Genomic DNA, 115,343 nt, shown 5'->3' with positions numbered 1-115,343 from the left:
CTCTACACCGGCGGCACCGTCCAGCACATTTTTCTTGGGGAGGCGGCGCCGGACCCGGAGGCGGTCAAGGCGTTCGTCAAGAGTGTCTGCTCCACCTATCACCTCCCGTATTTTACCATCTCACCCACCTTCTCGGTGTGCCCGGACCACGGATACCTGACCGGCGAGCATCCGACCTGCCCCCACTGCGGCAGGGAGGCGGAAATATACTCCCGGGTGGTGGGATATCTTCGGCCCATCAACCAGTGGAACGAGGGGAAGCAGGCGGAGTTCTCCCTGCGGAGCCGGTATCGCATCGAGACGCCGGGAGGTGCCTCATGAGAATCGGCGGCATCGAGCGGTTCAGCCTCACCGACTTTCCGGGAACACCCGCCGCGGTGGTGTTCACAAAGGGGTGCAACTTCCGCTGCCCCTACTGCCACAACGGGCGGATCCTTTCCGTGGGACCCGCGTCCGACAATGACCTGTCCGCTGAAAGGGTGCTTACGTTTCTCGAGTCGAGAAGGGGAAAGCTTGCCGGGGTGGTCGTCAGCGGCGGGGAGCCGACGATCCAGCCGGACCTCCCACAGTTTCTTGCATCGATTCGAAAGATGGGATACGCCGTCAAGCTGGATACCAACGGCAGCAGACCGGAGATGGTCGAGAGGGTAATCGTCGGGGGCCTCGTCGATTTCATCGCCATGGATGTGAAGGCTCCCCGTGAATTGTACCCGATCCTGGCGGGCGCGCCCGTCGATACTATTGCCGTGATGGAGAGCATCTCCCTCATCGCGTCATCGGGCGTCCCCCACCTCTTTCGCACCACCGTCCCGCCGGGTCTGTTGACAAATTGCGACGTTGCCGCGATTCAAGCCCTCATCCCGGAGGGATCCCCCCACCTCACTCAGCCCTGCCGGACGGAGAATGCCCTGGAGCCCGAGGTGTGCGTCTCGGGAACATACCAAGCGCCCTCGGTGAGCCATACACCCGCCGTCATGGTTCCGTAAGACGACCTTTTCACGAGCCGTCTCGGGAATTTCCATCCCATCAACGTCCCGGCCGTCCTTTTTGTCACCCGGGGGACGCGGAACATCTGCGGGAGACAAACCGAGTTTTCCCCCTGCGGGATCTCTTGACGCCGCTCAGAAACGGCCCACCCGCGATCGCTCATAGCGATGTGTCGGGTGAGAGGGAGTGAAGGGGGGGATAAGGAAGGAAGGGGGGGGGAGGGAGAGAAGACGCCTCTCAGGCGCCGAAGAACGCTTTCACCCCCCGCCACAGGGCGGTGAAATAGGCGATCGCCTCGGGGTCCTTCACCTTTTGTGTCCACATATACTTCCCCCACCCGATCTGGGCCAGGATGTATTCCCCGAAGGCGAACTGGCCTATGGCCGTCTGCCCTGTGGCGAACTGCCCCAGGCCGAAGAGCGCCCCCAGGGCGAGCTGACCCACGCACACGATCCCCGCCACGCACTGGCCGAAAGCGAAGAGAACTCCCACGCCCACCTGGGCGACGGTCACAAGCCCCACCCCGAACTGGCCCACGGCGATGAGACCCCGGGCGACCAGCACCTTCCCGGTCGCCGCATCCCGTCCGAAGGCCACATGGACGACGGGCCAGCCCAGAATCTCCGCCTCGGTGCGCCACTGAAAACCCCGGTACGCCTTCGCGGGAACGCCGCCCGTGGCATGCTCCGAGGTGTATTCATGACCACATCGGGGACAGAACCGCTCGCCCCGCCGCAGTGCCGCCCCACACGACGGACAAAAAAGGCCCCTCTCATTCCTTCTCATCATGCCTCATCCCTTCTTGTCATGCCGCATTTTCCCTCGAACCCTCTCAACCCGTCCAATCCACTCTCATCTCCTCCCGACGACCGACGGGGCGATATTATTCGCCCTTCTCCTCGATAATCCACACGTCCGGGAAATGCCTGCCGTATTCATTGCAGTCCAGGCCGTAGCCCACCACGAACCCCTCCTGCATCTCAAGCCCCACATAGTCGACGTCGATGTCCACCTCCCGTCGCGCCTTCTTGTCGATCAGCGCACAGATCTTCACCGATGCGGGCCCCCTGAGGCGCAACTGATCCCGAAAGTACCTCAGCGTAATGCCGGTATCGACGATATCCTCCACGATCAGGACATGACGGCCGTCAATGGGGTCCTCCAGGTCCTTGATGACCTCCACCTCTCCACTGCTGGTGGAGGACGCCCCGTAGGACCTGAGCACCACGAAGTCCAGCTCCACGTCCATGTTCAGTTTCCTGACCAGGTCCGCCATGAAGATGAAACAGCCTTTCAGCACTCCCACGACCAACAGCTTCTTATCCCGATAGTCGTCGTTGATCCGCCGGGCGAGGCGATTCACCGCATCTGAAATGCTGTCTGCGGAGAACACCATCTCTTTTCTTTCGTACATAGGGCACCCCATGATGGTATGGATGATTCAGTCTAAAGGAGAGTGTCACGATTGTCAAGAGAGCGACGCACGCCACCCTCCGACGAACACGAGACCCGTCCGCAAAAAAAGACGCCCGCTTCCCGCATTGTTACTGTCTAATTGCCTTGTAGATATATATTGACATATAAAATATCTTGACCGTAAACTAATATAGGGGTAAAATTATTGATTTATAAGGGAAATTTCGGAGACCCTCATGCAGCTTTTTATCGACACCGCGGACATTGAAGAGATCAGAGAAGCCCAGGAAATGGGCGTTATCGACGGAGTGACGACCAATCCCTCACTGGTGGCAAAGACGGGACGGAAGTTTTTCGACGTCCTCTCTGATATCGTAGCAATCGTCTCTGGGCCGGTCAGCGCCGAGGTCATCAGCACAGACAGCCAGGGCATGATCGCTGAGGCGAAAGAGCTCTCCTCCATCGCCGATAATATCGTCATCAAGATACCTCTTATCCCCGAGGGTCTCAAGGCGGTTCGGTCGCTTTCGGATCAGGGCATAAAGACCAACGTGACCCTGATCTTCTCCCCCCTCCAGGCCCTCCTTGCGGCGAAGGCCGGGGCGACATACGTAAGCCCCTTCGTGGGGCGGCTCGACGACATCGCCCATGTCGGCATGGAGCTTGTCGACCAGATCGTCACAATCTATGCAAACTACGATTTCGAAACACAGGTGCTGGTGGCATCGATCCGAAATCCGATACACCTCCTGGACGCCGCCCTCACCGGCGCCCACGTGGCCACCGTTCCCTTCAAAGTCATCACCCAGTTGACCAGACATCCGCTTACGGACCAGGGTTTGGAACGATTCCTGGCGGACTGGAAAAAAGTGCCTCAGTAAAAAAGCATATGCCCCCGTCCCGGGCGTGAAGAAAAGGAGCCGACATGAAAAAGCATGGAGTCAGTATCCTGCTGATCAGTATATTACTCTGGTGTGCCTCGTGCGGCACAGACTCAATCGACTATTCCCTTGGGTCCGATACCGGTCCCGCCTACGGCGACTCCATCATCATCGGCTCCATAGGCGACGCCTCAAACCTCATCCCCATGCTCGCGTCCGACAGCGTCTCCTTCGAAGTGGCGGCCTATATCTATAACGGTCTGGTGGAGTACGACAAGGACTTCAACATCATCGGCTCCCTGGCAGAATCCTGGGAGATATCCGAGGACAACCTGACGATTACCTTTCATCTCAGGGACGATGTCGTCTGGCATGACGGCGAGCCGTTCACCAGCGAAGATGTCATGTTCACCTATGAACTGATTATCGATGAAAACACCCCCACCGCCTACGCCCAGAAATACCTCTTGGTGACAGAGGCGAAGGCGCCGGACCCGTATACCTTTATCGTCACCTATGACGAGCCTTTGGCACCGGCCCTCATCAGCTGGGGGGCTTTACAGATACTGCCCAAACACCTGTTGGAGGGGGTTCCGATCACCGAATCCGACCTCGCGCGACATCCCGTGGGCACGGGGCCCTATACCTTCGGCGAGTGGAAAACCGGGGAGAGCATCATCCTGAATTCGTTTCATGAGTACTTTTTGGGCCGACCCTACATCGACCGCATCATCTACCGAATCATCCCGGACACCGCCACGATGTTCCTCGAGCTGAAGGCCGGCGGCGTGGATTGGATGGGGCTTTCGCCCATTCAATACAAACACCAGACCGACGACGCCTCATTCAAAAAAAACTTCAACAAATACGAGTACCTCGCCGACGGCTATGCGTACCTGGGCTTCAACATGGACGACAAGAAATTCTCCGATGTCCGGGTGAGAAAGGCCATCTCGTACGCCATCGACAAGCAGGAGATCATCGACGTGGTGCTGTTGGGGCTGGGAGAAATCGCCATCAGTCCCTACAAGCCGGGCACCTGGGTGTATAATCCGAACGTCGAGCGTTACGATTACGACCCGGAAAGGGCGAAAGAGCTCCTTTCCGAGGCGGGCTGGACCGATACCGACGGAGACGGCATCATCGATAAGGACGGCGTCCCCTTCACCTTTACCATCATTACAAACCAGGGAAATGACCTCCGCGCCAAGACAGCGGAGATCATCCAGGGAAGGCTTGCTGATGTGGGCATCGAGGTGAAAATACGCATCATCGAATGGGCCGCTTTCCTGTCCGAATTCGTGGAGCCGAGAAACTTCGAGGCGGTCATCCTGGGGTGGAACATCCTCCAGGACCCGGACCTGTATAACGTCTGGCATTCCTCCCGGACGGGGCCCGGAGAATTGAACCATATCAACTACAAAAACAGCGAGGTGGACAAGCTCCTTGAGGACGGACGGAAAATCTTTGATCAGGACGAGCGGAAGGTCTACTACGATCGCATCCAGGAGATTCTCGCCGACGAGGCACCGTATGTGTTTCTCTATGTTCCATACGCTCTGCCGGTGGTGCATGCCCGGTTTCACGGTATCGAACCCGCGCCTGCGGGTATCTCCTACAATTTTATCGAGTGGTACGTGCCCGAGGGCATGCAGAAATACACCCATCTCCCGTAGCGGGCCCCGGGTGAGGACGGCGTAATGCTGCGATATATCGCAAAAAGACTGGTGATGATGATTCCGATCCTGTTCGGGATCACCGTCATCTCCTTTCTTGTCATCCACCTGGCCCCCGGCGAGCCGACGGATATCGCCGCCGGCATGAATCCCGACGCCGCCCCGGAGGCCAAGGAGCGCCTGAAGGAGATATACGGCCTCAACGACCCGCTGCATGTTCAATACCTCAACTGGGTCACGCGCATCGTCGTGCTGGACTTCGGCAATTCGTTTGCCCCGGACAATAGGCCGGTTATCGAAAAAATCGCCGAGACCATACCCATCACCATCACGATAAACGTCCTCTCGATTCTCCTCATCATGGTCGTGGCCATCCCCATCGGTATCTACTCCGCGACGCACCAAAACAGCGTCTTTGATAAAACGTCCACGGTCTTTGTCTTTATCGGGTTCGCCGTGCCCACGTTCTGGCTGGCGCTGTTGCTCAAGATGTTGTTCGGCATAAAGTTGGGGTGGCTCCCCATTTCCGGGGTCAGATCCATCTCGTTTATTTACGAGACCTTCGGCCCCGTTGAAAAGGCATGGGACATTTTCAGACATCTTCTGATGCCCGTGACCCTGTCCGCCTTCGGCGGACTGGCGGGGCTCTCACGATACATGCGCAGCAACATGTTGGAGGTCATCCGCCAGGACTATATAACCACCGCCCGGGCAAAAGGGCTCCCGGAACGAACGGTGATATACAAGCACGCCATGAGAAACGCGTTGATGCCGGTCATTACCATTCTGGGACTTTCCGTGCCGGGCCTCATCGGCGGGAGTGTCATTTTCGAGAGCATTTTTTCAATTTACGGCATGGGAAGACTCTTTTACGCCAGCGTCCTCTCCAGGGATTATCCCGTGGTCATGGGGATTCTGGTCATCGGGGCCGTGCTGACGCTCGCCGGCAACCTCATCGCGGACGTATCGTACGCGTTGGTCGATCCGCGAATCCGGAGGGGATAGTGCTATGGGACAACAACGGCTACGTCTAGGAGAGTTCCTCATCAAGCACGGCCTCATTACCGAACAACAACTTGATGAGGCACTCAACAAGCAGTTTCAGACCGGCGAGCGACTGGGTCGGATTCTGGTGGGCATGGGCGTCGTCAGCGAAAACAAAATACTGTCGGCCCTCAGGGTGCACCTGGGCTGCCCCATGATAAACCTTAAAAAAAAGAAGGACATCCCCCAGCAGGTGCTCAACCTCGTTCCCTATGATCTGGCAAAACGGTCCCAGGCGATTCCGCTGTCCGTGGTCAGTCACAAAGACGGCCACGAACTCCTTGTTGCCATGTCCAATCCGATGGACACGGACCTCATCGACGATATTGAATTTGTCAGCGGCTGTACGGTCAAACCGGTCCTGGCGCTGGACACGGATATCTCGCACGCCCTCACCCGTTTTTACGAATCCAACCGATCGGGCGATGAAATATCCCTGGATAGCAAGGACGACGATGACATGGTCATCATCATGGGCGGTTCCGAAAAGGTCATATCCGGCAGGACACCCCCAAAATCCCAAACCGAGGCCGGCGCGCCCGATGTGGAAAAGACACCCGCAGAGCGACTGAACATGCTCCTGCAAAGGGATGACGCCTTCCCGGATTTCATCAAACACCTGTTGGACAGACAACTTATTTCGATCAATGATATACTGCGCATCATACAGTATATAAAAAACTCGGAGTGATATACGGGCCGGAGAGGATATCGAGAGGCCTCCGGCTCGATCCGGGCGGACCCGGAAGCCGCCGTGTGCAGCCGAAACACCGTCCGGATATAACGACAAAAGGACTCAGTTATGGCCAGACCGAAAATGCGCCTGGGCGAATTCCTCATCAGCAGAAACCTCATCACCAGGCAGAATCTGACCGACGCCCTCGAATACCAGAAGAAACATGGGGGGAGGCTGGGTTGGATTCTGGTTATGCACAACCTGATAACCGAAGAGAAGCTCCTCTCCGCTCTCAAATACCACCTGGAAATCCCGATCTTGGACCTCGAGACCATAGTTATCGATTCGAACGTGCTCAAGCTGGTGCCGAAGAAGCTTGCAGAACGGCATTCCCTGCTCCCGGTGAAAATAATCACCAGCTTCGGAAAGAAAACGCTCTTGGTTGTCATGTCAAACCCGATGGATATCGAAGCCATCAACGAGGTGGAATTTGCAGCCGGTACGTTTGTTCAGCCGGTCCTCGCCAAGGAACGGGACCTCATGCGCGCACTGAATAGATACTACGGCATTGAAACGGGACACACCTACACGAATATGGAGAGGGGTGGTGTGTCCGAAAATCAGGACGACATGATCATTATTACGGGAGGAAAGCAATTTTCCATTTACGAGGAGCGCTCCTCTCGGGAAGTCACCGAAGAAGACAAAGCCGATACCGATACATCCAATATTCCCACATTTGAGACGCCGGATCCCGCCCTCGACGCAGACACCGTCAGCCGTAACGATCGAGTGGAGTTTGAGCCGGAGGGGGAACCATCCGCGGCGCCATCTGCGATGCGTGAAAACGTTCACACCACCCCGGCATCCTCCGACAGGCGTGGGAAGTCGGGATCGGCTCGGGTTTCCGACCTCGAACGACTGTATGCATCGCTCTCTCCGGCGTCAAAAAAGCTCCTGGTGAAAATCATCATTACACAGCTTGTGCGACAGAAAAAAGCCTCACTGAATGATATAGAAAAATGGTTTCAAGACAAATCGTGATCTCCCCAGATCCCATGCGGCATACATACGGATGGAATAGTATATTATGCACTTTATCATGTATGTAATACTCAATGCGACGCCCCTGCCATCAGAAAGGACGGCTCGATGACACAGACCAAAATGCGGCTCGGAGAGTTCCTTGTTAAGAACAATATTATCACGCAGGATGAACTGACGCAGGCGCTCAACCACCAGGAAACACGGGGCGGCAAGCTTGGAAATGCACTGATTTCTTTAAATATTATTTCTGAGGATAGGCTTCTGGAAGCGCTCAAACAGCACCTGAAGGTGCCGACGATGGAACTGGAAAACCGCGATATCCCGGAGGACACTCTCAACACCATACCGCCCAAACTGGTCAGAAAACACACCGCGGTTCCGGTTCAAATCCAGAAAGACTCCTTGGGCAAGAATACCCTCCTTCTCGCGATGTCCAATCCAATGGATATTAACGCCATAGAGGAAATAGGGTTTGCAACCGGGATGAAGGTTTCGCCGGTGCTGGCAAAAGACAGCCAGATACACGCGCTGATTCGGAGATATTACGAAGAGGATACAAACATCCCGGAGAATAACAAACCCTCTTCGGAGAAACAGGATATCGTACAGAACCCACAGAGTGCACCGGGAGAATCCGATACAAACTGGCAGGAGAAAATCAACTCCATTCCGTCGTTGCAGACATATGGATGGGATAAACGCCCCGAGGCTTTTAAAATAACGGAACAATCAGAAGAGATGAGAATGCTTTTCGATCTGATGGACCTCCTGGTGAAAAAAGGGCTGGTAACCGAAGATGAGCTGGAAGAGATTCTTTCCCAGTATCTGTAAACACATGTTTTCATGCTTTTTCAGATGAGCGTTCATTGAACAGTATGAGGTTGCCGATAGTATCCCATATATTCATATAAACAATCCGATTTCCCAAAAAACGGGCGGTTTCCCATAAAAAAATTTAAATATGCTATATCCATACTTGAAGTAATATACCATTTTGCGTTAAAATAGCGGTCGTATTCCTTGGTTGCACCCGTTTACACGGAGATATCGTTTCTCCGTAAAGAAGTGCATCAGGCGCGTAGCAACACGTCCAGTCGTTTGAAAGAATTCGAAAGGTATTTGTTTGATGGCCACGAAAAAGAAACGGTTTGGAGAACTGCTGGTTGAAAAGAAGGTCATCACGGAAGACGATCTCTCCCAGGCGCTGTCCTATATTACCAAAAACGGCGGCAGGGTTGGAGATGCGCTGGTTGCTCTCGATATCATCTCCGAAGATCAGCTCATGGGAGCCCTGAGATATCATTTCGGCATCCCCGTAGTGGACCTGAAGCGGATTCGGATTAGACAGGACATCATCAATCTGGTACCAAAGGAGACCGCGTTAAAACATCGGGTTGTCCCGTTCCGTATCAAGGAAAAAACGCTTTTCGTGGTCATGTCAAACCCGATGGACCTCAACGCTGTCGAGGATATCGAGTTCGCCAGCGGATATCGCATTCAGCCGATCCTCTCCAAGGAGAGCGAAATCGCAAACGCCCTCAGCACCTATTACTTGGGGATTGCACCGAAAAAAACCGAAGATCACGCCGCCAAAGAAGGTACGGAGGATGATGTCCTTGACGAGGTCGACATCGTCCCGGGGGAACCCACCGATGAGCACCCCGATGCCGCCGCCGTCGAGACTGTTGATGAAAATCCGACTTCCAACGACACTCCCGATTACCCCGCTCCGCCCACACCCAGCAGGGAAGAGGCGATCGCGTCCGAAGAGGCCCATCTGCATGTAGACGCGGAGCCGCAGGATGAGGAAACCCCGGAGTCCTTTTTCCTCAGGGATATCGTCCAGTATCCACATGTGGAACTGGACGACGAACCGGTACTTTCCCTCGAAGAAGTCGAGGTGGAGTATGAAACCGCCGTTGAAGAGCGTCGGGTCCTGGGCGATCTCATCGAGGAGCTGGAAGAAGTCGACGCCATCATGCACACGGCCATCATGAAGAATCGACGTATCCTGAAAAACCTGATCATCCTCCTGGTGAAGAAGGGCTATCTCACCACCGAAGAGATACAGAATCTTGCCGCGGGTGAAATAAGAGAGGAGAGCACCCATTAGTAAAAAGGCGATCAGGCTGGGGGATCTGCTCCTGAGTGAGCAGGCCATTACCCGTATTCAACTTCTGAAGGCGCTGGTTCGGCTCAACCAGTTCGGCGGCCGCCTGGGGGACTCTCTCTTGAGCCTCAATCTGATCACGGAAGATCGCCTCCTCACCACGCTCAGAAGGCATTTCGGCCTTCCGTCGGTGGATCTGAAAGACATGCAGATCCCCGATGCAATCATCAACCTCATCAACCCCGAGCTGGCCCGTCAACACCGTACCATCCCGTTCATGACCCACACCATCAGCAACGAGACCTATCTGATGGTTGCGTCATCCGACCCCATGGACCTTGTCGCCAGGCAGGCGATCACCACATTTTCCGGGCTCGCGGTGCAGACATTCCTGGCGAAGGAGAGCCAGATCGTCTCCAGCATAAAAAAATATTACGGCGTCGATATCGGCTTTCTGGGAAGCCGCGCCCTGTCGGGCGACACCAAGAAAAAAACGATACTGCCGGTCTCTCTCAGCGACATGGAAAAAAGCGCCCAGGCGTTCTCGGAAGAGGAGATGGAGAAATACTATCGAACCATGCTGGAGGACACAACCGCGCTGTTGAGTGAGTCCGAAGAGGTCGACAACTTCAACGATGTTAATTTTGATGCATTGGCCGACGAGCTGACGCTCCTTGAGGAGGTCATCGAAGAATACAGCGGCGCCTCCCACGAGGAACTCTATCTGCCCATCAAGGACGAAGAGGTTATGGAAGCGGTGCTGACGGAGCTGGACAATGTGTTCGGCGTTCCGCCGGAGCAGGTTCAAAAGAACACCCGCCTGATGGGCGCCTTCACCCGCCTGTTCAAGCAATTTATCTCGCACAATTATATCTCAGTCGACGATCTGAAGAGCGACCTCGAGGAAGGTGGTTCATGACGCCACGGCTTCGCGACTCCGACTTCGTTCGCAGGTTCATGAAAAACAGGCTGGCCATCAGCGGTCTGGTGATCGTGCTGTTTTTTTTCGCCGTCTCGATCCTCGCCCCGATGATCTCCCCCCACAATCCTTCCGAAATCAACAGGGATGAGCTCCTGAAGGCGCCCGGACCGGACCATTTGTTCGGAACCGACAAGCTGGGGAGGGACGTCCTGTCCCGAATGATCTACGGCTCCCGCATATCCCTCAAGGTCGGATTCGTGGCCGTGGGGATCTCCATCGTCATCGGCGCGTTCCTGGGGGCACTGGCGGGTTATTACGGCGGCGTCCTGGACGCGGTGATCATGCGCTTCGTGGACGTGATGCTCTGTTTCCCCGCGTTTTTCCTGATTCTTGCGGTCATCGCCATCCTGGAGCCGAGCATCTGGAACATCATGGTCGTCATCGGCCTGACCGGCTGGATGGGCGTGGCGCGGCTCGTGCGGGCGGAGTTTCTGACGCTGACAAAGCGGGATTTCGTCCTAGCGGCCCGTGCCCAGGGCGCCGGTGACTTCCGCATCATCTTCGGCCACGTGCTTCCCAACGCCCTGGGACCGATCCTCGTGGCGGCCACCCTGGGCGTGGCCGGGGCCATCCTGACCGAAAGCGCCCTTTCGTTTCTGGGCATCGGCGTTCAGCCCCCCACCCCGAGCTGGGGAAACATCCTCACCGACGGGCAGGACACCATCGCGGTGGCATGGTGGCTTTCGCTCTATCCGGGGCTCGCCATCCTGCTGACGGTGCTGGGCTATAACCTCTTGGGTGAGGGCATCCGGGACGCCATGGACCCGCGCCTCCGGGAGGGGATGGGCTAGAAACGATCCCACACGGCATTGCCGCACGAACCCGAAACCGACAACCTGAAGGGTGTGTTCTATGAAAACCACCGCCATGAAGCGATTCACCTCCGGACTTCTCGCCGGGGGGGTCGGGATTGTCTTCTTTCTGATCGCCAATCTCAGGGGATGGGTCGTAGGCGGCCTCGTTGACGGCGTATCGGTCGCCCTTTCCCTGCTGGGGCTGTTTTTCATATTTGTGGGCCTGATGCTGGTCATGGACGGACACACCATCGCCCGCCGGGGTGAAGCATCCCCACACCGACGCGATGAGACCCCTCCCCACACCCACACACCCCACCCCCCGCACCCAACGCACTCCCATGACCGGCCCCCGGCGTTTCCCGAAGAGGCCGACGACGAGATGGCCGTGGAGGAGCCCACCAAGAAGGAGTGCCCCGCATGTCACAAGTACGTCTTCAAGGACGCTCGGGTCTGCCGCTTCTGCGGCCACTCGTTTCCGATCACCTACATCCTCAAGATTCACCGGCACGAGGACCTCGAAAAGAACGAACACCTGATTAAACTTTTGGCGATGAAACTCCACCGCAGCGAGCAGGGGATAAGCGAGCTGTTGGATTCGGGCCTCAGGCTTTCCTACTCCACCCAGGAGCGGATGGAGACCAACCGGAAGAAGTTCGAACACTTCGGCTGCCCGGTCGAGGCGTATGAGAAGGTGGGGCGGGGGTAGTATATCCCCCACATCCACAGCGTAATTTGAATATATACGGTGAAAAAACCTCTCGATATAATCGGCATGTTAAAAACGTAGTAATCTGTCCTTTCGAAAAGACAGAGTGAGTTGCTTCAGCGGCATGCATCAGTTGCGGAATCTGATATACAATCCCACTGAGCGGCAGATTCAAATCGATATCTATAGAACCAGCGACGGCTTCAAAAAGCCGGTTTTTTAACATTTTATTTTTAATATTCTTAATAATAATACTTATTGGCAATATACAGAACAAAAACATATTTTTCTTGACAGGTTTTTTATAAAGTGTTACACAAAGTCCAATTAAGCTGTTCCACCGTTTTTGAGAAAAGGGTCACATGAAGATTTATATAAAACTTACATTACTTGTTATTGTATTCATTTCTTTAATATATTGTTACGCCTGCACGCCCTGTACTCCAGCAAAAATCGTAATCACGTCAGATCCTCCCGGCGCGAACATCTCCGCAAACGACGCGTATTTAGGGCAAACACCGATCTCAAAGGCCGTCATTCGCGATGAATTCGGTCCCGGTTCCGTCTATTTGATCAAGGCGGAAAAGCGCGGGTACCTGACCTCGCAAAAGATATTCACAGAGGAAGGTTTAGAAGACGCATGTGATTGCATGCCTAAGGCGATACATTTTCAGCTTGAGCCGGACCCGGATTATCAATCGAACGACACCATCCCCTCAACGCCCGGAACGACCATCATTAACATCGATAATAATTAGTTTGTTGGTTTAGTAAAATCATTATGGAAAACAAGAAAATAAATACTTAATCTATATAACCAATAACCTCCTTCAATATTACTCCACCCGATTCCGGTACAGCTCCGGGTCCACCGCTTTTCTGCAGGCCGCCTCGTCCATCTCCCGGCCGAGGAACTCACTCACCTGTATGACGCATCCTTCCGGGTCCTCTATGGCGCTTGAATAGTCCACGTAGAGCACCTTCATCTCCGGCCGCGATTCAATCAGGGAGAAGGTCTTCTCCAGGTGCTCCGCAAATTCGCTCATCATCTCCCCGTCGTCGTCCCCCGGCTCCTTTCCCCGGTGAACCAGCATGGTGTTCTGGGACATCAGCACCTCTTCCAGGTTTCGCCGCATGAAGATGACCCGATATTCCAACCCCTCCGGCAGGTGCCGGAGCAGAAACGATATCACCTTGACCGCCCGACCCGAAAGCTCCTTCACCCACGAGTTGTCCGTGGGCAGCGTCTTGACCCGCTCGTACTCGAAGTATCCCTTGGGGTTGTCGATATTGGCCCGGCGGATGTCGTCGGTCACAATCTCCACCCCTCCGGCCTTCAGCATCCGCATCATCAAAGACGTCCCCGAGCGGGGCAGCCCCGATACCACAATAATCGGCTCCATCATGTGTCCCGTCTTCCGCTGTGTGTTTCCATCATGGCGTTTTTTTCATTCGTCCCCGGCGAACTTCACCTTCACGCCTTTTGTGGGAAATCCCGTGTCGTAGTCCCGGAAGGGCGGCGAATACCCGTCGTCGGGCTGCGGGCGGTATCTTACCATCCGGATGAGGGTACGATTCCTCTCCCCCCGTCACCCGGTTCTCTCGGGCAGGTATACGTCCCTCACCCACCCGTCGATATGCTCCAGTGCCTCATCCAGCCCCACCCGGCTTTCCCAGCCCAGCTCCCGTCTGGCCCGGTCGTTGCTCACATCCAGGTTTCTCCCCATCACCCCCGCCGCCAGCCGGGACATGGGCGGGCGGACGCCCAGGGGAGAGAAAATCGCCTCACATACCCGGCCCAGCCCCCAGGCGAGGCGAAAGGGGATATTCCCCTTCGGACGCTTACCGATGAGATTCCCCAGGTGGGCGGTGTATTCCCCCCAGGTGATGTCGTAATCGTCCCGAAACTGATATATCCTCCCGTGCGCCGCCTCATGCCTCGCCGCCAGCACCATCCCGTCCGCCAGGTTCGTGACGTACACGAAGGCGCCGGGGTGGACGCCGTTGTCGATCACCGGCAACGGCCCCCGGAAAAAGGCGTCCAGCACGTCCTTGACCCAGACGCTCCCCGGGCCGATGACGTTGGCCGGCCTTACGATGACCCAGGACATCCCCCTCCCATCGCAGAATTCCCGGACCAGGTCCTCGGCCTCCATCTTCGTGTCGCTGTAGGGCACGCCGCAGGGGACACGCGGTGCGTCTTCCTCGGCGCCGGGGATGTTTCGATCCAAGCCGTGGGCGGCGATGGAGGAAACATACACGAAGCGGGGCGCGTTGTGCGCCGACGCCTCCAGGAGGTGTTTCGTGCCGTCCACCATGATCCTTCGAAAGAGCCGATGCGAGCCGTAATCCAGCACCCGCGTCGCCAGGTGAAAGACCACATCACATCCGTCAGCGACGCCGGTGAGGGTGGCCGGGTCCGTCAGGTCCCCCCAAAACACCTCCACCCGATGCTCTCGTGCCGCCGACGCATCTTCATTTGGCAGAAACAGCCCCCGCATCTCCCACCCGTCATCGGCTAGCGCCCTCACCAGATGAGAGCCGATGAATCCCCCCGCCCCGGTAATCAGCACCTTCATAAACCGCTCCTTTTTGCAGGAATCACGGAAAAAACATCATCAGCGCGCGCCCTCTTTCGCCAGGTGCCGCCGGTACCACTCGAACAGCGCCACCGTCACGGCGGCGGCGGCGTTGAGGGACTCCACCCCCGCCGCCATCGGGATGGCAAGGGCCCGCTTTTCTCGGAAGCGCCTGGGCAGCCCCGGTCCCTCCCGCCCCGCAAGAAGGCCCATGGTGCGGGGGAGCACCGCCCGCTCCAGCCCCTCACCCTCGGGAGAGAGGGAATAGAGAGGCGCGCCGGTCACCTCCAGCTCCTCAAGCTCCGGCCCCCTGAAGATCGGCACCCGAAAGAGCGCCGTCCCCGCCGCCCGAACGCTCTTGTGGTGGTAGGGATTGGCGCTGCCGGAAAGGAGCACCACCCGGACCGCACCGAAGGCGGCCGCAGACCTGATCACCGCGCCTACGTTCGCCGGGTCCTGGAAGGGAATAAAGAGCGTCAGGCCGACGGGCCAGGTCTCCTTCGGCTCGTCGGCCCATACCGGAATATCCGGCACCGTCATCAGCGCCAGAGGGGCGCCGGTCCCGTGCACGTCTATCTCCCGAAAGAGCGCGCCGGAAAGACGATAGCGGGGAAGCTCCGCCGCTTCGCACTGCGGCGGCTCCTGGTCCCCCCGGCATATCCATCCGCACAGGAGGTCCGGAAACTCGACCGCCGCCTCCTCCACGGCCTTTCTGCCGGAGAGGATCGTCATCCCCTCCTTCTTCACCCCGCGCCCGTCCAAAAGCTTCAGAAACATCTTGTAGCGATCGTTGGCACGGCTCTGAATATCGACCACCTTTTCTGACCCGCGCGCCCTCTTCCCGCCGTCGGTCTCGACATACTCCTCATCGCTCCGAGAAAACACGATCAGCCGCCGCCGGTAGTCGGTCCCCTCGATGGTATAGGGGATATCATCGGTCATTTTAAAAAACCACCCCATTTTCGAGAGGGCCTCGTCTATCTCTTCTGTCCCGGCGGGCCCCTTCATCAGGATGACCCGTCCTCCCACCGGCAGGAAGGAGGCCGACCGGGCCAGGGTTTCGGCCGCGCTCTCCAGGGCCCGTGTGATGACGCCGTTCACCTCCAGGGGAAAATCCCGGTGCACCTTGTGGGGATAGATCCGGACGTTTTTCAACTCCAGCCGGTCGATCATGGAAAGCAGAAACGAGACCCGTCTCTTCCGGCTTTCGGCCAGGACCAGCTCCACCTCCGGATGCCGGATCGCCAGGGGAATGCCGGGAAAGCCCGCCCCGGAGCCGATATCGAGGAGCGGCGAGGGAAGCTCGGTCAGCTCCCCGGGGAGGAGTGAATCGATAAAATGCTTGACGACGATGTCCTCAAGCCCCTCAAGCCGCGTCAGGTCCAGGGCCTTGCTCTGGGCCTCCAGCTCCCGGTAGAAGATTGCGAAGCGCTCCAGGTCCCGGTCGGACACCGGTAATCCCGCCTGTTCGAAGAGCTTTCGCATCGCCTTCTGTGTGTCTGTGGTCTGTGTCGTCATCTCTGGTTGGTTCTGTTTTTGTATGTCGAAATGAACGTCGGTTTTTTCATCCGCGCCCGCCCCGATGTGTTATATTCATATAGTCTTATAGCACAGTTTCCGTCATTCGTGAAGGACGCGCACGTAAAAGATGTCCCGCTCCCCTGACATGCCGACAGGTACGCTGGAAATACTCTACGAGGACAACCACCTCCTCTGTGTGGTGAAACCCCCGGGGATGCTCTCCCAGGGGGATCGGACCGGGGACGTGTCTCTGCTGGACGCGGCGAAGGCATATATCAAGAAGAAGTATCAAAAACCGGGGAACGTCTACCTGGGGCTGGTGCACCGGCTCGATCGGCCGGTGGGGGGGGTGGTGGTCTTCGCCCGGACCTCCAAGGCCGCCCGGAGGCTGTCCGCGGCGTTTCGCGGCCGGGAGGTGGAAAAACACTATCTGGCGGCGGTGTCCGGGCGGCCCGACCCGGAGGCCGGCGAGCTTCTCGATTTCTTAAAAAAATCCGGCACGAAGACGATCGTCACAACGCAAGACGACCCCGATGGGAAGGAGGCGCGGCTTCGGTATCGCACCCTTGAGACGGTCGATGAGAAGAGCCTCGTCTCCATCGAGCTCCTCACCGGTCGCCGCCACCAGATCCGGGTGCAGCTCGCCCAAATCGGCTCTCCCGTCATCGGGGACGTGAAATACGGGGGGAAGAGGATCACCCCCGGCGGAGTGGTCGCCCTCTATGCCCACAGGCTCGTCATTCCCCATCCCGTTTCCGGCGATCCTGTGGAGCTTTCGAGCCTGCCGCCGGACGTCTTTCCCTGGAGTCTCTTTCACTCTAAATGAAACAGGGACGCCCGATGCCGGACGCCCCTGATGATGCGTATTTATGTTTTCAGCTATACGAGCTATATGGCCTTGAGGATGTCGGGGTCGAGGTTCTCGAACTTGAACAGCCACGCCTCCCGCTCCTTCCTGAGCACCTCGGTGAGCCGCATGTATTCCCGCTCGTCGTAGTACTTCCTCGGGTCGAGCCGGGAGATGTCTATCCCCGGAACCTCCACGGCCACCTCATATCCCCAGTCCGGATCGGTCTCCCAGGTGATCTCGCCCCGGGCGATCTCCTTCATGATGGCGGTGGAATCGTGGATGGTGATGTCCTCACCCTCCGGACCGCCCACGCGGCCGGTATTCATCAGGAAACACTCGCAGTCCGGATTGTCCCTGAGGAACTTCATGAAGAGGTTCCCCTCCTCGGCCTCATCGCCCACGATGAAGGGATTGGTCCCCACCACCCGCTTCGACTTGCCCGCCTGGGTGGGGTCGCCCGCCGAGGTCTCGATGGATTCCCCCAGCATAAAGAAGGCGGCTCCCTGCTCCGGAGTCAGGCGCGCCACCGGCGGCACCACGTCGTTTCTGCGGGTGATGAATATGATGATGTCCGCCCTGGGGAGATCGATATCGTCGTCGGTGTAGTCGATGTCCTCCCGATAGACCACGCACCGCCCGTTGGAGGTGATGGTCTCGTCGAAGAAGTCCACATCGCCGTTTCGCTCCACCCAGATGTTCTCCAAAATCGCCCGTTTGTTTGTGGCGGCTGCATACAGCAGCGGCTGTCCCTTGGGCTCCAGCCCCTCGGTCTTGATGTAGTAGTTGTTCTCGGTGCCGTAGCAATACATATCCGGGCGCATGAAGATGACGTCGTCCTGGCGTATGACGATGCCCTCTTCTCCGGACAGCCCGTGATTGTGACAGGACAGAGACGTCTTTCCGGTGCCCGACAGGCCGAAGAGGATCGCGCCCTTTTCCACGAGCTCGCCCTTGCTGTTTTTCACCCTGATCAGCTTGCTTCCGGCGTGCAGTCCCAGGTTGCCCCGTTTTTTCGCCATGTACATCCCCATCCTGAGATGCGCCTTTTTGTTCTCCCCCAGGTAATCGGAGCCCAAAACGTAGGTGACGCCCAGGTCCGGCTGGATGAGGACCTTCCGCTCCCGCCACTCGGGGACGTATACGGAGACCATGTCGGGCTTTCCGTCGGGATTTTTTGGCGGAAAGAGCGTCTCGTTCCACATGTAGGCTATCCGGGCGTATTCCGGGGTGATGTAGAGCCGGCAGTGCAGCGCGTGCTCGGGATTGAGGCACATCTGCCGGTCGATCCGGATGAGGGTTTTCCACTTCAGGTATTCCTGGACGTCCGTGATGATCGCCGCCTGCTCCGGCGTCGGGTCGCCGAAAACGACCTCCGTAAACTTGGCGCTTCGACTTCGGACCACGGTGATGTAGGCCGCGCTCTTGTATTTCGACGTGCGCTCGTCCTTTTCGGAGAGCTTCCTCAGCTCGTCCGCCGGGGGATTGACGATGATGTGTTCAGGATCCAGCTCCCGCAGGAAGATGTTCTTGTCGGTCATAAAACAGATACCCTCCTTTTATTTCTCTGTATTGTATGATTGCGGTCGGTATATACGACGACGATCCGCGTCCGTCTCACACTGGTTCATATTAGGGACGTGTCGCCTCGATCATGCGGCGTCCACCCGTCACGCCGCCCTTCACGTGATGATCGATCACGGACGGCACCGGTCACATCGAATCGAGCACCCTTCGTGCGGCGGCGATTGTCTGAGGGGTCGTGCCGCAGCATCCGCCGACGATATTCGCCCCGGCCCTCACCAGATCCGGCACCACCGCGGCGAATTCCTCCGGCCCGTCGACGTACTTCGCCTTGCCGTCAACCAGCTCGGGGCTTCCGGCGTTGGGCTCCACGAAGACCGGCACGTTCACGGCACCCCTGATCTCCCCGACAAGATCCACCATGTCGCCGATCCTGAGGGTGCAGTTCGCCCCCACACCACTGGCCCCCGCCTCCACCAGGGCCCGGGCCGCGTCCGTAGGCTTATTTCCCATTTCTGTGAAATAACCCCGCTTTTTCTTGTTATACGTCAGCGACGCGAAAACCGGCAGTCCCGTCTCCTTCGCCCCGGCGACGGCCGCCAGGGCCTCGGTGAGATCCATCATGGTCTCGATGATGAAGAAATCCACACCCCCCTCAGCCAGGGCTTTCGCCTGCTCGGCGAACACGCGTTTCAGATCGTCCGGCTCCGCATCGCCGTAGGGTTTCACCAGCTTTCCGGTCGGGCCGATATCACCCCCAACGTACTTCCCCTCGGGGCACTGGGACCGGACGATTTCCGCCGCCTTCCGGTTTATCTCCTCCATGCGCTCGCCAAGGCCGAAGGCGGCAAGCTTCAATTCCGTACCCCCGAAGGTATTCGTCAGCACGATGTCGGCCCCGGCGTCGAAATAACTCTTATGAACCTCCGCTATCACGTCGGGCTTTTCCAGCACCCACAGCTCGGACACCTCACCCGCGGCAATGCCCCGGGCCATCAGCTCGGTCCCGATGGGGCCGTCAAGCAACAGGATTTCCTTTTCCAATCGTTTCAATATATCGGTCATCACATCCTCCGGTGCTGTATTTGTCCGGTCTGTTACCCGAAGAATTCCTCAAGAATCCCCCGGGCGCCCCGGGCCAGGCTCCGATCGAAGATGCCGGAAAGAAGCGAGCGTCTCGGCTTGAGATACACCACCCGTTCCTCTGGCACACCCACCTCCCGAGCCAATTCCTCCAGGGCGTCCCGAAAATCCCCCAGGCCGTCCACCAGACCGAGGGAAAGCCCTCTCTTCGCGGTGAAGATCTCCCCGGTGGCGACGCTGTGGGCGGTTTCGTCGTCAAGTCCGCGGCCCAACGCCACCACGGAGACGAAGTCCTCATAGACCTCCTTATTGATGGCTTGGGCCCGCTCCCTCCCCTCCTTCGTGGTATTTTTAAAGAAGAAGCTCTCGTCCTTATACTCCCCCTCCTTGAGCACCTCCATCTTGAGGCCGATTTTCGAAAGCAACCCCGATATCACCGGCTTGATGGAAATCACTCCGATGCTGCCGATGATGGCGGTGGAGGGGGCCAGGATTTTATCGGCAGCGCAGGCCGCATAATACCCCCCCGACGCCGCCATGGTTGTCCAGACGAAAAGCGGCTTTTTCTCCTTCAGGCGCATCATCGCCATGTACAGAAGCTCCGTCCCGGTGATGGATCCGCCCTGGCTGGAGAGCTTGATCAATACTCCCCGAATCTTCCGCGTCTTCTCCGCCCGCTCTATCAGATCAAGATACGGGTCCACCTGTTTGACCGAGATGACCCCTTCGATCGGGATGACGGCAATGACACCCCGTCTAAAAAGAGTGCGTGTTCTTTTTTTCATGTGATTTCTGTGAATGCGGCGCTTGTTCCAGAATTCCCCGTTCCCAATGAGTCAACGCCTGATGAAAATTCAAAGTACTGTATCAGAAACGATACCATAAGTCAAGAGGAGAAAAGAGAGAGAGTCGGTATCGTATCCGTCGCCTCTTTCGGATATCCCTGTGTTTTCAAAGGGATGCCGCCCCTGTTCCCCGTTCCGGTCATGCATCTCAAACGTCTTGACATGCCGAAAACCTATGATACATTGTAATCTTATATGCTTTTTTTACGCGCCGTACGCATCGATGCCGGAGAATCCGACGTACCACGTCGATCCGGACGACGGCGGCGACTTGATCGAGAGCGTTCTCCGAACGGTGTCCGTGGGATTTGGGCGGATATAGTCTTTCGGTATCGGCCCACAGGAATCCGTCAGGGCCCCAACATTCTGTGACGTGTGCGAGCGCCGGGACGACCGCATCGGTCGCGGTCCGTCGTACATCCGTGTATGCCCGACGATGTACACACCGATCCCCTTCCGAAAGGAATCCGATCGCTATGAGAGAAATGGATATTCCTTTTTACGTCGATCCGGAGCGGGCGCTCCGCCTCTGCGGGTATGGGGACATCCGCCCGGCCCCGAAAAGGATACGTGACCTGGCCTGGGACCTTGCGGATACCTGCCGGGAGCTGGCGGTGCCCAGGGCCGTGTGGGAGATGTACGAGGTGGGAGAGATCGACGATGGCCGGGTCGTCCTGGGATCGGTCGAGTTTACGGGGACGATGCCGATTCGAGTCCTCACGGGGGCCGATATGGCGGCGGTCTGCGTAATGACCATCGGCCCGGGAGTCGATCGGGAGGTGTCCCGCCGTTTCGCGGACGGAGATTCCCTGGGCGGAATGCTGCTTGACGTATTGGGCACTGCGGCCCTGGCGTCTGTGGGAATTCACCTCAGAAACCGCCTCGAAAAGGAGGAGGCGACGTCCCGGGGGCTTTCCATGACCGCCCCCTTCGGTCCCGGTCAATGCCACTGGGATCTGAGAGACCAACGGGCCCTGTTTTCCCTGGTGGACGCGGAGTCCATCGGGGTGAGTCTTGACGATTCCTGCCTGATGAATCCGAAAAAGAGCGTCTCCGCCATTGTGGGCATCGGAGACGAGAAGAATATTCTCACACTGACCTCGTGCGATTTATGCGACCGGCCCCGGTGCACCGGTCGGGACATGCGACTCATCTTTGAATCCTGAGACGAACCATATGCCGAACGACACCTCCCCTTTGCTCTTTCTCGGTATCGACACCGGCGGCACCTTTACCGACGCGGCCCTCTGGGATGCGTCGGCCGGTCGAGTCGTGTCACGAGCAAAGGCCCCCACCACCCATTCGAATCTCTCCGTGGGAGTCATCAACGCCATCCAAGCACTCGACGTCCGACGATTCGCCGAGATCGGCATGGTGGGCCTTTCCACGACGCTGGCCACCAATGCCATCGTGGAGCGGACCGGCAGGCCCGTGGGACTGATCATCGTCGGATATGACGGAGACGTCTCCGTTCCGATACCCCGGGTCAGGACCGTCAGGATCACCGGTGGGCACGACGTGGCGGGACGGGAGACGGCCCCTCTGGACGAACACGCGGTGCGTCGATTCGCCGAGGCCGTCCGGGGCGATGTGGAGTCGTTCGCGTGCGCGGCATACTTCTCCGTCAGAAATCCCGACCACGAGCTGCGGGTCGAGAAGCTTCTTGCTCAAAAGTCCCGGTTGCCGGTGGTTTCGGGGCATCGGCTCTCGTCCGATCTGAACTTCCCGGTCCGGGCGGTCACCGCCGCCCTCAACGCCGGACTCATCCCCCTCATCGCCGAGCTGTTGGACGCCGTCGGTCACGCGCTTTGTGCCATGAATATCACGGCCCCCCTGATGGTGGTCAAGGGAGACGGGTCCCTTATGAGCGAAAAAACCGCCCGTGAGCGCCCCATCGAGACGATACTTTCGGGCCCCGCCGCGTCCGTTGTAGGATCGGCGGCCCTGTTGGGGAAGCACGACATAGACCGATCCGTTGTGGTGGACGTGGGGGGAACCACCACGGACATTGCGATCCTGGACGGCGGGCTCCCCCGCCTCTCCGATCGGGGGGCGCGGGTGGGGGAGTGGCGCACCAGCATCCACGCCGTGGACGCCCGCACCGTGGGGCTGGGGGGAGACAGCATCATCGACTACTCCCTCTATTCCCCGGACATCGTCATCGGCCCCGGCAGGATATTGCCGCTGGGGAGACTGGCCGAGGAACATCCCGGCATAAAGGATATTCTCTCCCGAAGGGAAGACACGCCCGGCTCTTCTTCGAGGCGTCGGCCCACGGATTTTGTGGCCGCCGGCCCCGGGTCGACGCCGCGAATGTTCGACAATCTTCCCAACGACGAGCAGGAGCTGTATGACAAAATCGCCCGCTTTCCGGTACGGGCGGAGGACCTGGGACGGGGAACCGAGCATTTTCGCGCCGAGAGGGTGCTGGATCGACTCATCCATCGGGGTGTGCTGATCCGGGCGGGCCTGACGCCGACCGATATCTTCAACGCCCGGGGGAGCTGCCGGGTGGGGGACGTGGAGGCGTCACAGCTCGCCCTGGAGGCGGCGGCTGCATATCTTTCGCTTCCGCCCGGGGAGCTCTCCGGTCGGGTGCAGGCACTCCTCTCCGAGCGGGTGATCCTCGAGGCGATCACCGCCGTCCTCGGCCACGACGGGGAGGGGAACTTTCAGAGATTCGGGGTCCTGGCCGATACCGTGACCGGGTGGCTCCACGGGAGCGACAACGGGTCGGGCCTGGGGATTTCGTTTGTGCTCGATCGGGTCCTTGTAGGCGCCGGCGCGCCGGCCCAGCTCTTCCTGCAGCCGGCGGCCGAGCGGCTTGTGTGCAGGCTTGCCGTCCCCGAAGACGCGCCGGTGGCGAACGCCGTGGGGGCGGTCAGCGGGGTGGTGATGGAAACCCGGACCGCCGTTGTTCGGTCCGATACGACGAAGGGGTACGTCCTGTTCGGCATGGAAAAACCGACGAAATTCAAGACACTGGACGAGGCGAAGCGGACGGCCTGGGAGATGCTCTCGAGCGACGCCGTACGTGTGGTGATGGAAAACGGCGGTGTGGACGTGGAGATCGACGGGGGATGGCGGGAGACAGCCGTGGGCGAGGGGAAATCGAGGTTTGTCGTGGAGAGCACACTTGTGCTTCGCGCCGTGGGACGGCCCGGCACCGCCGCCGTGTAACCCGGCTTGAAACCCTTCCGACCAATGCATACCGCCCGCATTCCGGACGACGCCCTTTCCCGATCCATTCGTTGCCGCCGCTCCCGGCAAGAATCGAACCTGAAAAGCCGGTTGACTTTCCCATAGTGATTTTGTTATATAATAGAAAATTTTGCAGCGTATGTTCGTATACACGCTTTTTTACCCACTTTATATACAGAGGCGTTTATGAATAATCGTATTTGGCACCAGTATTACGACGAGGGGGTCACTCCAACCATGGAGATCCCCGATGTGACAATTTACGACATTCTGACACGGAGCGCCGAGACTTATCCGAACAATCCGGCCACTTACTTCATGGGCGCCCGCATGAACTATCGCACACTGAAGGAGAAGGTGGACCGCTTCGCGGCGGCCCTGGTGGAGCTGGGGGTGAAGAAGGGCGATCGCATCGGCATCAGCCTTCCCAACTGCCCCCAGTCGGTCATCGCCTTCTACGCCGCCTTTCGCATCGGCGCCGTGGCCGTGGGCTTCAATCCGCTGTATGTCGAGCGGGAGCTGATCTACCAAATCAACGATTCGGGCTGTGAGACGTTCATCACCCTGGATGTCCTGTGGGAGAGGCGCATCAAGGGAATTATGGGCGATGTGCCGCTCAAAAGGGTCATCGTCACCAACATCCGGGACTACCTCCCGGCCCTGAAGGCGCTGTTCTACCCCATCGCCGCCAAAAAGCAGGGGATGTGGGTGAAGGTGCAGCCGGACCGGCGGGTCTTTTTCTTCACCGATCTCGTCTCCGATACCGGGCCGCTGGAGGATTCCTACCGGGGCGCGAAGCCCGAGGACCTGGCGCTGCTGCAGTATACCGGCGGCACCACCGGCGTCCCCAAGGGGGTTATGCTTTCCCACCGAAACATCGTGGCGTGCACCATCCAGATCGGCTGTTATTTTACCAACGCCGTCGAGGGGGAGGAACGCTACATCTCGGTCATTCCCGCCTTTCACATCTACGGCCTGACCATGTGTACCGTCATTCCGGTCTATCAGGCCGCCGAGATTCAGCTCATCCCCCGATTCGACGTGGACATGCTGCTCAAGGCCATCCCGAAGATCAGACCCACCTACTTCTGTGCCGTGCCCACGATGTACGTGGGAATCATCGAGCACCCCGAGCTGAAGAAGCACGACATTTCATCGCTGAAGGGATGCTTTTCCGGGGCGTCGCCCCTGCCGGTTGCGGTGATGAACCGATTCGAGGAGCTGACCGGCGGGCGGATCATCGAGGGGTACGGCCTCTCCGAGGCGGCCCCGGTGAGCCACGCCAATTCCTTTTTCGGCAGACGCAAGGTGGGGAGCGTCGGGTTCCCGGTTCCAAACACCGACGCGAAGCTGGTGGATCTGGAAACAGGCGCGAAGGAGGTCCCCATCGGAGAGCCGGGAGAGGTGATCATCACGGGGCCACAGGTCATGATGGGATACTGGGAAAAACCCGAGGAAACCGCCATGACGCTAAGGGACGGGTGGCTCTATACCGGTGACATCGGCGTCAGAGACGAGGAGGGGTTTTTCTATATCGTCGATCGAAAAAAGGACATGATCATCGCCAGCGGCTACAACATCTATCCCCGGGAGATCGACGAGGTGCTCTACGCCCATCCCAAGATCATGGACGCCGTCGCGGTAGGAGTCCCGGACCCCTACCGGGGAGAGACGGTGAAGGCCTTTATCGTCCTCAAGGAGGGTGAAACCGCCACCGAAGAGGAGATAAAAACATACTGCCGGGAGAATCTTGCGGCCTACAAGGTGCCGAAGATCTATGAATTCAGAGACGAGCTCCCCATGAGCATGATGGGAAAGGTTCTCAGGAAGATCCTCAGGGACGAAGAGGAGAGAAAGCTCTCCAAGGGGGGCGATGGGGGCGTCCCGACGACGCAATAGACGGAGACCGGACGGTTTTAACCGTCGATCCGGAGCGGCCCGCCCTCGGGGGCGGGCCGGCGGCTGGAAACAAAAGATGAACTTACACGGGGCGGCGCGTATGATACGCGCCGCCCCGTTTGTTTCCATCCGTGTACGTTTTTTAGAACGACAGGAAGGGATTTCCCTCCCGCTCCCGGGCAACGGTGGAGCTGGGCGTGGGGCCGTAATTGTGACCGGGCCAGATGACCGTGTCGTCCGGCAGGGTGAGGATTCTCGTCTTGATGGAGTCCATCATCACCCGCATGGAGCCGCCGGGGAGATCGGTGCGGCCCACCCCCGCCACAAAGAGCGTATCCCCGGTGAAGACGTTCTTCTCCCGATCCCAGAGACAGATGCCCCCGGGTGAGTGTCCCGGTGTGTGAATGACCTCGAGCGCGATGTTTCCCACGGTAATGACGTCTCCATCGGCGACGGTGATATCCGCAGGCGGCGAGGATTTCCCGCCGAACATGGCGGTAAAGGTCTTGTTGATGACGCCGGAGAGCATCTTCGCTTCATCGGTATGTATAATGATTTTCGCCCCGGTCGCCTCCACGATGTCCCTATTGCCCGACGTATGGTCCGGGTGGCAGTGGGTGTTGATGACGTAGACCGTCTTCAGGTTCAGGGACGTCACCATATCGATAATGCGCTCGGTATCCGCCGCCGGGTCGATGAGGGCTGCCTGCCCGGTCTCCTCGCACCCGACAATGTAGCAGAATACCGCCAGCCTCCCCACCTGAAGTTGCTTAATGATCATAGACAGCGACTCCTCGTTCCACTCAAATATCTCTCATTCTCAGCGTGTTTGTACTTTTTACCGTATTCCGTATTCGTTGGCAAGTCATTTTTATTCCCGACGGGGGAGATGGAAAAGAAAAGAGATCCGATCCGTCTCCCACGCCGCCGGCCGGTATCCGTTCCTGGAAATTGTATCCTGTCCCCCTTGACGAGACCGCCGGGAAGGGATATCATTTGTTTTTAATCACACGGGAAACACCACTTCCATGAAACGGAGAGAATCCCCCTACACCCGATTCGACCGGGAAAGCCTGATCATCCGGGATCTTTTGGCCATCGACCGCACCATTATGGCGAATACCCGGACGTTTCTCGCCTATATCCGTACCGCCCTGACGCTGTTCATCGCCGGAGTGACCTTTATCCACTTTTTCGAGCCTCGAATACTCCTTATCATCGGGTGGATGTTCATCCCCATAAGCGGCCTGGTGCTGTTACTGGGCGTAATATATTATATGAGGATGAAGAGGGCGATTAAATACATCCGATGACCCCCCGATACGAATTCATCGAGGTCGCGGCGACGATACGGGGTGACGGCACGATCGGCGGGCTCATACCACAATCCATTCAGGACGGGATGTGAAATCCGGCACCTCACAAGAAAATTGTTGACAAGCCGTCTAATAATATACTACAAAGAGATAACCGCGCCCATTTGAGAGCGGGGGGGATGCATGTTCACCCACGACATTACCCGCGGCGTCCTCCAATAATGCCTTTCCTTCTCATTTTTATTCAAGAAAGAGGACTTATGACCGACGACCGAATCAAGGTATACGGGTATCGGTGGGTCGTGCTCGCCGTTTTTTTTATCATCAATCTCCTGATGCAACTCCACTGGATCACCTTCGCGCCGATCACCAGCGCGGCTGTGGAATTTTACGGGGTGACCGAATTCTGGATCGGTATGCTGTCGATGATCTTCATGATCGTCTACCTGATCATGTCGATCCCGGCCTCCTACATTGTGGATCGATTCGGCATCCATATCGGCGTGGGCGTCGGGGCGGTGCTTACCGGCATCTTCGGCCTCGTCAAGGGGTTCTACGCCGAGAGCTACACCATGGTCCTGATAGCCCAGATCGGCCTCTCCGTGGCGCAGCCGTTTATCCTCAACTCGGTGACCGCCGTGGCCGCCAGGTGGTTCCCGATCCAGGAGCGGGCGACTGCCGCAGGGATCGCGGTGCTGGCCCAGCTTCTGGGCATCACCGTCGCCATGGCCCTGACCCCCTATCTCTACATCAACCACGGCATGAAGGGTATGTTGATGATCTACGCGGTCGCCACCGTCGTAGGCGTTGCGGTCTTCCTGATCTTCGCCCGTGAAAAACCGCCCACGTCCCCAGACCCGGAGGGAACGATGGAGCGTCACTCCGTGTTCGAGGGGCTCAAGCACATCATGACGGTCAAGGATATGCTGATCCTCATCGTCGTTTTCTTCATCGCCCTGGGCATGTTCAACGCCGTGACCACCTGGATCGAGCAGATTCTGAAGCCTCGGGGATTTGACATCACTCAGGCCGGCATGGCCGGAGCGGTGATGCTCGTCGGCGGCATCCTGGGCGCCGTCATCGTCCCGGCACTGTCCGACAAGAAGCGAAAGCGAAAGCCCTTTATCCTCTACGCCCTGCTTCTCACGATACCGGGCCTGGTGGGGATCACCTTCGCCGCCAGCTACTGGCTGCTTCTGGTGTCGTGCTTTTTCTTCGGATTCTTCTTCATGGCCGCGGGCCCCATCGGCTACCAGTACGGCAGCGAGATCACCTTTCCGGCGCCGGAGGCCACCTCCCAGGGGCTGTTGGTGCTGGCGGGGCAGATATCCGGGATCATTTTCATCATCGGTATGGATATACTCAGGACCGAGGACGGCTCCATGACCCCCTTCATGCTGATATTCATCGGCCTGATGCTGATCAACGCGGTGCTGTGTATGCTGATCAAGGAATCGAAGATGATCGAAAAGGAATAGGAACAGACCGCATCAAAGCGGCATAAACAAAAAAGGGGGCGCGTTGAATCCCATGGGAAATATCCACAGGATCGACGCGCCCCTCTTTTATCGGGTGCGGCGGGCCTTTGCGGCCCGTTCCGGTATGAATTCCCTATTGCCCCGACAGGCGTGAGAGCGCATCACAGGCGTCGTCCTTGTACACCAGGGAATCGCCTCGGCACGCCGCTTCCAGGTCCGATCGTGCGGCGTCGGTGTTTCCCATCGCCGCATATATGCTCCCCCGGATATAGCGGAGGTCTGGATCGTCCGACCCGATGACCGCCATTGCCGCCTCGATGTTGAAAAGCGCCTCGTCATACCGCCCCATCTCCCGGTAAGTCTCGGCCCTGCCTGTGAGTCCAAGGGTGTACTCCGGGTCCTCCTCCAGGGCCGCGGCGAAATCGGCAAGGGCCTCATCGAATTTCCCCAGCTCGTAGTAATAATAGCGGCCCCGAAGTGCGTACGGCCACTTTGCCTCCGGCTCCAGCCTTATGACCCTGTCGAAATCCCCCAGGGCCTCCTCATATCTTCCCAGGCTGCTGTAGCATATCACACGAAACATCAGGGCGATGATGTTGTCCGGATTTCTCTCCAACACCCAGGTGAAATCCTCGAGAGCCTTATCATATCGACGGGTCTCAAAATAGACCATCGCCCTGCCGCCGTACGCGGCGACATACTCCGGGTCCATCTCTATCACCTTCGAATAGAGCTCCTCGGCGTTTGCATAGTCCCTGGCGTTGTAAAACTCGGCGGCCTCGTAATACACGTCTTCGGCCGTCTGGGCCAGTCCAACGACCGACACACAGAGGAGAATGAGTACTGCACTCATCGTTATTCGCTGTTTCATAACCGATTCCTCGTAATAAAATACATATAAAAGATTGACAGACGATCCCGCACCCACCCATCACCCCTCCCGTACCCGGCGCGCCGTCCGTCCCATCGACTCCGGATCATTTTTCAAGAGCGGCCGTAAGGAGGGAAGCGGCCCCCTCCATCAACCCCTCGGCGTGGGGCCGGGAAAGCAGCGGCTCCATGTAGACCAGGCTCAGACATAAAACACCCCCCGCCGTGGCCGCGGCCCATGCGGAGTGGGCGAAGGCGGATACGGACGGCACCAGCGACACCCACCTGACCCTCGGCCCGCCTCCCGTATTGAGTCCCCCGACCCTACCGATGTTCGTCAAGGCGAATCCGGTGGACGGAAAGAGCGCAACCGCACATTTCGTAAAGCGCACGGCCCCCCGGTCGTCTGTCCCGGTGAGCCTTCGGATGAATTCCATCACCTCGAAGGTCATCGGCTCCCAGGTGTACTGCATGCCACGGTCGAACCCCTCACGGATCCGGTCGGTCACCTCCCGCGCCAGATCCCAGAGGTGGGTGTTCGGTCCCGCAACGTGGAGCGTCCCCATGACCGAGGCGTACATCCCCACCGTCTCTCCGATCGGCGTCGGGACGCGCCCTCTCATATCCACCGGAGACCCCAGGGCCAAAAGCGCGTTCCGCTCGATCGAAACATCCTCTATCCCCGCCAAGAGCACCGCCGCGGCCAGGGCGCCGTGCACCGTGGTACCCTTTTCCCTTGCCCGCTCAATAAGCCTCCCGGTCATATCGACATCGAAAAACCGGGGGACGATCCCGGCCCTGAGAGATCGGGGGTCCGCCTTTCGGTCGGGCCGCACCGCCCGGAGCCTTCCCCGTCGTGCCATGATCCGCGCCGCCCGGGCCATCTCCCGGGCGTAGCGCACCGCACCCCTCGCTCCCCGGGTGTATTCGGGGATGATCTCAGTGAGGGATGGGGGAAACGATGACGCCGCGGTGTCGTTCGGGGCGCCTATCGCTCCCTTCAAGACGGCCAGAATGTCCCGAATCAGGAATCCAGCGGATACGCCGTCCCCCACGGCGTGATGAAAGGTGACAAGCATCGTCGATTCATCCCCCCCGTGGCGGAGCCATACCACCCTGGCCAGGGGACCCCGGCGCCAGTCGAATACCTCGTTCACCTGTGAGGCGGCATGCTCCGCCCACTCATCGGGACCCGTGTCCATGACCGAAAACGGAACCTCCCCCACTCCGTCGATGCGAAAGACCGGCCCGCCCGGCTCATCCGAGATGCGCACTTTAAGCAGCGGGTGACGCGCGGGCATCTTTTCGAGGGTCCCTTTCAGAACACCTTCATCGACGGCGCCCGACAGCCGGGCGGCGACGGTGAAGTTCGCGGTGCAGACCCGATCCACCATCCAGTAAAAGGCCTCGCCGGGACCGAGCCTGCGGGCAACGTTGGTGTCATTCATGGCAATCCTGTTCTCAGATGTAAGGTATCGATGTGTCCCTGTTTTTATATACAAAGAAGCGGCCCCGTGTCAACGGGCGCCGTCACGGGCGTCTTCCGTACGCAACGGATGCGGTGGCCTCGGAAAGGAGTGCGGCGGCGGTGAAGGGAGATCGCGCAGTGCCGAAGTCGGGCGTAGCGGGAGGGGGGGCGGAGACACGGAGGCCCCGGCGGACAATGACGCCGCCCGCCGGGGCTGAGTATGTTGATGGATGTGATCGGCCCGTTCCGCCCGGAAGCGGGATCACGTAGACTTCGTGTCCAGCCATCCCCTCGGGTTCTTGTAGAACTCCTTTTCGAACTCCTCGAGCATGCGGGAAAGCTCTTCCGCCACCTCCGGGTAACGCTCGATGACGTTGTAGCTCTCCGACGGATCGTGCTCCATATCGTAGAGATTCGGCCATGTCGCCAGGGCGGGGACGGTCTTCATCTCCCCGGTCTCCACGGGATACGTATAGGTTCGGGCGGCGCCGTTGGCCCCCACGAAGGTGTTGGGTTTGTCCAGGGGAATGGGCCAGCAGCCGTGATTGGCATAACGGTAATACTTCCACTTCCCGGACCGGACCCCTTCGATCTCGTTGTCGTGAAAGAAAAAAAGCGCTTCATGGGGCGACTTCTTGTCTCTCCCGGTCAAAAGCCCCTTGATATCTCTTCCGTCGATAACGCGGTCGATGGGGGTGGAAAGCCCCGCCAGGGCCAGAAACGTGGGGAAGAAATCGATGTTCATGGCCGGCTCAGAAGAGACCGTGCCCGCCGGGATCGTCCCCTGCCACCGGGCGATCATGGGAATGCGGAATCCGCCGTCATAACTCTGTCCCTTCCTCCCCCTCAGTCCCCCGGAGCTGCCGTCGAACCAGGGGCCGTTATCGCTGGTGAAGATGACCAGGGTGTTTCTGTCAAGACCGTTTTTCTTCAGATACGCCATGATCTCGCCGACGCTCCAGTCGATCTGCATGATCGTATCCCCGTGGGGGCCGCCGAACGACGATCCCTCGAACTCGTCTTCCGGGAAGCAGGGCTGGTGCGGGTCCTTGTGGGCGAGATACAGGAAGAAAGGCTTATCATCCTTCGACTGCTCCATGAATTCGATGGCCTTTTCATGGAACAGGCGGGTGTATCGCTTCTGGGAAAGCCCGATATCCTCCACCAGCTCCGTCTCGTTTTCCCAGAACGCCACCGGCCAGTCGTCGTTGGCGCCGTTGAAGCCGATGAAGTAATCGAAGCCGTGTTTCCGGGGGAGGTAGTCCTCGTTCACCGTGAAGTCGCCCAGGTGCCACTTGCCGATACAGGCGGTGGCGTATCCGGACAGCTTCAGTGCCTCGGCGATGGTGATCTCCGACAGCGGCAGCCCACCTGCGATGCTGTACCCGGCCACAAGGTCCAGGGCGCCGAGGTTCGCGAACTGGTGCCCCACCCAGCGCATGAACTCCTTTATGATGGAGCCGCCCTCGGCGGGAAAGGGGAAGGTCACGCCGGTGCGGTGGGGATAGCGCCCGGTCAGAAGCCCCGCCCGGGAGGGTGAGCACAGGGCATTGCACACGTAAAAATCGGTGAAGCGCATCCCCTCATCGGCCAGTCGATCGATATTCGGGGTGGTAATGGCCGTGCTGCCGTAGCAGGAAAGATCGCCGTAGCCCATGTCATCTGCCAGTATATATATAATGTTGGGCGGCGTGCCGGTAAATCCCTCCATTGGAAAAACCACGTCACTCACCGGCAGGGCGTCTTTGGCCGGATCGACGTACACCGCGGGGTCGATGTCCGTCATGACCCTGGATGTGTACTCCTTCGACGCGCAGCCCGCCAGCATCGCTCCGGCGGACACCGCCCCGGCGGCCCCCAGCTTCAGGAACGATCGGCGGCTCACCGGTCGCTCATTAGTATGAATCCCGATACCGGGACGTTTTTCGGTACATTCATCTTTCATATGCCGCTCCTTTTGACCAGTTATGAAAATGGAATGATACTGGCCCCAGTGTAGCCGATTTCCCCACCGGGATAAACCTTTTTTTCGAAAAAAGAGGGGGAAATAATGTGAGATGTCAGTCGAGACGACTGACGGAAAGCGGCCGGATGATCTCCCACCCCCGCTTTCGGGCGATGCGGGAGAGCCGCGGCGTCGGATTGACCACCACGGCCCGTCCCGTTGTGAGGAGAAATTCCAGGTCCGCCTGGTCGTCGGAATAAGCGGTCGCACGGGAGGGATCGATGCCGTGTTCGGCCAGCAGGGTGCGGGCGGCTTCCGCCTTCACAGACCCGATATTCACCTTCCCACGGGTGCGGCCGGAGAGGAGCCCCCGCGCATCCTCCTCCAGCTGCGTGGTGACCACCAGGTCCACCCCCAGGACACGCGCCGCCGGGGCCACCAGGTGGGCGGGGGAGGCGGTAAGGACGGCCACCAGGTCCCCCCTGTCCTTGTGCTCCCGCATCCTCTCAACCACCTCGGGGAAGAATCTGCGGCTCGTCACCTCCCGGAAAAACCTCTCCCCGTGCTCAAACAGCTCCCGACGATCCCGCCCCCGGTGGGTGGCGATGCACGCCCGGACTATGGCCGCCTTGGGCGCAATCCTGAGTGTGGTGATCAGATGGACAAAGACGATGTGCGCGATCCGCACAGGAGAGATCTCCCGTCGCCGCCAGAAGTATTCCACCTCCAGCCCCTGGGAGTCATTATCGATGAGCGTGTTGTCGAAATCGAAGAGAGCTGCACTTCGCATACTGCTTCCGGTCGTGAAAAATGAAAAACCACCGGGATCGCCGCACGCAAAAATGCGGCGGCGTATCCCGGTGGTCCCCTGGGGGGAATCTATCGCTAAATGCCTTCCTTGGTCCTGCCGGCTTCCGCCAGCATCGTCGCCGTCTCTTCCGGCAGGGGGAACACCTTCTTCCCGGACGCCAGGGCGTGATAGTAGACATGGGCGAGCTTTTCCAAGAGTGCTGCGTTCTTCACCGCCTTGTCCAGGGATTTCCCGAGACACACCGCCCCGTGATTTTTCATCAAAAAGGCGTGCCGCCCGCTTTTTGTCGCCTTCGCCGTCAATTCCGCCAGCTCCGCGGAGCCCGAGAGGGCGTAGGGAATCACTTCCACCTCTCCGCCAAGGGCCATGGTGATGTCGTCGAAGAGCGGCGGGATGGCCTCGTCAAGAAGCCCCAAAATGCTCGCATACGGCTGGTGGGTATGGACGACGGCCTGCACGTCAGCCCGGGCGGCGTATACACCCAGGTGCAGCCCCAGCTCGACGCTGGGCGGGAAATTGCCCGAAACCAGGGCACCCTCCATGTCCAGAACGGCGATATCGTCGGTTTTCAGCTCCTGATAGGGCCTGCCCGACGGGGTAATGGCGATGAGGGCCTCATTCTCAATACGTTTGGACACGTTCCCGGCGGTGGCGAGCTCCGGTCCGAAATATCCCTGGCCCTGAAGCCACAGGGCGGCGTCGATAATCGCCCGGCGATCTTCTTTGTATTTTGTCATGATCGGTATCCTCTTTTGATATCCGCTACGATTGGTCTCTCTCGTTCATGCGGCGAAATAGCTTTTTGTTCTTCTCATACAGGTCTTTGAACACCGCGAAGTTGCGATCGTACATCTCCCGATATTGGGCCCTGGGCTCATAGGTCCTGTCGACCTGGATGAAGTCTGATGCGGCCTCGAAGCCTTCAATAATCCCGAGACCCACGCCGCACACCACGGCGGCACCCATGGCACCCACGTCCTGGGGACGCCTGACCGTTTCAATTTTCCGCCCCGTCACGTCGGCCATGATCTGGCACCACTCTTCCGACTTGGCGCCGCCGCCTACCAGCCGCACCGTCTCCCGCCGGGGGATCTGCTTTTCCACCGCCTCCAGCATCCAGCGGTCGTGATAGGCGACGCCCTCCAGCACCGCCCGGATGAGCATGCGTTTCCCGGTGTTCAGCCCCAGGTTGAAGAATATCCCCCGGGCGTACGCATCCTCCCGGGGCGACCGGCTGCCGTGAAGCCAGGGGGTGAAGATCACCCCGCCCGCCCCCGGCTCGGTGTCGCTCACCGCCCGGTTCAGAAGCTCAAAGAGCCGATCCTTCTTCGCCTCGGGATCCTTCGCCGGATGCTCTTCCAGGTACACGCCGATCTCGTCCAGCGCCAAATGATCCCTGACCCACTGGAGACACGCCCCGGCCGTCTCGGCCTCGGCGACGTAGCAGTAGAGACCCGGTATGGGACCCAGAATCGACGCGATGAAATTGCCGACGTCCACCTTTCGCTTGTCGAAGTTCGACAACACCCAGCCGGACGTGCCGATGTAGATGTGGGTATCGTAGTTCGTGACGCAGCCTGCGCCGACGGCGGTCATGGAGGTGTCTCCCCCGCCGCCGAAGACCGGAATCCCGGGTTTCAGGCCCAGATCACTCGCCGCTTGCTCTGTGAGCGTCCCCACCACATCGGTTGAGGCGACGACCGGCGGCAGGTGATCCATGTTCACATCGAAGGTCCTGCAGAGTCCCTTATGCCAGCCCAGCTTTCCGGGGCGGGTGTCATACACAAAGGTGAGGTGGGCGGAATCATAGGTCATGCCGTAGTTCCCGGTACAGCGAAGCACCAGGTAGTCCTTCACATCCAGCCACTTGTACGCCTTTTCGAAGATATCGGGGCGATTGTCCTTGACCCAGTGATATTTCCACAACGGGTCCTTTGGGGTGGCCGCCAGGCCGCCGGTGATCAAAAGCGACCTCACCGTCAGCCGGGCGTTCCATCCCTCGATGCGAAACAGCCCCCGATACAGGTAGCGGGCGATTTGTTCCGTGGAGCGGCTGTCCATGTAGGTCATCGGGTTGTGAAGGGCCTGACCCGACTTATCCACCAGCACCGATCCCTGCATCTGGCAGCTGAAGGCCATGCCGGCGACGGCGTCCTTTGTGACCTTTCCGCGATCCAGCAGCATTTTCGTCGAGCGGCACAGGGCGTCCCACCACTCATCCACCTTCTGTTCCGCACCGCCGTCTTCTGTCATGTAAAGCGGGTACTCCACCACGGCGTTGTCGAGCTGTTCCACGGTTTTTCCGATCCGAAAGAGGCATGTCTTGCAGCCCGTCGTTCCCACATCCAGCGCCAACACCAGCGTCGATTCGTCCGTCATCCTGTTCTCCTTGCGGCAGGTATTCTATTTTAATTTTCAATCGGCGTTCGGTCCGATCACGCATTTTCGCTCTGTATCCACCATGCCGTTCAATACCCGTCACTTGAGGTACACCGCCCGACACGATACGTCCCGATGCCCCCAGGCTCGTATCACGGCACCAATATCCCCGGCGTATCACATTACCCCACGCGCGATTATCACGCCCCTCGATGAATATACCCGTGTTCTATGAACCAATCAACGGTATTCTTGACTGTGGTCCTTATGGGCGTAATCGTAAGACCCAGTTCATTGACAGCCTTGGAGTTATCAAAGTGTTCGCCCATGTTTCCGATGCGCACCTGAGAGAGGGAAACAACGGGGGTCTCTTTCGTAATGCGGGATTGTATTTCAAAGATATGCCCCAGCAGCAATGCCACAGGGTACGGCAGTTTCAATCGGGGCGGCTTTACCTCGGCGATTTCCGCGACCAGCCTGAAAAAATCGCCGACTGTCACGTTTTCGTTGCCCAGGATATATCGTTCCCCTATTCGCCCCTTTTCAGCCGCGAGCAGATGTCCCCGGGCCACATCCTGAACATCGATAATGTTGATCGCACCGTCGATATACCCCGGCATCTCCCTGTTTGCAATGTCAATGATCAGCTTCCCGGAGGGGGTGGGCTTGATATCCCGGACGCCGATGACCAGGGTCGGATTTACGATGACCATGGGGAGGCCCTGGTCACATATCTTCTTGGCTTCGATCTCGGCCAGGTACTTTGAAATCGCGTAATGATCGCCCGTCTCCCACGCATTGAACTCGGCCTCTTCGTTTACGAAATTGCCGGCCCCATGAGAGCCTATCGTGTTGGAGGTGCTGGTGTAGACGACCTTCTCAAGTCCCAGAGACAGGGCTTCTGCGAGAATGTTCTTCGTACCCTCGACGTTCACCTCATAGAAAAGATTTTTATTCAGCGACCAGTGGGCGAAATAGGCCGCCACATGGTAGAGCGTATCGCACCCCTTGAGAGCTGTCCGCATGGACGCCCTGTCCCGGGTGTCGCCCTCTACCACCTCCACATCCAGACCGTCTATGTTCCGCGTATCGCTGTTCTCCCTGGCGGTCACCCGTACCTCCGCACCGTCATTCAAAAGCTCTCTGACAATCGTCGAGCCAATGAATCCGGTGGCACCCGTGACCAGTGTTTTCATTTCGAAACCTCCTTGTGGGTGATGTGGGGCTCACGCCGTAATTTTGCCGTACCGGAGCGGCCGCATGCACGATCCGCCATCGGGGACATGTGTCTCTTCACTCAAGAAGTCCCCGCTTCACGGCACGGGTACGGCGCTATACCAGGCTGAAAATCCTCTCGAACCGCTCCAGTGCGTCGTCGATGACCTCATCGGTATCGGCCATGGATGTGTAGACGCGGCTTCCCGCCAGGGTCACGATGCCCTCCGCCATGAACGCAGCCCCCATCTCCTCCATCATGTGCTTTCTGCTCGTGACCTCGTCGAAGAAATTGGGATGGTCGATGTCCAGGAGCATCACCCCGGAGGTCTCAAGGTGGGTGATGGAGCCGTGGTTGAAGACCACATACGGGAGGTCGTACTTCCCGATGATCTCCGCGAGGCCGGCCCTGAGGCGATCCCCGGCCTTGCCCGCCTTGATGTGGGCCTGGTTTTCCTCGATGGCAAGGATCGAGTAGTACCCCGCCGCGCAGCTCAGGGGATTGGCCGACAGCGTTCCCCCCACCATCGCCCTCGGCTTGAGGGCCTGCAGCCCCGCCGCCAGGGTCTCCATGATGTCTCGGCGTCCCCCGATGCCGCCGGCCGCGGGATATCCCCCGGTGACGCATTTTCCGAATATCGTCAGGTCGGGCTTCACGCCGAAATAGCCCTGGGCGCCGCCCATGCCCACACGAAATCCGGTGACCACCTCATCGAATATCAAGAGCGTCTCATGTTCGTCGCACAGCTCCCGGACCCTCGCGTTGAAGTCGCGCGTCACCGGGCGAGTGGCGCTCTCTGGCCCCAGGGGCTCCACGATCACCGCTGCAGTGCCGCCGTCGGCCTCGTTCTTCTCGAGTAGTGCCTTCAGGCCGTTGGGGCCGTCGATGTCGTTGGGATAAAATTCCTGGGTATGCTCAAGACACCCCGACGGGATACCGTGGGCGTCGAAGGCTCCCAGCCCCGGAATGCGCATGCCGAAGACCATCTGGTCGCTCCACCCGTGATAGCCGCCGCCGACCTTGATGACCTTCTTCTTGCCGGTGAATGTTCTGGCGGTGCGGATGGCGGCCATGACGCTTTCGGTGCCCGAGCCGAGCATGCGGAACATCTCCACGGCGGGCATGTGCTTGTTGATGAGTTTTGCCAACTTCAGCTCGTATTCATGAAACAGCCCGGTCACCGGGCCGCACGTGTTGAGCAGTTCGAATATCTTCGCCCTCACGTCCGGATAATTGCTGCCCAAAAGCGTGGGTCCCCCGGCCTGAAGAAAATCGATGTAGCGATTGCCGTCCACATCCCACAAATAGGCCCCCTCGGCCTTGTCTATGGCGATAGGAAAGGGATGGTTGAAGGCCAGGTTGTGCTGGACGCCGCCGGGGATATATTTCTTGGCTTCATCGGTGAGCGCCTTCGATTTTTTGCATTTCGTCTCGAAATAATCCAGGTATTCTTTCATCTTGTCCTGGGAAATGGGACGAATGGGCTGGTTGATGAGCTTCTTGAGGTTTTCGTATATTTCCCCGGTGTCCGGCCACTTGGAAATGGCGTATGTATTGGTGCTCATGGGATGCTCCTTGTATTACGAACAGGTACGTTTGTGCGGTTTTTATCACACTGACCAGTCAGTACTACATATTCGGCCGCATGTCAAGGCAAAACTGACCGGTCAGTGCAAATTTTTCTTTGCGCTTTCGAGAAAAATGTGTATGATAGGCGGTAAGTGAATCGACAGAGCCGGAAAACATCGGATAACAAAACACCTCACCCACGAACAGACAACAGGGAAACGCATCATCATGAAAGACACGCGACAGAACATCCTCACCGCCGCCGCCCGGGTCTTTTCCGAAAACGGGTTTCACCAGGCGAAGATGGACGACATCGCCGCCGTCGCCGGTGTCTCCAAGGGGACCCTCTATTACAACTTCGAGAGCAAGTCCCAGCTCTTCTCCGCCACAGTCACCGAGGGCATGGACGACATCATAAAGATCATCCGAGATAACCTCCAGTCAGAGCTCCCCTTCATCGAGCATTTCAAAAAGCTCATCGACCTGAACGTCACGATGTACCTGGAATACCGGGATCTCGCCCGCATCATCTTCAACGAGGTGTCTTCCGGCATCGACGGGTCGGTGCTCAGGGACATTGAGCGGGTTCGGGGACGATTCATCGACTTCATGTCCGAACAGCTCCGGGCGGGGCAGGAAGACGGGCGGATCCGCCCCTGCGACCTGCGGCTCGCCTCGGTGACCGTCACCGGCATGATAGACAGCCTGTCGAACTTCGTGGTACGCTACCCCGATTCGGTCACGCGGGAAGAGATCGTCGATTTTCTCTTTTCGTTCCTGGCCCGGGGGCTCCTTTCCCGGTCCGAGGCGGAAAAGGCGGCGGAGCTTTTTTTAACCGCCGGTAAGTAAATAGAAGCACCTGGGGCGGCTCGTCATAACAGGAAGAGTATGAACATAGTACGCACACACAGCTCGAACAAAGATTTTACTGAACTCTGCATCCTATTGGACCGTGAATTGAACAGCAGATATGGGGGAGCTCTATCCAAGTACGAAACGAATAATAATATTATTGAGAACAATCAGGCGGTCATACTCGGATATATCGACGGCGTTCCTGCAGCATGCGGATGCTTCAAGGCATTGGATACAGAAAAGATTGAAATGAAGAGAATGTTTGTAAAGGCCGAATATCGAAAGAACGGTTTTACAACATCTATCTTAACATCGCTCGAAAATTGGGCGAAAGAATTGGATTTCTCCATCGCTCTTCTCGAAACGGGAAAGGGTCAACCGGAGGCCATCAATCTTTATAAAAAATAGGGGTATAAAATAGTAGAAAATTACGGCCCCTCTGTTGGAATTGAAAACATTATCTGCATGAAAAAGGAATTAAAATAGAAAAAGGAGCATCCGAGGTTCAATACATATGATCGCCCCGGTGTCCCGCTCGGACTTCTATTCACATATAACGGCCCCGAAGCGCATCGCCCCGGGGCCGTGTTTCACGTTTCAGAATCCTTCCATCCCGTCTACGACTCGTGCCCCATCTCCTCCAGCTTCCGTCGATTCTCGGCGATTTTTTCCGGCGTCAGGTCGTAGTACTTCCAGAATATCAGCGTGGTGATCAACACCACAACCGCCGGGACCAGGGCCGTATGTATTCGAATGCCGAAGAGCACAAGGTCAGGATTCTGGACCAGGGAAAAGAGCTCCTCCTGGCTGGTGGCCCCCTCCACAAACCCGGTCAGGTGATGCACCAGGGCGAAGACGCCGGCCTGGAAGCTGTGACCGAAGCGGATGAAGAACGCCTGGAACCCGTAGTAGATCGCCTCCTGCTTGACGCCGGTATGCACCACCGCGTTGTCGATGACGTCCCCCATCGTGGGCGGGTCCACGAACCACTGGGCCCCCAGGCCGATGCCGAAGACGAAGAGGCACCCCACGAAGAGGTAGAAGTTTGAGACGAACGCGATGGGGAGAAACGTCGCCGTCATGGCAAAGCCGGCGAAGATGCTGAGCTTCCGGTTGTCGTTCACCCGATGGGAGACCCGTATCCAGATCGGCACCGACAACAGCGCCCCACCCAGCATCCCGCCCATCAGGATACTCAGGGCGCTGGACTCCATGTTCATCACGAAATTGACCACGTACGGGGCCGATGCGGAGAGAATCGTCACCGCCGACTGGTACCCGAAGAAGAAGATCACCTTGGAGACGAAGATGCGGTCGCCGAGGATCGTCTTGAGGGTCGGCAGCAGCGGCTCATGAGGGGCGATCACCGAACCCTCGAGATTCTTGTGGAATTCCTCCCGGGTCTTCTTGTTCTCCCAGACACCGGGTATCATGGCCAGAAAGATGAAAAAGCCGATGCCGAGCATGGCCCAGGCGGCCCCCCGAAAGGTCTCGGGGACGCCGAAGTTGATCAACAGCGGCGGGATAACCGAGGATGAGACGATGCCGGTCATGCCGATCATGGTGCCGATGCCCGCGGCGGTCCGGCGCTCGTTGAGACCTCTGAACTTGTCGGGATACATCGCGTTGACGGCCACGGTCCAGATGGTGTAGAAGGTATCAAACAGGCAGGTGGAGACCAGCAGCCACGTAAACACCAGCCACTTCTGGGTCTGGGGGTCCCACTTCAAGGGCACCAGGAATATCATCACGAAGGCGAACAGCCAGGGGATACCCCCGATGACGATCCAGGGGAAGCGCCGCCCCAGGGAGCGTTCCCAGGGCATCCTGAACCGCTCCATGATATACCCGGTGAGGGGATCGTTTACGGCGTTCCACACCGAAAAGAGAACGAAGGCCAGAGCCCCCAACCCCACCGGCAGACCGATCTCCGTTTCATAAAAGAAGAACACATACATGCCGAAGGGGCCGGTCAGCCACTGCCCAAAAAACTGATGCATGTTGTAACTGGCCATGATCAGTTTTGTGTTTTCGTATTTCTCCTTGACAGTATTCATGATTCAGGCCTCTCATACATAAGATAATTTGAGATATATATGTATAATACGTGAGTCCTTTTCATTCAGAAGATGCACCTTCCCCGCTGCGATCGCCCGTTTACCCTGTTTTTCGGATAATTTTCCGGGCGACGTTACGCGCGCCCACCATCACCCCCCGCACGCCGCCGCCGCTTTCGCTCTGGGAACCGATAAACCACAGCCCCTCCACGGACGTTTTATGGGGAGGGGCGACCTGTCCCATCACCGGCGGCAGACCGCCGAAGGAATGATGCCCCTGGTGTACCCGCTTTCTGAAGTCATCCGGGGCAAGTACCATGCGCTCCACCGTCCCCTTCCTCAATCCCGGGACGATTTTTTCCGCCTCATTGATCAGCGTGTCAGCAAACTCCTCTTTTCGTTCCTCCCAGGTCCCCCTTTCAAGGGTGTTCGGGGCGATGGTATAGACCGTCACGGCATGATGATTGGGCCGGGCCAGCTCAGGGGAGTGAAACGACGGCACGTAAATCAAGAAGCCGTCCTTTCCCCCGTGGTATTTCCCCCGCTGGCATTCCTTGACGGCCCCCTCGATATCATAGGTGTTGTAATAATACCAGAGCGCCGGGTCCTGGTACTCCCGGGGGTCGAAATCGACGCCGAGATGCACCATCAGCACCGACTGCATGGGAATCAGTTTTTCGACATGAGAGATAACATCCGAAGAAAGCTGATTTCTCCCCACCAGATCAAAGAAGGTCTCCCTCGCCCCGCCCGTGGCGATGACCAGGTCGGAGGCAACGACCTCCCCTCCCTCCAGCCGTACACCAACGGCCCGATTATTCTCGATGACGATCTTCTCGACCGGCGAGGACGTCCTGATATCGCCCCCGGTACTCTCGATGAGTCCCGCCATCGTCTCCACGAGCCGCCCGCACCCCCCCAGTATAAACGCGTAGGCGGGCACCGGCGCGTCGGCGCCCCGGTGCGTCACCGGAATGCGCACATCGAAGGCCGTCTCGATGTTTGAAAGCGGCACCCCCAGGGCGGGAAACTCCGAGGGTCGGACCACGAAATCCGCCAGTATCCCGGTGAAGACCGCCTTGAGCCGCCGGTCCGTGAAAAAATGGTCCATCAGCTCCTCGGCGCTCCAGGGCTCCCTCTCCTTCACCCTCCGATACGCCCGCCAGAGCTTCATCTTGGCGAAAAGCGCCGCCAGGCCCCTGGTGCGATCGGCGAGGTTGTGGTAGCGAACCAGGTCGAGCACCTGTTCATAAAAATGATAATATCGGTCGAGGTTTTCGGCTTCGTCGGGAAATATCTCCTTGAGGCGATCCCTGCGCCACAGGGGACCCCGATATTCTTCGGCGCACCTGAGGTCGAAGTCCGGGAAGCTGATCCCCCGGTCCCTTCTTGTCACCGGAAGGTCGTCCGCCACCCCCAGATCCACAAGTATCTCGTGCGCCGGCTCCCCCGGCAGGAATCCGTCCAACAGGAGCGGCCCCAGATCCCAGCCGAATCCGTTTTGTCTGACCGTTGCCGCTACGCCGCCGATTACGGGAAACTGCTCGAGGATCGTCACCCGGTGGCCCGCCCGGGAGAGATACGCCCCGCAGGTCAGCCCCGCCATTCCCGAGCCGATAATGACGATTTTCATGCCGCTCCTTTCTTGTACGAACACATCGATACCCGCACGCTCCGTCAGGACGATATAGGTGACGCCTGTATCCCGTATCGGTTATACCATCAAAGTCGTTTCAGCAGCCGAACCGGCACAACCGCCGGGAGGCGAACCCGACACCTGGGTCCATTCACATAACTATGAAGCGAACAGCTGTTTTTTTCAAGGTTTTTCCCGATATTCAGGAGTTTTTACCGATTACGGCCGAATCAATCCGTGAAAGAATAGCTAAATTGTAATTTTTCACCCGCGTCTGCGAGAAAACGTCTTGACGTTTCGTATTCATTGCGGCTTCTTTTCGGCTTCTATTAACCATACAATGTATTGATTCGTCTAATAGACGAGAACGGCATCACGGCAGACCTCCCGATCGGAAAGGTTCCGATTTTAGTCATACGATTTTTTCCAGTCCGTATGACGCTGATATGCCGTTCTCTCCTTTTGATACATCTTTCATATTGTAGATATACAGAGGCCCGTTATGAAAATAACGGGTTCATCAGCACATTATCGAAGCGGCGAATACGACCGCCGATACATAAAAAGGCCGTGGCCCCCAAGGAGATGTCGTTTGCATCAATAACCACGCCCGGGCCGTGCGCACGGTGATCGGCTGATCTCTAGGGAACGCTCTCCATACCTACCTCTATATAATGCGCCGTCTCGTCTTGCGAGACGGCGCACCTCTTCATACGCCTGGATATGCCCTGTGTGATAAAAAAAGCCGACCAAATCCGGTCAGCTTACACTAATAAATGACTCTAAGCTTTTTTTCAGTCTTGAAACTGATAATTTACAATTTTCCATTTCCCATAGAAGTTGTCTCTTAAAGCTGTATCTCCATTATCATCTAGATGAATCATTTTTGCTGAAAATCTTTTCTCTGAAGATATGTCATTTTCTTCGACCGTAACAAGAGCGGTGATTTCAGTGAATACTGGTGCCTTATCTTCAATATCTAACAACTTATATTTTATGAGACTTTTTTCTTTGAACTGAGACCTTATTACGCCCGCCATTTTACTTGATGATTCACAAAACAGTGGATCCATTATTTCTGACATCTTACCATAGTTTTTTTTAGCCCAGTATTCCATAAATTCTGATAATCGTTTTTCTGGTGTGTGTAATTCGAATATATCAGGATTGCAGGAAATTAAACCTTCCTCTCCTAAATTGATATTTCGAGGCTTCCATGACTCAATTTTCTTGTCAAATTGTTCTAAATTCTCATAAGCACTTATTCCCAGTTTCTTTGCTTTTTTCGGTTCCTTTTCTACCTTTTTAGCCAATGCCCAATCTCTGATTGCAAACAAAGTTGCCCAGGTTTTCGCCGCAACAATTTTATTTGCATATCCAAGATCTCTTCCATGAAGGATTCCATTTCTATACGGTATTTTTATTTGCTCAGTGGTTGTTCTCGTACGAGATTCTTGGAATAGTCTACTAATCTCTTGAAGACCGCTACTGTGTGCTGCAACTGAATTCCAGGCTGTAAGGTCAACGTCTCTTGCGAAAAAACCCTTTTGATCTTCGTGAACATCATTCACAATACCATCTATCATCATTAAAACAACTGGTATACAGGCATGGTATCTTCCTTCCAAGTAATCCTCTTTTGCCTTTAAAGCCAACTCTTTTCTAATAAGAAACTCTTTTACTGCCTCCATTTTTAATAAACCAATATGTAGTTTATCTTGATCATAATACTCTACAAGCAGATTATCTGCCCCATCCAGATTGCCACTATCTGCTAAAATAACAGCTTCTTTCATTGTGTCTTTATCGAAAGACTCATATGCAATCCACCCAAACTTTGCAAAATGACCATTGAAACGATCCGGCATTTCTATTGCTTCTATCGTAGGTTTGATAAGATATGAATACTTATTTAAAAATTCTGAAATTTTTTCGTTTTTTATTCCAAAAAAATTCCAGAATTTTAACATTTTTCTTTTTGAGTTGTATTGTTCCACCTTCTCTGACAATTCGACAAGGCTTGGAATATCTTTGATTTTCTTTTTATCTGACATTTTTGAAAAAGTTTGCTATAGCCTTTAACAATACATATGCTTAGTAATAATATATCATGCATAAATTAATTAGTCAAATGATCTTACCATCTAATATCTTATTTCCAAACTCTGGTTTGCTACGTATCCCCTCACACTACCGTGCCGCGACGGCCTCAATCTCCACCAGCATCTTCGGATGGGTCAGGCCGCTGACCACCCGCATGGTGCCGCCGGCGGGGCCGGGGTCGGCGGGAAAGTGCTTCAGGTAGGCCTTCGCGAAGACGTCCCAGGTGTTGTAGATATCCGCCTTCTCGGTGACGGTGATGCCCAAAAAGACGATATCGTCCATCGTCATGCCCGCCGCCTCGATGCTCTCCCGGATGCGCTCCACCTCGTACTCGAACTGCTCGATGAAGTCACCGGTGACGACCTTTCGATTGACGTCCATGGGCGGGGTGCCGGAGATGAAAAGCCACTCGGACACGTTCTTCACAGAAAGGGCCCAGGGAAAGGCCAGGTAGGGGAGCTTTTCGTTCTTGATTTCTTGCTTTTCCATGTCCGTTCACCTTGTGCGTCGGGGGACGCCGAAGCGACGTCCCCCGATATTATATTGTGCATTACGTACCATCAGGTTTTTATTCGTCCGTATCCACCGCCCGCTTCAGTATGCCGTCCACGTCCTTCTCGAAGATATCAACGATGTCGACGCCGGCCTTTTTCAGCCGCCAGCGGCGCTCGATATAGAGCAGCGCCCCCAGGGCGACGGCGGCAAAGAATATCCCCACCGATACCATCGACAGGTATAAGCCGAGCGCGATGTAGATAACGGCGATGACGATCATCCCGATGGGCCAGAAGTAGTACCAGAATCCCCTGAGCTTATATGGCGCCCGGTCGTAATGCTCGGGGAGCTTTTTCCTGAGCCGCAGCACCCCCAGGGCAATAAGGATGCTGATGGCCATAACGCCCATCACCGTCACCACGGCATATTCCACAATGCCCGCGCCTAGGAGTATCCCGATGATGCTGAGGATCGTCACGAGCGCAATGGCCATGTACGGGGTGCCGAGACGCCTTCCGGTCCTGGCGAGCCATCCGGGCAAGACCCTGTCCCGGGCCAGGGCGTACACCTCCCGGGGGCTGGTGGCCAGGATGCCGTTGATGGTGGTGAAGGCCGCAAGGAGCGCCCCGAGGTAGATGAACAGCACCAGCCAGTTGGGAAGCATCACGTGGGCCGCCGTAATCACCGCCGTGACCGATTCCTCGCTGACCAGGGTCTCCCAGTTGAGCACCGCCGTGAGCGAGAAGGTGACCAGCGTATAGACCACCAGCACCGCCAGGAAGCTGATGAGAATCGCCCGGGGAATGTTTCGGGACGGATTTTTGATCTCCTCGCCCAGCTCCACGATTACCAGAAATCCGACGAAGGAAAAATAGGCCGGGATGGCCGACATCACCAGCGCGCCGACGCCGTTGGGCAAGAGCGGGGTGATGTTTTCCGGATCAGCGTTGAATATACCGGCGGCGCCGAAGATGAACAGGGCCAGCATGAAGATGATGACCATGATGTTCTGAATCCAGCCGGTCACGCCGATGCCGATGATATTGATGAGCCCGAAAAGTATCGTGATGATGATTGCCGTCTCCATGATGGGGATTGTAAGGTAGATGGAAAGGTACTCCGCCAGACCATAGGCCACCAGGGGCACGCCGATGAGGGTGGTGATGAGCAACGACCACACCGTCATGAATCCCCAGAAGGGGCCGAGGGTGCGGCTGACCATCACGTAATTCGCCCCGGCCACCGGCAGGGCGCTTCCCACCTGGGCCGTGGTAAAGCAGGTAAAGAGGGCGGGAATCGACGCGATAATATACACCATCCACAGCCCCGGTCCCGCGTCCACCGCCAATTCGCCGATGAGGACATAAATGGATGCGCCGATGGTGTAGCCGATCAAAATCGACACCGCCCCGCCCAGTCCCAGTCCTCGCTTCAATTCTCCGTGCGACATACTGAACTCCTCCTCTGTTCTTTCAATACATATCAACTGAGATGTCCGAAGATGCGTGTGTCGGCATCACCGCTTCAAACGAGCCGAAACGCCGTACCTCCTTTCCTCGTCCTTATTCGCCATATTCCGCCAGGGCGTCTATGAGGGGGCACATGCGCTTTTCATAGTAATCCTCGGCGCCGTATTCCGAGACAATCGCCTCATACGCCCCCCGGTGGGTATCTGCCCGGTCAACCTCCGCCCGTTCCAGCGCAGCGTATCGGATGATCTGCTGGTAAGGGGTGAAGAGGCCGTCGTCGATGTCCGAAAGCAGCGCCGTCGCCCCGACCGCATCACCCCGGGTCAGGGCGGACAATCCGTCAAAGAGCCGATACTCGGCCACGTCCGGGCGCATGTCGTACGCCTTCGGGGCGTATTCAATCAAGAGATCGGGCCGACCGCACAGGAAGGCGGAATACGCGGCGTAAAACTGGGCGTTGGCCTCGTTCGGATATTTTTTGGCCAGCTTTACGTATTCATCGAGCTTTTCCTCGTCCGTCAAAAGCATCCCATCGACGGCGGCGTGTTCCTTTATATACTCATCCACCGGGATCGCTTCGAAGGCGATTTCCGGGGGGCGGGAAAAATCCTGATAAATCCGCCACACATCATTCAGGGCGGCATACGACCCCCCCCAGGAATAGTAGAAGCCGTCTCCGTTTGGATCGAAGATCATCATCTGCCAGCCGTGATTGTTACAGACCGGACACGCCGAGCCGAAGCGGGTAAGGTCGGTGCCGTCCGGGGCGGTCCGGTTTCGAACGAAGGAGAGGGCGTCGGCGATATCGAAGGGTGGATTCGACGCGTCAAAGGACGACGCCACCAGCTCCCGGTCCCAGTCGTCGGCTTTGAGGCATTTATACACAGACTGGTGGATCTCTCGAATGGCCTCGTCGTAGTAGTGGTTCAGGTTCCAGATCAGATCCGATCCCAGGGGAAAGGAGGTCCAGCCGGTGGGAGAGACCTCGATCACCGCCCCCTCTCCCGCGTCCAGGTCCGCCCAGACGGTGCCGTATCCACCGATGGTCGGAAGCGTATCGAACACCTCCATCACCCCGTCCAGGTCCTCCTTTTCCTCCATCGCAATCCGCGCAAGATACGTCAGAGAAAACCCTTCGGCGTTGGGAGAGACGCTCCCCAGGGTTTCCTCGGAATAGGTCAACCCGTGGTCATTGTATCCCGTCTCCACCCCCATGCCGAGATACCAGTCGATATGGGTGACGGTGTAAAATCCCGTCGCGTTGTGGGTGACCACCACCGACAGATCGTCCAGGGCGTCCAGAAACGCGAAGTCATTATTCCGGGCGTGGATGACACCGCCGTCCTCCCCCCGCATCAGGACGCTGGTGCATCCCCCCAGGGATTCGGACACGTCGTAAAAGAGGCTGACCATCAGCACCGTGTCCAGGGGCACGCCGCTGCCCGCGGAGACGCCCCTGGCCTCCTCGATAAACCGCTCTGGAAGCTTCTTCGCGATCTTCCGGGTACGCAGCTTCATCACGCCGACAAGCAGTCGGTAGGGAATCCCCTCGTCCCGGGCGATGAACCGGAAGATGCGCTCATACTCGTCCAGGGAGGTGAGTATCTCGTCTTTGAGCAGCACCCCGTACTGGAGACCCATCTCGTAATGATCCCCGGTGACGGAGACCAGCGGGATCACGTCCGGGTATCGATACACCACTCCCTCGTGAAAGGTCGTTTCGACACCAACAGTCTCGGTCTCGTATTCCGGATCGACAATCCCTCCCGGAAAGGCGGCGAAGACCATCACCCAAATCGTCAGGGGGATAACAACCACTACAAGTATGAATGCGGCCGCCGTTGCGATTTTTTTCATCATGTTTTCACCTCATGAAAAATTTATGCCGTCACCATCCCGAGGAGATCCCCCCGGCGCAATCGCCCTTGTGACTACCTGCCGGAATACTTCGGCTTTCGCCGTTCCACAAAGGCCGTCGCCCCCTCCCTTGCGTCCTCGGTCATGGCGCAGGCCATCATGGCGTCGGTCTCGTACGTCATGGCGTCCTCGAGGCCGATTTCGCCCGATCTCACCAGGCATCGCTTGACCAGAGCCATGGAGACAGGGGCGTTCTGTGCCATGCCCCGGGCGGTATTCATCGCCTCGTCCATGAGATCGTCCTGTTTCACCACCCTGCTCACCAGCCCTATCGCGTGCGCCTCCCGGGCGTCTATCCGCCTGCCGGTCAGCATCAGCTCCATCGCCCGCCCCTGTCCCACCAACCTCGGGAGGAGATAGGTCACCCCGTTGGTCTCAAACAGCCCCACCTTGACCTCGGCGAACTCGAAGGTGGCGTTTTCCGCGGCGATGCGGATGTCCGACGCGATGGCGATCTCGGCCCCGGCCCCCACGGTGTACCCGTTGAGGGCGGTGACGATGGGTTTCGAAAGATCGGCCATCATCCGGGTGACGTCCTGGATTTCCAAAAGCCCCCGGCGGATATCAAAGAAGCTCACCCCTCCCCCCAAGATCTCTCCCATCTCCTCGAGGTCGGCGCCGGCGGAAAAGGCCTTTCCTTTGCCGGTGATCACCACCGCCCGCACGCCGTCGTCCGCGGCGCACTCGGAAAGGGCAGCTCGGATGTCGATCCAGGTCTGACGGCGGACGGCGTTTCTTTTTTCCTCCCGGGTAAAGGTAAGTACGGCCACCGCCCCGTCTTTTTCGTACGTGATGTCGGAAAAAATCATGATCGCTCCTGTTGTTTTATTATGCTTCGGTTTGGGCCAGTACGTCCTTTTTCAGCTTCGTCCGATCCGCCTTGCCGATGCGGGTAAGGGGGATGTCGTCCTTGATGATGATCTTTTTGGGCACCTTGAACTTCGCCAGGCGTCCTTTGAGAAACTCGAGCAGGCCGTCCGTATCCACCTCCGTTCCCCATACCGGCGCCACGTAGAGCCACACCACCTCGCCGTATATATTGTCAGGACAGCCGATAGCGGCGGTCAGCCCCACGTTTTCGTATTCCAGGGCAACCTCCTCCACCTCCGTGGGGAGCACGGTGTAGCTCCCCACCCGGATGATCTGCTTGATGCGGCCCTTGATGAAGAGCCCCCCGTCGCTGTCCAGATAGCCCAGGTCTCCGGTGATGCACCAGCCGTCCTCGGTGAAGCCGGCTTCGTTCTCTTCCGGCATATTGAAATACTCGGGGATCACCAGCGGCCCGCCGACCTGGATTTCCCCCGTCTCGCCCTGGGGGAGCACACTCCCTTTTTCGTCCACGATGCGGAGGGCCACGCCGGGGAGCGGTTTCCCCACATACCCGTCGGCGATTCTTTGCAAATCCTCGCCGGGCAGGGTGAAGGTGATCTCGGCCCCCGCCTCGGTACTGCCGTACCCATTGATGAGTACTTCCGCCAGCCGGGAGGTGATCCCCTCGGCCAGCTCGAAAGACACCTTCTCGCCCGAGAGGATCGCCGCCTTCACGTGCGAAAGATCGTACTTCTCCAGGTCCGGGAGCGACAGGAGGATGGCGTACATGGTGGGGACACCGCCCATCCAGGCGATTTTTTCATCCTGGGTCACCTCCAGCACCCGGTAGGGGTGCCAATCGGAGAGAAGAATCATCTCGTGCCCCCCCACGATGGGCATGCCGATGAGCTCCACCGTTCCGCCGATGTGACTGGGGGGGAGCGCCGCCAGACTCTTGACCCGCCCGTCCATACCGTAGGGGCCGAGGTGCTCTTTGAAGAACTGGTCTTCGATATAGGACATCCCAATCATGTTGATATGGGAGAGCAGCGCCGCCTTCGGAACGCCGGTGGTTCCTCCGGTGAATATAATCATGGCGCCGTCCTCAGGCGAGAGTGCTTTCGCCCGCGTATTCACATCGGCCTCCCGGCCCGCCCCCAGCTCGAAAAGCTCCTCGAAAGAGCGGCCGAATTCACCCGATCCCACAAGGATCTTGGGGATGGACGCAAACTCGCCTCCCAGCTTCTTGAGGCCCGCCACCACATCAAAATCCTTGACGCCGGTGATGGAGAGAATCAGCTTCGGCTTCGCATGGGATAGAAACCGCTCCAGATCCGCCGTGCGAAACTTCACGTCCATCGGCACGGTGACGGCGCCTGTCTTCTCGCCCGCCACCATCGTCAAAACGAAGTCGATGCCGGTGGGAATGATGGTGACGATTCGATCTCCCTTCATTACACCCAGCTCCAGAAAGGCGCCGGCGAGTGCATCCACCCGTTCTTTAAACTCCCGGGCGGTGACGGTCCGATCTCCCTCCCTGAGGGAGGGGAAGTCCGGGTCCACCCCGCTCCAATAATCCACATACTGCCAGTAATAGTCGTATTTCGGTATTTCCATGATTCCGTCCTCTGTCTGCGTGTTTCCTACAACCCCAGAAGCCGTTTCGCGTTGTCATAGAGATAGGCCCGTTTCACCTCCTCCTTCAGCGGCATGTCCTGGACCTCGGCCACGACCCGCTCGAAGGGGAGCAGCGGCCACTCGCTGGCGTAGAGAATCTGGTGTTTCAACATCGAGTTGCCGTACTGGATGAAGGTTTCCCAGCCGGTGCCGGGCCGGGCGATGTATTTGGGGCTGACGGCGCCGGTTTCGATGTAGACATTTTTGTGCTTCCATGCCACCGCAACCATCTCGTTGACCCAAGGCCACCCGCCGTGGCTGGCGATGATGACGAGGTTCGGAAAATCGCACGCCACAATATCCAGATTCAGGGGACGGCCGTAGAGCATCGACCGGTTCAGAGACCAGTTGACGCCGGTGTGAACGGTCACCGGGACCCCCAGCTCCGAGGCCGTCTCGTAGACCGGGTAGAACCGCCGGTCGTGGGCCTCAAGACGGTACGCCCAGGGCTGCAGGTTCACCCCCCGCATGCCTTTCTCCACCCAGTCTTTCACCTCGGCGGCCATGTCCACCGACTCCTCGGGATGAACGGTGCAAAAACCGACGATTTTTTTTGGATATCTTTTCATGAGCGAAAAGACGGCGTCGTTGAGGGCCCGGTAATCTCCGAATTCCCATTCGGCCTGGACCACCGACAGCTCAATCCCATTCTGTTCCATCGACGCCAGAAGCTCCTCGGCGCCCACCTGTACCTTCAGGCCGGCCTGGTAGAGCTCCAGGTAATGGCTCATGTAATGGGGCACGAACGACAGGTCGTTCGGATCAACGTTTGGAAACTGCTCCTTGAGGGGGAGGCGTACGCGAAAATCAATAATCATAGAACTCTCCTATATATCCCTGCGTATAGTCCGATCAAGCGGCGCATATCGTGAATACGTCACACATCGGATATGAGTGATCACCCGATCGGATGTCCTCATGCGCCGATGAATCCCTGTATGGTCCGCCAGAGGGCGTCTCTTGATTTTTCCAGGTCCACCGACGATTCGTTGAACACCCACTGGATCATGAGACCGTCTATCGACGCCTGGATGAGAGACGAGATGGTGGGGACATCCACCGATACGAATTCATTGGCATTCACGCCGGCCTCCAAAAGGTCCGACACCGTCTTCAGACACACCTTATAGAGCTTGCTGTTGATCTCCCTCTTATAGTCCAGGTTGGACCAAAGCTCCAGCTGCGCCTCGTAATAGATGCGGTTTTTCTCCATGTGCTCGAAGCTGGCGAATATATATTCTCTGAGCCTCTCCGTAGGCGAGCCCGCCGCATCCACCCGCTCACCGATGGCCTCCTTGATGGACTTAAGGATGCGATTGAGCACCGATGTGAGCAGTGCGTCCTTATTCTTGAAGTAGTAGGTGATCACCCCCCGGCTGACGTCCATCACGTCTGCAATTTGATCGAGGGTCGTCTTGGCGTACCCGTAGGCGGCGAAGGAGGCGATGGCGCTCTCGATGATCTGGTCTCTTCGTATGTCTTCAATCAGCGACCGCTTAGCCATGTATGTTCCTTTTCTTTTAATGGGAAACGTTCGGGGACGGCGATCCGGGATTGCGGCGATTCAATGTGATTTCGGGAATCCAAAATTGATGAACATGCATTCAGGTCTAAAAATCCCGGGATTGCGACCCGTTCTTTTAGATTTCAACAATTCGCTCCGTCGGCCCCCTGTATCGGAGAGGGTTGACGAATCCCTTTTCGCTCTTCTCCTCTCCGTTATACTCTTTCGGTTATTATTATAATTATTCTCTTATTTTTAAATCTGTTAGTATAAAATTATAACGAGCAGTATGTTTTGTCAAGAAAAAAATAGACCTGTCTCGATTCTTTCCTCACCCGGTTTTCCAAGCCGGCTGTATCGATCACTTTCTACCGATCCTTTCAGTAACCACTGTTCAACCGAAGAGACCGCGATCGACCGACGACACCGGCTCCGATTGTGATAGTTTTATTTCGGCCCGTTATCGACGAGAAGTGCGAAGACCGCCCTTCGGACGATCGGTATATGGTTTGTAAAAAACGGCGGCGCGGAACATCTTCCACACCGCCGCCGCCTTTTGATGTGTACCAGGCGAGCGTGCGCTCACCGGGAGAAAGCCCCCTTCCTTATACGCCCGCAAGCTCCTTCCAGGGCTCCGTGTCAATATAATAAAACAAACAAATTCACCGGCCGGACCTTCCGGGGTCTTCTTCAACCTGGTGAAACGGTACCCATCCGTCGCTTTTTGTTGATTCCTTTAAGACTTTGATATATAAATGGATTATCAAAATGACCGTGAAAAGTTATTACTTCATTCCCGGCCTGTGGAGAGGGTCAAAGATCCGACTCCATCAACTGATGGATTTGTTATATGAGGAGAGAGGATTATGGAACAGGATACACTCGATAAAATTGTTACCGTCCTGACATCCAAAACAATGAAGAAGGCCCAAGAAGCCGGAGACGCCTCAACGACCATCCTGAACGACAGCCTGGAGACACTTAAAAAAATCACTGCTATTCTCAGTTTCGTCAAGGAAGACGACTATGCGCCGTTTGACGTGGGTGTTCAATACATCGATGTCGTGACCGACGGTATTCTGGTTTTGGGAAAGCTCTGGAAACATATGGGGGCCACCTGCAGCTGTGGGGTGACCCTGGAGCTTTCCGACGATGTGGAGGGAATCGGACGCATATATAAGGGGGGGAGGGAAAACGAAAACGTGGAAAAGAAACGCTGCTCCTGCGGACGAATCTGGGAACGAGTTGAACATGATGTAGAAGAAAAGGGAAAGACACGACGTTTGTTCTATTGGATCCCCGCCAGCAACGACGAAGATCTTGACGGATGACGTACACACCGTTTTCCGGACGGACCGCCCATCGGGCGGGAGGGAGGGTTTCGATCGAGTGAGGCCCCGTCGGATAACGAGTGGACGACCCGGGATGGGCAAATAATAAGAAAGGGGGTGCTGTGCCGGGTTGGTTTCATCCGGCACCCTCGACTTATATCCCGGAAACCCGGCGGATATCCGTTGTCTATAAACCAAACACATAATACATATAATGTATATGGTAAAATACCTTCAGCTATGAAAGATATATTCATTCACGCAAAATATATCTTTATTACATCCCTCATCATTTTTGTGACGGCCGCGGCGTTCATCGCCCCGGGCCAGAAAGAGGAAGACACCGTTGCCTGCGCCTCCGTCGCCCGGATTGAAGGTTCCGCGGATATTCTTCCCGCCGGGGAGGAGACATGGATTCCCCTCACTCGCGGGGATTCGATTGTACCCGGCGATATCGTCGAAACCGGCCCGGGTTGCTCCGTTGAGCTGAATATGCCCGACGGAAGCATCCTCTTGGTGGGACCGAATACATCCATAACGATCGACGAGATCGGAACGGTGGAAGCGGTCGGATTGACCACGAACCGCTTCCAGCTTCTGGGGGGGAAAATCAGGGCGATCGTCCCTCACATGGCGGGGAGGCGGCCGCTCTTTATCATCGATACGGAAAACGCGTCCGTCGGGGTACGCGGCACCGATTTCTTCGAGTCCTTCGATCCGAACACCCTGACGACCTATGTCCTGGGGCTGGACGGCTGTGTCTCTATGACACCCCTCGGAGGTGCGGCCTTCGACGTCTGCGTACGGGAGGAAACCGTTGTAATGCCGGGCGTCATCCCTGTGGGCTCCCGCCCCGCCGATGACGAGACGATTCAAAAGATCCTCTCCGACATGCCCCTGGGCGGCGACGGGCCAACCGGCGGCGCGGAAGGTATCACCCTCCCCGAAATCACCGGCGCCGTCATCAACGGTCGAATCGATCTTGACTATGCCGATGATGAGATAACCCTGATCAGGGACGACCTGACTCTGGACGGCGTCATCAGGATCGAGGGCACCGCCGCGGGGGGTTCGCTTCCCCTGGGTCGGGTGGAGGTGAGCACCGACGGCGGCCTTACCTGGAATGCGGCCGAGGGGACCGAGCGCTGGACCTACGATATCAGCCCCGTCCACGATACACTCTATGAAATCGCATTCAAGGCAACAGACACCGGCGGCAACGCCGGCGATCCGATGGACATGGGAGTGTTTGATCTGTTCTATCGGGATGTCGATTCGGAGACACTGGCCCGGGAGGTGCTCGATCGCTTTTTCGCCGCAGTCCGCATCGGTGACGGCTCCGCCCTCGACGACATCATATCCGACACATACGACGGCCCCCTCCACAGCCTGTACTCGAAGGACGAGTTGATCGATACCATCATGAAGAACCAGGAGGCCTGGCCGCACCTCGATTTCTCGTACACACTGGATCGAATCAACAGCACGCCCGGTGTGATCATCGCCTCCGTCGGCTGGAACGTGTCCCTCCCCTGGGGTGCGGCATTCGGGACCACCCGCTGGTGGCTGGACGGCCGGGATGAGTATCGGCTGGCCCACGCCGAGGGCGACTGGATACCGGACATGTCTCAGGAGAACGGGGAGCTGAGCCTCGAACTCCAGAGCGCCACGCCGCCCTGTTCAAACTGGATACTCCTGATGGTCACCGCACCGGGCATCCCCTCGGATATCGAGACCATAACGGTGACCGTCGAAACCAACTGCGGTCCCTATATTAAGGAGCTGGCCCGTCCCCTGTATCGGGAGCGAACCGGCAGAACCGACGGCTTCGCCGTGGAGTTCCCCGTGGGAGACTCGGCGGGATGTGTGGTCGCCCCGCTGTGTCCGCTGCCAACGACCGTTCGATATATCATGGGACCGACGGGGGTGCTGGATGCGACATTCACCGACTTCGGATACGACCTCTTCGAATCGATCACTCTGCCGTAGGAGGATCCCTCCGTGGGATGGCCGACACGGCCAGCACAACGCCTCTCAACACGGGGACGCCGCCGATGACGCTGGAAGACTCCAAGACGTGTCCGGCTACCCGTTCTTTTTGTGATACCCGCGGATGAATCGATCTTCGCCGGCGGCATCTAAAGAAGTAAGGAGGGGAGGTATGCCATGCCGGAACAGGAAAAAAGGACGACAAATATCGCCATTCGGGCGACGATAGAAGGCATCATCGAGATCCTGGGGGAAAACGCCGCGAAGATTCTCTTTCGCATCGCGGGGCTTTCATATCTTCTGGAAAACAAGCCGGAATATAATTTCGACCCCTGTATCACCATCCCCGAGCAGGCGTCGATTTACAACAGCATCGCAGACCTCCTCGGTTTCACGGGTGCAATGGGGGTATGGCGGCGCATCGGCTACACGGTGTTGAAATACGCCCACCAGTACGGAGGGGTGCTCGATGCGTTCAACGACCTTCCACCGGATGAAAAATTCGAGCGGTCGATGGAGGTCTTTATCCTCGGCTCCGGCAAGGGACGGATTGCGAAGACCGGGGACGGCCCGGTTGATTTCGACTGCTTCGACTGCATTCACTGCAAGGGATACACGATGGATCGCCCCATGTGCACCCACTACGAAGGATTCGTCCAGTACCTCGCCGACTTCGCCTACGGGAAAAACATCTATCGAGCGAGAGAGACAGAGTGCAAGGCCCTCGGCGCCTCGACCTGTTACTTTAAACTCGAAAAAAGAGAATAAAACATCCGTATCGAAAGAGGCCGCCGATATATACAAACGCCCATCGGGGCGGTTGGCCTTTCGGCCCCCGCCCCGATGGTATGTGTCACGGATCGTATCTCCCACGCCCGGATGATCGCCCAGACTGCGGTCGAGCGTTATTTTTCCGCCAGGGCATGAGCGATGGCCCGAAAGACCGCGACGCTCTCCAGCTCCTTCTCCTCTCCGTCGATGTCGTAATCGGCATAGGCCGAGTTCTTGGCGATGACCACCCCACGGTCCGGATTGACGTAGATGAACTGGTTATAGATGCCGATGGCCATGAAATCGCCCTCGGGATTCTCCGGGATCCACCACTGGTAGCCGTACCCCATCACCCAGTCCGACGCCGGATTGTCTCCGGGCAATAGGTGCGGAGCGTCCGGCGTCACCGACGCCTCAACCCAGTCTACGGGCACAATCTGATCGTCTCCGCGCCTCCCGCCGTGGAGGTACAAAAGCCCGAAACGGGCGTAATCCCTCAGCACCGCGTTCAGTCCCCCGAAGGCCAGCTCCGCCCCGTCGCCGTCCACCAGCCAGTAGGCGTCCGCCTCCATGCCGACCGGCACCCAGATATATTCCTCCAGAAGCTCGGCAAGATTCTTTCCGGTGGCCGCCGTCAGCACCATCCCCAAAACCTGGGTGTCCATGCTGACGTAGTGGTTGTAGGTCCCCGGCTCCCGCTCGCTTTTGAGTGTGGCGATGAAGTCCGCCAGAGACGTATTCAGTGCGATGACCCGACCCATGCGGTTTATGTCGCTGAAGAAATCGGCGTACGTCTCGTCGAACCGCACCCCCGACGACATCTGGAGGATATCCTTGATTTTCACCCCGTCGTAGCCCGAGCCGATAAGAAACGGCACATATTTTGTCGCCGGGTCCTCGATGCTCTCGATGTATCCCTCGTCCACGGCGATTCCCATCATCGCGGATACGAAGGATTTCGCCACAGACCAGGAGATGTGTCGGGATGTTTCGTCACCTCCCAGAAAATACTCCTCATAGACAATCGCGTCATCGACGATGACGATCATCCCGGTGGTCCAGGTCTCCTCAAGAAAATCATCGATCGATTTCGTCCCTCCGTTGTACTCGTAGGTGTCGGGAAGCACCGTCTCGGCCCGCTCAAGCTCCCAGACGTCGTCCCCGGCGTGGACCGTGCGGGTATCGAAAAAGATGGCATCCATGCCGCGAAAATTCTCCACGACCACATCCGGCTCGAAGAGAACGATCACATGATAGAGCCGTACCAGTTCCTCCCGGTGGAGAATGCCGAACACGATCAACACCAGGAGTACGGCGGCGACACCCCAGCCGAACACTCTGAAAAAACGTCTCGTTCTACCCTGTTTCATCTGTCATCCTCCAGATCGCTGTGATACAATGCACCATGCGCTGCAACCAAGGTGGGAACACATCGATGCCGGATACGCCGGTGTCCCACCAATAGCATTCTTTCATCCCACTGTCAATCTCCGTATGTGCCGGGTCTCCGGTGGTTTCCGGACACCTCAGCATGAACGATGATCATATCGATCCCCAATCCAATGATTTTATATATACCCTTTTTTACGGAGGAGCCATGAAAGCACTGAAATATCTCTGTATCGGCCTCGCCGTCGTTATCATCTGCCTGGGAGTGTTCTTCCAGATCTTTTTCAGACACCCCCTGCCCGACTACGACGGCACGATCGTCCTCGACGGCCTTGAGGCGGAGGTGACGGTCCGCTTCGATGAATACGGCGTGCCCCATATCTTCGCCGAAAACGAGCACGATCTCTTCTTCGCCCAGGGCTATCTCACCGCCCGGGAGCGCATGTTCCAGATGGACATGACCCGGATGGCGGGGAGGGGCGAGTTGTCGGCGCTTTTCGGCGAGACGACCCTGGAGACCGACAAGTTCCTCAAGGCCCACGGCTTTTACCGCACGGCACACCTCGTGTGGGAGGAGATGCCGGAGGAATACCGGGTGCTGGTTCGGGCCTACGTGGACGGGGTCAACGCCTACATCGACACCGTCCAGACCCTCCCCCGGGAATACGCCATTCTGGGTGTTAAGCCTGAGCCGTGGCTCCCCGAGGACTGCGCCGTGGCCGGGATTCTCATGGCGTACAGCCTGACCCGTTCCAAGAAGACCGATCTGATACTCCATAACATCGGCGAGATCGCGGGAAGAAACGTGCTTGAGAGCATCATCCCCGCCTACCCGGACTACGGCCCCCGGGTATCCGGCCCCGCCGCCGGGGACGTGGGCGATGAGCCGGCCGACATCGTCTTCACGGACACGGGCATCCCGGCGGACGCCACGGGTGTTCCGGCATTCCTGGATCATTTCGAGCTTCCGGCCAGCAACTGGATGATCTTCGGACCGGAAAAGACCACCACCGGCGCCGCCCTCCTGGCAGGGAGCCCGGATTTGGAGCCGAAGATCCCCTCCCTCTTTTACCTGGTGCATCTTTCCGGCGGGCGCTTTGACGTTATCGGCGGCTCGGTGCCCGGCGCCCCTGGGGTGAACGTGGTGGGCTACAACGGTCACATCGCCTGGAGCACCGTCAACGGGCGGGTGGACGAGCTCGACTACTTCATCGAAAAGCTCAACCCGGAAAACGAAGACCAGTATTTGACCGAAAACGGGTACGAGGATTTTGAGATCGTCACCGAGACCCTGAGAATCAAGACCAAGGAGGGCGTGCGGGAGGAGGAGTACGAGGTCAAGATATCCCGCCACGGACCGATCATCTCCGACGTGATGTCCCTGGCCCCGGAGAACACCGCCGTGAAGTGGGTGGGGAACGAGCCGATGCAGATATTTCCCGGCTTCACGGAAATCTGCCTCGCCGAAAACTTCGACGAGTTTCGAGAGGCCATACGCCTGGTGACCACCCCGACACTCAACGTAGGCTACGCCGACAGCGAGGGGAACATCGGGTATCAATACATGGCATCACCCCCCATACGAAAAAACGGCGACGGCACGCTGCCGGTACCCGGCTGGACCGGCGCGTATGACTGGATCGGGCATGTTCCCTTCGACGACCTCCCCCACGACCTGAACCCGGACAAGGGCTATTTCGCGTCGTTCAACAACGAGCCGATGCCCACCCCCTATCACATTACCGACTTCTACCTCTTCGAGCGGGCGCTGAGCTTCGAGGAGTTGATCGCGGAATACGAGTCCGTCTCCCCCGAGGACGCCCGGGAGTTCCAGCTCAATACCGTCTCCATGGTGGCCCGGCGGTGGATCCCGGTGATCCTGGCGGCCACGGAGGGAGAGGAGGACCACAGGGAGGCGAGAAACCTCCTGTTGGGGTGGGATCAATCCATCGATAAGGACAGCCCGGCAGCCGTCATATTCAATCAGTTTTATGTGGAGCTGATGAAAAACACCCTGGCCGACGAGGCGGGTGAGGATGTATGGGACGAGTACCTCTCCCAGTACATCATCATCTACATCCCGGACCTGGTGCTGACCAACATCATCGATGATATGAATAACCCGCTCTTCGATGACGTGACCACACCGGATATAACCGAGACCCGGGACGACATCGTCAGGAGGAGCTTCGCCGACGCCGTCAATGTGCTGACGGAAAGGCTGGGGGGAAATCCGGAAAAATGGGCCTGGGGCGACGTGCACCGGATGACCTTCACTCATCCGATGGGGGAGAAGCTGCCGTTCTTCAACCTGAAGCCCGTGCCCATCGGCGGCGACGACTTCACCATCTGCGCCGGCCTCTGGGACAACGAGCACCCCTACGACATGAAGTCCGGGGGGGTCATCCGTCTGATCGTCGATTTCTCCGCCCCGGAAACCAATACCATCATCAGCCCGCCGGGCCAGTCCGGGCAGTTTTTGAGCCCCCACTACGACGACCTGGTAAAGAGGTGGCTTTCCAACGAACAGATCCCCATGCGCTTTCACGACGCCGAGGAGCTTTCGACGGTGTTGATATTGACCGGCGAATGACACAGATGTCTCCCCACGTATTCACGCTCACGACGCCTCCGGCGAAACCCGTCGGGGGCGCCTTCATTCCGGGCGTCCGATCGGTGCGGGAGAAAATCATATATATTTTCCGGGCGCTTTTTATGCCGCTTTCGATGTGCTACAATGCCGTCGTCATTATATATTAGAAAAGGAGTAGCGTATGGAACGACAATCCTTTGCCAGGCGATTCATTCTCCCGGTTCTGATCGTCTTGATCGTCGCCGCCGGGTCGTGGATCGGGTACCACGTGGCGTGGCGGCTGGACAATCGATCCCTGCACGACACGCTGGCCCAGATATTCGGCATCTTCTTGTTTTTCTCCGTCGCCTTCGGCCCCCTGGTTATCTATCCGTTGACCTATCGCCGGGGAGCGGGAGCTCTCGAGCGGGTGATCGCGTGCCTTGTGACGCCGCTTGCTTGGGCGACCAAGGACTTTTTCAGGATGCTCGCCGCCTTTACCGTAACCGAATCCCTCTACTTCTACCTGAACCCGCTTAACATCTGGCTGATACTGCTCCTGACGGCGGAGATGGCGTTTCTGGAAATCGGCATGCGAAGGGGGAGCGCCCGCCGGGGTGAAGACGTGAAGGTCTTTTCTCTCCCGGTCATCGCCGTGGGCGTCCTCGCCGTCTGTCTGGTGTTCGCCCTCTACGCCTGGGGCCGGGGGGAGAATATCTTCAGCTACTACCTGGTGGTATACCGGATGCTGTTCGGCCCCGGCGCGGGCCTGTAATCACCGAACGAGGGAGGATACATATATGTCCGAAAAAAACAAAAACAATCCGTTTTATACCGATATCACCCGGCGGGATATGCTGAAGGTCATGGGGGCCACGGCGGCGGCGGGACTCACGGGCCTGTCCATTCCGGGGGAAGCCGACGGGGCGCCGGCCCGGCGACCGAATATCATCTTTATCCTCAGCGACAATGTCCGCTACGACTGCCTGGGCGTCACGGGGCATCCCTTCATCCAGACGCCGGCCCTGGATCGCCTGGCCGGGGAAGGCTTGCTGTTCGAAAACGCCTTCTGCACTACATCCTTGTGCAGCCCGTCCCGGGCGAGCTTTTTGACCGGGGCGTACGCCCGGAGTCACGGCGTCCTGAACAACCACACGCCCTGGACCGGATCGATGCCCTTTTTCCTGGAGAACCTCTCGGAGTCGGGCTACGACACCGCCTTCATCGGGAAGTTCCACCTCCCCGGCGAGGGGCTGCCGGAGCTGCCGTACCTGAACGAGTACGTGTCGTTCACCATCAAGGAGCACCAGGGCCAGTATTTCGACTGCCCCCTGGTGGTCAACGGGAAGGAAGAGCCCTCCAACACACCGTATCTCATCACGGAGCTGACGGACCGGGCGCTTTCGTACCTCGATCGGGAGCGGGACAACCCCTTCTGCCTCTACCTCTCCTACAAGACCGCCCATTTTCCGTTTCTGCCGCCGAAAGACCTGGCCGGCATGTACGCAGATGAGACGCCCCCCATCCCCGGTGAGGTAGACCCGTGGCTGGGGCGGGCCGACGGCAACGTCTTTGAGGGGACGATGGTCGGCTCCATCGAAAATCTCTATCGGCGCTACTGCGAGGCCGTCACCGGGATGGACAGGGAGATCAGTCGTGTGCTCACCTACCTCGATGAGGCGGGAGTGGCCGATGATACCATCGTCATCTACGCCTCCGATAACGGCTACCTGTGGGGTGAACACCGCCTCATCGGCATCAACTGGCACTACGAGGAGTCCATCAAGATACAGTTCATAGTCCGGTGCCCCTGGCTGGTGCCGGATGAGGGCGGCACCCGCTCCCAGATGGTCCTCAACGTGGACCTGGCGCCGACGCTGCTTGAGCTTGCCGGGCTGGACATCCCCGATCACGTCCAGGGGACGAGCTTCCTGCCCATACTCTCCCGGGCCGATGCGCCGGGGAGGGACGCCTGGTTCTATGAATACTATAAATACTTCCCCGAGGACGTGCCGAATATGATCGGGGTGAGGACGAAGACCCATAAGTTCGTCCAGTTCGAGGGGAGGAGGAAGCCGGAACTGTATGATCTGACGGTGGATCCCAAGGAGGAAAATGATCTTTTCGGCACACCCGAGGGGGAGGAATTGACGACGGAGCTTGCCAATTTGATGCACACGCTCGAGGCGGAGCTGGAAACATAACGACTCTACGCAGCCACAAATGTATCGGCGCCCGTCCCGGATATCGGGGCGGGCGCGGGTTTTTTTCGCCGATAGGCCCGGCAAGACGACACCCCCCAAAAAATAAAACTCACCCCCTCCACAGAAGATGAAGGAGGCAAGTCAAGAGATCGAGATATCAAAGATGTCGCCCCTCCTCCCATCCCGGCACGGTCATCCGCACGATCGGCTCCCGTCCGGTCGCTTCCCGAGGGGATTACTTGTCCGCAGGCTCCTCAGGGATGACCATCTCGTATATCTCTTTATATTCCTCGTAGTCATGGGTGAAGGGGGCGCCCAGGTAGGCGTCATTCGTCTTCTCCATGTGCTCGTCCAGAAGCGCCCGCATCTCATCCAGTACTCCCGCATATGCCGGATCGTCCACCAGGTTCACCTGCTCGTTCGGGTCCTTTCTCAGGTCGTACAGCTCTTCCGGCACCCGGGGACTCTTCCAGGGCTGGTTGGGAAGCTCACAGACCCGATGGGCCCACTCCATGTGGTTGCACTGGTCCAGCCCCTTGGCGATGTCCGAATAGTTCCTGATGTATTCGTATTTCGTGGTCCTGACCGCCCGTCCCGGCAGGTAGTAGACGTGATAGGTCATCTCGTTGAAGACCGCGTCGTGGACCGGCCCGGTCTCCACTCCCATCGCCACGGGCCACAGGCTCGTCCCCTGGAGCTCCTCGGGGATCTCGACGCCCACGGCGTCCAGCACCGTCGGCATGATGTCGATGGTGCTGACCAGCCCGTCATAGATCAGTCCCGCGGGGATCTTTTCCGGCCATCGCATCAGGAGCGGCGTTCCCGTGCCCCGATCGTAGTGGGTCATCTTGTTGCCCGGAAAGGGCGGCCCGTTGTCCGAGACGAAGATAACGAGCGTCTCGTCCGCGATCCCCAGCTCGTCGAGCTTGTCCAGCACCTCCCCGATCATGGAGTCCATCTTGAGAGTCTGACTGTAGAACTTCGCCACCTCCAGCCGTATCTCCTCCCAGTCCGGCAGAGTCCAGTAGTCGGGCACGTGGACCTTCTCGGGATCGACGGGGAAGTCCTCGTCGAAGTAGAACTCGCCGTCGTCTTTCCTGTGGTTGTTCATGTAGTTGAGCTCCAGGTAGAAGCGGTTGTCCTTGTTCCGCTCCAGGAACTCCATGGTCAGGTCCGTGTCCTTGATCCACATATCTTCGCTCTTGAGGGCGATGCCCCCCAGCCGCTCCCGGTATCCGTACCAACTGGTGAAGAAGTAGGGGGCGACGTGCCACTTCCCCTCAATGGCGGTGTTGTAGCCCCGCTTCTTCAGAAGCGACGGCATCGTCGTGTAGCCCGGCCTGAGCTGCTTCTTGAAGCGCACGTGGGTCAGGGAATCCACGCCGTTGGTGTGGGGATACTGCCCGGTGATCATGCTGGCCCGGCTGGGCGAGCAGCTCGACGCCACCACGAAGGCCTGGGTAAAACGTATCCCCTCATCGGCCAGGCGGTCGATGTTCGGGGTTTCGATATCGGGGTTGCCGAAGGAGGAGAGGTCGAGCCACCCCAGGTCGTCGGCGGTAATGAATATCACGTTGGGGAGATCGGGATCATTTGCGAACTCCCGAGAACATCCGGAAATTCCAAGGCCGCAGAGCCCCGTTCCGGCGAGGGCGGCAATCGCCGTACCTTTCAAAAAGTCTCGTCGTTTCATACCATACCTCGCAGTTCGAATAAGAATAAAAAGAGAAACAGCGTAGGCCTGTCCCTGTTCGATCGTCTCCCGAAAGGGAGCTACTTGTACGCCCGCTCTTCCGGATCCGTCGGCTTGTAAATCTCTTTATTTTCCTCGTAATCCAGGGTGAACGGGGCATCCAGGAAGGGGTCAGCCGTCTCCTCCTGCCACGCTCGAAGGCGGCCACGCATCTCCTCCAGGGCCCCGGCATAGGCCGGATCGCCCGCAAGGTTCACCTGCTCGTTCGGGTCCGTCTCCAGGTCATAGAGCTCCTCGGGCTTCCGGGGGCGCATCCAGGGATGGTTCGACAGCTCGCAGAGGCGACGGGCCCACTCGGCGTTGTTGAGCTGGTCGAGGCCGATGGCCGTGTCCGAATAGTTTTTCAGGTATTTATACCGCTCGGTGCGCACCCCCCGGGTGGGGATGGAGTAGACGTGATAGTCCATCTCCAGAAACACCGCGTCCCGGACGGCACCCGTTTCCTCCCCGGTGATGACCGGCAGCAGCGATACCCCCTGGACGTCGTCCGGTATCTCAAGCCCCACGGCGTCGAGAAAGGTGGGCATCAGGTCCACCGTGCTGACAAGACCGTCGTAGTCGACCCCCGCCGGGATTCTCTTCGGCCAGCGCATCAGAAGCGGCGTCTGCACGCCCCGGTCATACAGCGCCATGATGTGCCCCGGCATCTGGGGACCGTTGTCGCTCAAGAAAGAGACAAATGTGTTTTCGGCCAAACCCAGCTCGTCGAGCATGTCCAGCACCTCCCCGATGAGCCGGTCCATCTCCATGGTCTGGCTGTAGTACCGGGCGATGTCGTCTCTGATCTCCGGCCAGTCCGGCAGCGCCCAGTAGTCCGGGACGACAACCGCCTCCGGGTTCACCGGAAAGTCCTCGGCGAAGGTCATCCGCCCGTAGGGATCCCGGTGGTTGTTCATGAAGTTCATCTCCAGGTAGAAGCGGGTGTCCTTGTTTCGCTCGAGAAATTCCCAGGTCCGAGAGGTGTCGGTAATCCACATCTCCTCGGCACTGGTGGCAAGCCCGCCGAACCGCTCGGTGAAACCGTACCACTTCGCGGGCAAAAACACCGCCGGGTGCCACTTCCCCTCCAGGGCGGTCGTGTATCCCGCCCGATTTAAGAGCTTTGGCAGGGTGACGGCACAGGGGGAGAGCTGCATGAAAAAATGCCGGTTGGTGATGCCCACCACCCCGTTGGTGTGGGGATACTGGCCGGTGAGGAACGTGGCCCGGCTGGGGGAACAGCTCGACGAGGTGACGAACGCCCGGGTGAAGCGCATTCCCTCATTCGCCAGGCGGTCGATATTCGGGGTGTGGATATTGGGGTTGCCGAAGGAAAAGAGGTCTTTCCAGCCCAGGTTGTCCGCGGTGATGAAGAGAAAATTGGGCGCATCGGGGCTGGGCTCTCCCGCCCCCGTGCACCCCGGCCCCCCCAGGCTCATACCGGTCATGGCGGCGGTCACGAGTCCCGCCGATTTCAAGAACTCCCGTCTCTTCATGAGGCCCCCGGTCGGTCTTCACAGAAGAAATACATATCGGATACACGATACCGTTCCTGTATACCACACAACAGCGGTGCCTGACAAGCGTCCGCGTGAACTCATCCGGAACGTCTGAAACATACAAATCGGGATACCGATGGGTGAAAAAACATCCTCCGTTCCTGTACACGGCCCTCGGTCGAAAACCGGGAGACTTTTCCATCATGGTCGGATTTCTCCGCCATTATTAACGTCCGTTTAAATGACTCTCTTGTGCTAATTATATTGACATCTCCCGTCGGCTTGTTTACAATCGTACCCATCATACAGGGAGTGACATGACTGTTCATCCCTCCACACCCGGCATCGGCGGGATATCTCCGGCCGCATGCAGTTCTGCACCGCTTCTCATCGACGGACGTCGTTCGCCGACACGGCCTTTTTATTCCGATTTTTCCGGCATATTACTCCTCACTCCACCATCTACCCGGATGTTCAGCGGTGATCGTTATATCCATAACCGCATCACATCCGTGTTGCATATTCACCACCAGATACAAGGAGACTCTCATGAACAAAACACGCCGTATCTTTTACCTACCTGCCATCGTGGCCCTGGCCTGTTTTCTCATTCTCACGGGCTGCGGTACAAAAGAGGCGCCGGACTTTGACGCCGAATATGACGTTATCGTCATCGGCGGCGGAATGGCGGGACTTTCCGCAGGGGCCCACCTGGCCTCCAACGGGTTGAAAGTACTGCTGCTGGAACAGCATCACAAGGTGGGAGGATGCGCCTCCAACTTCTCCCGGGGCGATTTTACCTTTGAAACGGCCCTGCACCTGATGGCCGGAGGCGGACCCGGAAGAAACGATCGAGGACTGTATACGCTGCTGAATATGTGCGGCGTCTATGACAAGGTCGAGCTTTACGAGCTGGATGACTACTATCGATCCGTATTCCCCGGCGTGGATGTGGTCGTTCCCAATACATGGGACGGCACAGTGGAGAACCTGAAGGCACAGTGGCCCGAGGAGTCCGAAGGCATCGATAAATTCCACACCCTGTGTACCGGGCTGTACGATGAACTGATGAGCGTGAAGAACCTGTTCCGCTACACCGGCTTGAAGGCGTTTTTCGTGAAGGTTCAGGTCCCCCTCAAACAAAAGATCTTCTTCGAGTACAAGGATAAATCCTTTCAGGATCTTCTGGACGAGTGCTTCGTCTCCGAAGAGCTCAAGGCCGTGTGCGGGCACGCCTGGGTCTATTACGGCCCACCCCCGTCCGAAGAAACGGCCATCGTACCCATGGCGGCAACGGAAGCGCTCCTCAACGACGGGCTGTTTCATGTCATGGGCACCTCACAGAACCTCTCCTACGCCTATGCAGAGCGCATCGAGGAGCTGGGCGGCACGGTGAAGGTCGGCACCCTGGTTACCAAGATCATCATTGAAGACGGCCTCGCCCGCGGTGTCGAGACCGAGTACGGCGACGTCTACACCGCCCGGTATATCGTCTGCAACACGGACCCGCATCAGATGATCTTCACCCTCATCGGGGAAGAGAACCTGCCCAAGGACTACGTGGACAAGGTGAAGAACCTCGAGATCGCAAACTCGCTGTTGGGCATCTACCTGGGCCTGAACATCGATCTCAAAGCCCTCGGATATGACGACGGGGAGATCTTGTATAGCAGAAGCCTGGACGCCGATGCGGTCTATGACAACATGATGAGCGGTAACTTCGCCGAAGGCGCCGCCTCCATCTCCATCTATACCAACTACGGCGACCCGGTCTATGCACCGGAGGGGAAATCCGTGGTGGTTATCGACGCCTACTCCAACTACGATTACTGGCCGAAGGATCCGGAAGAGTATCAGAAGCTTAAGATGGAAAAGGCCTGGGAAGAGATACTCGTGGCGGCGGATGTCATCCCGGAGCTTGCGAATCCGGAATACGTTGAGGAGATGGTCGTGATGACTCCTTTCACCCTCGAGGAGTACACCATGAACTACAAGGGTGTCATCTACGGATTCTACCTGAGTCCCGAGCAGTGGCAGAAGATACCCAACAATACTCCCATCGACAACGTATTCATTGCCGGCAACTGGACCCAGGGGTGGCATGGGTTCAGCGCCTGTCAGGTCAACGGCTGGCGGGCTGCCCGGCTCATTCTGGACATGGAAGGCATTGAATAGAAAGGATGGATGATGAAAAGAACAAACAGAATTCTCCCGGCCGTTTTCGCTGTGGTTCTTTTTCTCTGCTGCGTGTGCATTGTCGCCGTCTGTCAGGAGTACGGTCCCGACGTGATGAAGATAGACGACGTGACAAAGGCCACAACCCGGTATCTGCCGGTGGACTTCAAGCACGCCTATCACCAGGACGATCTGGGCCTTACATGCGTGACCTGTCACCACACAAACGCCGAGGATTTTACCGAGGGAGTGCCTCCGCTGTGCTCATCGTGTCATAACGCCAATACGAAGGAGATCCCCTTTAAGGACGCCATGCACAAAAGCTGCGTGGTCTGTCACTTGGAAGAGCAGGCGGAGGGAAAAACCCCGCCCACGGAATGTCTTGACTGTCATGTCCAGAGGCCGTAGGTATTCGACCATCTGACAGATAACAGAAAGGCCGACTCTCCGCATCAGCGGGGAGCCGGCCTTTCCCAATTTCACGATCAATTCGCCTATTCGATGCGATACCTCCCCCCCGCCTCGAGGATAGTGACGTCCGCATCCAGGAGCTTTCGAAACCGCTCAAGGCCGTGATCGCAGGTGTCGTAGGGGGAGAGCAGGACCCTTTTTGTCCCCGCCCTGTTCATGGCGTCGGCGGCCAGATCAAGGCCCCCTTCCCGTATACGCCGCCACAGCGGAAAGATCCTGAAGGGCTTCACGGTCTGTTTCCTTTCGATCACGTACACAGGGTCGTGACGATCTCGGTGAAAATCTCCGTTCCGGTCACCACGTTCTCGACTGATATCTGCTCGTCGATGCCGTGAATCATCTTGACATGGCTCAGGGGAATGGACACCGGCAGGATACCGTATGCGTCTGCACCGGCCACACGATAAAAACGGCTGTCCGTGGTGCCGGCGATAAGCCAGGGGGTGACCACCGCACCAGGATTGTGCTTTTTGATGATATCCAGCATCGTCCGGTAGTCGTCGGTATCCATGGACGACCAGCTCGCCTCGCAGGCGTAGATGATTTCTATCTCTATCTCGTCATCCTCCAGGGTCTTTCGGATAAAGGCGATGAAGTCATCAATCTTCTGACCCGGCAGCAGCCGCACGTCAAGCTCCGCCTCGCAATGGCTGGGGATGACGTTGGTCTTGTCCCCGGCGGTCAGCTTGTTGACGCTCAGGGTATTGGTGACCACCGCCTTCATCTGGGGCATGGAGAGAAGCCCGCTGGTCTTGAGGATCTCCACCAGGGTCTCTTCCTTTCCGTCTTCGACGTAGGGCTTCAAGAACTCCCAGCCCGTGGCAAGGTTTTTGAAGTATTCCGCGGTGATGGAGGTGATGATGATCGGGCGTTCCGCCGCTATCAGACGGCCCAGCGCCTCGATCATCAGATGCAGGGCGTTTTTATCGTGGGGCATGGAGCCGTGGCCCGGCTCCCCCTTCCGAACAAGTCGCAGCCAGCACGGCCCCTTTTCCGCCGGCGCCACCATGGCCAGCGGGCCCGAGGGGAGCAGGTCCGTCAGCGTGAACCCGACCTCGTTGATGACGGTGCCCTTCGGGAAGTCCTCGGGGTGATTTTCCAACAGCCATCCCATACCGAGCCCACCGCCCATCTCCTCGTCGGCCACCGCGACGAATATCAGATCGCGGTTCGGTGTTATTCCCTGTCTTTTGATTACGAGAAACGCCATCAGCTCCAGGATGCCCTGGCCCTTCATGTCCAGCGCCCCGCGCCCCCGAATCATCCCATCGGTCACCTCGCCGCTGAAGGGATCGAAGTTCCATTCCTCGGCATTGGCCGGGACCACGTCGATATGGTTCAAAAGCGTCAGCGGATCCTTTTTGCCCGTGCCCTTGATGACCGCCCGGATCGAGCCCCGACCCGGGAGTGATTCGTACGTTTTGTATTCAATTCCCTCGGCGTCGAAAATATCGGCGAAGAACCTGACACCCTTGTGCTCGTTTCCCGGGGGATTCGTGGTGTTCAGCTTCAGGTATTCGGACAACAGCCGCACCGCTTCGTGTTCCATCTCATCCTCCTGAATGTGGTGATGTGTTTATATCAGCGACCCTTCAGGACATCATAGCAGGTTTCATCTCCCATGACCAGACGGGTTTTTCGGTCCCGATTTTTGTTTTCGCAACGACGGCCTGTCTCCCGCTCGTCTCAAGCGCCGTCGGTTTACGTATCGAGATATACATCCTCTTCCATCAAAAGCTTCAGAATGATATCCCCCAGGCCGGTATTTTTGGCGAGGCGGCCGAAGTTCCTCATGGTATGCGCAAAATTCTTTCCAACCACCCCCATGCTTCTGGAAGCCGCATTATAATAGAGGGAGAGATAGGCGTTTTCCACCGCGGCCCCGGCCCCCATGGCGGTTTTCAGGGCGCAGGATTCCTTGGCCCCGTCACAGAACACCCCCTCGGTGGCGGCGACGGTCAACAGAAAGGCGTTTTCCATCCTCGGCATGTCCCCGCCCAAGAGATACACCGAGGCCGCCGAGGCGGCGCCCGCCGTGGTGACCGCCGCCTCACAGTAGGGGGAGAGCATGCCGGTGTGGGACTTTGCCAGCCCGACGACCAGGTGCGCCAGGGCCAGGGTCCTCAGCAGCCGCTCCCTGTGCTCTTCTGGGATGATGGATGGACCGCCGGTATCAACCGTTCCGGGGTTCTCATCTTTCTTCCCCGAAAGCCACGCCGTATCGAGGTACCCGGCCTGCCGGGCCACGGCGCCCACCACGGCGTTGACGACGATGCCCTGGTTGCCGCTGCCGAAGCTGGACATGACCGGCACCAAAAACCCCGCCATCCGGGCGCCGGATGCCGCCGCCGCCTCCACCCTCGCCCGGGCCACGATGTTCTGGATGGAAAATCCGGGATGGACGAGGGCATCGAGATCCGAACCGTACCCCAGACCCACTGTTTCCCCGATTCCCACCTTCGCCGCCGCCAGCGTAAGGGTGAGCCCCTCCTCCATGAAGGCGATGTCATCGAGATTGACATTATCGATGAAGGATCGAGCGTCCCCGATGTCCAGTGTGGAAAAGTACGAGACCCATTTTTCCACCCCGCCGTCGTCGGCGTCCTTAGTGAAGACGACCCCACCGTCCCTGGTCATCCGGGTGACCCGTTCGTGGGCCCCCTCCACCAGCACCGAGGCGGAGTGGTCACCGGAAAACAGCTCCACGAGGATATGTATGTCGTCGGCGTCGGTATCCAGCATCACCTCCACACCCGTGTGCTCCACAAACCGGGAGGCCTTTTTCCGTGCGGCTTCGGGCACGTCCGATATGACCATCAGTCCCCGATCCGGGTCCCCGCCGAAGGCCCCCAGGGCGGCGGCGATCTTCACCCCCCGCTCGCCGGTGCCCGGTATCCCCACGGCAAAGGCGTTTCTGAGCATGTCCCGGTCCAGGGTCACCATGATGCGATCGGGCTCGGTTTCAAGGATCCGTGCGGCCCGGGCCGCCGCCAGGGCCACCGCCACCGGCTCGGTACAGCCCAGGGCGGGCACCACATAGCGCCGCAGCGTCTCCAGAATCAGGTCTTCATCATATCCCATGCTTTCATCCTCGATATGGACCGACGGGAAGGCGGCCGGGAAGCCGCCCTTTCCGGTTATTTCTTCTTCATCACCAGGTCCCTCTGGACCCGGTCCTTGCCGGTCGGCTCCAGCACCAGCTCTCCCCCGCCGTCCACGGGCGTCTGGCAGAAGAGCCCCGCCTTTCCGTTGATCCTGCCGGTGCACCGGGCGCAGATTCCCAGGCCGCACCCTGCGTGATCGTAGTAGGCAACTGAGCTATCTAGGTGCTGATAAATATAATCCAGAACGTCCATGGCGCTCATGCCTTCGGTGAAGGGCACGGTGTAGCGTTGTTTCGTCCCGGCGTCGCTTTTTTCCGGGTCCGTTCGAAGGACCGTTACGGTGATATTTTTCTGTACCATTGTGTCACCTTTCGTGTCTGTCGACAAGTCTTTTCAGTGCTTGCCCCCGGTGTCCGAATGCGCCTCCATGAGCGTTTTCATCATCTCAAGATATGGCGTCTTTCCCCGGGGCGGCGTCATGTGTGGGACGGTCACCGGCCGGGACGAGAAGGCGATCGCATCTTCACCCCTGGAGACGATGGTTTCACACAGCCAGGCGTCGTTGTCCGTATGCGGGAAATCCTCCCGAAAGTGCACGCCCCGGCTCTCTGTCCGAAGGCGGGCGCTCTTGGCGGATACCAGGAGCAGCTCCACGATGTTCCGAAGCTCCAGGGCGTCGAACCATTCCTTGTTGTACGTCCTGCCGGTGTACGAGACGGAGAGGTTCGAAAGAACGTTCTTTTGAACATCCTCGAGCATGCCGATGAAGGCGGTCAGCTCACCCTCGCTTCGAATCGGGCCCAAGCGCCTGTGGGCAGCCTCCTGGATGTTTCTTCTCACAGCCGGCGGATTCTCTCCACCGGTACACGATAGCGGCGCACACGCCCGCTCCTCCGCCTCCCGAAAGGCATCTCGCTTCGGCTCCGGGGCCTTTTTGGCCTTTGCAAACTCTGCGGAAAAGCGCCCCGCGTCCCTTCCCTGCACCAGCATCTCGGTGACGGCGGAGAAGACCCGGTTGGCCCCGAACGCCCCCAGGGCCGCCTCCCCTGCGGCGTAGAGGCCGGGGACGGTTGTCTCGAACCGGTCGCCCACGACGATCCCCCCGTCGAAGTACTCCACCGCCGGGCCCACCTCCACCGGCTCGTTTTTCTCAAGCTTTTCAGCCCAGGTGGAAAAGTCTATCGCCTTGTATTTCCAGTTCGGGAAGATCACCCCCCCGACCATCTGCATGAATCCCCAGTCGACATCCCCCCGGGAGTAGTGAATTCCCCCGTTTTCCAGCGCCCTTCCCTCCCGGGCGGCAAGGGTGGACACGTACGAGAGGAAGCTCTTGTTCCACTCGGTCAACACCCCCTTCTGCTGCAGCACCGGATCGAACCCGCTCAACAGGTCATCGCCGTTTCGGTCGCTCATGCGGCCGCCGCAGACGAGGCTTAGGATATACGGGGCGAGACTCCCCCGCCAGATGGGAGGGGCGTAGAAGACGTTGCAGCAGAATGTGATGAACTCCATATTCCCGATATCCGCCCCGGCACGGAAGGCGGCGGCGATCCCATCGCCGGAGAGGTCCCGCATGCCGGTGTTGGGCCAGAAGGCCTTGTGCCAGCCTCCGGAGGCGATGACGACCGCCCCCGCCCGGAACCGGATGAACTCGCCCGTCCGGACGTCCAGCCCCAGGGCGCCGGCTATACGGCCGTCTGTCTTCATCAGCTCCAGGATCGATACGTCCTCCAAGAGCTCGACGCCGACCGCCCGGGCCTTCTTTAACAGCACGTCCATGATGCCGGTCCCGCTGGTGAAGATGGCCCGCTGGTCCGACAGCGTGATGTCGATGCCCCACTCCATCAGGTCGGCAAGCTGGCTCTTCGCCGTGTCGACATACTGCCCGACCAGCTTCTGATTGTTCAGATACCACCCCTGGGTCACGATGTCATTGAAGACCTTTTCCTTTGAATCGTTGACGTCCCCCTCCCGGCCCAGCTCGTTCATGCTCGTGCCGTCCAGGGTGAAGTCCGCCCCGGCCATGGGGCTTGCCCCGGACCGGGCGAGCGGCCCCTTGCTGACCAGAGTCACATGGACGCCGGAATGAGCCGCTTCGATGGCGGCCCGAAACCCCGCGCCGCCGCCGCCCATCACCAGGACGTCGGTATCGTGATATGTTTCCGCCATGATATCTTCCTTTCAGTTTTTTCATTTTTTTCGTATAGAATCAATTCGTGCCGTCATGTCCCGCGTATCGCTATATCTCCCCGAGACCGGCCTCCCGACCCCGGACCATCCGTCGCGCCGGGCGTCCGGACGGTTTTGAGATGTATAATCGACGCCTCTTTTCACCCACCTCGAGATCGAATCGTTCCCTCCATCCCCGATGCCCGTGGATCGTGCCCGTGGACCCAAGGATTCGGCCACCGTCGGTCACAACGATTCAGACGCGTGCGCGGCGTTGTGCGGGTGCTATTTCTTGTGCTTCAGGAGATCCCCCTGCGCCCGCTCCTCAATGATCGGGTCTACAAATCCGTAGTCCCGTCCCGGCTCGGTGACCGCAGCCATCTCGTCATCGGACGCAATGCCCAGGTCGAACTCGCAGCAGTCGTCCCCCAACGGTTCCATTTTGGTGTGATAGAGCTTGATGTTCGGAATGGTGAACATGAACGAGCAGGGATCTACGTAGCAATAGAGCGCTCCCAGCTTTTCCTCGTCCTGGCGGCGAAACTCCTGGGCGATGCCGCACCCGGTGCTCACAAGCCGCCTCGCCCCGCCCTCGCCGACGATCTCCGAGGTTTTATGGATGCCCCGCTGGGGCAGGTCCATCATCCCCGCCTTCCGGGCCTCGGCGCACTGCATGGAGTAGTCCCGCATGGCCTCCATGATGGCCGATCTCGCCTCATCCTCTCCCAAGTGCTTTATCAGGACCCGGGCAAACGCTAGGTAGAGCCGCCCGATCCGCCGCGCCAGGGCCCTCCGCTCCTCGGCGGCCTCCTCGGCGGGGATGGCCTCCTCACCCGTCTTGCCGAAATCCTTCATCACGCCCCACAATCCCTCCACCGTCGCCTGAAGCTGTTGCTTTCGTTCGTCGTCCATCATATCCCTCCGCGAATTTTTTGTTGCGTTCGTATAATTCAATACCGCAAATCCGGTACCCGCTTTGATACCTGTCTTCCCTCACAACAAAAATAATACGACGTCGGATTCGGATTGTCAATAAAAAATAGAACTCGACGTCGGTTTTTGTTTGACAGGTCAGACACCTTCGGATATAAAAGATGATAAGGATATCGAAAATGTAAAGAATATACAGGGACAGAGAAGGGGCATCGATTCGCCACGAAAAAAAGCAACCGGCAGGAAGGAACAGAGAAAGAGCATCGAACCGCGTACAAAAAGCCGTGTCGATTCTCTCCCGGTTTTGCCTTCATACACACCGGACCGGACGATCGACCCGTAGGGACATATACCTATAATAGAAGCATCGAATCGCATGCAACAGCCGTGTCGATCTTCGCCCTCACGCGCACCGGACGCGTGATCGACCGACAGGAACAGACACCGAATGAAACAGATGAACGCAGAAGAATACGGCCCGGCAGCCGTCCGGGGAAAACAACCGGTGCAGGAGCGCTCCCGGGAAACCCGGAGGAGAATCCTCCAGTCAGCCAAGGAGCTGTTTACGGATGTGGGATTTGAGGAGACCACCACTCATCTCATCGCAGACGGGGCTCGGGTGAGCGTGGGGGGACTGTACGCTCACTTTCCCAACAAGGAAGAAATATTTTTAACCATCATGGAGGAGCGATCGCACGCCATCTATGAGATGACGAAGAACTGCATTCAGACGATCCGCGAACAAAAAATGGAGCCGGACACCGCCATTGATTATCTCCTTACAACCATGTACACAACGCACACGACCTACGGCAAGCTGAACAGGGAAATGCAGCGGTTCGCCACCGTCAACGAAGAGGCGGCCCGCATACACGATCGGTGGGAGATGGAGGAGGCGAAGGAGATTATCGTCTGGCTGGAAGAGATCCGGGAAAAGCTCGCCGTGGACGACATACCCGTTGCGATTATCATTATCAGCAGAGCAACCCATGAGCTGTTCCACTTCCTCTACAAATACCAAGGACAGGTGGATGAACAGCGTATTCTCACAGAACTTCAGGTCATGTTCAAGCGATATCTCTTCGGATAGCGCCTTCCCGTATGCGGCATCTGCAAACAGGGTGGATGTGTTAAAAGATGACCGGCTCATATACAAAAAGACCTCTCTTCCGAGAGGTCTTTTCATTTCCTGAGTATCATATTTCTGTCCCGCACTACCTCTTTTAGACGAGTGAATCCAACTTCTCGATGGACTCGAGATCGACCGTATCATTGATGAATGCCAATGAATCCATCTTCTCGAGGGAGTCGAGATCGACCGTATCGTTGATGAACACCAGCGAATCCATCTTCTCAATGGACTCGAGGTCGACCGTATCATTGATGAATACCAATGAATCCAACTTCTCGAGGGATTCGAGGTCGACCTGATCATTTACGAAGGCGGTCCGTTCGGACTCTACGGCAAAAGCCGATACCGATACAAACAAAGCCAGGGCCAAAACAGCCATCGAAACCGACGTGATCTTATATATACTTTTCATTGTCTTTCTCCTTTTTTTGTAGAGTTGGGACGAAGCTTATTATCTTCGCCATTTGAAAGGTTAGATGCGGGGGGCACATAAAAGGTTCAGCTGCTATACAAAATATTTTTATTTTTCACATGACCGGATGGTTCGGTCTCTGCTGTTCATCCCGATATGATATAATGAGGACCGTTTCAATGTGAACAGGGAAGAATCCATGACAGCACATTCAATCCGCACCGCCTCTGTGATGTACTACAGCCAGACGGGGCACACAAAACAATACGCCAGGTATATCGCCTCCATCCTGGAACGGAACGGACTTGCGGTCCACACGTTCGACATGCTCACAAAAAACCCGAAGGACATCCCCCGATCCGACATCATCATCGTCGGGACACCGGTTTTTTACTATGACGTCCCGGGAAACGCCATTGACTGGCTTCGCCGTCTTCCCGACATCGAGGGGGTGTTCGGGGCGGCGTTCGCCACCTACGGTGGTGAAGGGGGAAACCAACACAACACGGCCTGCACGACTCTCAACCTTCTCACGGAAAGGGGCGCACTTCCTGTGGCCCTGGCCACCTTCGGCAACATGTCCACCTTCGCCCCCACCTGGTCATTGGGCAACGAACGGCGGACCCTCGCCTATACGCACCTGCCGAACGAAGAAACCTATCGGCGGGTGGCGGATTTCACACACGAAACCCTCGATCGTGCGGGGAGGAATGAAATCGTGAGGCCGAAAAAGCGCCCCTCCTTCTCAAACATGATCAGGGGGCGGCTCTCCATGAGGGGAACGAAGCTCTTCATCACCGGCCACCGCATCGACGGGGACAGGTGCATCGACTGCGGCCTGTGCGAGAGGAGCTGTCCCGTCGCGGCCGTTGATGTGAAAGAATTCTCCATAGACACAAAACGATGCATCGCATGCTTCGGCTGCGTCAACAACTGCCCGGAAGGAGCCGTACAGATGAAGTTTCTGGGCAGACAGGTCTCTGGGCTCACCGATTTCAGAAAAAAACACTCTCTTGTCGTCAACACACCGCTGGCGTGAGGGCGGCTTTTTCACCCCCGAATCCTCAAGAACAAAAAAGGGGGGCGGCATCATGTCGGCGCCGCCCCCCTTCGCATCGACGCGTGTCATTTGTTCAAGATTCAACTCCGAGCGTTGCCTCCCGGACGCCTCCTTCGTGAAGCACCTATTTATCCGGCTTCCCCACCGCCGTTTGCGGCGACTCGCCCTGAAACTCGATGAGCGTGGGCATCCCGGAGGCCGCCGGACTCTCCTCGGCGGAATTGATACTATTCTCCTCCACCTCCCCCGTGTCCCCCCCGACATAACTCCGTGACCGGGTGAACGTACGCCGTGACGATCTCCAAGCCGGAATGTCCCGGTCTCTCAGTCTCCACGCCGGCGACCGTGTCAACGGCGGGGCGCCCCCTCATTCCGTCCCCTTCCTCCACCGAAAGGCGGCCCGATGAAGCCGGGCTTCTTCCTTTCCGATGACGGATTCATGGTCGTCGGGGATGACATCCCGATTATGACGTGCACCCAAAAAAAATTACCCTTTTCCATTAATTGTGAAAAAAATAACAGAAGTGCTTGACAAGTGACCCTGCATGTTTATAATAGAGCGAAAATGTGGTGTTATCTTTTTCAAATTCGTAACACTATTATTGGCATATAGGAGCAAGGAGCATTACTATGGCGCGAATTTTGATTGTCGACGACGACCCGGATGTGGTCGAAGCCGCGCGTCTCTACCTGGAAAAGGAGGGACACGAGATCGAGACCGCGGGAAACCGCGAGGAAGGCATGCAGCGGATTGCGGAAGTCAAGCCGGATCTGTTGGTTCTCGACATCATGATGGACGAGCCGGACGACGGCATAACCATGGCGCAGGATCTGCGCAGGGCCGGTTTCGACAAGCCCATTCTCATGATGTCCAACATTTCGAAGGCATCCGGCCTTTCCTACGACAAGGACGACGCCGTGACACCCGTGGACGACTTTGTGGAAAAACCGGTCGCAGGCACGGTTCTGGTAGAGAAGGTCAACGCCCTGCTGGAAAACCGATAGGAGGACACACATGCTCACAACCCAACAGGACAAGCTGATGGGCGAGATCGACAAACTCGTCGAGGTCCACGGAACCGGACGTAACGCACTCATACCCATCCTACAGGATATCCAGAAGCGATATCACACCATCAGCGATTTCACCATGCAGACCTTTGCCGACCGGCTCGGCATTCATCCCGCCGAGGTGTACGGGGTGGTGACGTTTTACGCCTTTCTGAACGAGAAGTATCACGGCCGGTTTGTGATCCGTCTGTGCCGCACCATCAGCTGCGATATGGCGGGCAAGGAAGCGGTGGCCAGGCAGCTCAAAAACGACCTCGGTATCGACTTCGGCGAAACGACGTCGGACGGACGCTTCACGCTACAATGGGCCAATTGCATCGGCATGTGCGACCAGGGGCCGGCGATGCTGGTGAACGACCAGGTCTTCACTCACGTAACGCCCGATAAGGTGCACGACATCCTTGCCGCCTGCGAGAAGGCGTTCGGTCCCCACACCCCCCAGACCGAGGAGGAACACGTATTATGACAATTCGAAACGACATGACCCTCGCCTCCATGGAGGTAAACCGGGGGCTGGAGACGGCGCTGGCGACCGACCGGGCCGGAGTGATCGGCGCGATCCGAGACTCCGGCATGAAGGGGCGCGGCGGGGCGGGATTCCCCACCGGCGTGAAGTGGAACCTGGCGGCGGCGGCCAAAGCAGAGAAGAAGTTCGTCATCTGCAACGCCGACGAGGGGGAGCCCGGCACCTTCAAGGACCGGGTGATCCTGAACGAATGGCCTGACCTCGTTTTCGAGGGCATGACCATCGCGGGCTACGCCATCGGCGCGACCGAGGGCATCCTGTACCTGCGCGGCGAATATACCTATCTGCAAAAAGACCTGGAAGAGTGTCTCGCCAAACGGCGCGAAGCGAACCTCCTGGGCGACGGCATCCTGGGTCGAGACAACTTCTCGTTTGACATCCGCGTCCACATGGGCTGCGGCGCGTATATCTGCGGTGAGGAGACGGCGCTGATCGAGAGCCTCGAAGGATACCGGGGCGAGGCACGAAACCGCCCGCCCTTCCCGGTGAATACGGGGCTCGACGGCATGCCCACCATAGTCAACAACGTGGAAACCTTCGCCTGGGCCGCCTCCATCTGTGCGAAAGGAGCGGACTGGTTCAAGGCCATCGGCACCGATACCTCCACCGGCCCGAAGGTGCTCAGCGTCTCCGGCGACGTGGATCGCCCCGGGGTCTACGAATTTCCCATGGGCACGACCGTTTCGGACATCCTGAAGGCGGCGGGCGGCGAAAACACCAAGGCGGTGGTGATCGGCGGCGCTTCGGGCCACTGCGTGCCGGCCTCGGAGTTCTCCCGCGCCGTCAGCTACGAGGACGTGTCCACCGGTGGATCGGTCATCGTCTTCGGCCCCAACCGTGACATGCTTGATGCGGCGGAAAATTTCCTTGAGTTTTTCACCGACGAATCCTGCGGCCAGTGTACACCGTGTCGCATCGGCAACGTCAAGCTTCTCGAAGGCGTGCGGATGCTCAAGCGAGGGGAGTGCTCAAGCACGTATCTTGATGACCTCTACGCCCTCGGGGAGACGATGCAGGCGGCGTCCAAGTGCGGTCTCGGCCAATCGAGCCCCAACGCCTTTCTCTCCATCGTCACGCATTTTCGTCACGAAATCCTGGGCCGCGCCCGTGCGGTTCCCGTATAGGAGGTACATATGACTCAGAAGAATCCGCGCGCCGGCGGTTCCGGCCACGCCCCCGCGAGCCAGCGACCCCAGGTTGTGAATGCGCCGGGAAACTCAGATGCCATCGGCGCGACGATCGGAGTGACCATCGACGGCCGTGAACTGAAGGTGCCCGTAGGCATGACCATCCTGGATGCGACCCGACAGCTCGGCATCCACATCCCGACCCTGTGCCACCACGACGACCTGTGTGTGGCCGGCGTCTGCCGCGTCTGCGTGGTCGAGATCGAGGGACAGCGTACGCTTCAGGCGAGCTGCGCCTACCCGATCACCCAGCCGATCACGGTGAAAACACACTCGCCCAAGGTTCGTCAGGCCCGGCGGCACATCATCGATCTGCTTCTCTCCGAGCATTACGGCGAATGCTACTCGTGCCTCCGCAACAACAACTGCGAGCTGCAGGCGCTGGCGAAGGAGTACGGCGTCGACTTTTTCCGTTTCGGCCATCCCGAAAAGCCGATTCACACGGTGGACCGCTCCAGCTATGCGATTGTGCGCGACATGAACAAGTGCGTCCTTTGCCGCCGCTGCGTGCGGACCTGCCTTGATCTGCAGGGCGTGGGCGCCCTCGAAGCGGTGGGGCGTGGTGACGGCACAACGATCTCGACCTACCTCGACAAGCCGCTGGGCGATGTGGTCTGCATCAACTGCGGCCAGTGCATCAACCGCTGCCCCACCGGGGCGTTGCGGGCCAACGACCCCACCGACGAGGTGTGGGCCGCCATCGACGACCCGACCAAGCACGTCGTCATCCAGACCGCGCCCAGTCCCCGAGCCGGCATCTGCGAGGAGTTCGGCATGGAGCCGGGCACTCCCATGACCTGGGAGATGAATACGGCGCTGCGTCGCTGCGGCTTCGATAGGGTCTTCGACACCAACTTCACCGCCGACCTGACCATCATCGAGGAGGGCACGGAGCTGATCCTGCGCCTCTACAAAAACCTCGTCGAAAACGACGGCTCCATGCCGCTGCCGCAGTTCACGTCCTGCAGCCCCGGCTGGGTGAAGTACATCGAGCACTTCTATCCCGAATATGTCGCGCACATCTCCTCTTGTAAGAGCCCGCAACAGATGTTCGGTGCGGTCATTAAAACATGGTACGCTCAGATTAACGATATCGATCCCGCCGACATCGTCTCGGTGTCCCTCATGCCGTGCTCGGCGAAGAAATTCGAGTGTGATCGCCCCGAGATGGGCGACAGCGGCCACAAGGACATCGACTACACCCTCACCACCCGGGAATGTGCGCAGATGATCCGTGAGGCCGGGATCAACCTGCCCGAGATGCCCCAGAGCGACTTCGACGACCCCTTCGGCACGGCGAGCGGCTCGGGCGTCATCTTCGGCGCGACGGGCGGCGTCATGGAGGCGGCGCTGCGATCGGTGGTCGAGTTCGTCTCCGGAAAAAAAGTGGAGGATTTCTACGAACACGCCGATATCATCCCGGTGCGGGGCTTCGAGGGCTGCCGCTACGTGGAAGTCAAGATCCCGGATAAGGTCGGCCCGGTGCCGGAGCTGATCGCCCACCTCGTGCCGGATTGGAAGTGGCTCAAGGGCGCCACCCTGAAGGTCGGCATCGCCCACGGCACGGCCAACATCAAGAAGGTGATGGAGGACATCAAGGCGGGCGGAAAGTTCAGCGAGTGTCATTTCATCGAGTTCATGGCATGCCCGGGCGGCTGTCTCGGCGGCGGCGGCCAGCCGATCCCGACCAGTCCCGCCATACGGGAGGCGCGCGCTCAGGCAATCTACGCCGAAGACGCGGCCTACGGCAAAGCCGGCAAGGCCCGCAAGAGCCACGAAAATCCGGCGGTGCTGCACCTGTACAGCGAGTTTTTGACCGACGGGCCGTGCGGACACAAGAGTCATCACCTCTTGCATACGCACTACACCCCACGCGGAAAATACATCGGATAACGCACGGGCTGCGGCGCGATCCGACGCGAAGCGGATCCGCTCGAAAGACGCATGAACGTGCAATGAAGGATTTATTGTTCAACCCGAACGTGACGGTTCTCAGCCTCGATCGGATGGTACGGGAACGCCGGAGGACCGGACGGACCGGCCTGAAACCCGGTTTCGTCGACGACTTTTTCGATATGCCGCCTACCGACCACATTGAACACCCATCCTGCGCCCGCCGCCGGGGAGACGCCCCTGCGGCGAGCGTGAACGTGGATTCCCTCTGTCCGCCGAAAGCGGAGGGGCTTTTGCGTCCGATCAAGGTCCGAGTCGACCGCCCTTCCCTCCCGGCGGCGATGGATGCTGTGTATCACGTCGTCGTGTTCGATGAGACGGAATCGCCGACGATCACCGAAAAGCCCTTTCCGGGCGTATCGGGAGGGGCGGGGATCCGGCACATCATAACAGTAGCCGAAAATCCCGTGCACGGTACGGCGGCCGGGGGATTTTTACACCGATGACATACGATACGTCAAAAACACACACCACAAAGAGGATCGTCGTGGAGAAAAAGGTACGAACCGCTTCCGATCGCTTCATCGTCACGGGCGGGGCCGGATTTATCGGCGCCAACCTCGTCAGGGCCCTCAACGAGCGGGGCTATGGGCGGATCATCATCGTCGATAACATCAATCATCCCGCCAAGGACGCCAACCTGAAGCGGCTTCGTTTCGAAGAATACATCGACAAGACTGAGTTCCGATCGAGACTCACAGACGGACGGATTCCGAAGGTCGGCTGCGTGTTCCATCTCGGCGCGTGCAGCTCCACGACGGAAACGAACGAGGCGTATCTGTGGGACAACAACTACCGGTACACCCGGGATCTCTGCACATGGTCGCTGCGGGAGGGCGCACGGTTCGTCTACGCCTCCAGCGCAGCCACGTACGGCGACGGCGGCCGGGGGTACTGCGACGACGACGCCGTCACGCCTCTGTTGGAGCCGTTGAACCTCTACGGCCGCTCCAAACAGACGTTCGATCTGTGGGCGCTGAAGTCGGGCGCGATCCGGCGGATCGCCGGGCTGAAGTACTTCAACGTGTACGGACCGTGGGAAGACCACAAGGGGGAGATGCGCTCGCTGGTCAACAAGGCCTACGCCCAGATACTCGAAACCGGGGAGATCTCCCTGTTTCGCTCGCATCGGCCCGAGTACTCGGACGGCGAGCAGGACCGTGACTTCATCTACGTGGGTGATGCTGTATCCGTAACACTGTTCTTCTTTGATCACCCGGAGGTATCGGGCCTGTTCAACTGCGGCACAGGTCAAGCCCGCACGTGGATCGACCTGGCGAAGGCGCTGTTCGCCGCAATGGAGATGCCGCCCACAATCAGGTTCATCGACATGCCCGAAAGCATTCGCGACAATTACCAGTACCACACCCAGGCGGACATGCAAAAGCTCCGCCGGGCCGGATATACGACACCGTTTGTGAGCATTGAAGACGGTGTGAGACGATATGTACACGAGCATCTTTCCCTGTCCTCGGGAGCGGACGGGCAACGCCAATCCGACGCCTCGGGAGAGGGAGATCACCTTCCATGACATGGTTTTGAAATAGTGTGCTCACATATCGTGCCAATCCGAACAATAAAGCAAGGGGGGCGGCGCCGTATCGGCGCCGCCCCCGGTTTGTTGCATTTATGTTTGTCTCCGGTTTGTGATCCGGGGCCGAGCGTTACTTCCCGGCCGCCTCCCTGCGAAGCACCTTTTTATCCAGTTTTCCCACCGCCGTCAGCGGCAGCTCGTCTCGAAACTCGATGACCTTGGGCACCTCGTAGGCCGCAAGCTTCTCCTTTGCAAAAGCGATAATCTCCGCCTCCAGCTCTTTTTTGTCTTTGTCTTTGTATTCCGGGACAAGCTGGATATAGGCCTTGACGATCTCCGAGCCGGGACGATCCGGATTTTCGACACCCACCGTGGCGATCATATCGACGGCGGGATGCTCGATTATTTTATCCTCCACCTTCACCGAAAACACCTTGAAGCCGCCGACGATGATCATGTCCTTTGTACGGTCGACGATTCTGAGATACCCCTCCTCGTCGAATATCGCCACATCACCCGTGTGCATGTACCCGTTTTTATCAACAGCCAGCTTCGTCTCTTCGGGCTTGTTGAAATAGCCGGTCATCACCTGGGGACCCTTCACGCAGATTTCCCCCGGCTCGCCGACGGCAACCTCCTTGCCGGTGGCAGGATCGAGCAGCTTGATATCAGTGTTGATCAGCGGCAGCCCGATAGAGCCGAGCTTTTTCCTTCCCAGAGACGGATTCATGGTCGTCAGGGGCGCCGTCTCGCTCATGCCGTACACCTCAAGGAGTTTGCCTGCGCCCACGATTTTTTCCAACTCCTTCTGGGAGTCTTCGGGAAAGGGAGACGCCGCCGAGATGCAGGTCTCCAGGTTTGAGTGATCGATCTCCTTGAACATGGGGTCGGCGATCAACATCTGGAACAGCGACGGCACGTTGACCAGCGATGTGGGACGGTATTTCTTGATCTCGTTGCAGATGTGCTTGGTGTCCCTTGGATTCGGGATCAGCACCTGAGTCCAACCCAAGTAGATGCAGTTTTCGTTGAAAAAAAGCCCGGCGATATGGAAGAACGGAAATCCGGACAGGGCCAGTCCCTTGCCCTTCACCCAGCCCAGCCAGTGCTGAACGATCAAGAGGTCCGACACGGCGTTTCGATGGGTGAGCATGGCGCCCTTGGGCGGCCCGGTGGTGCCGCCGGTGTACTGGATGTAGGCGAGATCGTCCGGGCTTATCGTAATTCCCGGATCCACGTCCGAGAAGCGACCGGTCTTGATGACGTCCTCAATTTTGTAGACGGTCTTGCCGGAAAGGGGCGTCACCGCGCCCGATGGAATTTTCTTGAGCAGTTTTCCCAAAAACCGCTTGACGCCGGGCAGAAACCCACCCACGCTGGCGGCGACCACCACCTTCAGGTCAGGGAGGCTCTCGGCGATGGGAACGAGTCGGGCCGCAAAAATCGCGTCCAGGGTCACCAAACACTTGGCCTTGGAATCCTTGAGCTGATACTGCATGCCTTCCGACATCAACAACGGAGACACCCCCGACACCACACACCCCGCCTTGAGGGCGCCCAGCCAGGCGATGACGTATTCCGGAATATTGGGAAGATTCACCCCCACCACATCACCTTTGCCGATGCCGTGCTCCTTGAGCATGTTCGCGAAGCGATTGGCATACGCCTCTAATTCTGCGAAGGTGATTTCGACTCCCATAAACGCCATCGCCGCCTTTTGGGGAAACTGTTTGAAGGTCGGCCTGATGGCGTCCACATAGGAAATCTCCCACGTCTTCGGATCGATATCGTCTATACCCGGATCGTAGGACTTCCTCCAAAACTGCTTTTCTGCCATGATCAGTAATCCTTTCTCTGATATGAGTAAAATTGGTAAAGAGAAGGAGAGTTACACAGTAATTGTGTGTTACGTATATAAAATGCGGCATGTGAGAATTCTCGATGATCATACGGCCGCATCGAGAAACACGTTGAGCCCTTTCAGGGCGGAACGGGGGGATTATTGAGAGAAAATAAATATGAGTGCGCGCAGAGTGTCGGCTTGTGTGGAATAGAGGGATTCTCACCCGCGCATATCCCCATCACCCCGGGGATCGTCGGCGCCGGGCTGTCTTTTGCCTCCTGGACAGCGACCGTGCGACGTATCTGCCTTTAACCATAGCCGAAACGAAGGGAAAAATCAAGCAGTATCACACCCCGGATGTCATCTGTGATCAATCAATCAATTTCCATCTGCATGATTGAAACGATTTTTTTGTCTTGTCCCCCTCCGTTTTACTTTGATACAATAGCTTCTTCGACGGCGGCCCACACACATCCCGGGTCCGTTCGTTTGGGTCGATCGTCACCGACAACGTGTGTCGATATATCTGTATCCCGCTTTATCCCGGCGGAGAAAAAAAGGAGCCTTTCACACGCATGGCAACCATAGCAATAACGGGGGGCGCCGGTTTTATCGGCTCTCACCTGGCCGACCGGCTGCTCGAGTCCGGAGAGCGGGTGGTGAACATCGACAACTTCAACGACTACTACAATCCGGCGGTCAAGAGAAGAAACATCGCGGCGGCCCAAGAGACTCCCTTGTATACCCTGTGCGAAGGAGACATCAGAGACCGCGGCTTTGTCGGAGAGGTTCTCGATGCTCACAGGCCGGACCTGGTGATTCACCTTGCCGCCATGGCGGGAGTACGTCCGTCCCTGGAAAATCCGCTCCTCTACCAGGAGGTCAATATCATCGGAACCAACAACCTCCTGGAAGAGATGAACGCCCGGAATATAAAAAAACTGCTTTGCGCCTCGTCCTCATCGGTCTACGGCAACTGCCCCCGGATTCCCTTCTCGGAGAGCGATCCGGATATCCATCCCATCTCCCCCTATGGGGTCACGAAGCTCTCGGGCGAGCATCTCTGCTACGCCTATCACCGACTCTTCCAAATGGATATCCTCTGCTTTCGATTCTTCACCGTCTACGGCCCCCGGCAGCGACCGGACATGGCCATTCATAAGTTCACCGACCTGATCGATTCAGGTCAGCCCATCAGGGTGTTTCACGAGGGAAAGAGCAGCCGGGATTACACCTACATCGATGATATCATCCAAGGCGTTCTGGGCGGTGTCGAGTTCGTCATGAGCGCGTCCGCGCCCGTGTTCGAGATCTTCAACCTGGGCGAGGCCACCCGCGTTCCGCTCATCGAGATGATCGGGCATATTGAGGCCGGCCTCAACAAGACCGCGAACACCATTATGATGCCCGCGCAACCGGGAGACGTGCAGACTACCTACGCGGATATCGAAAAGGCACGGCGTCTTTTAGGATATCGGCCCACAACGCCCATCGAGACCGGCATCGATCGGTTCCTGGCATGGTATCGCACAGAGCGTCGGGCATAAGACGCCCCTTCCCCACCGCGATCCCGCATCACCTTTCGGACCCGCCGCGGCATTGAGGGCCCCTCTCTCGCCGTCGACGACGGGGCGTCAAGGCGCCGCGGCATCGGCCCGGGGCGCGATCATTCCGCAATTGGGCCGTCGGATCCGATCTGATCATGCGCATCATCCCCGGGCCCGGGATCTGGAGATACTATTTCCCGCACCGTCATGCGCCGGGACCCGCCGATTCGACACCATGGACAACCCGGCCGCCCATTCATCCTCGATACGGATCGTTCCCGGACATACTCAACACTGTGCGAAAAAAATATAAGCGCAACCGGTTGAATAAAAAAACGATGTTCTCCGGATGATTCGTGGTATACTTACGGTGTGCACTAATACATGCGTGCGCCGCATGTTCCAGTTTCGGGGCGATTTCATTGGCGAATCGTCCCGCTTTTATTTTCCGGTTAACAAGGGAGTGTCACATGTTCCAGTACGTGGTGATACCGCTGCTCATTTTTCTGGCCCGGATTTCAGACGTGACCATTGGAACGCTTCGCATCATATATGTCGCCAAGGGACTGAAAATCATTGCGAGCTTTCTCGGATTTTTCGAGGTGCTCATCTGGCTGATCGCCCTGGGTCAGATCATACAAAACCTCACGAATCCGATCAATTATCTGGCCTACGCCGGAGGGTTCGCCACGGGGGTTTTCCTGGGGGTGGTTATCGAGGAAAAGCTGTCGGTGGGAATCATGCAGCTTCGCATCATCACCAAAAAGGACGCGGCCCGCCTTATGAAATTTCTCAAGCATGAGGGATATGGCATCACCCGCGTAAACGCCCAGGGTGCCTTCGGTCCGGTGGACGTCATCTATACCATCGTGCAGCGAAAGGAGATCCCCCACCTGATCCAGGTGATACGTGCGTACAATCCCAATGCCGTATACTCTGTGGAGGAGGTCAAACACGTCAGCAAATCCCCCTTCCCGAACAAGAAAGGCGTCCGAAAAATTCCTTTCGGTTTTTTCAGAAAGGGGAAGTAGACGGCGGGGACGGTGCCCCTTATGAATCGAGCACCCGCGAAAGCATCCTAAGAAGGTCCTCGGTGGGAAACGGCTTCGCAAGGTAGCGACCCTCCATTTCCTCCAGAAACCGCTCCGCCTCCTCGCTGATCACATCGGCTGTGATAATTACCATACGCCGTGCGGTGGCTGCGTCATGTTTTTTGAGATACGCATAGAGCGCCCGACCGCTCACGCCGGGAACCTTCATTGCACTGACGACTGTATCGAAAGAGTCCGTTTTGAGGAGTTTCTTCGCCTCCGATCCATCACCCGTTGTCGTCACGCGATAACCCGCGTCGTTCAGGGATTCTTCAAGCAAAGACCGTAAATGTTCGTCCGGCTCCACTACCAGCACCGACGCATGCCGGGACGTGCCCACGTACGACCTGACCTGCGGCGCCGACCTCGTATCCGGCCTGACCACCGGCAGTTCCACGGTAAATACGGCGCCGCCGGCTTCATTGTTCTCGGCCTCTATTTTTCCGCCGTGCTCGTGTATAATACCATACGCGATGGAAAGGCCGAGACCGGTTCCCATTCCGGTTTCCTTGGTGGTGAAAAAGGGATCAAAAATTTGTTTTTTAATCCGTTTGTCAATGCCCGAGCCGGTATCGCTGAATGTTATGACGACACTGCCTTTTGACAGATGGGATTTCACCGTCAGGACTTTTTCTTCCCGGGATTTCATCGCGTCCTGGGCGTTTGTGATGATGTTGACGAATACCTGCTGAAGCTGAATTCCGTCGCCTACGGTGGGAGGAATCGCATCCGAAAGATCGGTCGAGATTACGACGGCCTGCTTCGTAAGCTGACTTTTCAACATCCCAATGGAATCGATGATGATCGCGTTGATGTCTATGGGCCTGCGTTCCGGTTTATGCTTGCGGGAAAATGTTAACAATCCCCGAACAATCTTTGAGCACCGATCGGATTCCTTGCTGATAATCTCCGCCTTCTTTTTCGCATACGGATCGGCGGTTTTCTTCTTCAAAAGATCGGCATGGCCCTTTACTGAGGTGATGGGATTGTTCAATTCATGGGCGATGCCGGAAAGCATTCCTCCCATGCTCGAAAGACGCTCCGCCTGGGCCAGTCGCTCCTCCATCTTCCGTCTTTCGGTCACGTCCCGAATAATACCCTGGTACCCGACAATATTTCCATCTCCATCACGTATCACGGTGGCCGATTCCTCACAATCAATGAACGTACCGTCTTTTTTCTTCAACGTCAGCGTGTAATCGATCAGAAATCCCTCTTTCTCGATATCTCTTTGGAATCTCTCTCTCGCCTTCCGTGAATCATAGAGTCTCACGGTGTTCGTTGAGAATAATTCCTCCATGGAATACCCGAGCATTTCACCCAGAGCGTTATTGGCGTCCAGCACCTCTCCCTCGACGCTTGTCAGGTATATGCCGTCCCTCGAAGATTCGAAGATCGTGCGGAATTTTTTCTCGGACGCCCTCAGCGCCTCCTCCGCCCTTTTGATCTCCGTGATGTCCCGAACGATGGCGCAGTAAGTCTTCGGATTACCCTCATCGTCATATATCCACCAGGGGCTGACCAATACCGGGAATCGCTTAGCGTCCTTTCTGAGACATATCGCCTCAAAGCTGTCCAGATTTCCCTCCATCGTACGCAGAAACATCTGTATGAGGTACTCCTCCTGATCATTGGGCCAGTAGGGATGCGGATTCTCCGGGTGTTCCCCCACCACCTCTTCCAATGTATACCCGGTTATCCGGGTCATGGCCGGGTTGATGTACTGGTACTCTCCCCGGTTGTTTACTATCGACAGTCCGTCGGACATCGTCAATATGATTGCCTCGAGAAAGTCCTTGCTTTCAGTCAGGTATTTCTTGGCTCGACGCCGCTCCATCAGACGGGTGATGTTGTTCGAGATGCTTCGGACGGCGATCTGCTCCATCATGTTCCAGACCCTCTTGCCGCCGATTACTTCATAGGCGATAAATCCATAGGCGATGTCATCCAGGATAAGGGGCACTAGAATGAGGGCGCTCATCTTTGAATCGATCGAAATCCGTCTTTCATCTCCACTTAGTTTTGATGTGTCCTCGTTATCTTCAATGATAAGCGTCTTCCGGTTGTCAAGCACATCCTTCAGATGAGGTAATTCCTCGATACTCTGGCCTTCCGTTTTTTTATGGTAAGGGACTACGCCCTCGGCGCACCACTCATGGATGTTCTGTACCTTTTCCCGGTCTTCATTCAACTCCATAAGATACGCTCGGGATACTTTGAGGGTTTCTCCGGAGTGGGCGAGCAGGTCGCCGATGATCTCATCCAGCTCCCCCCCCCGGTTTATCCGCTGGGACACCCCGACGAGCATCCCGTCGATGGCCTGCTCGTAGGCCCGCTTCTCGTCCGCCTCCACTCTGTCGGTGATGTTGCTGAGGACGGAGAGTGTGGCCGATTTCCCCTCCCATTCGATGATTACGGTTCTGCTTTCCACCCAATATATGCCGCCGTTTTTTCTGATAACACGACACACTAACCGGTTCGGCAGATCCTTTCCCGTCATACGATTGCTGTATCGCTGGATAATTGCCGGTCGGTCATCCGGATGAACGAGGTCAAGAAAATCGATGCTCTGGAGTTCTTGAAACGTGTACCCCATAAAAAACATCGTTATCGGATTGGCATACACAATCCTGCCGTCTTGGATGATGACAATGGAGTTGAGCGAATTTTCTACCACCGCCCGGTATTTTTCTTCCGAATTCCTGAGTTCCTTCTCAACCTTCCTCCGTTCGCTAATATCCCGAAAGACGTATACCGTTCCGATCACCTGTCCCTCTTCCGTGAAATAGGGTGATGAGGTAACGGTGAAATAGGTGCCAAGGATCGGCTCCTGGAACTCTTTTCTCGTCATTTCCCGGGTTCCCGGGTGTTTTCTCTTGGGGAATAAAAGCCGGGGAACGTCTGTCTGGGTAAGCAGGTCAGTATAGGTCTGGCCGATGATATCCTGAGGTTTACGATTATACGAGTATGCAAACGCCTTGTTGGCACGGACAATTTCGTCGTCGTTTCCAATCACGATAATTAAATCCTGGATAGCGTCAAAGGTTCCCCGCCATGATCGGTTGATTCTTTCGAGCTGCTCCGTGAGATTCGAACGGGAGCCGACCTCCGTCATGACGCCGGCGATGACGCCGTACTGATCGTCGCCGATTGTAATGGGATAGAGTGTCGCCGTCATGGTGTGTTTTTTCTGATACTCATCCACCAGAGAGAATTCCAAGGATTCCCTCGTGCCGTTTACTATTTGGTCGAATTCCTTAAGAAAGACGGAAACATCCTCCGGGTCCACCAGTTCCTTGAACGCCCTGCCGATGAGGTAATCCGGATCGTAACCTGCCAGATCCTGTATTGTGGGACTGATATAGGTGATGCTGTTGTTTTCATCCAGATAGAACGCCACGGCTTTGACGCTTTCCACAAGCCTCAGGTATCGCTCCCGCTGTTCGGATAGGGCGCTTTCCATCCCTTTTTGCCGTGTCACATCTTCGACGAACATGATAACCAAATCTTCGGGAATGGGAATGGCGTGTACGCGATACCTTCCCCCCATGAACCGGCCGATGGGAAAGTAGTCCACCTCCCGGATGACTGGATGGTCGTTAAAATAACAGGCTGAGATGTCCTGGCGTATCTGGGGTTGATTCTTGGTCAGATTTTCAATTGTCATCCCTATCCAGTCGTTCGGACGTTCGTTGTCGCTTTCGGCCGCCGATTTATTGCCGGCGATCAGGACAAAGGTGTCCCCATCGAACCACCAGGTGTATGTGGGAATCGGTATGGTGTTGTATATAAGCCGGGATTGCTCCTGGAAACGGTTACGGTCTTTCTTGAGATGGATATCGCTTGTGACATCCGTGAAGACAAATACGGTACGGCACACCCCGTCGGCTTCCTGGGCGAAGATGTTTACCTCCAGAAAATGCGCATCCCCGTCGGCGGTGTCCGCACGAACGACAACGCTGTCGGGCATCTGCTCTTGATGACTTGAGGATTTTTCCAGGATATTCATGATATCCCGATCTCCGGGATGAACGAGGGAGGTGATATGTCGTCCCTCGAGCTCACCGTCATCTTTCTCGAAGATCTTCACGGCCTGTTCATTGGCCATGATTATGCGTCCCTCTTCGGTTACCAGGGCGGCATCCTCGGTATGCACCAGCATCAGACGGGTCATGTCTGCAGAAACGGGTTCGAGAGATCCCCTCTCGGAAGACGACTCAAGAGCCTTGACCCGCTTTCTGAGGTCAGACAGCTCTCGGATCAGTTCAGCCTTCGTCTTTCGTTCATCTTTCATTGGTAATCCAACTGATCACGTGTTTTATCATACACTGTTTTCAAAAAAGCAGCGATCGATCGAACACCCCGGACGATCCGGCAGCATACCGTTCCGTCGCAATCGAAGGAAACGACATAGGATAAAAAATCGGACAATAGAAAACCGACGATTCACGTCGACGCCGGATATAATGAATAATCGAGACCGTCTTGCACACCATTACCCGACTGTATGCCCTTAAAAAGGCCGCTTGTGAATAACTTTTTACATGCCGATTGTAAAAAAACAGTAAAAATTATTGTCCGAATCGTCACAAAAACCGACAAATATGACTCAACCTTACGATATCTTTCACATTTCGGGCTGCTTACTATTTAAGCAGAGGCGGTAAAGGCTCATGATTACGTGCTTTTTTTCTCCTTTTCACCAAATTATCCACAGGTTATCAACACCAATAATCATGAATCTGATTTGGTGTGAATAATCTGTTGATGTTTATATACCCCCTCTCCGGCAATCAATCCCCGCCCGACCCGTGCACATCAGACAAAAAACCGATACCGCATTATTCCACCCCAAACCATGTCGATCAACGCTCCCCACATCCGGCGGTGTGACAACCGGAAACGAGATCGGCATAATAGTATAATTATACCATATTTTGAGAATCTGATCGCCTGTCCATGGTCAATCCGTGAGCATCATGGATTTCTCCCTCTCGTTCGGATTCGAATACCCTTTTACCGATCAGTCTTTCTTCGCATATTGATCAACCAGTACGTACTTGGTTACCTTGCCGGTGGGCGTCCTGGGGATGGTGTCGGTAAAAATAATCCGCTTGGGCGCCTTGAAGTGGGCGATCTTGTTCCGGGCGTACTCGATCAGGTCCTCCTCGGACACGTCGGTATTGGGATCCTTGATGATCACCGCCGTCACCGCCTCGCCCCATTTCTCATCCGGCAGTCCGATGACCGCGCAGTCCAGCACCGCCTCGTGGCTGATCATTACGTCCTCCACCTCGGCGGCGAAGACGTTCTGCCCGCCGCTGATGATCATGTCCTTCATGCGGCCCGAGAGAAACAAAAAGCCCTCGTCATCGAAGTAGCCCAAATCCCCGGTATGAAACCATCCGCCTTTAAACATCTCCCGGGTCTTTTCCTCATTCTTGAAATACCCGGTGGTCACGGCGCTCCCCCGGCCGATGATCTCGCCGATCTCACCCGGGGGACAGTCCCTCCCCTGGGCGTCGATCACCCGAACGTCCGCACCCAGGTGGGGCAGTCCCACAGAGCCGGGCTTTCGGTCCTTGTCCCTCGGTTTTATCTGGGTCAGAATGCCGCTCTCCTGGAGCCCGTAAAACTCGTAGATATTGGGACACAGCTCACGCTTGACCCGCTCCTGGAGGCTTTGGGGGAAGGGAGACGCGGCGAATACCAGGCCCCGGAGGCTTGAGAAGTCATAGTCCCTGTAGTCCGGCAGGCTGAACACAATTGACGCGATCGTCGGCACCCAGTTGCTGATGGTGACCTTTTCCTCCTGGATGAGTTGAAGCATGCTGGTCTGGCCGAACTGGCACAACACGTTCTTGGCGCCCACCATCATGGACATGGCACTCCAGGCGAATCCCACCCGACCGAACACCGGAAAGACCGTCAGGATGACGTCGCTTTCACACAAGTCATGGGCCATGGCCATGAGCGGCCCGGCGGTGGCGTTGTTGTATTGGGTGAGGAGATAGGCCTTTGGAAGCCCGGTGGTGCCGGAGGTGAGGTTGAGATACTGGTAATCCTCCTCGCTCACATCCACATCCGGCTCCGTATCGTCGGATTTTGAAAGCAGTTCCTCATAGGACCCGGCGAAATCGGGTACGTCTTCGCCGGTACAGAGAAACGTCTTCACCTTCTTGAGGTCCCCCCTGATGCCCGCCACCGTGTCGGTGAACGCCGACTCGAAAATAAGATACTCGGCGTCGCAGAAATTCATCAGCTCCGCCATCTCCGCCGGCGCCAGGCGATAGTTGAGGGGAATGCCCAGCACGCCGATTTTCGCCAGGGCGAAATAGGTCTCCACGATCTCGGCCCGGTTGTACATCAAAAAGGCGCAGACCTGTTTCTTCTTCGCCCCCAGGCCCAGAAGCCCGTTGGCCAGGGAGTTGGTCCGCCGATTCATCTCCCCGTAGGTGAAGCGTCTTCCCGTGATGGCGCAGTAGACCGCTTCCCGGTCTCGAAAACGTACCGAGGCGACCTTGATGATGTTACCGACGGTCAGGGTCCCAGTGGCCTTTTTCGACGTCATGATATGACTCCTCTTGAATATGTATGGAAATAGATCAAGCGCAACGTATCGGCGCGTCAGACCTGAGTATTGGAAACGGATGGGACGCGATCGAGCAGGGATACAAGGAGTTTTCAGTCTACACGAAATTGAAATAGTATTGCTTAGTATAAAAAAAATTGTTCATTTTTGCAAGTAAAGCAGTGAACGAATCAGGTTTTCGGTGGAAAAGTCTCCTTCGGTGAGATCTTTTAGAGCGGTTTCCCTGCCGAACAGTTTGTGCATGATGTCGGCGGGCTCACATCCTTCCCGATGAAGGGCACGGGCTTCTTCCCCGATCCTTTCGAGATACTCCGCCGCCGCCAGGAGGGTCTCCCGGCCGTTTTCAAAGACGGCGCCGGTGGCCGTGAAAAGGGTGAGGGCGGGGGCGGGGTGGGTGGAAAGCTCTCTGAGGGACGCGATCATGGCGGGCACGTCCTCCTCCCGCCGAGCGGTTTTGGGTTTGGGAGCACTGATGAGATCGCCGGAAAAACACCAGCCGGTTTCCCTTTCCACCAGCGTCACGTCTCCTTTTGAATGCCCCGGCGTATGTACCACATCGAAGGAAAAGCGTGGGGTGCCGATGGTGTCTCCCAGGGGGAGGACGGCGCTTCCTTCCGGCACACCCCACACCGTCTCCTGGTAGGAGAGAATCGCCGGCGGATTCGCGATGGGGGAAACGGCGTCGGCGCGGGCGAAGATGTCGATACCGAAGCGCTCGGAAAGCAATCTGTTGGCGCCCACGTGGTCCTCGTGGTAGTGGGTATTGACGGCCGCGCGGAGGGTCTTTTCGGCCAGATAATCCGAAAGCACACCGGCGGTGTGGGCGGGGCCGGTATCGATCAACAGGCCGTCCACCAGGTAGGCGCACACCGTGTAGAGGGGATTTTCGTCCAGGGTCCGGGCCAGCCTGATCTGTGTGACGTCTCCGAAGTCTGAAGTTTCAAGGAGTGTGCCGTAATTCACATCGATACTTTCACGTTACAGTATATTCAACGAATTATAAAACCGATGAGGCTCCTGCAAAAACGGCTTTCTCTGTCATGTCTATCACGAAACACACCCAAAGGCCACCATTATTCAACCCCATCGATAAAGAGGCCGATTAAAAGAAAGAAGAGGGCGTCGAATGTCCCCGTTGCCGCCACAGAAGGAGAAAGAGGAATATTAAGGGGATGTAGAAAACAATGTTCCTCGTCATGTATCTTTTCCCAAACTTCGGATATGGACGCCGCTCCAAGAAAGTATTTATTTCTCTCTTGTATATATCCGCTTCACCGGATCACCATCTACTCCAAGGCCCCTCCTCTTATCACCCCTTGATCACCCCGATGGGCTTAAGCCGTGCGACCTTGCGGGAGAGCCCCGCCCCCTCCACCGCCGCCACCACCCGGTCCACGTCCTTGTACGCCTCGGGGATCTCCTCGGCCAGGGCGTTCTTCCCCGCAGCCATCACCAAGATGCCCTGATCCTCCAGCTCCCGGGCGATGGCGCGGCCTTGGGCCTTTTGCTTCGCCGCCTTCCGTGAGAGCACCCGCCCGGCGCCGTGGCAGGTGCTGGCGAAGGTCTCGGCCACAGCGTTCTCCGTGCCGACAAGCACGTACGACGCCGTCCCCATGTCCCCCGGTATGAGGATGGGCTGTCCCACATCCCGGTATGGCCCCGGGACCAGGGGATGACCCGGCGGCAGAGAGCGGGTGGCCCCCTTTCGGTGGACGCAGACCTCCCGCTTTTTTCCGTCTATCGTGTGCCGCTCGAACTTGGCGATGTTGTGGCAGACGTCATAGACCATGTTCATCTTGAGCTCCACCGGCGACAGGTTGAGCACCCGCATGAAGACCTCCCTCGTCCAGTGGAGCATCACCTGTCGGTTCGCCCAGGCGTAGTTTGCGGCGCAGGCCATGGCGGAATAATACTCCCTCCCCTCATCGGACCCGATGGGCGCGCAGGCGAGCTGTCGGTCCGGGATGTCGATCCCCTCACGGGCCGTGACCCTCCCCATGATCTTGAGAAAATCGTCGCACACCTGATAGCCCAGCCCCCGGGACCCGGAGTGTATCTGCACCACCACCCCATTGGTGAACAGCCCGAAGGCCCGGGCGGTCCGGTCATCGTATACCTCATCCACCACGCCGATCTCGAGGAAGTGATTGCCGCTGCCGAGGGTGCCGAGCTGATCCTTCCCTCGGGTAAGCGCCCGCTCGGATAGCGCCTCCGGCTCCGCCCCCTCCATCACTCCGCCGTCCTCGGTGCGCACCAGGTCCTCTTCACCCCCCATCCCCCGCTCAACCGCCCAGCGCGCCCCGCGGGTGAGCACACTCCTTTCGTCCTTTTCGTTCAGATGGAGACGCCCCTTCGAGCCGACCCCCGAGGGGATCGCCCGAAAGAGCTCCATGATCAGCTCTTCCAGCTTCTTTTTGATACGGCCGTGCTCCAGCTCCGTCCTGATCAGGCGCACGCCGCAGTTGATGTCGTACCCGACGCCGCCGGGGGATATGACGCCGTTTTTGATATCGAAGGCCGCGACCCCGCCGATGGGAAACCCGTATCCCCAGTGCATGTCCGGCATGGCGAGAGAATGAGTCAGAATGCCGGGGAGCGTCGCCACGTTCGCCACCTGCACCGGGCCCCGATCCCTCAGGATATCCTCTATCATCACATCGTCCGAGAAAATCAGCCCCGGCACCGCCATCCGTCCGGTTTTGGGCACCTCCCAGCGATACGCATCCCTTTGAACAAGCTCTATTTCCATCGTTTCCTTTCCGCCCGTGTGTCGGGCCGTCGCCCCCCGAACGCCCCGCGCTCACACATCGCACACGATGCGCGCAGAAACGCCCCGGTCGTCCTCTGTGACGACGAGATCGTGATAGGTGATCGCCTTGACATCGGTCGCCATGGACATCTTCATCGGGTCGAACGCCGCACAGCCGCACCGGGCGATAAGATGCATTCGGTCGATTTCAATTATGTCATGTTTCACGGCGATCACCCCCTCTCCCTGGAACAGAAAGAGGAGCTCCCTCAGCCAGTCCACCAGCAGTTCCTCGAATCCTTCCCCCTCGGCCCGGACCGTGCGATACTCGAGGTCTCCGGTCGGTACGACGCCGACCAAAACCTCCATCAACGCACGGGCGGCGGTGATGAACAAGTCGTGTATATCCCCTCCCCGCACGAAAAGCCGCACGTCCGCCGTGTGATCGAGAAACTCCCAGGATCCCATCAGAAAACCCTTCGCCGCATGTGGATGTTCAAGAGCATCCCCGTGCCCAGAAGCGTCGTCACCAGGGACGACCCGCCGTAGGAGAGAAAGGGGAGGGGGATCCCCACGACGGGGAAAAGGCCCACCGCCATCGCGATGTTGATAAACGACTGCCACAGGAACAACACCGTAATGCCCATGGCGGTGATGGAGGTGAACATGTCCTTCGCCTCCCGTGAAATGACCGTTCCCCGGACGACGTAGGCCAGCACCAGCCCCAGAAACACCAGACCGCCGATAAAACCCCACTCCTCGGCCAGCACGCTGAAAATGAAGTCGGTATGCTGCTCCGGGAGGAATTTGAGCTGCCCCTGGGTGCCGGCCAAGTACCCCTTGCCGAAAAGCTGACCGCTGCCCACGGCGATCTTGGACTGGATGATGTGATACCCCGACCCCAGAGGATCGGATTCGGGATTGAGGAAGGTGATGATCCTCTGGCGCTGGTAGGGCTTGAGGTATCGCCACCCGAAAAAGACCACCGGCGGGGCGCACACAAGCGTCGTAACCGCCAGGGCCATGTATGTCCTCGGCCGCATCCTGATCATACATATCATCGTCAAAAACAGGAGCACCAACAGCCCCGCCGATCCCAGGTCCGGCTCCATGACGATGAGCGCCGCAGGCACCGCGGTCATGGCGGCGGGGACAAGGAGGTCCCGAATCCTCAAGCCCTCCGGTCCCGTAACCGAGGCGAAATAGGACGAGACGGCCAGTATACACGAGAGCTTCATGAACTCGGACGGCTGAAAGGAGACGGGGCCGAGGACAAACCACCGATGGGCGCCGCCGGCGCCGCCGCCCAGGAAGAGTACTGCAACGAGGAGCGCCAGGTTTGCCCCGTAAATGACATAGGCGAACCTTCGTATCGTGCGATATTCGATGAAGATGACCGCCGTCATGGCCGCCAGGCCCACCAGCGCCCAGTAGGTCTGCTTGATGTAGATGGGAGTATCGCTGATGGTCTCCCTGAGGGATGCGGAATAGAGGTTGGCTAGCCCCACCACCAACAGCATGATCGTGATAGAGACGAGATACGGATCCACCCTGTCCGTTAGGCTCCTATTCATCCGAAAGCGCCCCCGTCAGCCTGAAATACTCCCTTACCACCGCCCCGGCGATGGGGGCCGACGCGGTCCCGCCGAATCCCCCGTGCTCCACCAGGACCGCCACGGCGATCTCCGGATCCTCAAGCGGCGCAAAGCAGACAAACCAGGCATGATCCCGAAGCTCATAGGGGAGATATGCGCTGCTCATCGTCCCGGCAATAACTTGGGCGGTTCCGGTCTTGCCGCAGACGTTCATACCCTCCACCCGGGCGCGCCACCCCGTTCCGCCGGGCTCGTTCACGGCGCCGTAGAGCCCCCGCTTGATCATCTCGAGGTGTTCTTCCGAGATCGGCACCGTTCCGACCTTTTCCGGTTCATAGACGGTCAACGTCTCCCCCTCGGGACTCTGTACCTCCTTGACCACCATCGGCGTATAGACGGTGCCCCCGTTGGCTAGGGCGCAAAACGCGCTCAAAAGCTGGATGGGCGTCACCAGCACGTATCCCTGGCCGATGGCGCACGAGATGGTCTCTCCCGGATACCACGGCTCGCCGAAATACTCCTCCTTCCACTGTGTCGAGGGCAATAGACCCGGCTTTTCGTTTGCCAGCGGGATGCCGGTAAGCGTGCCCAGCCCGTAGCCGCTGCAGTAAAAGGCGAGGCGATCGATGCCCACCATGTCTCCGGTCTTGTAAAAGAAGACGTCACAGGATTCCCGGATCGCCCGGTGAAGCTTGATGCGGCCGTGCCCCCCGGCCTTCCAGCACCCGAACGAATGCCCGCCGAAGTTGAAATAGCCGGGGCAATAGAGCGGCGTCTCGTCGTCGATCACCCCCTCCTCGAGGCCCGCGGTGGCGGTGAATATCTTGAACGTGGAGCCGGGGGGGTACTGGCCCGAGATGCACTTGTTCTCCAGCGGGTGGCGGGGGTCGGTGACCAGCAGGGCCCATTCATCACCGGTGACCCCACGGGCGAAGAGGGACGGATCGAAATCCGGCGCCGATACCAGCGCCAGCACCTCGAAGGTACGAGGATCCATGGCGATGACGGCGCCGGCGTATTCGTTTTCCTCCATCTGCAAGCGGGCGAATTCCTGAAGATCCGCATCGATCGTCAGCACCAGGTTGTTGCCAGGAACCGCCTCGGTTTCCCCCAAGACCACGAGCTCCCGACCGGTGGAGTCCACCTCCACATGGAGGCTTCCGTCCACGCCCCGGAGTTCCCGATCCCAGGTTTCCTCGATGCCGCGTCTGCCGATGATATCCCCCATCTCATAGCCGCCGTACCGCTCCGTCTCAAGCTCGTCATCACTGATTTCCCCCAGGTACCCGAACAGGTGCGGCGCCAGGGGGCCCCGGACATAGTCCCTGACGGGACGAACCTCCACGGTAACACCGTTAATGCGCCACAGTCTCGTCATCAGGGCCGCCAGCTCGTCCCGGGAGAGGTCCGACGCTGCCGTCAACGGTCGATACTTCGGCTGGGTCCGTCGTTCGGCTTCGAGATTTTCTCTGAGCGTCGCCTCGTCCACGCCGGTGAGGGAGGATATAAGCCCGAGGGTCTCGTTCAGGTCGTCCACGAACTCCTCGGCCACCTTCACGTCCAGGGAGGGGCGGTTGTCCACCACGATCTCGAGGTTCCTGTCGAAAAACATACCGCGAGGCGCCGGGATCTTCACGATACGAATCCGGTTGTCCTCGCTCATGACCCGGAACTCCTCGCCCCGATAGAGCTGGAGATAGGCCAGGCGGGCCGCCAGGGATATCAGGAGAAATACGGCCAGCACCCCCATCAGGCCCGTTCTGATCATCCGGGACGGCTCAGGCCGCTGGAGAAGGAACCTGCTCATCAATGACCTCGAACATCTATATCAGCGGCGCCTCCCGCCGCTCCGGCATAAACCGGGTTAGGTAGTATCCGCCCCGCTCGGGATCGATGCGCTTCAAAAGGGCCAAAAGACCGACGCCGACAAACGCCGTAACCCCGGAAGAGAAAAGGAGACGGGTGAATATCCGTGCACTCGCCCCGCACGAAACGTCCATGATGCCGTACAGGAAACACAGCACCCCCCCGAGGCTCATAACGCACGCCGCCAGGATGAGAAACTGCATGACCGGGCGATCGGCGTATATGAGCCGGGAGACGCCCCGGGCGATCAGCATCACCCATATGGTGGAGACCAGTCCCTCGCCGAAGAACGACGCGGACGACATATCCAGAATGACGCCCAGGAGCAGTGTCAGGAACACCGACAGCCCCGGGGATTTATATATGCCCAGGTACACGACCAGGATCATCAGCCACTCCACCCGAACGCCTCGGTACTCCCCGATCACCCCCGAAAGAATGACGGCGAGAAAGCCCAAGAGAAAAAAGAGCACAAGGCTCACCGCCAACCGCCCCTTTCCCTCCCCGGTATCGCTCTGGGTTATCGGCATGATTGTTCGCCCTTTTTCCGCATTGACATCATCTGACTATGATGAGTACTTCCTCCAGGGCGGAAAGCTTCGCCCGGGGTTCAACAACGATCTCCCGAAACAGGCCGTAGGGGGGAACGGTGACCGCCGCCACCTCCCCTACCAGAAGACCCTTTGGAAATATCCCCCCCATACCGGAGGTCACGATGATATCCCCCTCGGTGACTTCGGCCTGCCTGTCCACATACGACAGCTTCAAGGAGCCGTCCGCGGCCCCCTCCAGAATGCCCCGGACCCGATCGTCCTGGACGATGACGTCGACACGACAGATCTTGTCGTTGAGAAGCATAATGCGTGATGATCGAGCCGACACGGACATCACGATCCCCACCACGCCGTCGGTGGAGATCACCGGCATGTCGATGGACACCCCCGACGCGGTCCCCTTGTCTACCACGATGGAGCCGGAAAAGGGCTGTGGGTCCCTCCCGATGACCCGGGCCGGGATGAGATTGTAGGATGTCTCGTGGGTGAAGTCGAGGATGTTCTCCAGCCGCTGGTTTTTCTTCTCGGTCTCCACATAGAGAATCTTGAGGTTTTCATACTTGGAGGAGATCTTGTCCAGCGACGATTTAAGCTGTTCGTTTTCCTCCTCTACCCCGACAAGATAGATATATCTCTCCCATACCCCCACAACATCCTGATAGGCGGATACAAGAAGCCTCTGAACCGGTGATACAATCGTCAACAGCACCCCCCTGACCTCGGACAACACGCCTCCCCCTCGGTCGGGGGAGATAAGGATGAGTGCTGCACATATCAAAAGGACGATCCCCACGGCAACGGCCCTGTGTCTTTGGATGTATCGACGCATCATACCTCACATCCCGTATACAATGAAAAAGGGAAGTGTCGCGCGCGAACGGTATTGTTCTGTCTCGATCACGCCGCCTTCCCCTTCGGAAATTTCTGTGAGCCGTCAGATGATGGAGTGTTTTCTCATCCTACCGCCCCGGCGTCGTAACCATTTTCAGAAGATCGGGATCATCCAGGGCCCTGCCGCAACCGAGCACCACCATGATCAACGGATTTTCGGCGACTACGATGGGTAGCCCCGTCTCCCTGTTCAGCAGCTTATCGATGTTTTTGAGCTTCGCACCGCCTCCGGTCAACACGATGCCGTTTTCCAGAAAATCCGATGCAAGCTCGGGAGGGGTATTTTCCAGGGTGCTGCGCACCGTCTCCACAATGACCTCGATGGGCACGGAAAGGGCCTCGTTTATTTCGTCGGCGGTCACCATCAGGGTCTTCGGAATGCCGCTTCCCAGATCCCGCCCCCGTATTTCCATCTTTTCGCTTCCGTTCTCCACAATGGCCGCCCCCAGCTCGATCTTCACCCGCTCGGCGAAACTCTCGCCCAGAAGGAGATTGTATTTTCGCTTCATGTACTGGATGATGGCTTCATCCATCTTGTCGCCGCCCGTTCTCACCGACTCGGCATACACGATATCGTTCATGGAGATGACCGCCACTTCCGTGGTACCTCCGCCGATATCGACGACCATGTTCCCGGTGGGCTCTGAAATGGGAAGTCCCACACCGATGGCGGCGGCGATCGGCTCCTCGATCAGGTACACCTCCCGGGCTCCGGCGGTATAGGCCGATTCGATCACCGCCCGGCGCTCCACCGGTGTGATGCCCGAGGGAATGGAGATGATGATCCGGGGCCGAACCAGGGTCTTTCGATTGTGGGCCTTTTTGATGAAGTGCTTGAGCATGTGTTCGGCGATCTCAAAATCGGCGATGACGCCGTCCTTGAGGGGCCGAACGGCCCGGATGGATTCGGGGGTCCTCCCAAGCATCAGCTTCGCCTCACTCCCCACGGCGATGATGCGCCGCTCCCCCCGACCCCCTTCCTTGACCGCCACCACCGATGGTTCGTCGGCAACGATGCCCTTTCCCTTCAAATACACCAACGTGTTCGCTGTTCCCAGGTCGATGGAAAGATCGCTGGACATCATTCCGATGAGGGAATTCAAGACCATACACGGCTCCTTTTCTCCCATGTCCCGAACCCGCCGAAAAAAACAGTGGGCCTCGGAAAAGCAAATATATAGAAAATGTATTACTCCGATTTTTCAGGTAGTATATAGTAATTATGCTTTAATTACAAGAAATTATAATACAGTTATGCCAAATTTTGAGAAATTTTAGGAAAGCTATATAAAAATATCAAGAAAAATCGTGGTCAAAAAGTGGTTGAATTTTTCTCCCCCGTCTGATACAAAGGATGCTGTATCCACTGGAGGGAAAATTATGCTCAACATCTTGCGAAGACAGGCGGGGGCCTGGTGGATCAAGGTGCTTCTGATCGCCGTGGCTTTAAGCTTCATCATAGGATTCGGCATCCTGGGCTCTGTGCAGGACAAGGATACCAGCTGGTATGTGGCGAAAATAGACGACACCATTATCACCGTCGATGATTTTACCATGCTGTACTCCCAGGAAATAGAAACGCTCAAGGAAAAATACGGCGATGACCTGACCGAAGAGGACATCGCTGCCCTGGACCTGAAACGGACCATTCTGGAAACCGAGATCGAGAGACTCTTGATACTCAAAGAGGCACGGCGGCTGGAGCTTCCGGTATCCGACAGTGAAGTGTCGGACATCATTGCAAACTCCGTTATATTCCAAGACGGCGGGGAGTTCAACTATGAGCTCTACAGTGATATCCTCAGATATAACGGACTGAACGAGCTCCAGTTCGAAGAGATGATTCGAGAGGATTTGATGTCCCAAAAGCTCAAGGACGTGGTGTACGATTCGGTCAAGATCACCAACGAAGAGGCGGTTCTCCTATTGGGGCCCCTGGGAGTCGACATGACGATTTTTGACGAGGCCGATCCCGATACCAGGGAGTTTCTGCTCTCCCAAGCCCTCGGCATCAAGAAATATCAGGCCTACGATACATATCTGGACGACCTGATAGCCAAATCCGAGATCATCATCAACGAAGAGTACCTGGAATAACGAAGCATATGTGGTCCACATGTGACGAAAGCGGGGGAGTATTCCCCCCTTTTTTTACCGACACATCCCGTACTATCCCGGAGAAGTGATATGGCGATTTATCGTTTTGAAGAAAGAACCCCCCGAGTTTCCGATGATGCCTACGTCTCCCCCGAAGCGACCATCGTGGGTGACGTCGTGATCGGTCCCGGCTGTTTTATCGGCCCCGGCGCCCGCATCAAGGGCGATTACGGCGCCATCGTGGTGGGAGCCGAGACCTCAATACAGGAAAACTGCGTGGTTCACGCCAGGCCCGGGGAGCGCTGTGAGATCGGCTCCCGGGTGAATGTCGGCCATGGGGCCATCATCCACGGCGGCTTTGTGGGCGACGGCGTTGTGGTGGGAATGGGCGCCATTATCAGCGATTTTTCGACAATCGGGGAATACGCCATCGTCGCCGAGGGATGCGTGGTTCCCGCCAGGATGGAAATTCCGGAAAGAAAGATCGCTGTGGGGGTTCCCGCCAAGGTCATCGGTGACGTCACCGACGAAACTATCGAGATATATGAGAAATACAAGGATATTTACGCGGACCTCTCCCGGCGATACAAGACCGGCCTTGTGAGAATCAACGATGACGCGCATACGGGACACACGGATTAGACCGGCGGAGACGTTTCTGAAGCGTCACGTCAGGGGCGCGGCGGTGACAGCACTCATCCTGTCCGCCGCCATCCAGGGGCTGGATCTGCTGTTTCAGAAGACGGCACGGGAGTTCTCACTCATACAAGAAATGCTCTCCATCGAGGGGAGCCTGTTTTTGGCCACGGTCCTTGCGGCGCTGTTGGCCGTGGTCCCGAAGTCGCTCCCCCGGGCGTTGGCCCTGCTGGTGTCTCTGGTGCTTCTGCCGGGCCAGATGTATCTCGCCGTGACCGGCGGCATGGTGGTCTCATGGGGGGAGGCGGTCCTGCTGCTTGCCGCGATCCTGCTTCTGTTCTCCCTGATTCGCGCGGAACGCGGGTAATTGGTATTGACATTTATCGCCGCTTTTGATAAATTCTCTAAAACGGGATGTGAATCGGAACAACCTATGAAACTGCTGGGTGACCCCCAAGGCATTGAAGAATTGAAGTTCTTCAGTGAAAGCGACGAGAAAAAGGAATACCTGAAGCTGCTCCTGAACGAAGCAAAGACGAACACAGACAACACCACCACGTTCAAGGATAGGAACAACAGCGTTAAGTATACCCTTGTGTACAATCCCGGTTCGGGTGATTTCACCATCGATAAGGCATAATCATATACCGTGTAAACGTTCTAAACCCGGGACCGGTGGCATGAAACAGATGCCGCATGTACCGGGACATGTCAGTTCGATCCCCCCACGCGTATCTGTGCGGGGGGTTTTTCATTTCGGCCATGCGCACACTTCTTGAAACAATCTACCAATCGCTTCATGGGCATTTCGGCCACCGGAACTGGTGGCCCGGGGACACCCCCTTCGAGATCGCCGTGGGCGCCATCCTGACCCAGAACACGAGCTGGGCGAACGTCACAAAGGCCATCGACAACCTGAAGGGCGCGGGAGTGCTCACGCAATCGGCGATGGCCCGGCTCCCCCAGAACGAGCTGGAAGAACTGATCCGTCCCTCGGGCTTCTTCCGGGTCAAGGGGCGGCGCCTCAAATGCTTCCTGGATTACCTGGCCCGTGAATGGGAGGGCGACATGTCTCTTGCCTTGGCGGGCGACCTCACCGCCGCCAGGGAGCGGCTCCTCGGGGTGTCCGGCATCGGCCCCGAGACGGCGGACAGCATCCTCCTCTACGCCGGGGGCCGCCCGGTCTTCGTGGTGGACGCCTACACGAAACGGGTGCTCGTCCGCCATGATCTTGTCGATGAAACCGCCTCCTATCACGACATCCAGGCGCTGTTTATGGATCACCTGCCTCATGACGCGGAGCTCTTCAACGACTTCCACGCCCAGTTCGTGGCGGTGGGGAAGGAATACTGCCGCCCGAAGCATCCCCGGTGTTCGGAGTGTCCCCTGGAGGGGATTTTGCCGGAAAAGGAACCGATACGATCGTGACCGATACCAGTACGTGCCCCCGCCTCGACGACCGGGAGATACACGCCTTCCAAAAGATCGTGAGGGATTATTACAGACGTGCGGGGCGGTCGTTTCCCTGGCGGGAGACAACCGATCCCTATCGCATCCTGGTGTCCGAGCTGATGCTCCAGCAGACCCAGACCGCCCGGGTGGTGGAGAAATTCGTCCGGTTTACCGACACCCTCCCCGATGTCTTCAGCCTGGCCGATGCCTCGACTCACGAGGTGCTGTCTTTGTGGCAGGGGCTCGGCTACAACCGGAGGGCGCTCTATCTGAAAGAGGCCGCCGGAGTGGTGGTTCGGGAGTACAACGGCGTTCTCCCCGCCGACGGGGCGGCCCTGCTTTCCCTTCCGGGCGTCGGCCCCGCCACCGCCGGGGCGCTCCTCGCCTTCGCCTTCAACGAGCCCTCGGTCTTCGTGGAGACCAACATCCGGGCCGTATTCATCCACTATTTTTTCGAGGGGACGGACGCCGTTGCTGATCGGGACATCCTCCCCCTGGTGGAGGCCACGCTGGATAGAGAAGACCCCCGCACCTGGTACTGGGGCCTGATGGACTACGGCGTCTTCCTGAAGGAGTCGGCGGAAAATCCGGCAAAAAGGAGCGCACACCACACAACGCAGTCCCCCTTTAAGGGGTCGGACCGGGAGATCCGGGGCGCGGTGCTGGCGCTTTTGGTGGAGCAGGGTCTCATTTTAAAAGATGACATCCTGGCCCGGTTCCCGGGGGAGGCGGAACGGGTGATGCGGATCGTGGCGGATTTGGAGCGGGAGGGATTTCTGGATATCCGGGGCAACACCATCGCCCCGAAGGAGGGATAGGTAATATGCACACGATTGGGATTCTGGTCAGAACTTGTCGTTGCTCCGGGTAAGGATCAATCGTTTCCGCCCTCTTCTCTTCTCACTTCATCCAATAATAACTTTATACCTTCATTTGCTGGGTGACCCGTACTCGTATCGTGGATAGGAATTTCCTCCACCACATCCGCCAGGGTGTTCACGGCGTCGCAGGTTTTTGATACCATTATTATGAAGACCACAAAACAAACCAAATTCATAACACCAATCGACGACCTTGACGAAATTAATGCCGATACTATTACTATTATTACACTTATATATTGCGTAACTGGATAGGCTGTATACACCAGTTTATCGATCGGCTGAACTTCTGACCCGATGCCGTATCGATCAATATTTTCATTATAATACTGAACAAATCCTGGATAGAACTTGAAAATCCAATACAAATTGTATAACGGTATAAACAGTAACAGCACGGCCAACTTAGGGGGTGTATCTATCTGTTCATCATAAATAGCCGCCCACATGCGATAGTGAAACAGTATTTTGCATGTAAATAGAAGGACGCTATATAAAATAGTAATAATGAATATAATCGTGTTGTCTTCAATGACGTGCTTTAGGTTATGTCCAATTATGTACATAAGGGTATCTTCCATGATATATTCCAGAAGAGCTGCAAAAACACCGTATGTTCCAGGAATTATCTCGATAAGTAGAATAATAATGACAGCCAAAACGACGGGAGAGAGAAAGACTCCCATGAAAAACTTCTTTTCCATTCGTTTGATTTTCTGCTGCATGTAAGTCCTCCTACCTGGCTGTTTCACGCCCCTTCCTTATACACCGAAGAATATATATTGTAAACGCAAAAAGACACAGATGTATATTATATTTTCAAGAAAACATAAAAGAATTCAGCAATGCAGGAAGTTAGTCCGGGCTTTTTAGTATCGTTCAGTCACGGAACTGCGGGGCGTTGTTTCCCATCTAGTCTGTCATGGCGTTCACAGCATTGCAGGTCTGCCAAACAACCACCAGGAATACTATGTAAATAAGGATATTTACGATAATCGACATCGCCCCCGCCTCGACGAATTCCAGGATTGCACCCATGACCGATAATATCGGCATGGCAAAAAACGCATATCCTTCGATCGGCTTCACGCCCGTGTTTTGGCCGTATCTTTCTACATTCTCGTTGTAGTGTTGAACGAAGCCGAAATAAAACTTGAATATCCAGATAAAATTGTAGATTGGAACAAACAGCAGGAAAACCGCCATCCCGGGAGACGTTTTCACGCGTTCATCATAGACGGCCGCCCACATGCGATAGTGAAACAATATAAACATTATAAACATGAATATGACGTATAGTATCGCGATTGGCACAAACAAACCTTCATCTAGCTGCCTGTTTATCCCCGTAGCAGCTTGAAACAAAGAAAAAGCAATAATAATAACGGGAACAATAACGGGAGAAAGAAAGGCTCCCATGAAGAATGTCTTGTTCATTCGCTCAATGTACTTCGGCATTTTAGTCCTCCGAGTGTCAGATATCGTATTTTTCTACACGAGCCTTGAGTTAAAAACTATAGGCATGCTATCTTCACTCGCACCGTTTATATATCAACCGGAAAAACGACCGGGCCTGAAAGGCAGCCCCCCGACTGTTTAACCCGTCCGTCACGTGTCTGTTGTTCTTACGAACCACGCTCCACCGCGTCCGCCAGGGCGTTCACTGCTGTGCAGGTTCTATATACAACAACTAAAAATACAATGAATACAGCGAGATTAAAAAGACCTGCATGTATAAATAAGAAGGGTAAAAATCTCGTTAAAACGTCCAAAATAACAATCGCCAAAATCAATTTTGGAAATACACGATGCGCCAACGGTTTGAATGGCGGCACCTCAATATTATTTCTATTCAGATACATCTCGTAGTATTCCACGAAATCGGGATAAAGATTGAACATCCAGTATATGTTATAGATTGGAATAAACAGCCGTAGCACGGCGATTGCTGGTGGCGTATTTACATATTCATCATGTATGGCAGCCCACATGCGATAGTGGAACAGTATGACACATATCAACCATATACCTAGCACGGAAAAGAAATACCCCCAGAAAAGCAACATTATGTGCCGATTATTCGATATCTCTGACAACATAGAATAGTTATCATTCGATATGATTGAGAATATAACTATTCCCATCATAAGCTGTATCACCTGGGAAATTGTAGTAAAGAGAAAAATCCCCAGGAACATTCCCGTGTTCATTCTCTTAATTTTTTTCTGCATGAAAGTTTTCCGCCCGCCTGTTTCGTGTTCCCTCCTTATACACCAGAGAGTATATTTTGTAAATATAATAAAACACAAATGTATATCTTTTTGGTAGGAAAAAAATGGGTGGATTCAGGCCCACCGGGAATGCGGGTGGGATTCCCAGCGCCACTCAGTTACGAGACAACGGAACCTTTCTTCCCACATCATTCGCCAGGGCGTTTACGGCGTCACACGCCTGCCATACCACGATCAACAGCGAGATGTACAGCGCCATGAACACCATTATATTGAGAAAGGGGATGATGAACGTCAGCATAGAGAGGGCGAACAGGAGGCCGTAGACCACGAAGAAGCCCTTTTCCAGCCGGGGGACGGAAAACTCGTTTCGCTCGGCGTAGGCGCGGTATTCATCGACGAAGCCGGGAAAGGCCGCGAACACCCAGTAGATATTGAAGATCGGGATGATAAGAAACAGCGCGGCCCTCAGCGGCGTGGTTCGGGCCGATCCGTCCTGGAGGGCGGTCCATATCCGCCACACGAAGACCAGGTAGATGATCGTCGTATAAACGAGCACCGCCGCCATCACCTGCCGCCGGTACTCGTCGATATCGATCCCGAAGGCGCGAAAGATCACCCCGATCACCACCGGGAAGATGACGACGCCCAAAAATGATATCATGTAAAAGGGTTTTGACATCCGGTGCATGGTATCACTCCGCTGATTGAAATATGTATATTGTCTGGGCGATTCCTACGCCATGTGTTTTCACTTCCTCTTTCATGAGTGTATCGGTACGTGTCCATCGTCCGATCACACACACCCCGCTTCCCGGTATCCGTCATGTTGTTACCTTCCCTCCCGCCGCCGCGCCTGAAAAGCCGGTGTCGGCATCCCCGGTCTGTTTGTGCGGACTCCCCCCTCCTCAGCCGTTCCCGTTCACGTCCGATGCGGTCTCAGGACTGGATGCTTCATCCATATCCGTTCGATTTTTTCCGCCGCCGATCCACAGCACCCCGTAGTGGAGCGCCAACCCGGCCACGAACCCCACCGCCATATTCACCGTCACCGCCCCCAGCACCACCACAAGGGCGGTCAAAAGCTCCATGTCGAACCGGAGTTTTCCTGCGAACTTTGTCAGCTCGATCCCCACCATGATCAGCAGCGCCCCCAGTACCGACAGGGGAAACGCCCCCAGCACCGCCACGAGACCCGCGGCGAAGAGAAGCCCCAGGACGATCTCGCCCCCTCCCTCGATGATGTTCGCGCCGCCCGTCCGGGCGCCAAAGTAGTGCTTGCTCACGACCCCGCCTGCACCGTGACACATCGGCATGCCGCCGAAAAAGGGCGCCGCAAGGTTCATCGCCCCCATGCTCACCGAGAGCTCTTTTTCGCTCACCCGCCTCTCCGGCCAGAAATCGTTCATCAGCCCCGCGGCGGCGATGACGGCGTTTGTCGCCGTCAGCGGTATCTGGGCGAACCCCGCCTCCAAAAGCACCGGCCAGATGAGGGATGGGTCGAACATCGTCACGACCGGCGGCGTAAAGGCCACGGGACCGATGCCCGACACGTCCCCGGAAAAGAGCGCTGTCCCCACCCCCAGGACCACCAGTATAAGAGCCGCCGGGGAATGGCGAAACCGGCTCATCGCCAGGACGATCCCCAGAGAAATCACCCCCAGCACCCACTCCCCCGACATCATCCACAACCCCTTGACCGCCAGCATCACCCCCAGGGCAAGCTGCACCCCCCGGACGACGCTCTTCGGGGTGTACGCCGAAATCCGGCCCATCACGCCGCCAAGGCCCAGCACCAGCCACACCACCCCCATTACCAGCGCCGAGGTATATACCTTCTCCGGGCTCCAGGCGGCGGCGATGGCCACCACCGCCAGCACCTTCATGGGCTGGATCGGCACCGGGATGCGATAGTAGAGCCCGGTGACGATGTTCATCACCCCCAGCACCACCAAAAGCCCCGTCGGATTCATGCGGCAGACCGTCAGGTAGCCGATGACCAGGGGCAGGAGCGTCCCGAAATCCCCCACGGAGCCGGCCAGCTCCCGGAAGTTGAACTCATACGGACCTAGCTTCATGGGCCATCCCCAAACAAACCGGAACATTCGAATTCTACCACGGCGGGATGTGATGTACAATGTGTAACCATCACCCACGGGAGCCGAGCCCTTCCGGAGAGCGTCATCGCCGGTCGAAAGCAACGGAACGAAAATCATTGGAACAGCGGAGCGTCGTCGTCTCGAAAAGGATCGTCGGACTACATGATGCCCCTCCCGGGCTGAAGGAGTCGAACGAGGCGTGGTCACAGGAAGCGCGTCCGTTTTGAAATTCGATCTGCACGATCCCACCGGTCACACAATATACCCGCCGCCGCCCTCTCAGCTATTGACACCGCCGGATTAAAAATATATCTTTATCTCAAAACAAGAAGGTGTTTTTATATAACAAATTTGGTAGTATTTTGTCCGCCGATACGGTACTATTCGTAACATTCCATCACCTCATACATAACAGGAGCCGCTCGCATGGCAGTAAAGAAAATCCTCACGGTGCTCAAGTGGGTCTGCATCGGTCTTCTAACGATCATCGTGCTCTTCGGTCTGCTCGTCGCCTACTGGTATCTCCGTCCCAACCGGTCGGTGGTCGACGGAGACGTCGTGACGGACGTCTACCCGATAGCGGCCGACGAGTTTCACAACTCCAATACCGACATGATTTACTGGAGCGACGCCTTCTACCTGATCCACGCCCGGGCGCCGTTCCACTTCGCCAGCGACACCACCGTGCTGGTGCTGCTCCGCTCGGAAGACGCCCGCACCTGGGAGGAGATCGCAACGTTTCAGAACCCGGGTGAGGACATCCGGGACCCGAAGCTCGCGGTCATCAATGACCGCCTCTTCATGTACTGCCTGAAAAACCGGGATTTCAGCGCCGAGCCCTACACCACGGCGGTCACATCCAGCGTCGACGGCGTTGCCTGGGAGCCGTTGGTGGACATCGAGCACGAGGGATGGCTCTTCTGGAGGCCCAAGACCCCGGATGGGGGGAAAACCTGGTACTGCCCCGCGTACTGGCACGAGCATGGAAAATCCGCCCTGTTTAAATCCACCGACGGCGTCACATGGGAGTTCGTCTCCCAGATTTACGAGGGCGACGTCAACGACGAGACCGCCATCGTGTTCCTGCCCGACGGCCGCATTCTGGCCACCGCCCGCCTGGAAGTGGGTGGATACCTCTTCGGGGATAATGACGGCAATACGCTGATTTCCGTCTCGGAGCCGCCCTATGTGGAGTGGACCGAGAACCACAGCACGGTCACCCGGTTCGACGGCCCCCTGCTTTTTTATCGTCACGGGTTCGTCCTCGGCGTGGGAAGGTTCCACACCGGTCCGAAGCTCATCCTCAACAACACCGGCAGCATCCTGGGTAAAAAGCGGACCTCCCTGTTTCTGGTGCGGGAGGACCACATGGTCCGCCTCACCGATTTGCCCAGCACCGGCGACACCTCGTATCCGGGCCTCGTCATACGGGGCGACACCGCCTACGTCTGCTACTACACCAGCTCCGTCAACCGGGATTACCCATGGATTCTCGGCATGCTTTCGCCCTCGGACATCATGATGGCCGTCATCGACCTGGAGGCGGCGGAACGTCTGGCGGAGTCAAAGATGGAGCTTGCCGATTAGGTGATCGGGAGCAACGGGGACGCCGTGGGATCGGGGGGGGAACTCTCCCCTTCCCACGCTCTTGCCGGTGCGAGGGTCTCCCGATCCCACGGGGAAGGTGATTACTCCCCTGCTTCAATGGTGCCTCGACGCTTGTAGATGAAAATCGAGGCCGGGCGCCGCGGGGAGGATTCCCCCTCAGGGTCAATACCATGAAAAAACGAGCATGATTTCAATGGTGATCGTGCTGGGGGCCCTGCTCGGCGGCGCGTATGCCGAGCGGGAACCTTTTGCAGGACCGGAGTTCGCCATTGAGCCTCAGTTTGATTACGCCGGTACATTTCGTGAAGGTCTGGCCGTCGTGAAAGTGGGGGGGGAAATTGACGGCTTATACGGTTATATCAATATGAGCGGAGATTTCGTCATAGAACCGCAATTTGACGACGCACGCATATGCTCGGAAGGCGTGTGTACTGTGAGGGTTCGTGACAAGTGGGGATACAAAAAAACCCGCTCCAATAAGCATTCCTCTTCCGGTGCGCGTTCTTACTTTTACTCCTTGCTGACGACAATTCCACAGCCATGACACACATGGGTGGAAGAATAATCACGATATTTGCCGCTTGACAAGAAGAACGCGATTGCATATAAGAAGTAATACATACCATACAATTCATAAATTTTTTTTATTTAAATAGTATCATTAAGAGACAGAGGAATAAAAACATGGAAAACATTTTACACACGCTCCTTGCCGGTTTTATCGTTTCGATCGCATGGTTCATCGCGGGCGGCATTCTCTATATGAATCCACTCGTTGCAAAAATGTATAAAGCATTCGAAGATCATCCGAGCATGAAGAAATGGGACAGCCAAAAGAAATATCTCCTCTATATGTATCTAGTGGGAGCGCTCATTCCTTCCATAATATTTTCTTTCGTCTATGAATTTCTTAGCTGTGACAAGATTAACTTGACTTGACAGTTGAAAAGAAAGGTGGTCAGATACCTCCTGGCAAACAACTCAAAAAGTTGAAGGAGGAT

101 protein-coding genes (1 of these 101 running past the window's edge) are annotated in these 115,343 nt (G+C 57.3%); 48 read left to right on the top strand and 53 right to left on the bottom strand.

Going from position 1 to position 115,343, the window contains the following annotated elements; genetic code table 11:
• Both JW885_03765 and JW885_03760 read left to right on the top strand, forming a co-directional pair.
• On the top strand, positions 1 to 321 hold the final stretch of the coding sequence (locus tag JW885_03765; GenBank protein MBN1881269.1) for a ribonucleoside triphosphate reductase. The gene continues 1,836 nt to the left of window position 1, outside the view; 321 of the gene's 2,157 nt are visible here — the last part of the coding sequence; its start codon lies off the left edge, out of view; the stop codon is at positions 319 to 321.
• Positions 318 to 986, top strand: a complete 669-nt coding sequence (locus JW885_03760; protein ID MBN1881268.1) for an anaerobic ribonucleoside-triphosphate reductase activating protein — start codon at positions 318 to 320, stop codon at positions 984 to 986. Before JW885_03765 ends, JW885_03760 begins: the two co-directional genes overlap by 4 nt.
• A gap of 238 nt (positions 987 to 1,224) precedes the next feature.
• Here the strand turns inward: JW885_03760 and JW885_03755 are convergent, their stop codons facing one another.
• Together JW885_03755 and hpt are read right to left on the bottom strand one after the other, a co-directional pair.
• A complete protein-coding gene (locus JW885_03755) occupies positions 1,225 to 1,776 on the bottom strand; it encodes a zinc ribbon domain-containing protein (protein ID MBN1881267.1) in 552 nt (183 codons plus the stop codon).
• 94 nt (positions 1,777 to 1,870) lie between these two features.
• Complete coding sequence (gene hpt / locus JW885_03750) at positions 1,871 to 2,401, bottom strand: hypoxanthine phosphoribosyltransferase (protein ID MBN1881266.1); 531 nt, start codon at positions 2,399 to 2,401, stop codon at positions 1,871 to 1,873.
• A gap of 238 nt (positions 2,402 to 2,639) precedes the next feature.
• On the opposite strand from hpt, the gene fsa reads away from it, so the two are divergent.
• From fsa to JW885_03695, 11 genes are all read left to right on the top strand, one after another.
• The gene (gene fsa / locus JW885_03745) at positions 2,640 to 3,284 is read left to right on the top strand and encodes a fructose-6-phosphate aldolase (protein MBN1881265.1); all 645 of its coding nucleotides are present in this window, start codon (positions 2,640 to 2,642) and stop codon (positions 3,282 to 3,284) included.
• A 44-nt stretch (positions 3,285 to 3,328) separates the two neighbouring features.
• On the top strand, positions 3,329 to 4,960 hold the full coding sequence (locus JW885_03740; GenBank protein ID MBN1881264.1) for a peptide-binding protein: 1,632 nt from the start codon (positions 3,329 to 3,331) through the stop codon (positions 4,958 to 4,960).
• 24 nt (positions 4,961 to 4,984) lie between these two features.
• Complete coding sequence (locus JW885_03735; GenBank protein MBN1881263.1) at positions 4,985 to 5,965, top strand: ABC transporter permease; 981 nt, start codon at positions 4,985 to 4,987, stop codon at positions 5,963 to 5,965.
• A gap of 4 nt (positions 5,966 to 5,969) precedes the next feature.
• Positions 5,970 to 6,695 carry a hypothetical protein gene (locus JW885_03730; protein MBN1881262.1) on the top strand — a complete coding sequence of 242 codons (726 nt, stop codon included), beginning with the start codon at positions 5,970 to 5,972 and terminating at the stop codon, positions 6,693 to 6,695.
• A gap of 111 nt (positions 6,696 to 6,806) precedes the next feature.
• Positions 6,807 to 7,724, top strand: a complete 918-nt coding sequence (locus JW885_03725; protein MBN1881261.1) for a hypothetical protein — start codon at positions 6,807 to 6,809, stop codon at positions 7,722 to 7,724.
• 108 nt (positions 7,725 to 7,832) lie between these two features.
• Complete coding sequence (locus tag JW885_03720) at positions 7,833 to 8,558, top strand: hypothetical protein (protein MBN1881260.1); 726 nt, start codon at positions 7,833 to 7,835, stop codon at positions 8,556 to 8,558.
• Positions 8,559 to 8,853: 295 nt separating this feature from the next.
• The gene (locus JW885_03715) at positions 8,854 to 9,840 is read left to right on the top strand and encodes a hypothetical protein (GenBank protein MBN1881259.1); all 987 of its coding nucleotides are present in this window, start codon (positions 8,854 to 8,856) and stop codon (positions 9,838 to 9,840) included.
• A gap of 118 nt (positions 9,841 to 9,958) precedes the next feature.
• On the top strand, positions 9,959 to 10,756 hold the full coding sequence (locus JW885_03710) for a hypothetical protein (protein ID MBN1881258.1): 798 nt from the start codon (positions 9,959 to 9,961) through the stop codon (positions 10,754 to 10,756).
• On the top strand, positions 10,753 to 11,610 hold the full coding sequence (locus JW885_03705; GenBank protein MBN1881257.1) for an ABC transporter permease: 858 nt from the start codon (positions 10,753 to 10,755) through the stop codon (positions 11,608 to 11,610). Before JW885_03710 ends, JW885_03705 begins: the two co-directional genes overlap by 4 nt.
• A gap of 61 nt (positions 11,611 to 11,671) precedes the next feature.
• Positions 11,672 to 12,322: a hypothetical protein gene (locus JW885_03700; GenBank protein ID MBN1881256.1), complete on the top strand. Its 651-nt coding sequence runs from the start codon at positions 11,672 to 11,674 to the stop codon at positions 12,320 to 12,322.
• 362 nt (positions 12,323 to 12,684) lie between these two features.
• Positions 12,685 to 13,080, top strand: coding sequence for a PEGA domain-containing protein (locus JW885_03695; GenBank protein MBN1881255.1), 396 nt, complete (start codon positions 12,685 to 12,687; stop codon positions 13,078 to 13,080).
• Positions 13,081 to 13,158: 78 nt separating this feature from the next.
• On the opposite strand, the gene JW885_03690 is transcribed toward JW885_03695, so the two are convergent.
• The 3 genes from JW885_03690 to rsmG all read right to left on the bottom strand — a co-directional run bounded on the left by JW885_03690 (position 13,159) and on the right by rsmG (position 16,419).
• Entirely contained in the window at positions 13,159 to 13,728 is a 570-nt protein-coding gene (locus JW885_03690) for a sulfotransferase domain-containing protein (GenBank protein ID MBN1881254.1), read from the bottom strand.
• Positions 13,729 to 13,911: 183 nt separating this feature from the next.
• On the bottom strand, positions 13,912 to 14,901 hold the full coding sequence (locus JW885_03685; protein ID MBN1881253.1) for an NAD-dependent epimerase/dehydratase family protein: 990 nt from the start codon (positions 14,899 to 14,901) through the stop codon (positions 13,912 to 13,914).
• Positions 14,902 to 14,940: 39 nt separating this feature from the next.
• Positions 14,941 to 16,419, bottom strand: a complete 1,479-nt coding sequence (gene rsmG / locus JW885_03680) for a 16S rRNA (guanine(527)-N(7))-methyltransferase RsmG (GenBank protein MBN1881252.1) — start codon at positions 16,417 to 16,419, stop codon at positions 14,941 to 14,943.
• Between the two features lie 148 nt (positions 16,420 to 16,567).
• Between rsmG and JW885_03675 the strand changes: the two genes are divergently transcribed.
• Entirely contained in the window at positions 16,568 to 17,248 is a 681-nt protein-coding gene (locus JW885_03675) for an RNA pseudouridine synthase (GenBank protein MBN1881251.1), read from the top strand.
• A gap of 62 nt (positions 17,249 to 17,310) precedes the next feature.
• On the opposite strand, the gene JW885_03670 is transcribed toward JW885_03675, so the two are convergent.
• From JW885_03670 to sppA, 3 genes are all read right to left on the bottom strand, one after another.
• The gene (locus tag JW885_03670) at positions 17,311 to 18,810 is read right to left on the bottom strand and encodes a phosphoenolpyruvate carboxykinase (ATP) (protein MBN1881250.1); all 1,500 of its coding nucleotides are present in this window, start codon (positions 18,808 to 18,810) and stop codon (positions 17,311 to 17,313) included.
• A 172-nt stretch (positions 18,811 to 18,982) separates the two neighbouring features.
• Positions 18,983 to 19,858 (bottom strand): homocysteine S-methyltransferase family protein, encoded by an 876-nt coding sequence (locus JW885_03665; protein MBN1881249.1) that lies wholly within the window; start codon positions 19,856 to 19,858, stop codon positions 18,983 to 18,985.
• Between the two features lie 32 nt (positions 19,859 to 19,890).
• Positions 19,891 to 20,661, bottom strand: coding sequence for a signal peptide peptidase SppA (gene sppA / locus JW885_03660; protein ID MBN1881248.1), 771 nt, complete (start codon positions 20,659 to 20,661; stop codon positions 19,891 to 19,893).
• Between the two features lie 536 nt (positions 20,662 to 21,197).
• On the opposite strand from sppA, the gene JW885_03655 reads away from it, so the two are divergent.
• From JW885_03655 to JW885_03645, 3 genes are all read left to right on the top strand, one after another.
• Positions 21,198 to 21,887 (top strand): hypothetical protein, encoded by a 690-nt coding sequence (locus JW885_03655; protein ID MBN1881247.1) that lies wholly within the window; start codon positions 21,198 to 21,200, stop codon positions 21,885 to 21,887.
• Between the two features lie 10 nt (positions 21,888 to 21,897).
• Complete coding sequence (locus JW885_03650) at positions 21,898 to 23,901, top strand: hydantoinase/oxoprolinase family protein (GenBank protein ID MBN1881246.1); 2,004 nt, start codon at positions 21,898 to 21,900, stop codon at positions 23,899 to 23,901.
• Positions 23,902 to 24,108: 207 nt separating this feature from the next.
• Positions 24,109 to 25,821 carry a long-chain fatty acid--CoA ligase gene (locus JW885_03645; GenBank protein MBN1881245.1) on the top strand — a complete coding sequence of 571 codons (1,713 nt, stop codon included), beginning with the start codon at positions 24,109 to 24,111 and terminating at the stop codon, positions 25,819 to 25,821.
• 142 nt (positions 25,822 to 25,963) lie between these two features.
• Here the strand turns inward: JW885_03645 and JW885_03640 are convergent, their stop codons facing one another.
• Positions 25,964 to 26,602, bottom strand: coding sequence for an MBL fold metallo-hydrolase (locus tag JW885_03640; protein ID MBN1881244.1), 639 nt, complete (start codon positions 26,600 to 26,602; stop codon positions 25,964 to 25,966).
• Positions 26,603 to 26,849: 247 nt separating this feature from the next.
• On the opposite strand from JW885_03640, the gene JW885_03635 reads away from it, so the two are divergent.
• Both JW885_03635 and JW885_03630 read left to right on the top strand, forming a co-directional pair.
• Entirely contained in the window at positions 26,850 to 27,134 is a 285-nt protein-coding gene (locus JW885_03635; GenBank protein ID MBN1881243.1) for a DUF202 domain-containing protein, read from the top strand.
• Positions 27,135 to 27,397: 263 nt separating this feature from the next.
• On the top strand, positions 27,398 to 28,615 hold the full coding sequence (locus tag JW885_03630) for an MFS transporter (protein MBN1881242.1): 1,218 nt from the start codon (positions 27,398 to 27,400) through the stop codon (positions 28,613 to 28,615).
• A gap of 133 nt (positions 28,616 to 28,748) precedes the next feature.
• Here JW885_03630 and JW885_03625 read toward each other — a convergent pair whose 3' ends face one another.
• From JW885_03625 to JW885_03590, 8 genes are all read right to left on the bottom strand, one after another.
• Positions 28,749 to 29,486 carry a tetratricopeptide repeat protein gene (locus JW885_03625; protein ID MBN1881241.1) on the bottom strand — a complete coding sequence of 246 codons (738 nt, stop codon included), beginning with the start codon at positions 29,484 to 29,486 and terminating at the stop codon, positions 28,749 to 28,751.
• Positions 29,487 to 29,592: 106 nt separating this feature from the next.
• Entirely contained in the window at positions 29,593 to 30,933 is a 1,341-nt protein-coding gene (locus JW885_03620) for a hypothetical protein (GenBank protein ID MBN1881240.1), read from the bottom strand.
• Positions 30,934 to 31,215: 282 nt separating this feature from the next.
• Positions 31,216 to 32,898 carry a sulfatase gene (locus JW885_03615; protein MBN1881239.1) on the bottom strand — a complete coding sequence of 561 codons (1,683 nt, stop codon included), beginning with the start codon at positions 32,896 to 32,898 and terminating at the stop codon, positions 31,216 to 31,218.
• A gap of 115 nt (positions 32,899 to 33,013) precedes the next feature.
• Positions 33,014 to 33,688 (bottom strand): HAD-IB family hydrolase, encoded by a 675-nt coding sequence (locus tag JW885_03610; protein ID MBN1881238.1) that lies wholly within the window; start codon positions 33,686 to 33,688, stop codon positions 33,014 to 33,016.
• A 95-nt stretch (positions 33,689 to 33,783) separates the two neighbouring features.
• Positions 33,784 to 34,446 carry a class II aldolase/adducin family protein gene (locus JW885_03605; protein MBN1881237.1) on the bottom strand — a complete coding sequence of 221 codons (663 nt, stop codon included), beginning with the start codon at positions 34,444 to 34,446 and terminating at the stop codon, positions 33,784 to 33,786.
• A 25-nt stretch (positions 34,447 to 34,471) separates the two neighbouring features.
• Positions 34,472 to 36,088: an FGGY-family carbohydrate kinase gene (locus JW885_03600; protein ID MBN1881236.1), complete on the bottom strand. Its 1,617-nt coding sequence runs from the start codon at positions 36,086 to 36,088 to the stop codon at positions 34,472 to 34,474.
• 200 nt (positions 36,089 to 36,288) lie between these two features.
• Entirely contained in the window at positions 36,289 to 37,284 is a 996-nt protein-coding gene (locus JW885_03595; protein ID MBN1881235.1) for an NAD-dependent epimerase/dehydratase family protein, read from the bottom strand.
• 136 nt (positions 37,285 to 37,420) lie between these two features.
• Positions 37,421 to 38,869: an aminotransferase class III-fold pyridoxal phosphate-dependent enzyme gene (locus JW885_03590; protein MBN1881234.1), complete on the bottom strand. Its 1,449-nt coding sequence runs from the start codon at positions 38,867 to 38,869 to the stop codon at positions 37,421 to 37,423.
• A gap of 232 nt (positions 38,870 to 39,101) precedes the next feature.
• Here JW885_03590 and JW885_03585 point away from each other — a divergent pair, with 232 nt between their 5' ends.
• Together JW885_03585 and JW885_03580 are read left to right on the top strand one after the other, a co-directional pair.
• Positions 39,102 to 39,722 (top strand): TetR/AcrR family transcriptional regulator, encoded by a 621-nt coding sequence (locus tag JW885_03585; GenBank protein MBN1881233.1) that lies wholly within the window; start codon positions 39,102 to 39,104, stop codon positions 39,720 to 39,722.
• Positions 39,723 to 39,761: 39 nt separating this feature from the next.
• On the top strand, positions 39,762 to 40,136 hold the full coding sequence (locus JW885_03580) for a GNAT family N-acetyltransferase (GenBank protein MBN1881232.1): 375 nt from the start codon (positions 39,762 to 39,764) through the stop codon (positions 40,134 to 40,136).
• 209 nt (positions 40,137 to 40,345) lie between these two features.
• On the opposite strand, the gene JW885_03575 is transcribed toward JW885_03580, so the two are convergent.
• From JW885_03575 to JW885_03530, 10 genes are all read right to left on the bottom strand, one after another.
• Positions 40,346 to 41,785, bottom strand: a complete 1,440-nt coding sequence (locus JW885_03575; GenBank protein ID MBN1881231.1) for an MFS transporter — start codon at positions 41,783 to 41,785, stop codon at positions 40,346 to 40,348.
• 100 nt (positions 41,786 to 41,885) lie between these two features.
• The gene (locus JW885_03570) at positions 41,886 to 43,418 is read right to left on the bottom strand and encodes an NAD(P)/FAD-dependent oxidoreductase (protein ID MBN1881230.1); all 1,533 of its coding nucleotides are present in this window, start codon (positions 43,416 to 43,418) and stop codon (positions 41,886 to 41,888) included.
• A gap of 797 nt (positions 43,419 to 44,215) precedes the next feature.
• Positions 44,216 to 45,475: a hypothetical protein gene (locus JW885_03565; GenBank protein MBN1881229.1), complete on the bottom strand. Its 1,260-nt coding sequence runs from the start codon at positions 45,473 to 45,475 to the stop codon at positions 44,216 to 44,218.
• Positions 45,476 to 45,611: 136 nt separating this feature from the next.
• A complete protein-coding gene (locus tag JW885_03560; protein MBN1881228.1) occupies positions 45,612 to 46,013 on the bottom strand; it encodes a RidA family protein in 402 nt (133 codons plus the stop codon).
• 79 nt (positions 46,014 to 46,092) lie between these two features.
• Positions 46,093 to 47,469 (bottom strand): amino acid permease, encoded by a 1,377-nt coding sequence (locus JW885_03555; protein ID MBN1881227.1) that lies wholly within the window; start codon positions 47,467 to 47,469, stop codon positions 46,093 to 46,095.
• Between the two features lie 112 nt (positions 47,470 to 47,581).
• The gene (locus tag JW885_03550; protein MBN1881226.1) at positions 47,582 to 49,348 is read right to left on the bottom strand and encodes a hypothetical protein; all 1,767 of its coding nucleotides are present in this window, start codon (positions 49,346 to 49,348) and stop codon (positions 47,582 to 47,584) included.
• Positions 49,349 to 49,419: 71 nt separating this feature from the next.
• On the bottom strand, positions 49,420 to 50,214 hold the full coding sequence (locus JW885_03545) for an enoyl-CoA hydratase/isomerase family protein (GenBank protein ID MBN1881225.1): 795 nt from the start codon (positions 50,212 to 50,214) through the stop codon (positions 49,420 to 49,422).
• A gap of 19 nt (positions 50,215 to 50,233) precedes the next feature.
• Entirely contained in the window at positions 50,234 to 51,832 is a 1,599-nt protein-coding gene (locus tag JW885_03540) for an acyl--CoA ligase (protein ID MBN1881224.1), read from the bottom strand.
• Between the two features lie 26 nt (positions 51,833 to 51,858).
• Positions 51,859 to 52,710 (bottom strand): amidohydrolase, encoded by an 852-nt coding sequence (locus JW885_03535; GenBank protein ID MBN1881223.1) that lies wholly within the window; start codon positions 52,708 to 52,710, stop codon positions 51,859 to 51,861.
• A 98-nt stretch (positions 52,711 to 52,808) separates the two neighbouring features.
• The gene (locus JW885_03530; protein ID MBN1881222.1) at positions 52,809 to 53,396 is read right to left on the bottom strand and encodes a TetR family transcriptional regulator; all 588 of its coding nucleotides are present in this window, start codon (positions 53,394 to 53,396) and stop codon (positions 52,809 to 52,811) included.
• 866 nt (positions 53,397 to 54,262) lie between these two features.
• On the opposite strand from JW885_03530, the gene JW885_03525 reads away from it, so the two are divergent.
• The 3 genes from JW885_03525 to JW885_03515 all read left to right on the top strand — a co-directional run bounded on the left by JW885_03525 (position 54,263) and on the right by JW885_03515 (position 57,484).
• The gene (locus JW885_03525) at positions 54,263 to 54,727 is read left to right on the top strand and encodes a hypothetical protein (GenBank protein ID MBN1881221.1); all 465 of its coding nucleotides are present in this window, start codon (positions 54,263 to 54,265) and stop codon (positions 54,725 to 54,727) included.
• 240 nt (positions 54,728 to 54,967) lie between these two features.
• On the top strand, positions 54,968 to 56,716 hold the full coding sequence (locus JW885_03520; protein MBN1881220.1) for a FecR domain-containing protein: 1,749 nt from the start codon (positions 54,968 to 54,970) through the stop codon (positions 56,714 to 56,716).
• Between the two features lie 177 nt (positions 56,717 to 56,893).
• Complete coding sequence (locus JW885_03515) at positions 56,894 to 57,484, top strand: 4-vinyl reductase (GenBank protein MBN1881219.1); 591 nt, start codon at positions 56,894 to 56,896, stop codon at positions 57,482 to 57,484.
• A 137-nt stretch (positions 57,485 to 57,621) separates the two neighbouring features.
• On the opposite strand, the gene JW885_03510 is transcribed toward JW885_03515, so the two are convergent.
• Entirely contained in the window at positions 57,622 to 58,857 is a 1,236-nt protein-coding gene (locus tag JW885_03510; protein ID MBN1881218.1) for a serine hydrolase, read from the bottom strand.
• Between the two features lie 227 nt (positions 58,858 to 59,084).
• Here JW885_03510 and JW885_03505 point away from each other — a divergent pair, with 227 nt between their 5' ends.
• The 3 genes from JW885_03505 (at position 59,085) to JW885_03495 (ending at position 63,652) form a co-directional block, all read left to right on the top strand.
• On the top strand, positions 59,085 to 61,469 hold the full coding sequence (locus tag JW885_03505) for a penicillin acylase family protein (GenBank protein ID MBN1881217.1): 2,385 nt from the start codon (positions 59,085 to 59,087) through the stop codon (positions 61,467 to 61,469).
• Positions 61,470 to 61,650: 181 nt separating this feature from the next.
• Positions 61,651 to 62,223, top strand: a complete 573-nt coding sequence (locus JW885_03500; GenBank protein ID MBN1881216.1) for a hypothetical protein — start codon at positions 61,651 to 61,653, stop codon at positions 62,221 to 62,223.
• Between the two features lie 25 nt (positions 62,224 to 62,248).
• Positions 62,249 to 63,652: a sulfatase-like hydrolase/transferase gene (locus JW885_03495; GenBank protein MBN1881215.1), complete on the top strand. Its 1,404-nt coding sequence runs from the start codon at positions 62,249 to 62,251 to the stop codon at positions 63,650 to 63,652.
• 235 nt (positions 63,653 to 63,887) lie between these two features.
• On the opposite strand, the gene JW885_03490 is transcribed toward JW885_03495, so the two are convergent.
• Entirely contained in the window at positions 63,888 to 65,345 is a 1,458-nt protein-coding gene (locus JW885_03490; GenBank protein MBN1881214.1) for a sulfatase-like hydrolase/transferase, read from the bottom strand.
• Between the two features lie 80 nt (positions 65,346 to 65,425).
• The gene (locus tag JW885_03485; protein ID MBN1881213.1) at positions 65,426 to 66,880 is read right to left on the bottom strand and encodes a sulfatase; all 1,455 of its coding nucleotides are present in this window, start codon (positions 66,878 to 66,880) and stop codon (positions 65,426 to 65,428) included.
• Between the two features lie 552 nt (positions 66,881 to 67,432).
• On the opposite strand from JW885_03485, the gene JW885_03480 reads away from it, so the two are divergent.
• Positions 67,433 to 69,058 carry an NAD(P)/FAD-dependent oxidoreductase gene (locus tag JW885_03480; GenBank protein MBN1881212.1) on the top strand — a complete coding sequence of 542 codons (1,626 nt, stop codon included), beginning with the start codon at positions 67,433 to 67,435 and terminating at the stop codon, positions 69,056 to 69,058.
• A gap of 12 nt (positions 69,059 to 69,070) precedes the next feature.
• Positions 69,071 to 69,466 (top strand): cytochrome c3 family protein, encoded by a 396-nt coding sequence (locus tag JW885_03475; protein ID MBN1881211.1) that lies wholly within the window; start codon positions 69,071 to 69,073, stop codon positions 69,464 to 69,466.
• 86 nt (positions 69,467 to 69,552) lie between these two features.
• On the opposite strand, the gene JW885_03470 is transcribed toward JW885_03475, so the two are convergent.
• From JW885_03470 to JW885_03445, 6 genes are all read right to left on the bottom strand, one after another.
• On the bottom strand, positions 69,553 to 69,759 hold the full coding sequence (locus JW885_03470; protein MBN1881210.1) for a hypothetical protein: 207 nt from the start codon (positions 69,757 to 69,759) through the stop codon (positions 69,553 to 69,555).
• A 17-nt stretch (positions 69,760 to 69,776) separates the two neighbouring features.
• Entirely contained in the window at positions 69,777 to 71,078 is a 1,302-nt protein-coding gene (locus JW885_03465; protein ID MBN1881209.1) for a M20/M25/M40 family metallo-hydrolase, read from the bottom strand.
• A 152-nt stretch (positions 71,079 to 71,230) separates the two neighbouring features.
• Positions 71,231 to 72,610, bottom strand: a complete 1,380-nt coding sequence (locus JW885_03460) for a serine dehydratase subunit alpha family protein (protein ID MBN1881208.1) — start codon at positions 72,608 to 72,610, stop codon at positions 71,231 to 71,233.
• A 56-nt stretch (positions 72,611 to 72,666) separates the two neighbouring features.
• On the bottom strand, positions 72,667 to 72,993 hold the full coding sequence (locus JW885_03455) for a succinate dehydrogenase (protein MBN1881207.1): 327 nt from the start codon (positions 72,991 to 72,993) through the stop codon (positions 72,667 to 72,669).
• 33 nt (positions 72,994 to 73,026) lie between these two features.
• Positions 73,027 to 74,802: an FAD-binding protein gene (locus JW885_03450; protein ID MBN1881206.1), complete on the bottom strand. Its 1,776-nt coding sequence runs from the start codon at positions 74,800 to 74,802 to the stop codon at positions 73,027 to 73,029.
• A 285-nt stretch (positions 74,803 to 75,087) separates the two neighbouring features.
• On the bottom strand, positions 75,088 to 75,714 hold the full coding sequence (locus JW885_03445) for an L-2-amino-thiazoline-4-carboxylic acid hydrolase (protein ID MBN1881205.1): 627 nt from the start codon (positions 75,712 to 75,714) through the stop codon (positions 75,088 to 75,090).
• A gap of 469 nt (positions 75,715 to 76,183) precedes the next feature.
• Between JW885_03445 and JW885_03440 the strand changes: the two genes are divergently transcribed.
• A complete protein-coding gene (locus tag JW885_03440; protein ID MBN1881204.1) occupies positions 76,184 to 76,825 on the top strand; it encodes a TetR/AcrR family transcriptional regulator in 642 nt (213 codons plus the stop codon).
• 133 nt (positions 76,826 to 76,958) lie between these two features.
• Here the strand turns inward: JW885_03440 and JW885_03435 are convergent, their stop codons facing one another.
• Positions 76,959 to 77,279: a hypothetical protein gene (locus JW885_03435; GenBank protein MBN1881203.1), complete on the bottom strand. Its 321-nt coding sequence runs from the start codon at positions 77,277 to 77,279 to the stop codon at positions 76,959 to 76,961.
• A 199-nt stretch (positions 77,280 to 77,478) separates the two neighbouring features.
• On the opposite strand from JW885_03435, the gene JW885_03430 reads away from it, so the two are divergent.
• The 7 genes from JW885_03430 to rfaD all read left to right on the top strand — a co-directional run bounded on the left by JW885_03430 (position 77,479) and on the right by rfaD (position 84,607).
• On the top strand, positions 77,479 to 78,318 hold the full coding sequence (locus JW885_03430; protein ID MBN1881202.1) for an EFR1 family ferrodoxin: 840 nt from the start codon (positions 77,479 to 77,481) through the stop codon (positions 78,316 to 78,318).
• A 651-nt stretch (positions 78,319 to 78,969) separates the two neighbouring features.
• Positions 78,970 to 79,344 (top strand): response regulator, encoded by a 375-nt coding sequence (locus JW885_03425; GenBank protein MBN1881201.1) that lies wholly within the window; start codon positions 78,970 to 78,972, stop codon positions 79,342 to 79,344.
• Between the two features lie 10 nt (positions 79,345 to 79,354).
• On the top strand, positions 79,355 to 79,876 hold the full coding sequence (locus JW885_03420; GenBank protein ID MBN1881200.1) for an NAD(P)H-dependent oxidoreductase subunit E: 522 nt from the start codon (positions 79,355 to 79,357) through the stop codon (positions 79,874 to 79,876).
• Complete coding sequence (locus JW885_03415; GenBank protein MBN1881199.1) at positions 79,873 to 81,060, top strand: SLBB domain-containing protein; 1,188 nt, start codon at positions 79,873 to 79,875, stop codon at positions 81,058 to 81,060. The genes JW885_03420 and JW885_03415 overlap by 4 nt, the downstream gene beginning before the upstream one ends.
• Positions 81,061 to 81,069: 9 nt before the next feature.
• Positions 81,070 to 83,016 carry an iron hydrogenase small subunit gene (locus JW885_03410; protein MBN1881198.1) on the top strand — a complete coding sequence of 649 codons (1,947 nt, stop codon included), beginning with the start codon at positions 81,070 to 81,072 and terminating at the stop codon, positions 83,014 to 83,016.
• A gap of 62 nt (positions 83,017 to 83,078) precedes the next feature.
• A complete protein-coding gene (locus tag JW885_03405; GenBank protein MBN1881197.1) occupies positions 83,079 to 83,522 on the top strand; it encodes a hypothetical protein in 444 nt (147 codons plus the stop codon).
• A complete protein-coding gene (rfaD, locus tag JW885_03400) occupies positions 83,519 to 84,607 on the top strand; it encodes an ADP-glyceromanno-heptose 6-epimerase (GenBank protein ID MBN1881196.1) in 1,089 nt (362 codons plus the stop codon). The genes JW885_03405 and rfaD overlap by 4 nt, the downstream gene beginning before the upstream one ends.
• A 133-nt stretch (positions 84,608 to 84,740) precedes the next feature.
• Here the strand turns inward: rfaD and JW885_03395 are convergent, their stop codons facing one another.
• On the bottom strand, positions 84,741 to 86,447 hold the full coding sequence (locus JW885_03395; GenBank protein MBN1881195.1) for an AMP-binding protein: 1,707 nt from the start codon (positions 86,445 to 86,447) through the stop codon (positions 84,741 to 84,743).
• 581 nt (positions 86,448 to 87,028) lie between these two features.
• On the opposite strand from JW885_03395, the gene JW885_03390 reads away from it, so the two are divergent.
• Together JW885_03390 and JW885_03385 are read left to right on the top strand one after the other, a co-directional pair.
• On the top strand, positions 87,029 to 88,000 hold the full coding sequence (locus JW885_03390) for a GDP-mannose 4,6-dehydratase (protein ID MBN1881194.1): 972 nt from the start codon (positions 87,029 to 87,031) through the stop codon (positions 87,998 to 88,000).
• A gap of 470 nt (positions 88,001 to 88,470) precedes the next feature.
• Positions 88,471 to 89,031, top strand: coding sequence for a DUF2179 domain-containing protein (locus JW885_03385; GenBank protein MBN1881193.1), 561 nt, complete (start codon positions 88,471 to 88,473; stop codon positions 89,029 to 89,031).
• 19 nt (positions 89,032 to 89,050) lie between these two features.
• Here the strand turns inward: JW885_03385 and JW885_03380 are convergent, their stop codons facing one another.
• The 10 genes from JW885_03380 to JW885_03335 form a co-directional block, all read right to left on the bottom strand.
• Positions 89,051 to 93,385: a PAS domain S-box protein gene (locus JW885_03380; protein ID MBN1881192.1), complete on the bottom strand. Its 4,335-nt coding sequence runs from the start codon at positions 93,383 to 93,385 to the stop codon at positions 89,051 to 89,053.
• A 729-nt stretch (positions 93,386 to 94,114) separates the two neighbouring features.
• Complete coding sequence (locus JW885_03375) at positions 94,115 to 95,662, bottom strand: AMP-binding protein (protein ID MBN1881191.1); 1,548 nt, start codon at positions 95,660 to 95,662, stop codon at positions 94,115 to 94,117.
• Positions 95,663 to 95,824: 162 nt separating this feature from the next.
• Positions 95,825 to 96,646, bottom strand: a complete 822-nt coding sequence (locus JW885_03370) for an MBL fold metallo-hydrolase (protein MBN1881190.1) — start codon at positions 96,644 to 96,646, stop codon at positions 95,825 to 95,827.
• A 346-nt stretch (positions 96,647 to 96,992) separates the two neighbouring features.
• Positions 96,993 to 98,426, bottom strand: a complete 1,434-nt coding sequence (locus JW885_03365; protein ID MBN1881189.1) for an RtcB family protein — start codon at positions 98,424 to 98,426, stop codon at positions 96,993 to 96,995.
• Positions 98,427 to 98,483: 57 nt separating this feature from the next.
• The gene (locus JW885_03360; protein ID MBN1881188.1) at positions 98,484 to 98,900 is read right to left on the bottom strand and encodes an archease; all 417 of its coding nucleotides are present in this window, start codon (positions 98,898 to 98,900) and stop codon (positions 98,484 to 98,486) included.
• Entirely contained in the window at positions 98,900 to 100,006 is a 1,107-nt protein-coding gene (gene rodA, locus JW885_03355) for a rod shape-determining protein RodA (protein MBN1881187.1), read from the bottom strand. Before rodA ends, JW885_03360 begins: the two co-directional genes overlap by 1 nt.
• Complete coding sequence (gene mrdA / locus JW885_03350) at positions 99,999 to 101,834, bottom strand: penicillin-binding protein 2 (protein ID MBN1881186.1); 1,836 nt, start codon at positions 101,832 to 101,834, stop codon at positions 99,999 to 100,001. The genes rodA and mrdA overlap by 8 nt, the downstream gene beginning before the upstream one ends.
• 16 nt (positions 101,835 to 101,850) lie before the next feature.
• Positions 101,851 to 102,423, bottom strand: coding sequence for a rod shape-determining protein MreD (gene mreD, locus JW885_03345; protein ID MBN1881185.1), 573 nt, complete (start codon positions 102,421 to 102,423; stop codon positions 101,851 to 101,853).
• A 28-nt stretch (positions 102,424 to 102,451) separates the two neighbouring features.
• Entirely contained in the window at positions 102,452 to 103,279 is an 828-nt protein-coding gene (gene mreC / locus JW885_03340) for a rod shape-determining protein MreC (GenBank protein MBN1881184.1), read from the bottom strand.
• A gap of 127 nt (positions 103,280 to 103,406) precedes the next feature.
• Positions 103,407 to 104,423, bottom strand: coding sequence for a rod shape-determining protein (locus tag JW885_03335; protein MBN1881183.1), 1,017 nt, complete (start codon positions 104,421 to 104,423; stop codon positions 103,407 to 103,409).
• 295 nt (positions 104,424 to 104,718) lie between these two features.
• On the opposite strand from JW885_03335, the gene JW885_03330 reads away from it, so the two are divergent.
• The 6 genes from JW885_03330 to JW885_03305 all read left to right on the top strand — a co-directional run bounded on the left by JW885_03330 (position 104,719) and on the right by JW885_03305 (position 108,341).
• Positions 104,719 to 105,435: a SurA N-terminal domain-containing protein gene (locus tag JW885_03330; GenBank protein ID MBN1881182.1), complete on the top strand. Its 717-nt coding sequence runs from the start codon at positions 104,719 to 104,721 to the stop codon at positions 105,433 to 105,435.
• Between the two features lie 90 nt (positions 105,436 to 105,525).
• On the top strand, positions 105,526 to 106,077 hold the full coding sequence (locus JW885_03325) for a gamma carbonic anhydrase family protein (protein MBN1881181.1): 552 nt from the start codon (positions 105,526 to 105,528) through the stop codon (positions 106,075 to 106,077).
• Positions 106,049 to 106,438: a hypothetical protein gene (locus tag JW885_03320; protein MBN1881180.1), complete on the top strand. Its 390-nt coding sequence runs from the start codon at positions 106,049 to 106,051 to the stop codon at positions 106,436 to 106,438. Before JW885_03325 ends, JW885_03320 begins: the two co-directional genes overlap by 29 nt.
• 66 nt (positions 106,439 to 106,504) lie before the next feature.
• On the top strand, positions 106,505 to 106,711 hold the full coding sequence (locus tag JW885_03315; protein MBN1881179.1) for a hypothetical protein: 207 nt from the start codon (positions 106,505 to 106,507) through the stop codon (positions 106,709 to 106,711).
• A gap of 122 nt (positions 106,712 to 106,833) precedes the next feature.
• Positions 106,834 to 107,499, top strand: coding sequence for an endonuclease III domain-containing protein (locus tag JW885_03310; protein ID MBN1881178.1), 666 nt, complete (start codon positions 106,834 to 106,836; stop codon positions 107,497 to 107,499).
• On the top strand, positions 107,493 to 108,341 hold the full coding sequence (locus tag JW885_03305; protein ID MBN1881177.1) for an A/G-specific adenine glycosylase: 849 nt from the start codon (positions 107,493 to 107,495) through the stop codon (positions 108,339 to 108,341). Before JW885_03310 ends, JW885_03305 begins: the two co-directional genes overlap by 7 nt.
• A 56-nt stretch (positions 108,342 to 108,397) precedes the next feature.
• Here JW885_03305 and JW885_03300 read toward each other — a convergent pair whose 3' ends face one another.
• The 5 genes from JW885_03300 to JW885_03280 all read right to left on the bottom strand — a co-directional run bounded on the left by JW885_03300 (position 108,398) and on the right by JW885_03280 (position 112,713).
• Positions 108,398 to 109,129 carry a hypothetical protein gene (locus JW885_03300; GenBank protein ID MBN1881176.1) on the bottom strand — a complete coding sequence of 244 codons (732 nt, stop codon included), beginning with the start codon at positions 109,127 to 109,129 and terminating at the stop codon, positions 108,398 to 108,400.
• A 187-nt stretch (positions 109,130 to 109,316) separates the two neighbouring features.
• Positions 109,317 to 109,862: a hypothetical protein gene (locus JW885_03295; GenBank protein ID MBN1881175.1), complete on the bottom strand. Its 546-nt coding sequence runs from the start codon at positions 109,860 to 109,862 to the stop codon at positions 109,317 to 109,319.
• 167 nt (positions 109,863 to 110,029) lie between these two features.
• Positions 110,030 to 110,635, bottom strand: coding sequence for a hypothetical protein (locus tag JW885_03290; GenBank protein MBN1881174.1), 606 nt, complete (start codon positions 110,633 to 110,635; stop codon positions 110,030 to 110,032).
• A gap of 154 nt (positions 110,636 to 110,789) precedes the next feature.
• Positions 110,790 to 111,326, bottom strand: coding sequence for a hypothetical protein (locus JW885_03285; protein ID MBN1881173.1), 537 nt, complete (start codon positions 111,324 to 111,326; stop codon positions 110,790 to 110,792).
• A gap of 217 nt (positions 111,327 to 111,543) precedes the next feature.
• Positions 111,544 to 112,713 carry a hypothetical protein gene (locus JW885_03280; GenBank protein MBN1881172.1) on the bottom strand — a complete coding sequence of 390 codons (1,170 nt, stop codon included), beginning with the start codon at positions 112,711 to 112,713 and terminating at the stop codon, positions 111,544 to 111,546.
• Positions 112,714 to 113,160: 447 nt separating this feature from the next.
• On the opposite strand from JW885_03280, the gene JW885_03275 reads away from it, so the two are divergent.
• The 3 genes from JW885_03275 (at position 113,161) to JW885_03265 (ending at position 115,281) form a co-directional block, all read left to right on the top strand.
• Positions 113,161 to 114,321 (top strand): exo-alpha-sialidase, encoded by a 1,161-nt coding sequence (locus JW885_03275; GenBank protein MBN1881171.1) that lies wholly within the window; start codon positions 113,161 to 113,163, stop codon positions 114,319 to 114,321.
• A gap of 205 nt (positions 114,322 to 114,526) precedes the next feature.
• Entirely contained in the window at positions 114,527 to 114,886 is a 360-nt protein-coding gene (locus JW885_03270) for a WG repeat-containing protein (GenBank protein MBN1881170.1), read from the top strand.
• Positions 114,887 to 115,026: 140 nt separating this feature from the next.
• Entirely contained in the window at positions 115,027 to 115,281 is a 255-nt protein-coding gene (locus tag JW885_03265; protein ID MBN1881169.1) for a hypothetical protein, read from the top strand.
• Positions 115,282 to 115,343 lie beyond the last annotated feature (62 nt).

The organism is Candidatus Zymogenaceae bacterium (assembly GCA_016931225.1).
In the GTDB taxonomy this organism is placed as follows: Bacteria; Desulfobacterota; Zymogenia; order Zymogenales; family Zymogenaceae; genus JAFGFE01.
This window is presented reverse-complemented; position numbering and strand designations above follow the sequence as displayed.

Bases quoted from the DNA above. Each gene is read 5' to 3' on its own strand.
- JW885_03760 (MBN1881268.1), top strand. From the start codon at position 318: ATGAGAATCGGCGGCATCGAGCGGTTCAGCCTCACCGACTTTCCGGGA.
- JW885_03425 (MBN1881201.1), top strand. From the start codon at position 78,970: ATGGCGCGAATTTTGATTGTCGACGACGACCCGGATGTGGTCGAAGCC.
- JW885_03730 (MBN1881262.1), top strand. From the start codon at position 5,970: ATGGGACAACAACGGCTACGTCTAGGAGAGTTCCTCATCAAGCACGGC.
- JW885_03390 (MBN1881194.1), top strand. From the start codon at position 87,029: ATGGCAACCATAGCAATAACGGGGGGCGCCGGTTTTATCGGCTCTCAC.
- JW885_03700 (MBN1881256.1), top strand. From the start codon at position 11,672: ATGAAAACCACCGCCATGAAGCGATTCACCTCCGGACTTCTCGCCGGG.
- JW885_03320 (MBN1881180.1), top strand. From the start codon at position 106,049: ATGACGCGCATACGGGACACACGGATTAGACCGGCGGAGACGTTTCTG.
- JW885_03415 (MBN1881199.1), top strand. From the start codon at position 79,873: ATGACAATTCGAAACGACATGACCCTCGCCTCCATGGAGGTAAACCGG.
- JW885_03310 (MBN1881178.1), top strand. From the start codon at position 106,834: ATGCGCACACTTCTTGAAACAATCTACCAATCGCTTCATGGGCATTTC.
- JW885_03330 (MBN1881182.1), top strand. From the start codon at position 104,719: ATGCTCAACATCTTGCGAAGACAGGCGGGGGCCTGGTGGATCAAGGTG.
- JW885_03460 (MBN1881208.1), bottom strand. From the start codon at position 72,610: ATGGGATATGATGAAGACCTGATTCTGGAGACGCTGCGGCGCTATGTG.
- JW885_03480 (MBN1881212.1), top strand. From the start codon at position 67,433: ATGAACAAAACACGCCGTATCTTTTACCTACCTGCCATCGTGGCCCTG.
- JW885_03435 (MBN1881203.1), bottom strand. From the start codon at position 77,279: ATGAAAAGTATATATAAGATCACGTCGGTTTCGATGGCTGTTTTGGCC.
- JW885_03610 (MBN1881238.1), bottom strand. From the start codon at position 33,688: ATGCGAAGTGCAGCTCTCTTCGATTTCGACAACACGCTCATCGATAAT.
- JW885_03645 (MBN1881245.1), top strand. From the start codon at position 24,109: ATGAATAATCGTATTTGGCACCAGTATTACGACGAGGGGGTCACTCCA.
- rodA (MBN1881187.1), bottom strand. From the start codon at position 100,006: ATGAATAGGAGCCTAACGGACAGGGTGGATCCGTATCTCGTCTCTATC.
- JW885_03695 (MBN1881255.1), top strand. From the start codon at position 12,685: ATGAAGATTTATATAAAACTTACATTACTTGTTATTGTATTCATTTCT.
- JW885_03755 (MBN1881267.1), bottom strand. From the start codon at position 1,776: ATGATGAGAAGGAATGAGAGGGGCCTTTTTTGTCCGTCGTGTGGGGCG.
- JW885_03685 (MBN1881253.1), bottom strand. From the start codon at position 14,901: ATGAAGGTGCTGATTACCGGGGCGGGGGGATTCATCGGCTCTCATCTG.
- JW885_03315 (MBN1881179.1), top strand. From the start codon at position 106,505: ATGAAACTGCTGGGTGACCCCCAAGGCATTGAAGAATTGAAGTTCTTC.
- JW885_03585 (MBN1881233.1), top strand. From the start codon at position 39,102: ATGAAAGACACGCGACAGAACATCCTCACCGCCGCCGCCCGGGTCTTT.
- JW885_03285 (MBN1881173.1), bottom strand. From the start codon at position 111,326: ATGCACCGGATGTCAAAACCCTTTTACATGATATCATTTTTGGGCGTC.
- JW885_03450 (MBN1881206.1), bottom strand. From the start codon at position 74,802: ATGGCGGAAACATATCACGATACCGACGTCCTGGTGATGGGCGGCGGC.
- rsmG (MBN1881252.1), bottom strand. From the start codon at position 16,419: ATGACGACACAGACCACAGACACACAGAAGGCGATGCGAAAGCTCTTC.
- JW885_03630 (MBN1881242.1), top strand. From the start codon at position 27,398: ATGACCGACGACCGAATCAAGGTATACGGGTATCGGTGGGTCGTGCTC.
- JW885_03595 (MBN1881235.1), bottom strand. From the start codon at position 37,284: ATGAAAACACTGGTCACGGGTGCCACCGGATTCATTGGCTCGACGATT.
- JW885_03475 (MBN1881211.1), top strand. From the start codon at position 69,071: ATGAAAAGAACAAACAGAATTCTCCCGGCCGTTTTCGCTGTGGTTCTT.
- JW885_03690 (MBN1881254.1), bottom strand. From the start codon at position 13,728: ATGATGGAGCCGATTATTGTGGTATCGGGGCTGCCCCGCTCGGGGACG.
- JW885_03615 (MBN1881239.1), bottom strand. From the start codon at position 32,898: ATGAAAGATGAATGTACCGAAAAACGTCCCGGTATCGGGATTCATACT.
- JW885_03550 (MBN1881226.1), bottom strand. From the start codon at position 49,348: ATGATGAAAAAAATCGCAACGGCGGCCGCATTCATACTTGTAGTGGTT.
- JW885_03290 (MBN1881174.1), bottom strand. From the start codon at position 110,635: ATGCAGAAAAAAATTAAGAGAATGAACACGGGAATGTTCCTGGGGATT.
- JW885_03495 (MBN1881215.1), top strand. From the start codon at position 62,249: ATGTCCGAAAAAAACAAAAACAATCCGTTTTATACCGATATCACCCGG.
- JW885_03505 (MBN1881217.1), top strand. From the start codon at position 59,085: ATGAAAGCACTGAAATATCTCTGTATCGGCCTCGCCGTCGTTATCATC.
- JW885_03430 (MBN1881202.1), top strand. From the start codon at position 77,479: ATGACAGCACATTCAATCCGCACCGCCTCTGTGATGTACTACAGCCAG.
- JW885_03335 (MBN1881183.1), bottom strand. From the start codon at position 104,423: ATGATGTCCAGCGATCTTTCCATCGACCTGGGAACAGCGAACACGTTG.
- JW885_03605 (MBN1881237.1), bottom strand. From the start codon at position 34,446: ATGACAAAATACAAAGAAGATCGCCGGGCGATTATCGACGCCGCCCTG.
- JW885_03490 (MBN1881214.1), bottom strand. From the start codon at position 65,345: ATGAAACGACGAGACTTTTTGAAAGGTACGGCGATTGCCGCCCTCGCC.
- JW885_03300 (MBN1881176.1), bottom strand. From the start codon at position 109,129: ATGCAGCAGAAAATCAAACGAATGGAAAAGAAGTTTTTCATGGGAGTC.
- JW885_03405 (MBN1881197.1), top strand. From the start codon at position 83,079: ATGAAGGATTTATTGTTCAACCCGAACGTGACGGTTCTCAGCCTCGAT.
- mreD (MBN1881185.1), bottom strand. From the start codon at position 102,423: ATGCCGATAACCCAGAGCGATACCGGGGAGGGAAAGGGGCGGTTGGCG.
- JW885_03265 (MBN1881169.1), top strand. From the start codon at position 115,027: ATGGAAAACATTTTACACACGCTCCTTGCCGGTTTTATCGTTTCGATC.
- JW885_03735 (MBN1881263.1), top strand. From the start codon at position 4,985: ATGCTGCGATATATCGCAAAAAGACTGGTGATGATGATTCCGATCCTG.
- JW885_03385 (MBN1881193.1), top strand. From the start codon at position 88,471: ATGTTCCAGTACGTGGTGATACCGCTGCTCATTTTTCTGGCCCGGATT.
- JW885_03715 (MBN1881259.1), top strand. From the start codon at position 8,854: ATGGCCACGAAAAAGAAACGGTTTGGAGAACTGCTGGTTGAAAAGAAG.
- rfaD (MBN1881196.1), top strand. From the start codon at position 83,519: ATGACATACGATACGTCAAAAACACACACCACAAAGAGGATCGTCGTG.
- JW885_03510 (MBN1881218.1), bottom strand. From the start codon at position 58,857: ATGAAACAGGGTAGAACGAGACGTTTTTTCAGAGTGTTCGGCTGGGGT.
- JW885_03420 (MBN1881200.1), top strand. From the start codon at position 79,355: ATGCTCACAACCCAACAGGACAAGCTGATGGGCGAGATCGACAAACTC.
- fsa (MBN1881265.1), top strand. From the start codon at position 2,640: ATGCAGCTTTTTATCGACACCGCGGACATTGAAGAGATCAGAGAAGCC.
- JW885_03675 (MBN1881251.1), top strand. From the start codon at position 16,568: ATGCCGACAGGTACGCTGGAAATACTCTACGAGGACAACCACCTCCTC.
- JW885_03375 (MBN1881191.1), bottom strand. From the start codon at position 95,662: ATGACGTCGAAAAAGGCCACTGGGACCCTGACCGTCGGTAACATCATC.
- JW885_03725 (MBN1881261.1), top strand. From the start codon at position 6,807: ATGGCCAGACCGAAAATGCGCCTGGGCGAATTCCTCATCAGCAGAAAC.
- JW885_03270 (MBN1881170.1), top strand. From the start codon at position 114,527: ATGATTTCAATGGTGATCGTGCTGGGGGCCCTGCTCGGCGGCGCGTAT.
- JW885_03395 (MBN1881195.1), bottom strand. From the start codon at position 86,447: ATGGCAGAAAAGCAGTTTTGGAGGAAGTCCTACGATCCGGGTATAGAC.
- JW885_03465 (MBN1881209.1), bottom strand. From the start codon at position 71,078: ATGGAACACGAAGCGGTGCGGCTGTTGTCCGAATACCTGAAGCTGAAC.
- JW885_03280 (MBN1881172.1), bottom strand. From the start codon at position 112,713: ATGAAGCTAGGTCCGTATGAGTTCAACTTCCGGGAGCTGGCCGGCTCC.
- JW885_03640 (MBN1881244.1), bottom strand. From the start codon at position 26,602: ATGATCATTAAGCAACTTCAGGTGGGGAGGCTGGCGGTATTCTGCTAC.
- JW885_03485 (MBN1881213.1), bottom strand. From the start codon at position 66,880: ATGAAGAGACGGGAGTTCTTGAAATCGGCGGGACTCGTGACCGCCGCC.
- JW885_03560 (MBN1881228.1), bottom strand. From the start codon at position 46,013: ATGGAAAAGCAAGAAATCAAGAACGAAAAGCTCCCCTACCTGGCCTTT.
- mrdA (MBN1881186.1), bottom strand. From the start codon at position 101,834: ATGAGCAGGTTCCTTCTCCAGCGGCCTGAGCCGTCCCGGATGATCAGA.
- JW885_03360 (MBN1881188.1), bottom strand. From the start codon at position 98,900: ATGGGATCCTGGGAGTTTCTCGATCACACGGCGGACGTGCGGCTTTTC.
- JW885_03565 (MBN1881229.1), bottom strand. From the start codon at position 45,475: ATGTCAGATAAAAAGAAAATCAAAGATATTCCAAGCCTTGTCGAATTG.
- hpt (MBN1881266.1), bottom strand. From the start codon at position 2,401: ATGTACGAAAGAAAAGAGATGGTGTTCTCCGCAGACAGCATTTCAGAT.
- JW885_03600 (MBN1881236.1), bottom strand. From the start codon at position 36,088: ATGACGGACGAATCGACGCTGGTGTTGGCGCTGGATGTGGGAACGACG.
- JW885_03620 (MBN1881240.1), bottom strand. From the start codon at position 30,933: ATGAATGACACCAACGTTGCCCGCAGGCTCGGTCCCGGCGAGGCCTTT.
- JW885_03455 (MBN1881207.1), bottom strand. From the start codon at position 72,993: ATGGTACAGAAAAATATCACCGTAACGGTCCTTCGAACGGACCCGGAA.
- JW885_03650 (MBN1881246.1), top strand. From the start codon at position 21,898: ATGCCGAACGACACCTCCCCTTTGCTCTTTCTCGGTATCGACACCGGC.
- JW885_03525 (MBN1881221.1), top strand. From the start codon at position 54,263: ATGGAACAGGATACACTCGATAAAATTGTTACCGTCCTGACATCCAAA.
- JW885_03445 (MBN1881205.1), bottom strand. From the start codon at position 75,714: ATGGACGACGAACGAAAGCAACAGCTTCAGGCGACGGTGGAGGGATTG.
- JW885_03380 (MBN1881192.1), bottom strand. From the start codon at position 93,385: ATGAAAGATGAACGAAAGACGAAGGCTGAACTGATCCGAGAGCTGTCT.
- mreC (MBN1881184.1), bottom strand. From the start codon at position 103,279: ATGATGCGTCGATACATCCAAAGACACAGGGCCGTTGCCGTGGGGATC.
- JW885_03705 (MBN1881257.1), top strand. From the start codon at position 10,753: ATGACGCCACGGCTTCGCGACTCCGACTTCGTTCGCAGGTTCATGAAA.
- JW885_03720 (MBN1881260.1), top strand. From the start codon at position 7,833: ATGACACAGACCAAAATGCGGCTCGGAGAGTTCCTTGTTAAGAACAAT.
- sppA (MBN1881248.1), bottom strand. From the start codon at position 20,661: ATGAAAAAAAGAACACGCACTCTTTTTAGACGGGGTGTCATTGCCGTC.
- JW885_03515 (MBN1881219.1), top strand. From the start codon at position 56,894: ATGCCGGAACAGGAAAAAAGGACGACAAATATCGCCATTCGGGCGACG.
- JW885_03275 (MBN1881171.1), top strand. From the start codon at position 113,161: ATGGCAGTAAAGAAAATCCTCACGGTGCTCAAGTGGGTCTGCATCGGT.
- JW885_03295 (MBN1881175.1), bottom strand. From the start codon at position 109,862: ATGCCGAAGTACATTGAGCGAATGAACAAGACATTCTTCATGGGAGCC.
- JW885_03670 (MBN1881250.1), bottom strand. From the start codon at position 18,810: ATGACCGACAAGAACATCTTCCTGCGGGAGCTGGATCCTGAACACATC.
- JW885_03325 (MBN1881181.1), top strand. From the start codon at position 105,526: ATGGCGATTTATCGTTTTGAAGAAAGAACCCCCCGAGTTTCCGATGAT.
- JW885_03570 (MBN1881230.1), bottom strand. From the start codon at position 43,418: ATGAAAATCGTCATTATCGGCTCGGGAATGGCGGGGCTGACCTGCGGG.
- JW885_03500 (MBN1881216.1), top strand. From the start codon at position 61,651: ATGGAACGACAATCCTTTGCCAGGCGATTCATTCTCCCGGTTCTGATC.
- JW885_03410 (MBN1881198.1), top strand. From the start codon at position 81,070: ATGACTCAGAAGAATCCGCGCGCCGGCGGTTCCGGCCACGCCCCCGCG.
- JW885_03540 (MBN1881224.1), bottom strand. From the start codon at position 51,832: ATGGAAATACCGAAATACGACTATTACTGGCAGTATGTGGATTATTGG.
- JW885_03530 (MBN1881222.1), bottom strand. From the start codon at position 53,396: ATGGCTAAGCGGTCGCTGATTGAAGACATACGAAGAGACCAGATCATC.
- JW885_03535 (MBN1881223.1), bottom strand. From the start codon at position 52,710: ATGATTATTGATTTTCGCGTACGCCTCCCCCTCAAGGAGCAGTTTCCA.
- JW885_03625 (MBN1881241.1), bottom strand. From the start codon at position 29,486: ATGAAACAGCGAATAACGATGAGTGCAGTACTCATTCTCCTCTGTGTG.
- JW885_03555 (MBN1881227.1), bottom strand. From the start codon at position 47,469: ATGTCGCACGGAGAATTGAAGCGAGGACTGGGACTGGGCGGGGCGGTG.
- JW885_03440 (MBN1881204.1), top strand. From the start codon at position 76,184: ATGAAACAGATGAACGCAGAAGAATACGGCCCGGCAGCCGTCCGGGGA.
- JW885_03520 (MBN1881220.1), top strand. From the start codon at position 54,968: ATGAAAGATATATTCATTCACGCAAAATATATCTTTATTACATCCCTC.
- JW885_03665 (MBN1881249.1), bottom strand. From the start codon at position 19,858: ATGACCGATATATTGAAACGATTGGAAAAGGAAATCCTGTTGCTTGAC.
- JW885_03580 (MBN1881232.1), top strand. From the start codon at position 39,762: ATGAACATAGTACGCACACACAGCTCGAACAAAGATTTTACTGAACTC.
- JW885_03590 (MBN1881234.1), bottom strand. From the start codon at position 38,869: ATGAGCACCAATACATACGCCATTTCCAAGTGGCCGGACACCGGGGAA.
- JW885_03740 (MBN1881264.1), top strand. From the start codon at position 3,329: ATGAAAAAGCATGGAGTCAGTATCCTGCTGATCAGTATATTACTCTGG.
- JW885_03655 (MBN1881247.1), top strand. From the start codon at position 21,198: ATGAGAGAAATGGATATTCCTTTTTACGTCGATCCGGAGCGGGCGCTC.
- JW885_03545 (MBN1881225.1), bottom strand. From the start codon at position 50,214: ATGATTTTTTCCGACATCACGTACGAAAAAGACGGGGCGGTGGCCGTA.
- JW885_03575 (MBN1881231.1), bottom strand. From the start codon at position 41,785: ATGAATACTGTCAAGGAGAAATACGAAAACACAAAACTGATCATGGCC.
- JW885_03635 (MBN1881243.1), top strand. From the start codon at position 26,850: ATGAAACGGAGAGAATCCCCCTACACCCGATTCGACCGGGAAAGCCTG.